The organism is Deltaproteobacteria bacterium (assembly GCA_016210045.1).
GTDB lineage: Bacteria > UBA10199 > UBA10199.
Map to the genome: position 1 here is coordinate 173,014 of JACQUX010000009.1, position 92,010 is coordinate 265,023.

A 92,010-nucleotide genomic window follows, 5' to 3' on the forward strand; every position below is an offset into this window, starting at 1 on the left:
ACCGATGCTGTTGGATATCGAGTGCGACAAAGCGCTGTCGTTCGCCATCGTAGAGCGCCACGCTGGCCCCGCCCGGCGACTCCATCCGCATCTGGTCGCCTTGTACGTAGAGCGTGCTCATTCCGGCAGCACCACGTTCTCCGCTCGAATGTTCACTCACCATCACGACACCGGCCCACGCACGCGTCGTGCCGCAGAGTACGCATCCGACCGCCACACCCATGATGACTGCGTGCCATCGCTTCATTCTTTTTCTCCAATATGTTCCGTCGGCTCGTCCCATTGCTCCGTCGGTTCCGACAAACTCGCTTCCGCCGTGCCCGACACGGAAGCCAACACGACGGTGATATTGTCATCGCCGCCGGCCTGATTCGCGAGATCGATCAGACAGCGACACGCTTCCGACAACGGATTGTCCGCCAACACTTGCCGCAACTGCGCATCTGGCACCATGTTGGTCAAGCCATCGGTGCAGAGCAGGAAACAATCGCCGCTCCGGACTGGTCGACAATCGACATCGACATCGACGACCGGCTGGAAACCGACCGAACGCGTGATGATATTTTTCAGCCGATGCGACCGCGCATCTTGTTCCGACAGCAGTCCGGCGCGGATTTGCTCGCCCACCAGCGAATGGTCCACCGTGAGTTGCAACAACTCTTCACCCCGCCGCAAATAGCCGCGCGAATCGCCGACGTTCGCGACATAGGCAATGCCGCCGCGAATCCAGAGCACGACGACCGTCGTTCCCATCCCCCGCAAGTGCGGATCGTGTTGCGCGCGTTCGTAAATGTCGCGACTGGCACATTGAATGGCATATTGCAGAATGGAGGCCGGATCGTGGCCTTGGAGACGAATTTCGCCCGATTCGATGGTGGTGTCCGGATCTTCAACGAGTTGGCGAATCACTCGCGCCATCACGGCGACGGCCATTTTGCTCGCCATGCCGCCGCCCAAATGGCCGCCCATGCCGTCGGCCACGATATACAATTGGAGGTCATCTCCCAGATGGAAATCGTCTTCGTTGCGTTCCCGTCGCCGCCCGACATCGGTCGCGCCCCAGCCCGTCGCTTGAATGGTTGTCACTCGCTGCCTCGCTCGTCGTGGTCCGTTACTCCGGCAACGGTTCTATACCGAAAGGCGTATGCATTTGAAGTGAATTCCCCTTGCGTCCAAGCTGACGCCCCGACTAGCTGTCGTCAGTATGGAACCGCTGGCGGAACGGCTCCGCCCCCGACGCTTCGATGAATTCGTCGGCCAAGAACATCTGGTCGGTCCGGAAGGTCCGATTCGGCGTGCGCTGGAGGCCAAACAGCTCCCCTCGATGATCCTATGGGGACCGCCCGGCAGCGGCAAGACCACGTTGGCCAGCTTGCTCGGTCGCATCGCGCAAGCGGAATTTCATCACCTTTCGGCGGTATTGAGCGGCGTGGACGATTTGCGCAAGCTGCTGCATCGGATCGAGGCGGAGCGAAACGGCCTCTTTCCACAACGCCATATCCTGTTTGTCGACGAAATCCATCGCTGGAATAAGGCCCAACAGGACGCGTTGCTCCCCTACGTGGAGCGCGGCACGGTCACGCTCATCGGCGCGACGACCGAAAACCCGTCGTTTGAAATCATTAGTCCGCTCCTCTCCCGCTGCACCGTCTATTGTCTTTACCCGCTGCGAGCCGAAGACTTGCGCGCGATTACCGAACGGACGTTGACGACGCTACACCGCACGGCCGAAGCGGATGCGATCACGCTCGCGATCGCCGCCGCGGAGGGCGACGCCCGACGTCTCATTAATTTGCTCGAACTGTCGGCCACATTGCACGGCGACAGCGAGACGGCGCGCGCCACGTCGCTAACGCCGGAGACGTTGCTGCGGGCGGCCCAGCAACAACCACTCCGTTACGATAAATCGGGTGAAGAGCACTACAATCTGATTTCGGCGTTCATTAAAAGCATGCGCGGCTCCGACCCGAACGCGGCGGTCTACTACTTGGCCCGGATGTATGAAGCGGGCGAAGACCCGCGCTTCTTGGCCCGCCGCATGGTGATCTTCGCCAGCGAAGATATCAGCGATGCGGACGCGCACGCGTTGCCGATGGCGGTCGCGGCGTTTCAGGCATACGAGATCGTCGGCCAAGCCGAGGGATGGATCCCGCTCGCGCACGCGGCGATTTATTTGGCCACCGCACCGAAGTCGAATGCCACATATTCGGCCTACAAGGCCGCGAAGGCCGATGTTACGACCCACGGCGCGTTGGCGGTCCCGTTACATTTGCGCAACGCACCGACCAAGTTGATGAAAGAATTAGGCTACGGCAAGGATTACAAATATCCGCACAGCGAACCCGCCACCGATCAAACGTACCTCCCCGAAGCGCTGCGCCGACAACAGTATTACCGCTTAAAATAGTGATGAGACCGTCACTGCGCAGTGGGATCAATCACTCGCAATCCACACCCCTTGGCGGCGTTCAACAAGCGCAAGTCGGCCGCGACAAAGCGCAAGTGGTCGACAACCTCTGCGGCCCGGAGTGCGGAACAGAGTTGCACGACATCCCCACCTCGCAAGGCCGTGCTGGAAGTCATTTTCGGCACCAACTTCCGGACCGTCGCCGTTAATTCAATGATCGTGCACTGCGTCCAATCGGCTTCAAAGGCGGCGCACACACCGATCATTTGCTCCCGCGTCGCGTCGCCCAGCCGTACGAGTCGCCCGAAACAAGCGTAGAGTTCGCAATACGTCAGTCCGGCAGTCACAATTTGTGCATTCTTGCGGAAGATGGTTTCGACAACCGAACTCCCCGCCTCGCGCACGTAGCGTTTCACCAACGCACTGGAATCGAAGTAGAAGGCGGAACTCACAACCGTGCATCCCGATCCTCACGGATCAACCGTGAGGCCAGGTCCCCGTTCAGCGCGAGCGGCTTTGCCTTGGCAAATTGAGGTTCCAAGCAATAGTGCCCGACTTCTCCCGCCTCATGCAATCCCGCCATCCGCTCCGCCGGCGATTCCTCGCCCATGGCCTGCAATGGCACGAGGCGCGCCACCGGAACGCCATGGTCCGTCACGACAATGCGCGCGCCGTTGCGCACGACCCGCAGGTAATGGCTTAACTTGTTTTTTAATGTGGCCACATTGACTTTTTCCATAATATGGACATTATAGCTATAAATCACGACGCGTCAAGGTGCGCGATCCCATACCGCTCTATGTGGTTTTAAGGCCCATGCGGCGCAGTTCGGCGAGGTCTTTGGTCCATCCCGGTTTCACTTTAACGAAGAGCTCCAGATACACTTGACCGCCGACCAGCTGTTCGATCGGCGGTCGTGCGGCGGTGCCGATCGCGCGGATCATTTGGCCGTGTTGGCCGACCACGATCCGCTTGTGGGATTCCCGATCGACGATTAAGAGCGCGTGGATCCGCGTCAGACGGCCCTCTTCTTTGAACGATTCGATCTCCACGGCCAGACCATACGGAATTTCCTCGTGCAACAATTCGAACGCGGCCTTGCGCACCAATTCCGCAGCCAGAAACCGCACCGGCCGCTCCGTATAGAGGGCCGCGTCGTACAGCGCCGGGCCTTCCGGGACACGCGCTTCCAGCGCGGCGCGCAGCGCGTCGAGACCGTCGCCCGAAGTCGCCGAGACCAGATGGATCGGCAGCCCTTGCAGATCCGACGGCGTAGTCACGGCACCGCTCGTCAGCAGATCGCTTTTATTCCGCACGATGATCGGATCGGCCGAGCGCACTGCGGCCAACAACGCCCGTTCTTCCGCTCCCCACTCCCGCGCGTCGCTCACGAGACAGATGCAATCGGCGTCGGCCCCGGCGACACGTGCGGTCTCGACCATGGCTTGATTCAACGGTTTATTCGTTTCGTGAATGCCGGGCGTGTCGACCAGGATCAATTGCGCTCGTTCATTCGTGGCGATCCCGATGATGCGATGCCGCGTGGTCTGCGGTTTGGCGGTGACGATCGCGACGTCTTCGCCGACCAAGCGATTGCAGAGCGACGACTTGCCGACGTTCGGCCGTCCGAGCAGCGCGACGAATCCGCAACGGAAGTTCATACCGCACCCAACTTTTCGAGCGCGGCCTTGGCGGCGGCTTGTTCGGCCGCCTTCTTGCTGCTCCCTTCGCCCGCGCCGTACAGCTCTTCGCTGACGAAGAGATGGACTTCGAATGTCTTGCTGTGATCCGGCCCGGACTCTCGCATTAAACGATAGCGCGGGATCACGCGATACCGACTCTGGACGACTTCTTGGAGACGGGTCTTGAAATCGCGAATCATCTCGCCTTCCCGCGCCAATTGGAGAATGGCCCGATATTGTTTCTTGATCACGGCGAACGCGTGGCCGAAACCGCGGTCGGAATAAATGCCGCCCAACACGGCTTCGTAACAATCCGCCAGCAACGAGGTCTTATCCCGGCCGCCGGTCAGTTCCTCGCCTTTTCCGAGATAGAGGAATTCGCCCAACTGCACCGTGCGGGCCAGTTCCGCCAATTGTTGTTCGTTCACGATCGCAGCGCGCAGTTTCGAGAGTTCCCCTTCCGGTTGTTCCGGAAAGAGTTCCATCAGTAAGTGGCTGACGGCCAGCGAGAGGACGGCGTCGCCCAAGTATTCATAGCGCTCGTTGTGATCTGTCGCCGGGAGTCGCTGCTCGTTGGCGTACGAGCGATGCGTCAGCGCGCGCTTTAAATGATGCCGCCGCCGAAACGTATAGCTGAAGCGCTTTTCCAGCACTTTCAAACGCTGTTTTTCTTCACGACTGATATCCATGAACTCGCGACCTCACTCCAGTGCCCTGCGCATACCACAACGATACGGCAACCACCAGACCACTTACGCACTCTTTTCGATCCAGCCTCCACCCAACACCACATCGCCGTCATACAACACGACGGCTTGGCCGGGTGTGATCGCGGATTGCGGCGTGTCGAACTCCACGTGCAGCGTCTCGACCCCATCGACCGTCACGCGGCACGACGCTGGGGTGTGTTGGGCGCGGATCTTCGCGGTAGCACGCAGCGTCTCGCCCGCGGCCGGTTGCGGACAAATCCAGTTCACACCATTGGCCGACAGCCGCGTTCCTAACACCTCCGCGGCCGTTCCGAGCGTCACCGTCGCCAGCAATGGATCGATCGCCGTGACATAGCGGCGCTCCGAACCGCTGACGCCGAGTCCCCGCCGTTGGCCGATGGTGTACGCATGCGTCCCGCGATGTTGTCCCAACACGGCACCCTCGGTATCGAGGAATGCGCCGGGTCGGCCCGTGGCGTGCGGATAGTAATCTTCCAGAAATCCGGCGTAATCGTTGTCGGGGACAAAACAGATTTCGAAACTCTCCGGTTTTTCGGCCGTCACCAGTCCAAGGCGCTGCGCGTGCGCGCGCACTTCCGTCTTGGTCAACGCGCCGAGCGGAAACAGGCTGTGTTGCAGCTGCGCCCGTGTCATCACGAACAGATAATAGGTTTGGTCTTTCTTCGCGTCGCGTCCGCGGCACAGCGAGAGCGGCGCGCCCGCGACATCGCGCGCGATCTGCGCATAGTGGCCGGTGGCCAAATAGACGGCACCGTGCTCGCGCTGCACGACATCCCAAAGACGATCGAACTTGAAATGTTGATTACAGCCGATGCACGGGATCGGCGTGCGCGCCTGCGCATATTCGGCCGCGAAATGATCAATGACGCGTTCGCGGAATTCGCTGCGAAAATCCACAACGCAATGCGGAATCCCGAGCCGTTCGCAGACCGCGCGGGCATCCGCCACGTCGGCGGTCGAGCAACACGTCTGCTTCACCGCGCGCGCAGAACGATGACAACTCCACAGCGTCATCGTAACGCCGAGCACGTCGCAACCGGCCTCTTGCAACAACGCCGCCGCGACGGAACTGTCCACGCCGCCGCTCATCGCGACGGCCACACGAGTCCCGGATGGCAACCAAGCATGCATAGATTGGTGATCGAGGCCGAGCGGACTCATCAGACCTAGGCTGCGAGTTTCGACGGCGTCGCGGTCTTCTGGACGCGGCGATAGAATTTTTGCAACGCGCCGCTGCCGTAGCGGACTTCCCGCGCGCCGCGCGTGACCGTGGCGATGGAAACGTTGATCAAGTCGCGCACTTCGCGCTGCGTCCGCCCGGCGATCAGGTGCTTCACGATCTGCCAGCGTTCGGCAATGTCGCGGCGCTCCGCGGGCGACAACAGCGCGGTCATGAGCTCCCGCGCTTCTTCGCCGTCGCGCACCGAGGCAAAAAGTTTCGCCAATTCGAGTTCCCACCGATGATTGGTATGTGTCATGTCGCGGCCTACTAGTGCATGAGTACGTGGGCGTCAAGGATCGTGGGGAAAATTACAATTGGCACCTGTGCCAATGTTACGCAACTTTTTTCAATACGGACCGATAACAAATCGACGACCGGAGAAAGATCAATATGAAACACCCAGGCCTGCTTCCCGCCACAGCAAGGTTCCACTCGCTCGCACGGCAATCCCACGTCTGGTCACGCCCGTATATCCGCGGCGACCCATCAATGAAGGCTGCACGCCTCGACAGTTATCACTCCCCCAACGCACGGGACTGGAAAGCACCAACCGGTGGACTGGGGGCGACGGCGGGGGGTCGCACTGCACGAGCCTCGCCCCAACCAACGTGTGGGAGATTCGCTGCATCGTTTTGCCCCATGTTGCCAGAGCCCCCACACCGCGATGCACTCTCTGCCGCGACAACTCTTCAGGGATGGATCGCGCCGCTCTGCAACTACATCATCACCATGATGGAGAACGACTGGAGAGAGTATCGCCCTCGATGGTCTGCGACCGCTCGAGCTGAAGTGACGACCGCACTTCACGCCCAAATAACACAAGCACTGGCAGCCGCACCCTTACCACTCGGACGTCTTCTCAGTTGGCTTCAGGCGACTGACTTGCTGCAGTCGCAGCGGCTCCCCCTCGAGGCATTCTACGATCCCATCGTGGACCCCCCTCTCGCCATGGCATTGCGGCTCTTTGCCAGTCTACTGGAGCGTGCATCCCTGTGGTCGCACGATGGCTTGACTCGCGCTCCAAACTTCCGCATCTATCGCTACCGGCGCGTAGGCTTGGTCAACGGGCAGTACCATCCCAATCTAGTCTTGATGCAAGGACCTGGGCAGTACGAAGCCTGTTGCGGGATCGAATATCACTTGTACGCGCAAGGCCCCACGCATCGGGAGCGCCGTTTGATCGCCACCGTGGGGGTGGTTCGGGAAGCGCGCGGACTGGCGATCGTCAAGCTCCAGGGGGGGAAGGGGACTGGTCGTGGTCGATTCACGTACTCCGATGGAAAAAACGGACGTCCCTACCCGGACGCCACAGCCTGGCTGGGTATGGATCCCCGCTTGTGGCTTGCACGGCAGATCGTGCGCCAGGAGCGCCACCACAATCCGTCGGTACCTGTGCGGTGGCGCCGGGGTATTGCCCAGCCATTCTTGTTTCACTTTCACGATCCCCATGCGGCCGCATTGCCACCCGCCGCTGACCCACTGGAGATCGTCTTGCCGATCCGTCACCCGGACGACCCGCAGCGGCAGTCCATCTGGGAAGCCATGCAGACGGTAGACGATCTCCGGCTTGGCCCTGCGCTCCTACGCCGTCGCGAGGACCAAATTACGGCACAAATCAGGACTGTGCGCCTCTCCCCCGCAGAACGAATCACTCTGCAAGCGGAACTCCGCCAGGTAGAGCGGACCTTGCACACCATCGAGTTCTACGACCAAGCCGCCGAACTCCTTGGTTTCGAACCGGAGCCCGAAACCGCTTACAGTGCCCTGCCTACAACCCCTTCCGGCTATGAATCCCTCCATATCGCACGATCGACTGATCTCGCAGCGCCACATGAGCCAACGGATTGGCTCCCGCCAACGGCGACCGATGCGGCCGCCGCGCTGACACGGCACCTCGTCACTGCCGTGACCCAACGCACCTCGTTAGGCCAGGCAATTCTGGCGGCTTACGGCAACCAGTGGTTCGCCTTCTGTCGCGCTGTCACACCGGCACTCACGGCCCGTGTCGGCACTGCACTGTTGTGGCCTTGGCTGGGCGATGATCTGCTCCAAGCCGTCTGTCGTTACTATGGCACTCGCACCCGTATCGCCATTCATACGATTGCCGAGCTGGCCACCACGATGGTGCAGGGGAAATCGCTTTTGGAGACCCTGGGGCGAGACCTGCTCGTGGCGCTGGTCGCACGCCAGTGGACCGCAATGCCTCGCGGACTAAAGCGGGAACCGCTCGACCCTCTGATCCAACGTACTGAGTGGATTCAACAGCTGGCCGCACCGGTCGGAAATGAGGGCTCCTTGGTCGAATGGCTTGCCCCCGAGTCGATCGAGTCACTCCTGCTCTCCGGAGATTTCCCGATCATCGCGATTCTCCACGACCTCGCCCCATTTAGGGTCGGTGGCCAATCATTCCTGGACTGGGCCTCTGCTGAAGATGGCGAGCACAGTTTGTTTCAGTTCATACACAATCCATCCTGGCGGGAGAAACTGCGTGACGTCCTACTGCCCGGGCTTCGCGAAGGGCTCATTACTGACGAGTTGCTCGCTACCATCACTCCTGCACAGCTGTGCGAAGGCCTCAGCTACACGACGACGCCATCGCAGCTTGTGCACAAGATAGAGCGCGACAAGCCCCTGTTCCTAAAACGGTCAGGCCAGATCGCTGGCTAGAATTCCTACAATCGCTTCAATGCTTGTACGAGATGGTTCGCGACTTGCTGGGCGTCGCCGTAGAGCATGCGGGTGTTGTCGGCGGTGAAGAGTTCGTTGTCGATCCCGGCAAAGCCGCGTCCTTTGCCGCGCTTCACCACGACAACGGTCTTGGAACGGTCGACGTCGAGGATCGGCATGCCGAAGATCGGGCTTTGTTTGTTATGGCGCGCGGCCGGATTGACGACGTCGTTGGCGCCGAGGACTAAGCTCACATCCGCCGTGGGGAATTCCGGATTGATCTCTTCGAGGTCGAAGAGTTGTTCGTAGGGGACACCGGCTTCGGCCAGCAGCACGTTCATGTGCCCCGGCATCCGCCCCGCGACGGGATGAATCGCATATTTCACGATGACGCCGCGGGCCAGTAACTGGTCGGCCAATTCGCGAATTTTGTGCTGCGCTTGCGCAATCGCCATTCCGTAGCCGGTCACGATCAGGACCTTGCTGGCATACGCGAGCAGGATCGCAGCGTCGTCCAAGTCGATGGTTTTCGGTTCCGCCGTCGTGCCGGCCGCGCCGACCGCCGCTTCCTGCCCGAAGGCGCCGAACAACACGTTACTAATGGAACGATTCATTGCCCGCGCCATCAGCACGGTGAGCAGCGTTCCGGCGGCCCCGACCACGGTTCCGGCGACGATCATCGCCGCGTTTTGCATCGCGAACCCTTCGAAGCCGACGGCCATCCCGGTAAGGGCATTGTAGAGCGAGATCAGGACCGGCATGTCGCCGCCGCCGATCGGGAGCGTCATCAGGATACCGAACAACAACGCGAGCGTGAAGAACAGCAGGCTCCAGAGCGGCGCCGGCGCCAGGCCGATAATCATCGCCACGCCGGCCACGCAGGCCGCGAGGAAAACAAGTCCGTTGAACAACTGTTGTTGCGGAAACGTGATCGGACGCTCGCGCATTAATTGTTGCAGCTTCGCGAACGCGATCAGACTGCCGCTGAATGCGATGGCGCCGATCAGACCGCCGACGACCGCTAACGCGGTGAGGCCCGTGCCGCCCAGTGCGCCGCGCCCCAACTCGACGGCAGCAATGGCCGCCGCCGCACCACCGCCCATGCCGTTGTAGAGCGCGATCATTTGCGGCATGTCGGTCATCGGGACCCGTTTCCCCGCGACCCAGGCCAGCACTGCCCCGAGCAGCGCCGCGGTCAGGATAAGGAAGAGGTTATGCAACCCGGGTGCGAAGACGGTGACGAGTACGGCCAGCAGCATGGCACGCCCGGCCCAAACGATTCCTTGGCGCGCGGTTTTTGGCGAGGCCATCTGCTTGAGCCCCAAGATAAAGAGAAACGCCGTGAGAAAATAGGCGGCTTCAACGAGATGCTGCATGGCCCGCCCCCTTCTGTTTGTGGTCTTCGAACATCTTGAGCATCCGCTCGGTCACGACGTACCCACCGGCCGCGTTCATTGCTGCCAGTAGCACTCCGATAAACCCGATCACTTTCCCGAGCGGCGTATCGGCGTGGCCCAATGCGACGATCGCGCCGACTAACACGACGCCGTGGATGAAGTTCGAGCCCGACATCAGCGGGGTGTGCAGAATGACCGGCACACGGCTGATCACTTCGTAGCCGGTAAAAGCGGCCAACAGAAAGACATACAATGCGACCCAGATGCCTGCACTCATGCCGCACCTCCCGTTGTTAATAGTTGCGCTGTCGCGCCGTGTTTGACTGCGCCGTCGTGCGTCAGTGCGGCGCCTTGGATGATTTCGTCGTCCCACGGCGGAGTGACGGTCTCTCCGTCCCGTTTGAAGAGCGCGACGAAGTGTTCCAGATTGCGCGCGTACATCGTGCTGGCGTGTTCCGCTAAGTCGCTCAGGATATGGAGCGGCCCGGCAATCCGCACGCCGTGCCGTTCGACCACTTGGTCCGGCACCGTGCACGCGCAGTTGCCGCCGCCTTCCGCCGCGAGGTCCACGATCACCGCCCCCGGCTTCATATGTGCCACCATCTCTTCGGTGACTAATCGTGGCGAGGGGCGGCCCGGGACTTGAGCGCACGCGATGACCACGTCGGCGTTGGCCACATGTTTCGCGACCACGGCCTCGGCCTGTTTCCGTTCGTCTTCATCTAGCTCCCGCGCGTAGCCGCCGATCGCTTCCGCGTCGAGCGGCAGATCGACAAAGCGCGCGCCGAGCGACTCGACTTGCTCTTTCGTGGCACGTCGCACATCGTACGCGCTGACCACGGCGCCGAGCCGACGCGCCGTGGCAATCGCCTGCAACCCCGCGACACCGGCGCCCAAAATCAGCGCTTGCGCGGGACGAATCGTGCCGGCGGCTGTGGTCAGCATTGGGAAAAACCGTTGAGAGAGGCTGGCGGCTAACAACACCGCGCGATAGCCACCGACTGTGGCTTGCGACGACAACACGTCCATCGATTGCGCCCGCGTGACGCGCGGGACCAAATCCATCGCGAAGCTGGTCACGCGTCGTTCACACGCCACCCGCACCGCATCGAGGTGTCGATGCGCGAACCATTGCCCCACGACCAGTGCACCGCTACGGACTTGTTGCAGCAGTTCCGACGTCGGCGGACCCACGGTCACGACAAGCGCCGCATCGCGCAGCACAGCGCCCGCATCGGGCAGCACCGTCGCACCGGCCGCCGCATAGGCCGCGTCGCTGAAATAGGCGCCCGCCCCGGCGCCCGCCTCCACAGCGACCGCCCACCCCGCTTTGAGTAATCGCTTCACGCTATCCGGAACGATCGCCACGCGCCGTTCTCCCGGCTCCCGCTCCCGCAGCACTGCCACTTGTATGGTCATACGTCGCACTCCGTCGTTGTGATCACGCCTCAACCCGTCAGAACGTGCCCCCTTGGCATATTCATAGAAACACTGCACATGATGCCAGACAGTTCGCTCGCGCCGGCAAAGCCGGATGCTCGCTAAAGTCAGGGGGAAGATACCGCTCTCCCCCCTGACTACCCCCCATCTGCAAAAAAACCTCAGCCCCCCTACCAACAATCCCCCCACAACTCAAACCCTTCTTACGCCAACTTCCCCCTAATACATCCGAGTGGGGACAGGTACCTTCGGATGTATATTTGGCGGACATTTGAAGGTACCTGTCCCCATTCAAATGAACTTGCGCACTTGCCGCCACTCCGCACTTCTGCCATAAGACGCCGCCACGATGCTGCTGCTTGCCCTACTCCAAGCCACCGTCCTCGGCATTGTCGAGGGGATCACGGAATTTCTTCCGATCTCTTCCACCGGTCACTTGATCGTGGCGGGACGGTTGGTCGGTTTTGAAGATCCGAACTTCGAGATCTTCATCCAGTTCGGCGCCATCTGCGCCGTCCTCGTGATGTATCGCCGCGACCTGTGGCAACGGCTCTGCACCGGGCTGCGCGGCGGACCGAATGGCCTCGTACTCTGGAACGTGGTCCTCGCGTTCCTCCCCGCCGCAGTGTTGGGACTGCTGTTTCATCATCACATTAAACACTACCTCTTCAATCCGTTCACCGTCGCGCTCGCGCTGATCGTCGGTGGGCTCGCAATCATCGCGCTGGAACGGCGCGGCCTGGCGGCCCAAACCCATGACCTCGACACCATGACCGCCCGCCAAGCCCTCGCCGTCGGGATCGGCCAAGTCCTGGCGATGTGGCCCGGCTTCTCCCGCGCCGCGGCCTCGATCCTCGGCGGCATGGTTGCCGGCTGCGACCGCCGCACCGCGACGCTCTTTTCGTTTTATCTCGCGATCCCCACCATGCTCGGCGCCACGGTCGTCGCGCTCGCTTCCGCCGGAGGCGGACCCGCCTCTGGCGGGGGGGCCACCGACCAACTCGCGCTCGCCGCGCAACTCCCCACATACACCGTCGGCTTCGTCGTCTCGTTCGGCATCGCATGGCTCGCGATTCGCGGACTGCTCCGCTACATCGCCCATCACGACTTCACCGCGTTCGGCAAATATCGCATTGGACTTGGAGCCGCGCTCCTCCTCATGCTATGGGCGGGGTGGTTATGATCCGTTGTACGATGTATGTCGACGGCGTGATGCGGGAAGATATCCCGCTGGCCGAGATCAGCGAGATTATCCCCGATCCAAAGAATCAGGTCTGGCTCGACCTGGAAGGCGAATCGGTCGACCAGATCGCGCTGCTGCGTGAGGAATTCGGCTTTCACGAGCTCTCGCTCGAAGACTGTTTCAAGGCCGGCCAACGCGCCAAGATCGACGAATATCCTGGTTACTATTTTCTGGTCTTCTATTCGCCGGCGCTGCGCAGCGACGACGGCGACATCGACGCCCACGAACTGCACTGCTTCGTCGGCAGCAATTACGTCGTCACGACGCACCGCCATCCGATGCCGGCGCTGCGCCTAGCCCACCAACGTTGGTCGCAAAATCCGGCAATGCTCAATCAAGGCGTCGGGTTCCTGGTCTACACGATCATGGACGCGATCATCGACGAGTACTTTCCGCTGCTGGACCACTTGAACGATTCCATCGAAGCGCTCGAAGATCGCGTCCTCGACGGCGATCCGGAAGCCACGTTGAAGGAAATTTTTCGCCTCAAAAAAAATCTCCTGTTCGCGCGTCGCATCCTCGCGCCGAAGCGCGATATTTTTAATATCCTGGCGCGCCGCGATCAACCGCTCTTTTCGCCGCAGACCCAATTTTACCTCCGCGACGTCTACGACCACTTGATCCGCCTGTTGGAACAAGTCGACACGCAACGCGACATGGTCGCAAGTCTGCGCGAGGCCTCGATCTCGATGATCTCCAATCGGCTCAATTCGGTGATGAAGACACTCACGGTCATCGCTACGGTCCTGATGACCCTGAGCCTGATTGCCGGGATCTACGGAATGAACTTCGACTTCATGCCGGAACTCCACTGGCACTGGGGTTATCCGGCCGTGCTCGGAATGATGGCCGTCAGCGGCATCGCGATGGTCTCGTATTTTCGTCGGCGCAAGTGGTTTTGAAAAGACGTGGCTGGTGAACGGACCACAAGGCACCAATCACCGATTCGCCATCTGCAACTGTGCCGGATCCGCGTGATCTTCCCACTCGATCACGACCCCGTTCCGACGGCCCCATTCCGCAACCGTCGACTGCTGATCCATCCAGCTATCATCGAGCGCCACGCCTGCGGCGCGCCGCTGCGCATTCAACGCCCAAGTAATGACCATGCGCTCCGCACGGCCCGGACGCGCGGGAAAATAACGCACGCGGGAGCGGCCGGTCGCGTGAATCACGTCGTGCAGATAACTGTCGGTCAACGGATCGTAAAATGGCGTTTTGCCCAATGCACGATGAAAATTCGATCGTTCGTACGTTCTGGCATTCGCGCGAATGACCTCCAAGTCGCCGCCACTCATTACGCGCGGGATCTCGTGCGACGGAAAAATATTGAACGTTCGTTCTTCCGGCAACACCGCGGCCGGCTGCAAGATCGTCATCTTCGCCTCACCGCCCTGCCACAAGTCCGCCCACTGACGGGGACGCTGCGGCCGTTCCGGATGGGTGTGTCCCAGCCAAAAAAATTCGCCCCCTTCGCCGGAGACCGAAGCCGGATCGCCGGCGGAGAGGCGGAACTGCAGCCGTGGCAGCGCGCCAGTCGTATCCACCCACAGCGTTAATCCCACTTCGCGATAACAGCCGCCTTCCCCGATCGCCTCGATCGCCCGCGCGGCATTAGTATACGCAGTCACCGCATCGGCCGCCTCGACATCTAGATGAAAGAACGGACCGAAGAAGGCCTTCAGTACTGCTCGTTTTTCAACCGGACGCGCCGTTGCCCAAAATTTATGGAATTGCGGATCGTCGTGCGTCAACACGGACCTACGCAGCGACTGCACCGCGTCGTCGTACATGCGGCGCATTTCCTCGTCGGAAAAATCGATGGTGAGGCGTGGATCGGCCTGGAGCGGCGCCACGAAGGTCGGGAAATACTGCGCCAAGATTCCCAACGTGACCCGCACCTGCTCCGGCCGCAAACCGGGGAGTGGGTCACGACCGCGCTGTTGGCGGATGATCATCACGGCCAGCCGAAAATGCGCCTCATCGGTCGAAGCACTGGCATGGAGCGATTCGCCGGTGTACGGATTGCGCCGACTGTGTTGCCAATATTGCGCGGCGCAATGCCGCTCCGCAAACGCAATTACGGCGCGCATCACTTTTTCAACGGCCTCCCGTAGCCGACCCTCGCGAGTAATCTCGCGCAAATAGACCGGATGCCCCGCAAAGAATTGGGAGACGAGTTCCTCTACGCCTTCCTCCGGCTGCCAACCGGGTTGCGGCCCGGCCAACGCGGCCGCTTGCTGAATGGCTTGCCGCATTTGAGCTTTGATCACATCCCACCCTCGTTCCAACACCGCAGCCGGCAACAGAGCGGCCGGAAGTTCTACACCAGGCTCGAACGTACTGATGGCCGAGGAGCTCGGTTGGCGAGCCTCCAACAAGGCCTTCGCCTTCGCGCGTAACCAAAGTGGGAGATCGAAATAAGAGCCCTGCGACGCACCAACCGAGGGAAACAACCGCCGCAACACGCGCAGCACGTCGCTGCGCTCCACCGCATGCCCATTGCCCGGCACTTGCCGGTGCGGCCAATCTTGGAGCGCCGCAATCACCCCCGCCCCGTCACGCGCGGCCTCTACTTCGGCACGCAACACGGCGAAGGCATCCGGTGCCTGCTGAAATCGCTCGCCGGCCCGCCGCAGTTGGGCCTCACGCAGCCGCAGCGCCGCCGCGTGTAAACCCATCCCTTTCGGCAAATGCGTCGCCGCCGCCTCGCCACCGCTCAGATAGGCCCGCAGATCCGCCAGCACCATCGCACGCGAACGCTTGACGGAATACGTGGCATGTTGAATCGGCCATTGCGCCAGCGGCAGCGCTGCCACCAGATGGACGACATGTTCGGCCACATCGGTTGGCGGGGACTCCACATATTGTCGCAACGTCTCGGCCGCAGATTCCAACTGGGCAGCCAGTTCAAAAACTGCTGCCCCGTCGACGCCAAATTCGGCCAAGCGATCCCGAACCGCACGAAATTCGCTCAATGCCTCGCGCCAATCGATCGGCGGTCGGAGCAATGCCCGCAGATCGCACTCCCGAGTCAGTTGTCGATCGATCGGGCCGAAGACGAGCCAACGGAGACGTTCGGTAAAATCGTGCAGCCGCTGCGCGCAGACGTAGCGCAACAGCGGCGAAACGCTGACAAAGAGCGGCGCACTCGCCCCGTCAGCTGAGCGCTGGAGATACGCGAGCAGCTTGGAATAATTGGCGAGATTGTCGTCCCGCAATACATGCAAGAGATCCGGCAATGTCGCGGCTCGCGCCACCAGATGGTTGCGCGGCCGATCCCCGAATCGCTCGACATACGCGGCCTCGCGCCCCACTAGTTCGCCAGTGGCGGGGGCAATGCCCGCATCGATCAAATGGAGCGCCAACGCGTCGTGCTGGTCCGGCGAAATGCCTGCGTCTCGCAGCGCGGCCACGTGAGCGACGATCCGCGCCTCGCGCCCCATATCCGAGGGCGGAGCATCCAGCTCCGCCTGCAGGCGAAACAGGGCCAGATCAATCGAGTTCGGTTCCCCGCCCCCACCCTGCACCGCCCCTAAGACCGGCTCCACGGATGGACGCGAGAACAATCCATGCCGGATATCACGATGCGCCGCCGAGACGCAGACCCGCGTGGGCTCCGCCGCGAGCCCACTGGGCACGCCATGATGGGGCTTTGCTGGCGATACGCGCCCGCTCGCCATCGGCTCCGGACGAGGAGTCGCCGGTCGAGCACGCCGCCGCACGCCGCTGGGAGAAGTCATGGAACACCTTGGAACCGCACCACCCCTGATATAGTATCGGCTCGCCATCAAAAAAGTTGCCCGAGTAGGTTTGACTTCCTTATTTCCCCCTCGCCCCGACGGGGAGAGGGTCCCGCCGTAGGCGGGGGGTGAGGGCCACACCCCCGGCCGAGACAACAATATTGACTCCGATCATATGCACGGCCGCATCAAGCTGTTACAGCGCCCGCCATGTCAACCCCTACCGCGTCGCCACCGCATGCGGTCGTCAATGGCGCCTTGGTCCGCTGGTACATCTATCTCGCACTGCTCGGCATCATCGTCCCGCTCGGCTTCGCGTTGATCCTGGCCGCCAAATTTCTCTGGCCCGATTGGCTCGGCAATATCGCGTGGCTGCAATTCGGCCGCATTCGCGTCTTTCATACCAACGGCGTCATCTTCGGCTGGCTCGGGCTCTCGTTCTTCGCCATGCTGAATTACATCGTGCCGAAACTCGCCAATCGACCGCTGCTCTCGGAACGACTGGCGTGGTGGACGTTGGGCGCCTATGCGATCGCGTTAGTCGTCGGCCTCGGCGCCATCCTCGGCGGCCAAATGCAGGCGATCGAGTACGCCGAATTCCCGTGGTACGGAGACGTCCTCTTTGCGCTCGCGTTCGTGATGGCGGCAGTCAATTATATCGGCACCATCTTCCGCTCCACGGAACGGCAACTCTACGTCAGCGCCTGGTACTTCCTGCTTTCACTCTCCTTTACCGTGCTCAACTACGTGATGGCGAACGTGATCGTTGCCTATGTGGCCCCGGGAGCCGCCGGCGCCGCGATCACCGGACTCTGGATTCACAACGCGGTCGGGCTATTCGTCACCCCGATGGGCGTCGGCATCGTCTACTTCATCCTGCCGGTCATGCTGAAAAAACCCATCTACAATCACCGCCTCTCGCTGCTCGGCTTCTGGACCCTCGCGTTTTTCTATCCGCTCGGCGGCTCGCACCATTACTTTTTCAGTCCGATCCCGCGCTGGGTCCAAGTCCTCGCGGTCCCGTTGACCGCCACATTGTTCGTGGTCGTCGTGACCGTCGTCTACAATTGGTTCATGACGTTACGCGGGTCGTGGGGCCACGTTGCGCAATCGCCCGCACTCGCGTTCCTCGTCACCGGAATCTTCGCATATATGACCACCTGCACGCAGGGCCCATTTCACACCTTTCTCACCGTCCAAAAAGTGATCCACTTCACCGATTGGGTCGTCGCCCATGCGCATCTCGCACTGTTCGGCGCGTTCACGTATTGGAACATCGGCGCGATCCTCTACGTCTGGCCGAAAGTCACCGGCCGCGAGTTGGCGTCGGTGCGGCTGCAATGGTGGTCGTATTGGCTGCTCACGCTCGGTTTTTATGTCTGCTATTTTATCCCGCTCACCGCCGCCGGCTTGTTGCAAGGCTACTATTGGCTCAGCGGCGCGCCGTTCGCGGATTCGGTGATCCACTCCGTCCCGTTCTGGGGCTTCCGCGCCCTCAGCGGCGTGTTCATCTACGTCGGGATGCTGCTCTTTAGTTGGGTGCTGTGGCAGACGCGGCGGCAACCGCTCCTGCAGGAGACACGCGCATGAAGTGGCTGGAGCGTTTTCAGACGATCTTGCTCGTCGCCGGCGTCGGCTTCTTCGTCGTGGCATTTCTCGGTATGGGCGTCGCGCCGTGGACGACGTTGAAAGACCTGACGCCGCCCGCGGGCGTCGCCGAACGCACGCCGCAAGAAGAACACGGTCGCGAAATCTTCATGCACGAGGGCTGTTGGCACTGCCATACCCAATTCGTGCGGCCGATTGCCGGAGAACCGCTTCGCTACGGCCCAGTCTCCTTCGCGGCGGAATATCTCCGCGAAGTGCCGCAATTGTTCGGCACACGGCGCGTCGGCCCGGACCTGGCCCGCGAGGCCGGCCAACGCCCCGACGATTGGCACTTGGCCCATTTCTACAATCCGCGCCACACCACGCCCTGGTCAATCATGCCCGGATATCCCTGGCTCTTTGAAACGCGTGACGGCCGCGTCACACCCACCGACGACGCCAACGACTTAGTCGCGTACATGCAATCGATCGGGCGTGCGACCCAGCCCACGATCGCAGCGCGGGACGAGGCATATCGCGCCCAATTTGTCGTCGGCACCGGACCGGAGCGCACGCCGGAGACCACGGAACACGGACACACGCTGTTCGCACGCGAATGCCAAGGCTGCCACGGTCCCGCCTCCGCCGAAGGCGGACCCGCCTTCGGCGGGGGCGGCGGTGCGAGTGCCGCGCTCTTGCAACCACCCGCTGCGGATCTGACCGCAGTGCAACCGACCGCCGCGTACGTCTACCAAGTCTTGCATCTCGGCATCCCCGGCTCCTCGATGCCGTCGTTTCGCGACTATCGCAGCGACGATCTCTGGGCGATCGCGCACTATGTCCAGACGCTGGGCAAACCAGACAACGTTGCCATCCCGGAACTGAGCGAGGACGTCATCGCTCAGGCGAAGGCCCAATTCGAGATGCTCTGCGCAGTCTGTCATGGAACCGCCGGCCACGGGGACGGCCCGGCCGGCCTGGCATTGCGGCCCGCGCCGCCCGATCTGCATGGCTTGCGACCATCCGAACCACGGATCCGCGAGGTGATAGAAAGCGGCGTCCCCGGCACCGCGATGGCCCCGTTTCCGCAAATCACACCCAGTGAACGCCGGAGGATCGCGACCTACCTGCAGCGGCTGTGGCAAACCACTGCCACGGGATCCACTCCATGAAGCACCACAGCCGCAGCATACTGACGTTCAGCGCGCTCGCCATCACGCGCAGCGCGTGGGCCTGCCCGTTTTGTAACGTCGATGGGATGCTCTCTCGCGATTTCATCTTGGTCGTGATGGGAAGCGCCCTCACCGCCGCACTGATGTTCCTCGGCTGGTCGATCGCTCGCGGCCATTGGCACGACGCCGAGGCGATCAAATATCGCATCTTAGAACTCGACACGCTCACGACCGTACGAACGTAGGAGCGACCATGACGCTCGAAGCGGCCAGTCAATATTGGGTGGCATTCTGGATGGGGCTGGCGGCCATCGGCGGCTTCGGCTCGCTCTGCCTGTTTTCCTGGCTCCGCGGCCGCAACGGTCAGACACGACCACCGGAGCAGCGCTTGTTGGAGATCGAAGCTCAGACCGGAGTGCGCCTATGACCAACACACCCCATCACGACGCCCCACTCCCTTGGTGGATCAAACTCCTCTGGCTCAGCACGCTCATCGGCATCATCACGTACGTCGTCACAAATTGGTAGACGCTCACCAACGCGCGCATCACGCAACTTCTTGGCGCATTCGCCGATAACTCCGGCACGATGACGACGATTCAAGATTGGATATGCACACTGTTCCACGCAGCCGACGTTCCAACGATCTGTGCCACAGACCGCTGGGCGACCAAAGACGCCGACGTCATCGCGGATTATCTGATTGCCAGCAGCATCCACCCGTCTTTTAACGACCGTGCCTGCGCTGACTTGCCGATCGTCCCGCTGGCCGAGCCGCTGACCAACGATCAACGCGTGCGGCGCTTCGCCGAAATTCCCGCGGACTATCTGTCATCGGATCAACGGACCGCCTGTCCCTACCTCGGCGATGCGCCCTTCAATGCCGCGGAGACCGATCAACGCCACTTTTGGAACCTCCTCGTTGCCATCATTCCGGAGGCCATCGCACGCCGGACGACCGTGGAACCCGTGCCAAGTGAACACCATCGGATCCTCGATATCGCGTGCGGGAGTCTGGCCGCAGCCTCCGCATTGCAAAGCTACTTCGGCGGCGCCGCGTATGGAGACCCCGCACCCGAAGCACATTATATTGGGATCGATATCAGCGAAAATGCCATTGCGGCCGCGCGCGGCGCCAATCGAGGACTGCCGAATGTGGATTTTGAAGTCGCCGACGCCACGGATATTGCGGCACAGCCATGGGCAAAAAATTCCTTTGATACAGTGGTCATCCGGCATCCCGAAGTCTTCCGCCGTTATGAAAAGGGGCTCGCCGCAACGTGGTACCCTATTTTTAAAACTGCAGCCGCGCAGCTCCAGACGGGCGGCCTGCTTTTAGTCACGACGCATCGGTGTTTCGAATTCCAAGGCGCCGACGCGGCCCTGACCCAATTGGGTCTGACACGGCTCTACGCCGCCCAACATCCGTGTGCGCCGGACATCCATGCCCCCGACTACTGATTCCGCTCAACAACATTCCGACCATGGACGATTTCACATTTTGCAACCGTATAAGCGGCTGCGCTCAACCGATAGAGATTCGCGTGTTGGGTTTTCGCATCGTCGGAAAGCAGTTGGTCGGCGACGCGGCAGTCATCTGGTCGCCGGATCGCGTGGAACGAACCATCTTCCCATTGCGCTAAACCGCGCCTCTCACTTTTTCGAACCGTTTCCGATGGAACGTAATCGCGAAACGATGCGTCTCATCGCGGAGGCGTTGCAGCAACAACAGCACAGGATCGCCGGCGCGGAGCGGAAGCGGATTTTTGCGGCCCGGGAGGTAGATCTTGTCGCATGGTTCGCCCTCGCGGGGTTTCGCGATCGCTGCGAGTGACAACGTAGCGGCGCCGAGTTCCTGTAAGACCCGCACCGCCACTTGGAGCTGACCCTTGCCGCCATCCACCAACAAGAGATCGGGCCACGGCGGATTCGCGTCTCCGGTCAACCGGCGCGCTAACACCTCGTGCATCATCGCATAGTCATTTGGCTCATGTGGCCCTTGGATTTTATAGTGCCGATAGCGTTGCTTGGCGGGTGTGCCGTCGACAAAGCAGACCAGCGCCGCTACGGCCTCATCGCCTTGCCAATTGGAGATATCGACGCATTCGATCACGCTCGGCACTCCACTTAAGTGGAGCGCCTTGCCGACCAGCGTCGTCAAGTGGTCCCCTGCGACGACTTGTTCGCGCCGCCGTTCGCAGAGCACCGCCGCATTCGTCGCGGCCAAATGCACGAGCTTGACCGATTCACCACGTCGCGGCACGCAGAGGCGCACCGCGTGTCCGCGCCGCTCGGTCAGCAGCTGTCCAATCTCGGCCGCTGACGCGGGCAAAAACGGCAAGTAGATCCCGGCAGGCGGCACGCGCGGCGGTTGGTAATATTGCAGCAGATAACTCGCCAGCAACGACGCAGGTGCATCGCCGCCCAGGACCACTGCCGCGCCGCCTCGTTCCCCCACGTGGCCGTTGCGCCGCTCCAACACCGCAACGGCCCCATGCCCGGCGGCCTCGGCCCAACCGAAAAAATCGGCATCCGCGGCCCCGTGCCGAATCACCTTCTGAGACTCGATCGTCGTCCGGACATCGCGCAGCAAGTCGCGCAGCCGCGCGGCCTCTTCAAAATGCTCCCCCGACGCCTGCGCCCGCATCTCCCGTTCCACATGCGCCGTCAATTCATTCCGCTGCCCCTTCAACAACAGCAGCGCTCGCGCCACTTGCGCCCGATAGACCTCCGCTGCCACGAAACCGACACACGGCGCGGTACAACGGCCGATCTGATATTGCAGACACGGCCGCGCCCGATTGGCGAACTCATGATCCCGACAAGTCCGCAGCCGGAAAAAACGCGTCACCAATGCGATCGTCTCTTTGCACGCCAGCCCGCTCGGGAACGGCCCGAAATACGCCGCGCCGTCCTTCACCACCTTGCGCGTGCGAAAGATTCCGGGGAACGGATGTCGGAGATTCACCGCGACGCTGACGTACGACTTGTCGTCCCGGAAGATGATATTGTAACGGGGCCGATGCTTCCGGATCAGCGTATGCTCCAGCAGCAACGCCTCTTTCTCCGTATCGGTGACCGTGGTCTCGATCGCGGCGACGCGGCGGAGCAACAGCGGAATATGGGGTCGATCCTGCGCTGCGGCCCGAAAGTAACTCGTCACGCGGGCCCGCAAGTTATTCGCTTTACCAACATACAGCACCACGCCCCGCGTGTCTTTCATCAGATAGACACCCGGGGCGCGGGGAAGAGACGACACTCCGCAGCGAGCTACGGAGTCCCCACTCCCCTCTCCCCTTGGGGAGGCTAAGGGCGCAGCGACCACAGTCGCTGCATGGCCCGCAGCAGCGGTACCAGCAATGCGACGAGCAGGAGCATTGCTCACCCCAACAGCTGGGTGAGGGGGAGGCATCAGTTTAAATATTAAACGTAAACATCGTCCGGAAGCGGTTCGTGGCCAGACCGCCGGTCCCAATCGTTGCGTCGTAGTCCAACACGCGCGAGAAGTCGGCCTGGAGCTTCACGTTATTGCCATGCAGGTGCCAGTTCAAACCGCCCACAAATTCATAGGCATTATTGTCCGGCCCTTCGCGAAAGATCTGCGCGCCACGCGCGACGATCTCCAACTTCTTCGGGATCACAAAGTACCCGGCCTGGGCATAGTACCCGAAGTCATCCAACGTAAAACTCCCCTGGATCACGCGAATTTTTCGGAGATACGCCTCGCCGGTGATCGTCAGTCCACGCCATTGGAAATACAGGTCCCCGCTCCCGGTGTAGGACCAGTCGAGCGTCCGCGCCAGTGAGTCGGTCGCGTCTTGCGGATCGAACAATGAACCTGCGCCAACCGAAAGGACTGGTTCTTCGGTGTAGCCGTAATCGGATTCGCCATTACCACCTGAATCGCCGAGGATATCGAACCACACCCGACCACCATAGGAGAAGGAACGGGTCACATTATAATAATTGCTGTCCTCACCGTTCCCTACTCCGACAATGTAGTGGAACTTGCCGATATCGCCCAACAACCGGAGACCTAACGTCGTATCCGCATCGAAGGCCTGCCGTGCGATTGTTCCGAGCTGTCCACCGTCCACCTGCGTGGCAGTAATGGGTAGTTCAACAAATGCCTGTTTCCCCGAGCTTCGCTCCCCTATCCGGGAAAGCGGTAACGTCACGGTACCGACTTGAATTTTGAATTGCGGGATCACCGTGGCCGTCATGTCAGCGAGCCACGTAGGTGGATTAGGATTCGGAACCGTTCCACCGCCACCACCAGTAACAGCCGTCGTACTCGCAGCCACGGTGCCGTAATTAATGAGGTTCATGAACTCAAAATTCTTGAACAATTTTCCTAAAATCGTCACACGCGCCCGCCGCATCCGGAAGGTATTTGCATCTGCCGCACCGGCAGCGCGCACGTCCGTGTAGATATGCTGAAACTGCAACCGCGACGCGATTTGTAAACTGAAGTCATCGTCCGCCGAACGGAGAAAGAATCCACTCCCGTCATACCCGGAGATCGGCTTCGCCTCGGCCGCCGAACCGATCGGCGTCTCATAGCTTGAAGCCACTTGGGTCAACCCCACTGCCGGCATCATGGCGCTTGCGAGCGCAATGAGCATTCCCTTCACGACATGTCGCATACTAAACCCCTTTCCTCCCCCGCACAGTTGCCCGATGCCTGCCTGACAGCACTCTATATATAAGGAGGGCCGTTATACGATCCGATTTTGAATGGCAAAGGTTTTTTGAGCGGTTAGCGCAAAAACCTCACGCAACAAGTTTTATGCGACACCACAACACCGCCCAACCGCCACATTCATCCGAGTGGGGACAGGTACCTTCAAATGCAGCATTGGCGGGGATCCGAAGGTACCTGTCCCCACTCGGATGCATTTAAGAGTGGAGCTGGCGGTCTTCGAGGGCACGCACGCGGTCGCGCAATGTGGCGGCGCGTTCGAAGTCGAGGGACTCGGCGGCTTTGCGCATCTGTTTGCGCAATTTTTCCACTTCGCGCGGGATGCGGGCCAACGGGATATCGTCGATTCCGTGCACGGCCGGGGCTTCCGCATCCGGCACGGCGGCATAGTCGGCTTCGTAGATTGAACTCAGCACGTCGGTGATCTCTCGCCGCACCGTCTCCGGAGTAATCCCGTGGGCCTGGTTGTAGGCCAACTGTTTGATCCGACGCCGCTCCGTCTCGTCGATCGCACGGCGCATCGAATCGGTCATCCGGTCGGCATACAGAATGGCCGTGCCGTTCACGTTGCGCGCCGCGCGACCGAAGGTCTGGATCAGCGAGCGGGTCGAACGGAGGAAGCCCTCTTTGTCGGCGTCGAGAATCGCGACCAACGAGACCTCGGGGAGGTCGAGCCCTTCGCGCAGCAAGTTGATCCCGATCAACACATCGAACGTGCCGCGCCGCAAGTCGCGCAAGATCGCGCTCCGCTCCAGCGTTTCGACATCGGCGTGCAGGTAGCGGACGCGGACTCCCTGTTCTTGATAAAACGTCGACAAATTCTCCGCCATCCGCTTGGTCAGCGTCGTCACTAAGACCCGTTCGCCGCGCTGCACGCGCATGCGGATCTCCGCCAGCAAGTCTTGGACTTGGGTTCCCACCGGCCGCACCGACAGCGTCGGGTCGAGGAGTCCGGTCGGACGCACCACTTGTTCCACGACTTCCCCGCCCGCCTGTCGCAATTCATATTCGGCCGGCGTGGCGGAGATGTAGAGACATTGGCCGACCTTCCCGGTAAATTCTTCGAAGCGCAGCGGTCGATTATCGAATGCCGAAGGGAGGCGAAAGCCGTATTCGACCAACACGTTCTTGCGCGCCCGATCTCCGTTGTACATCGCGCCGATCTGCGGCACGGTCAGATGCGATTCATCGAGTACGCAGAGGAAATCGCGCGGGAAATAATCGAGCAGCGTCATCGGCGCCTCTCCGGATCCGCGCCCGTCCAAGTAGCGCGAATAATTTTCGATCCCTTTGCAAAATCCGGTCGCCTCCAACATCTCTAAGTCGAACTCCGTCCGCTGTTGCAGCCGTTGTGCTTCGAGCAGCTTCCCGTGATGTTTCAGCATCGGTAACCGTTCCGCCAACTCCTCCCGAATACCGCACATGGCGTGTTTCAGTCGTTGCTCCGGCGCCACGTAGTGGCTGTTCGGATAAATGGCGATCTTCGACAACTCCGCAATCCGTTCACCCGTCAGCGGATCAAACTCCGTGATCCGCTCCACTGTATCGCCCAACAATTCGATCCGTACGGCCTGGGTCTCGCGATACGCCGGCAAGATCTCGATCACGGCCCCGCGCGCGCGAAAGGTTCCACGGTGGAAATCGACGTCGTTGCGCTGATATTGGATCTCCACCAAACGTCGCAGCAACTCGCCCCGATCCACCATTGCACCTTGTTCCACGTCCACCCGCATCCGGCCGTAGGCCTCCGGCGAACCCAATCCGTAGATGCACGAGACCGACGCGATGATGATCACGTCGTTGCGCGTACACAGTGCGTAGGTCGCGGCGTGGCGCAACCGATCGATCGTCTCGTTGATCGAGGCATCTTTCTCGATAAACAGGTCTTGCGCGGGGAGATACGCCTCCGGCTGGTAATAGTCGTAGTAACTGACGAAGTACTCGACGGCGTTCTGCGGAAAGAGTTGGCGAAATTCATTGAAAAGCTGCGCCGCAAGCGTCTTGTTCGGCGCGACAATGAGCGTCGGCCGCTGCACTTCGGCAATTACGCACGCGACCGTGAACGTCTTCCCGCTCCCGGTCACGCCGAGCAACACTTGGTGCGCCAACCCCTGTCGCACGCCAGCGCTCAACCGCCGAATCGCCTCCGGTTGGTCGCCTTGGGGGGCGTATGGGGTGGTGAGGGTGAACATATTTCACCGTGCTTACGCACTTACGCACTTATAGAAGCGCTGTTTTACCGGTCCAAAACTCCGCCGATGGATCGCCGTCGGGCCGTGTTGGCTCAGCTCGGCGATATGCTGTGGCGTCGGATAGCCCTTGTGGACCCCGAACGAAAAATCAGGATACTCGGCTTCCAGCTCGGTCATTAAATGATCACGATACACCTTCGCTACAATCGAGGCCGCGGCGATGCTCAGACTCCGCGCGTCGCCCCCGATGATGCGCTGTTGCGGCAGCGCCACGGCCACGGCGTCGCGGCCGTCGATCAAGAGTTGTTGCGGACGCAGCGACAGCGCCGCAATGGCATCGGCCATCGCCTGCAACGAGGCCTGACGGATATTGATCGCATCGATGATGGGTGGTGCCACCGCCGCGATGCCGATGGCCAACGCCAGTTGGCGAATTGCCGTATCGGCAATGCGACGCGCGGCGGCGGACAGCGCTTTCGAGTCCCGCACGCCCGAAATGGTGCATTCGATCGGAAGGATCACGGCCGCCGCGACGACTGGGCCGGCCAGACAGCCGCGCCCGACCTCATCCACGCCGGCAATGTAGTGAAGACCTCGCTGCCAGTAGGCGCGCTCGTACGCGAGGAGATCGGTCATTACTCGCCATTCGAAACGGCTGGGGGGATGACTTCAGGAACGCTCGCGGCAGCGACCGTCGCCGTCGCGCCTTTATCTTCCGCAATCCGCGCCGCGCGGCCGGATAGCTCGCGCAAATAATACAGCTTCGCTCGACGGACCTTGCCGCGTTGCCGGACTTCGATCTTTTCAATCAACGACGAATGGAGGGGAAAGACGCGTTCCACGCCAACGCCGTACGAGACCTTGCGTACCGTGAAGGTCTCGCTGATGGCGCTGCCACGCCGAGAAATCACGACGCCTTCGTAGATCTGCGTCCGCTCTTTGTCCCCCTCTTTGACTAAGGTGTAGACCCGGACGGTATCGCCCGCGCGAAACGGGGGGATGTCGGTCCGAAGCTGACGTGCCGAGATTTGATCGAGAATATCCATAAATCACCTCATCGTTTCTTGGTTAGCGGCGGCCCTTCTGACACTAAATCGGGTCGGCGGTCAAGAGTGCGTTTTTGCGCCATCTGCGCTCGCCAGGCGGCAATCGCCTCATGATTCCCTTTTTGCAGCACTTCCGGAACGGAACGCCCGCGAAACACCGCGGGGCGGGTATAGTGGGGATACTCCAAACCTGCGCCCGCAAACGACTCTTCGAGCAACGACGCAGGATTGCCGAGCACCCCGGGCAACAAGCGAACCACCGCTTCGATTACGACTAAGGCCGGGATTTCCCCGCCCATCAGAACATAGTCGCCGATTGACAGTTCGTCATCGACCCATCCCTCCCGGACCCGTTCGTCGATTCCCTCGTAGCGCGGGCAGATCAGGACCACATGTCGGCTCTGTTCCGCCAACTCCCGTGCCACCTGCTGAGTCAAGCAACGTCCTTGGGCACAAAGCAAGATGCGGCGAAACCCAGTCCCTGCCGGCGCAATCGACTCGATCGCGGCCACTACTGGCTCCGGCCGCATCACCATCCCGGCGCCACCGCCGTAGGGCGCGTCGTCGACCGAGCGATGTTTGTCGGTGGAAAAGGTTCGAATATCGTGGGCTTGAATGGCCACATGTCCTGCAGCCACGGCCTTACCTAAGATCCCCACTCCCAGGGGCCCCGTGAAGAGCTCCGGGAAGATGGTCAAGATATCGATACGCATTACTACTCAATGATTTCGAGGACCGAGCGTTTGCGGATCTTAGTGGATGCCGCGCTCAGGATGGTCCGCAGCGACCGCGCCGTCCGACCTTCCTTCCCGATCACTTTCCCCAGATCCTCTTTTGCGACCTTCAGTTCGACCACCGTGGTCTGCTCGCCTTCGACCAGCGTCACTTCGACTTCTTCCGGCTTATCGACCAGCGCTTTGGCCATTACGTCTACGAGTATCTTGAGCACGTCGCTCATCGCACACCTCCTGCGGTAGTCGTCCACACGGGATATACTCTACTGCCTAGTGTACTCCGAACGACTACTTGTAGGGTATTTTATTGTAATCCCTTGGGGAGGAGCTGGCTGACGGTCTCTGAAGGCCGGGCCCCGTGGGATAGCCAATACTGGAGCCGCTCGACATCCCAAGTACATGTATCAGCAGATTTTTTTGGGTCTGAGGTCCCGATGACTTCAATAAATCGACCGTCCCGGGGTGACCGAGAGTCGGTCACGACGATCCGATAAAATGGGCGTTTTTTCGTCCCGTGCCGGGACATGCGAATAGTCACTGCCATACAGACACTCTCCTTGTTACTGGCGCCAGCGGGCCTCTAACCATGAGTCCGCAATAATTGCAACATCTCTGGGGGGACCCCTCGTTTGCGGCCCCCCTTCTTCATCATCTTCTGGAGAATTTCAAACTCTTTTATCAAGCGGTTGACCTCCGTTACCGAGGTCCCACTCCCTTGGGCGATCCGTTTTCGGCGCGACCCGTTCAGGAGCCGAACGTCTCCCCGCTCCGACAAGGTCATGGAATTGATGATCGCTTCCTTATTGCGCACGTCGGAACGGACCTTGTCGAAGTCGAGCTGGCCGGTCATTCGTGCCATCCCGGGAACCAGTTGCATCAATTCCCCCCACTGCTCGACCTTACACATTTCCCGGAGTTGCGCGCGATAGTCTTCCAACGTGAAGGCCCCGTTGGCCAGTTTGCGGACTCGTTCCAACGTGGTTGCTTGGTCGGTGATTGTGGCCACGCGTTCGGCCAAGGTGGCCAAATCGCCCATCCCGACAATCCGCGAGGCCATGCGGTCGGGATAAAACGGTTCCAACGCGTCGATTTTCTCCCCAGTCCCAACGAAATAGATCGGGACTTGGCAAACGGCTGCACACGAAAGGACCACGCCGCCACGGGCATCGCCGTCCGCCTTGCTGACAATCACGCCGGTCAGCGGAGTCACGGCATGAAAACCTTGCGCCGCGACCAACCCTTGTTGCCCCGCCATCGCATCGACCACTAACAACGTTTGGGTCGGCGTAACGCGTTGGTAAATGGCGCGCAACTCATCCATTAACGGGGCGTCAATATGCAGTCGCCCAGCGGTGTCGATGATCACGGTATCGTGCAGCGCAGTCCGGGCCTGTTCAAGCGCGGCCTCGACAACATCGAGTGGGGCGCGCAACGTCGTGGAGTCGAAGGTCGGAAGATCCCATTCCCGCGCAACTGTCAGCAGTTGTGCCACTGCGGCGGGCCGTTGCAGATCGGCCGGCACCAGCAATGGCCGCCGCCCCTGCTGCTTCGCCGCAAGGGCCAACTTGGCCGCGGTCGTGGTCTTGCCGCTCCCTTGGAGTCCTACACACAAAATGACGGCCGGCAACGTGCTGCCGTAACTGAACGGCTTGGTTTCTCCCCCGAGGATTTCGACGACCGTCTCGTAAAGGACGCGGAGATATTGATCCGCCGGCGTCAGGCTCTTGATCACCTCTTGCCCGACTGCACTGGACTGGACTTTGATTAGCACCTGATCCACGACTGTGTGGTGGACATCAGCCTCGAGCAGTGCCTGCCGCACCTCTTCGGCCGCGTCGTGCAAGTCTCGCTCGGTCAACGTGCCATGTCCCCGCAAGCGGCGGAATAATCCATGCACCCGATCAGTCAGCTTCTCGAACATAACTTACTCCAGTGGTTTATCGACTTCCTTCGCGATTTGGTCGAGGATCCCATTAATAAAGGCCCCACTTTCCTCGGAGCCATACTTCTTGCCGATCTCGATCGCTTCGTTCAACGTCACGCGGATCGGGATGTCGGAACAGTGCAACAGTTCATAGACCGCGACCCGCAACACATTGCGATCCACTGCGGCCATCCGCGATAAGCGCCAATGCGTGGAATGCGCGCTGATCCGCTGATCGATGTCGACCTGTTCCCGCGCCGTTCCACGGGCCAGTTCTTCGGCAAACCCCCGCACATCCGGCGGCGCCGGATGTTGTCGCCAATAGAGACGAATCGCCTCCTCCGGCTCGCAATGGGAGAGGTCGATTTGATACCAAATTTGCACCGCGGTCTCCCGCGCTTGGCGTCGATGGCCCATATGTCTACCGTACGCACCTACGCACATCGTTCATAATCCCACACATCTCCAGCAACGTCGCGGCCCCTTCGGCGCCGCTATTGCCAAGCGGTCCGCCGGCGCGGGCCTCGGCCTGCGCGAGCGTCTCGACCGTGAGCACGCCGAAGACGACCGGAACGCCAGTATCCACGGCCACGCGCTGCAATCCATCCGCAACGGTCCGACAGATATGATCGAAATGCGGTGTCTCTCCGCGCGCCACACAGCCGAGAGTGAGGACCCCGTGACACGTCCCGGACCGGGCCAACGCGGCCGCGACGACCGGGATTTCAAAGGCCCCCGGCACCCGGAACACGCGGACTCGTTCCTGCGCCACCCCTGCATGCGCGAACTGTTGCACCGCGCCGTCCAGCAACCGCTCGGTGATCGCCGTGTGGAAACGGCTGACCACGACCGCCACCTGCAAATCGGCTGGCGGATGGGAAGTCGATGTGGCGATGGAAGCAGGCGTGCGCATTAGACCATCTGCAGGAGGTGCCCCAACTTGTCGCGTTTGGTTTGCAAATAGCGCTGATTTTCTTCGTTCGGCGCAAATTCGATCGCAACGCGCTCGTCGATCTGCAGGCCATAGCCCTCCAGCCCGACGATCTTGCGCGGATTGTTTGTCAGCAGTCGCATCCGCCGCACCCCGAGATCGCGCAAGATCTGCGCGCCGATCCCGTATTCACGGAGGTCCGGTTTGAACCCGAGCCGTTCATTCGCTTCTACGGTATCGAGGCCTTGGTCTTGTAACGTGTACGCCTTGAGCTTGTTCACTAAGCCGATCCCGCGCCCTTCCTGACGGATATAGAGCAATACGCCCGCACCCGCGCGAACAATCTGGGCCAGCGCGCCGTGCAACTGCGGCCCGCAATCGCAGCGGCGCGAGCCGAAGACATCGCCGGTCAGGCACTCGGAATGGACGCGCACGAGCGGCGCCGCGTCTCCGTCCACCGTCCCCAACACCAACGCCAAATGGGTGCGTTGATCGACTTGGCTTTCGTACGCATAAACGCGAAACTCCGCGCCTTCATCCAACGGCAGTCTGGTTTCCACAACACGTTGCACTAATTGTTCACGTTGCATCCGGTATTCGATGAGGTCGGCAATCGATAAGACGAGCAGGTCATGAGTCAGCGCAAATTGATCGAGATCGGGACGCCGCGCCATGCTCCCGTCGTCGTTCATGACTTCACAGATGACTGCGGCGGGCACACACCCGGAGAGGCGCGCCAAATCGACGCCGGCCTCGGTATGCCCGGCCCGCACCAACACGCCACCGTCGCGGGCTTGCAGTGGAAAGATATGTCCGGGCCGCACTAAGTCGCCGGGTGAACACTGGGGGTCGACCGCCAGCCGGATGGTGCGCGCCCGATCCGCGGCGGAGATGCCGGTAGAAATCCCGTCGCGTGCATCGATCGAGACCGTAAAGCCGGTCCCGTGGCGCGCCTGATTTTCCTTGACCATCTGCGGCAAATCGAGCTGTCGGGCTCGTTCTTCAGTGAGACTTAAACAAATTAACCCACGACCGTGCTTTGCCATGAAGTTGATCTGTTCCGGCGTGGCGTGCTCAGCGGCCATCACTAAGTCGCCTTCGTTCTCGCGCGACTCGTCGTCGACCAAGATCAACAGGCGGCCGGCGCGCAACTGGTGAATGGCGGTCTCGACGCGCTGACCGGCCAGGGAACGCGCCCCGGCCAATGGAACCACAGTACTCATCGGTTAGATTCCCAATTTCTTGCGAATGCCCTGGAGGGGCCGGTTCCGCATTGCCCCGGATTTCGCGGTGCGGATCGGCACGGCCGACCCCGATCCGGGGGTTGCGGCTTGATATGCCGGTGTCGCGTGGAAGGCAAGCTTTTCAATATACTTGCCCACCATGTCGACTTCGAGATTCACGGCATCCCCGACGCGGAGACGCTGGAAGGTGGTGACCTGTTCGGTATGCGGAATGATGCAGCAATGGATCCGATCGCCGGCACAGCGGGCGATGGTCAGGCTCACGCCGTCGATCGCGATCGATCCTTTTTCAATGACATAGCGGGTCAGCGGGATCGGGACCTCCAGCACGAACTCGCGGGAATTGCCATGGTCGATCATTTCGACCACGCGCCCGACCCCATCGACGTGGCCCTGCACTAAATGGCCCCCGACTCGCCCCCCATACCGGAGCGACCGCTCCAAGTTCACGGTGTCGCCAGGTTGCAACCGATTGAGCGTCGTCACACGCAGCGTCTCAGCGCTGAGATCGGCCCAAACCGTATTGCCTAAACGCGAAGTGACCGTCAGACAGCAACCGTTCACTGCGAGACTTTCGCCGATCGCGATATCAGCAAGATCGAATTGCGCCTGGATTTCCAGATGGACCGACTCGTTGCGCTCGGTGCGCCCGCGCAGTACGCCGGTCCCTTCAATGATGCCGCAAAACATAGCGTTCTCTCAGTGATCGGTTACGCATGCTGCCGAAACTTCCCTTCAATGATGACATTGTCCCCGAGGCGCAAAATCTTTTCTACTTGTAAATTCGGCGCCGCAGCAATTTTCCACCCCAATGCGTCGGTCCATCCGAGACCGCTCCCACCTAGCAACTTCGGGGCCACACAGGCAATACAATAATCGACCGCGCGTGCCCGGATAAAGGCGCCAATCGTGGCCGCGCCACCTTCCATGAGAATTGCACTGACGCCTAAACGGCCCAGAATGTGCAGCAGCGTACGCACCGACGCGGCAACGACCAGCCGGTGCCCGCGGCGCGCCAAGCGTCGCTCGACGGTCGCGTTCGGACGGCTAACGATACAATACGTGCCGCTGCGTGCCGCGCTGAGGAGACGCGCTCGCCATGGAATCGCACCAGCGCCGACCCAAATCATCGGGGTCGGTTGCGAACCGCGATAACGCGGCAGCCGGACTGTCAGACACGGATCATCCAGCAACGCGGTCCGCCGACCGACGACGATCCCATCGACCCGCGCGCGCCATTCGTGGCTGTAGGCCCGCACTGCCGCGTTGGTGATCCACTGCGAATGGCCGTCGGCGTCGGCAATTTTGCCATCCAACGTCATCGCGACTTTGAGGATGACGTACGGGCGACGCGTCCGCACCCAATGGAGATAGATCGGATTCAGCGCTGCGGCCGCTGCCGCCTGGACCGGTCCGACCACTTGCACACCGGCGGCCCGCAACCGCCGCAATCCCAGCCCCGCTACTTTGGGGTTCGGGTCTCGCATCCCGTAGACCACCCGCCGCACCCCGGCCGCCAAGATCGCCTCGACACACGGAGGCGTCCGGCCCACGTGCGCGCATGGCTCCAATGTCACGTACAGATCCGCGCCGCGCGCTCGCGGGCCCGCTTCCCGCAACGCCACCACTTCGGCGTGCGGCCCGCCGGCCCGGGCATGAAAACCTTTGCCGACGACACGACCACCACACACCACCACCGCGCCCACTTGCGGATTGGGGTGCTGGCGACCGTCGGCCAGACGCGCCAGCGCCAACGCTCGCTCCATATATTGTACGTCCCGACTTGACATTTGCTCCGCCGCCCCGAATATATCCGGATATTTTTTCCTCACGCAAGAGGTTCACATATGCCGATGTACGAATATGGCTGTAAACAATGCGGCAAACAGACGGAAGTGCTGCAAAAGATGTCCGATGCGCCGCTCACGACCTGCCCCGATTGCGGAGGCACGTTAGAACGACTGATCAGTCAAACCAGCTTCGTCTTGAAGGGGGGCGGTTGGTACAAAGACGGCTACGGCTCGACGCCCGCAGCCGGGTCAAGTGCGAGCAGTTCCAGTAGCACCAGCGCAAAACCCACCACGAGCGCATCTAGCGAATCCCCCACCACCCACTCCCGCTCCGGCGGCTGTTGCGACGGCGGTGCCTGCAAATCGAAGCCGCCGAAGACGTCGTAGGATAGCTACAACTTCACCGCGCTGATCTTCCCAAGCATATGGATGCAGCTGATGATGCCTTGTTCGAATTGGGCGATCTCGAGGTGTTCGTTGGGGGAATGGAAGTTGTCGTCGGGATAGCCCATGCCGAACAGGAGAATCGCCGCCTTGGCGTAGCGTTTCAAGTTGATCGCGATCGGGATCGAGGCCGGCTGGCGGGCCACGATCGCGGCTTTGCCGGTGGCCTCGCGCAATGCGGCCACACCGGCCTGGACGAACGGGTCGTTGATGGGGGTCATCACCGGATTGGCATTGTTGTGGACCAAGAATTTGTGGAGCGTGATTCCCGGCGAGAGACGGTGACGCAGTTCGGTTTCAAACAGTCGCCCGACGACCTCGCAGTCCTGATTCGCCACTAAGCGGAAACTGACTTTGGCAAAGGCCTCGTTCGGGATGACCGTCTTGGAACCGGCGCCTTGATAGCCTCCGCCGATCCCGTTGATGTCCATCGTGGGACGTCCCCAACTCCGCTCCAACAGCGTGTATTCCGGTTCGCCAACGCCGAGCTGCGCCACGCCGTACTCCCGTTGGATGGCGTCCGGCTGCCACGGCACGCGCGCGATTTCCGCCCGCTCCGCCGCAGTCAAGTCAATGACGGGGTCGTAAAATCCGGGGATCTGGATCTTGCCCTGCGGTGGACACATGGCGCCTAAGACGTTCGCGAGCGCGTTGATCGGGTTCGGCATCAAATTACCGAACGTCCCGGAGTGGACGTCGCGGTTGGCGCCTCGTACGACGACTTCGAAATATGCCAGTCCCTTCATCGCGTGATAGATGGCGGGAGTGTGTTGATCGAACCACGGGGAATCGGCGATCAGGATGGCATCCGACGCCACCTCGCGCTGATATTTTTCCACCGCCTCGATCCCGGCGGAACCTGATTCTTCATCGCCTTCGATGAAAAACTTCACGTTCAGCGGCAACGCACCCGCGCCGCGCAACCACGACTCGACGGCTGTCAAAAACGCGACCAACTGACCTTTGTTGTCCGTAGCACCGCGCGCAAAGACATGGCCGTCGCGAATGGTCGGCTCGAACGGTGGGGAGATCCATTGCGGGAGCGGATCGGGGGGCTGGACATCGTAGTGCCCATAAATCAGGACCGTCGGTTTGCCGGGGGCATGGAGCCAATCGCCGTAGACGATCGGATGGTGCGCCGTTTCGAGGAAGCGGACGTTTTCGATCCCGATGGCACGGAGGCGCGCCGCGGTCCAGTCGGCCGCTTGCCGGCATGGGGCATGGTACGCCGGATCGGCCGAGACACTGGGGAGGCGCAAAAATTCAAACCACGCCGCTTGTGCGGCAGCGAATTGTCCTTGGGCATAGGTCAGTGCGTTGCGCATAGAACACTCCTTTTTGGTGACTGGTGACTCGTGGCTGGTGACTGGGGAGCGGACCACGAGTATCCATTGACCAGCCACGAGTCACCAGCCACCCCTTGTCCTCCGCTCCGCCTCGGTGATCACTTCTAACAGTCGTTCCGGAGAGACGACTTCACCGACTAACCGCAAATCGTCGAATAGCGTCCCATCCGGTGCCGCGAAGATGAGCGTGGGCCAACCGACGACGTGATAGCGCTCAATCAAGCCTTCAACAGTCCGATTCGTAAACGTGGTGTCGATTCGCAACGGGACAATCCGCGTAGCCAGCGCTGCAACGACTCGCGGATCTTGAAAGGTCGTTTGCTCCATGATGACGCACGGGACACAGGTCTTGGAGGTAAATTCAATCAGCAGCGGCCGCCCTGCCGCGCGCGCCGTCGTGAGCGCGACGGTCTCATCGGTGTGCCAGCGCGAGTCCGGCGCCAGCAACGCCCAGGTGTAATACCCGGCCGGCAGCAGCAGTAAGATTCCGAGCGCCGCTTTCACTACGCGCAACGCCCCACCCTTCGGCAATTTGCGCGCGATCGCCCCGTAAAATGTGCCGACGATCATGAAGACCGTTCCGAGACCGAGGCCGTACGTGAAGAGCAGTAGAAATCCTTGCACCGCATCGCGCTGCACGCCTACGTGCGTCACCAGCGCCGCGACCACCGGGCCCGCGCATGGCGTGGCCAACAGGCCGGTGGAAATGCCGGCCAGAAAGGCTCCGCGCGGCCCGACGCCGCCCAACCGCTGCAACCGCGTTTGCAACACGGACGGCAGTTGGAGCGAGAAAACGCCGAACATCGACGCGGACATCGCGAGGAAAAAGAGCACGACGAGGACTAAAAACCACCGTTGTTGAAAGAGGAAGCCGATCGGCTGCCCGGCCAACGCGCCGACCACGCCGATCGTCGCGTACGTGAGCGAAAGGCCGAGCGCCAACGACGCGGCCAGCAACAAATTGCGACGACGCCGTTCCGGATCGATCCCGATAATCAACAGCACCACGGGGAGGATCGGCAGCACGCATGGCGTGAAACTGGTGAGCACACCGCCGAGGAACACGAGCAGATACGTCCAGAGTGCGCCATGGGCGAAGAGGTCTTGCGGTGCGGATTGAGCAGCAACGTGGGTGGGACTCGACGTATGATCGGTGCTCGGAGCCGCGCCAACCGGACCGACTTGCACTGCCCATTCCACGAGCCGCTCTTCACGCCGGAAACAGAGTTTCTCGGAACAGCCTTGGAAGGCCACAGTCGCCGCCAATGTCCGTGGTCCGGGGGCTAGGCCGGCCGGAGCCTCCAATTCGGCGACGATCTCGACATCGTGGTCATAAATTTCCACCGTCTTGCCCAAAAACGGATCTTCCTTCAGTTGCGCGTCGGGATAGCGGATCGCGACGACTTTCAGGCCTTCCAGCGCATCGAAGTTGAGTTCCGTTTCCGCACGATAGAGATAGTGCTTGGTCGGCACTTGAAGCACCACCCGCACCGTGGTTTTTTCCGCCGGCTGCAGCGCGAGCTCCGTAGGTTCGACGATCATCCCAAACGGCGTTGCCGGCAGTTGGGCCTGCACGCCCCCGATCCAGCAAAGGCAAAACACACTCCACAACACTCCCCAACCATAGCGGCACTTTTTCATCGCGCGCTGCATAGCACAATGTCAGCTCGATGCAATCGTGCGACAAAACCGTGCACGTGATTGACACCGTTCCCACACTCTCGTAGATTCCGCCGCCATGATGGACGACGCGGCCGCTCCCACACCGACCAGAACGACGCTCCCGAACTTGCTCACCTATTTTCGCCTCGCGGCGGTGCCGTTTCTCATCTTGGCGTTCGTACAACAGTGGTACTTAGTCGCGCTGATCCTCTTCTGTCTCGCCGGCGGCACCGACTTAATCGACGGCTATATCGCACGGCGCTTCAATCAGCGCTCCAGGCTCGGCGCCATCCTCGACCCGATCGCCGACAAACTCTTAATGGCCGTCTCGTTCATCGGTCTCGCCACCGTTCCCGGAGGCAAGATCATCCCCATTTGGTTTGTCGTGCTGGTCCTGGGGAAAGATCTCTTCATCATCGCCGGCATCGGCTATTTTTTGTGGCGCAAAGTCCCGATCGAATACGGGGCCGTGTTCTGGAGTAAAGTGACGACGCTGTTGTTGTTGGTCATCGGCGGGCTGGCACTCATCGACCTGACGTTTCCCGGCGTGGCGATCATTGGATATCCGGTCTGGGACTTCGTCTTTTGGGGAAGTTTCATTGGCGGCGCGTTGTTGATCATCACCATCCTCGAATACCTGCAACGCGGTCTCGAAATCCTGCAACGACCAAGGTAGTCCTATGATTGCTGTCGATGATTGGGGCACGATTCCCTACCGCCTGGCATGGGAACGCCAAGAGGCACTGCGACAACAACGGCTCGCCGACACGATCGACGACACCTTGATCCTCTGCGAACATCCGCGCGTCTTTACGACCGGCCGCCAAGACTGCAGCGCCGATTGGCGCGCCGATGCAGCAACGATCGCACAAGCGGGGATAGAAGTAGTGCCGAGCAATCGTGGCGGACGCGTCACGTATCATGGGCCCGGCCAATTGGTCGGGTACTGCATTTTCAACCTGCATGCCCGCAAGATCGGCGTGCGTGAGTTCGTTACACAAGTGGAAGAACTCCTCATCCGCACGCTGGCCCATTTCCAGATCCTCGCCGGCCGTGACGCCGCGTATCCCGGCGTCTGGGTCGGGCAGCAAAAAGTCGCCGCGCTGGGGCTGCACATCAGTCATGGCGTCACACTCCACGGCTTCGCGCTGAACTACGCCCCGCAATTGTCGGATTATCAATATATCGTGCCGTGCGGCATCCAACAGCGCGGCGTCACGTCGATCGCGGCGCTTCGCGGCGGCAACGCGCCAACGCGCGCCGACGTGGTCGCGACGCTGTGTCGGATGTTGACGGACGTATTTCCGGAACGAAGTAGCAGTTATTCGGCGGCTTCGAACATCGGGCCGACGTTCACTCCCGTCGCAGGCGGCTGTTCCTCGGGGCGAAGTTCGTCGTAAGGCGGGAGGGTCTCAGCCTCTGCGGCCAAGTCGGGCAATGCGGCCAACTGTTTATTCAAATCGGCCTCGGTGACATGTCCTTGGCGTAAATTGCGATCGACCAACCGTTTGTCGAACACTAATTGAGATTCCAGCTGACTGAGTGCCATCGGTAAGACTCCTTATCTTTCCGTCATCCTGAGCGGAGCGAAGGATCCAGTGAACACCATTGGATTCTTCCCGCCGGAGGCGGGCGCGGCGCCTACGGCTCAGAATGACTGCCACACACCATTACTTCCCACGTGACGTGCTTTTTTCAATCTCCATGATGATTTTGCCGTCCTTGAAGATGCGGACGTCGCCGGAGGATTCGCTGATAACAAAGGCCACGGCCTGCGTCAAGGCCGTGATTCCTGCTGCTGCGAGGTGTCGACTCCCTAAACCGCGCGGCAGTTGGGCAATATCGGCCGCGGTGTTCAAGTACCGTCCGGCCGTGAGCACCGTCCCCTCGCTGCCGATCACGAAGGCCCCATCCAGGCCGGAAAACTCCCGAATCGTCTCCTTCAGTCCGGGACTCAGGATATTGCGTTCTTCTTCATCGTAGCCCTTGAACGGATTGATGATCATCTGTTTGGAGAGTTGCCACACTCGCTCCGCGTCCCCGACGACGAAGGTCGTCCCGACCGGCTTCCCTTCGCGCCCCTTTTCCGCTAATTCCATGCTCAGCATCAACACGGCTTGAAAGACCTCTGGCTGAATCGATTCACTGATTTTCCCTTGGCCACGGAACGTCAGGAGTTCGTTCTCCCGCGTCGGGTCGATGAACTGGATCGCATCGAGCGGTTCTTGATCCGACTGCCCGACAATACAGACGATCGGTCCCTCCGCCGTGATCTGCCCGCGCGACAGCGCCATTAACAGCGCCAATTTCATCTTTGCGAGTCGCGTCAGCGCCAACTTCGGCAACGTGACCATCGCCTTCGCGCGCCCGGCCAACGAAGCCTCTTCGGCCTCGGTGAATTCAAATTTTTTCCGTTTGCTGATCAAAATCAGCGAGAACCCGCGCGGGATCGGCTTCGGATAGACGAGATCGTCCAACGAATCGATGAAGAGCAAGGTCGACTTCGCACCACGGCGCACGGCCATCGTGAACGCCGCTTGCAAGATGACGACATTGTCGGGCTGCATGCCGACCGCTCATAGCGAAGCGCAATGGAAATGTCTACGGACCGTTCGGCACCGCACTATTTTTGCAGCAAGCCGTCGATCATCTTTCGCCAACCGGCCTCGCCTAAGTACAGATTCGATAGGCCAGTGCGCATCCCGACGGCCAACGCCTCGCGACTGGGCTGCCGGATCGACGTGTCCGCTTGTCCCACCCACTGCTCCGCGCCCTTGATGATCGCTCCAAAAACCTGATCCTCACGACGCATCACGATCCAGAGATCAATCGTCCGCATGATTTCGGCCAATGGTTTCGCCTCGGCCGGGAGTTCGGCGAACGGATACGTGTTGCCCGCGTACGTGAACAGATTGAGTTTGGCACTGAATCCGACTTCACCAAGTCGGTCATAGACATCACTCTTGCCGAGCGCCGCGTAATGCGCCCGTGCAATGCGGTCGACAAGGCGTTCCAAGATTTTTCCGTGCAAGTCCTTGATCGCCGTTCCCAATACCGTGGAGGGTCCTGTGGTGGCAAGGGCTTCTGACTTCAGGTCCGCAATCGTGTCCGTCATCGATTCGACAATGAGCGCACGGAGATACAGTGTCGCGTGTGGCGGCAAAGTCATCTCCAAAGCCTTCAACAACGGATGATCCGTTGCGAGATAACGATCGAGCAACTGCTCACAGCTGCTGAGTACGCGTGTTTCCAATCCACGCCGTTGTGCGTCCACCGCCGGCTTTGGGGCCGCGACCGGGACCGGCGTCCGTTCCGGAGTTGCCGGCCTCGCGCGCTTTTCCGCTTCCACGCGCGCGCGGATCTGCTGATCGACCTGCGCCTTTTCCAACGCACGCGCGGCATCCCGCACACCGGCCAATTTTTCTTGCGCCGCAGCGATAGCCTCAGAAAATGAGAAGGCCGCAGCTTCACCGCGCAACTGCGCCGAATGATACAAATGATACGCCAGTCGTAACGCCGTCGGTTCGAGCGAACGCCGCGCCTCAGTTGGCACCCCAGCCGTCAATTGCTCCACTCCCTGTTCAAATGCCCGCGCTGCAACGTAACCGTGCGTGCGGACCAGATCCGCGTCACGCTCCAGATAGCCTTGCCCAAAATCCCGACATGCCATCGTTGTCTCGGGGCTGCCCGCATACCGCTCCCGACAATAGTCGGCAATCTCGCGCGCTGCGATCGTTTGGTGCATCACGCGTTTCTGATCTTTCAACACCGCGTCCAAGCACTGCACGGCCTGCTCCCGTCCTCGCGGGCCTGTTGTCGGCGTACACTTTTCGACCAGTGTCTGCGCATTGCGGACCAGCGCGGGATTGACTTGCAGGACACCGACTTCGGCAGAGCATTCCGCGCCCAGCAACGCATCCGGCTCGGCGCTCCCCTTCTCGATTTCCTGCCGACAACCCGGCGAGAGGAGCACGCGGTACTGCTCGTACAGCGGCAAGACATCGATCCGGAGCACGCGACCATTCCGATCATCACCCATAGCACTGCCTCCTTTATACGTGAGGTATCGACAGCGAATGGGAAAAGGTTGCTAACAAAATTAAAATTTACGCCGTTGGGACCGCATGTTAGAAATGTACGGCTATGTTGCTCATCCCTACCCTCTTTCTGCGTCACCAGCATGTCGTGAATCCGGCGCCTGACGCAAAGTCACCGCTGCCGACCGACCCGCTGGCCCTTGGCCGGCAATGGAAAGCAGCTGGTATCGAAATGCTCCATATCGTCGATCTCGACGCCGGTGTCGTCGGCAGTCCGCTGCCCAACCTCCCGCTGATCACGCGACTCGTCACCGAATGCGGCTTCCATTGCCAAGTGATGGGCGGCATTCGCACCGCGGAAACGGCTAAGCGCTACTTTGACCACGGCGTCGCCCGAATCTTTCTGGAATCGATCGCGTACCAACAGCCCACATTTGCCGAGGATCTGGCTCGGCGCTTTCCCGGACGCATCGGCGTGGAGATTGCGGTGCGGCACGGCAAAGTCGCCATCAAAGGGTGGAGCGTCGCACCGCACAAATCCGCCACGGACTACTTGCAGCAATTCCGCGCCAGCGGCATCGCTGCGGTCCTCTATGCCGATGTCAACGAACACGGCATGCTCGCGGCGGAAAACTTTCAGTCGATCCGTGCGTTCGCGCAACAAGCGCAAATGCCGGTGCTGCATCACACCGACCTCGAGACGACCGAACAGCTGGAGCAACTGATCCATTTGGAAAAATTCGGCGTGATGGGCACAATCCTCGGCAAATCCGTCTACGAAGGCAGATTCGATCTGGAAGCGATCGTCACGCTGACGAAAGAGCAGGAACAGATCGCTGCGGCCGACGAAGACACTGTGATGCCTTCATGACCGCGCGCGGGAGGCGAGCATGAGTGCCAGCCAATGTATTTTTTGTCGCATCAGCGCGGGTGAAATTCCGTGCCGCCAAGTGTATGCGACATCCACTGTGCTCGCCTTTCACGATATCCAACCGCAAGCCCCGACCCACATCCTGCTCATTCCGCGGCTGCACATCGCGACGCTCAATGATTTCCCAATCGAGCAGCGTGGCTTGGCCGCCGACCTCATCGCGGCCACACAGCAGATCGTGCGCGACCTTGGATTGGCCACACGCGGCTATCGCGTAATCATCAACACCAATGCCGATGCCGGCCAGGAAGTCTTCCATCTGCACTGGCATATTTGCGGAGGTCAGCCGTTGGGGAAGATGCTCACAATTAATAGGGCGCAATAGGGAGCACATATGGCACAGGCGTCACCAACTATGGACCTTGCGACATCGCGGACATTGGTTTCGACCAACCCCGCCACGCTGGAACGGCTTGGTGAAGTCCCGATCACGGCGTCCGCAGACGTCCACGCGGCCGTCGCACGCGCGCGCGCGGCGCAACCCACGTGGGCCGCGCTTTCGTTCGCCGCACGGCGAGACTGCTTGCTACGTGCGCGCGAGTATTTGCTTCAACATCTCGACGCGTTCGCCCTGACGATCACACAAGAAAACGGCAAACCGTTGGTCGAGGCCCTAACGGCGGAACTCTACCCCCTCGCCGATCTGCTCTATTATTTTGCGCACCACACGGCCACGTTGCTGCGTGGAGAATCACTCCCGACCGGCCTGATGCGGCTGTTGGGACGCACGTCGCGGCTCACCTATCGCCCCGTCGGCGTGGTCGGCATCATCGCCCCGTGGAATTATCCATTTTCCATCCCCGCCGGCAGCGTGGCAATGGCCCTGATGGCCGGCAACAGCGTCGTGCTGAAACCCTCCTCCGCGACGCCGCTGGTCGGGATGCGGGTCGCCGAGCTGTTCGAGGCCGCGCAATTACCGAGCGATGTCTTCATCCACATCCCCGGCGACGCCACGACGGGACAGACATTGTGCGAAACGCGACTCCACAAACTCATTTTCACTGGCAGCGTGGGTGTCGGGAAAAAAGTCATGGCCGCATGCGCGCAAAACCTCATTCCGTGCGTGTTGGAACTCGGCGGCAAAGACCCGATGATCGTCCGCGCCGATGCCGACCTCGATTTCGCCAGCAGCGGCGCGGTCTGGGGGGCCTTCACCAACGCCGGACAATGCTGCGCCTCCGTCGAGCGCGTCTATGTGCATCAGGCGGTCGCGGAACGCTTTATCGAACTGGTGGTTCGCAAAACGCAGCAACTCCGCCAAGGCATCGGCACCAACGCCGCGGTCGAAATCGGCCCGCTCACCACGGCTGCACAATTGGCCATTGTGGAACGCCAAGTCGAAGAGGCGCGCGCGCGGGGAGCACAGATCCTGACGGGCGGTGAACGGAACGCCGCATTCCCCGGCTATTTCTATCGCCCCACCGTGCTCACTAATGTGGATCACAGTTTTGCCGTGATGCGCGAAGAAACATTCGGCCCGTTGCTTCCGATCATGACCTTCAGTGATGACCGCGAAGCCGTACAGCTCGCCAACGACACCACGTTCGGCCTCACGGCGTCGGTCTGGAGCCGCGATCGCACTGCGGCCGAACGGATGGCCAAGAGAATCCATGCCGGCACGGTGACGATCAACGACTGCCTCTACACACACGCGATCTGTCAAACCCCATGGGGCGGCAGCGGCGAGAGCGGATTTGGGCGAACGCACGGCAAAGTCGGTCTGATGGAATTGGTCGAACCCCACCACATCCACGTCAACACGTCCGCGCCGCGCAAAGACCTCTGGTGGTATCCGTATGGACAGCGTGTCTACGACCTGTTTCGGGTGATGGCGCGCACCGCGACCGGCGGATGGTGGCAGCGCCTGCGAAGTCTCCCGACGCTGCTGCAAAGTCTCAAATTGCCGAAATCATAATCCGTGAAACAGCAGCCACGTCAGCACGCCGATGACCACAACCGTGGTCACCAAGGACACGACGGTAAACCATCGTCTGGCACCGAGACGTTCTTCACGATCCCACTTCCACCACGGGACGAAACGACTCGGCAACTCATCGCCCACTGCTTCCTCGTCGCTGAGCAGCCCGCGCCAGCGACCAGCCGCGCCACCGACACGCGCACGCTCCGACTCGCGCGCTTCTGCAGCACGCGCTTCGGCCGTCGGCACTCCTTGTCCCAGCGGCAGGCCTAAACGCTGCGCCACTGCTTCCTCCGTCTTGAGCGAGGTAAAAATCCCCGCGCTGTCGCGGGTCGCAAAAATTTCTGCCTCCGCTCGCGCATGACCGATCGCAAAATATTCCAACAACTCCTGCTGCACACCGGCCGCAATCACTTGCCGCGGCAGCGAGGCACCCGGCTGCAATCCGCGCACAAACCCCATCACGTGGGCAAGTTCCACATCGAAACGCGCAAATTTCTCGATCTGTCCGGTCTGGAGCGCCAAATCCCCAATCATCACCCCTTTCCCTTCGGAACCACTTTTTCCGACTAAACCGCGAAACACCATCGCGTCGCTTGCCACCGACTCCATTGAAACTTGCTTCTTTTCCGTCCGCGGCAGGAATTGTCGGAAGAAGGTCTTCCATTGCGCCGCCGTCTTTTGCAAAAATGTCGGGGGCTGATCTGGCGCCTCTTTGACGAGCTTCGCGCCCTGTTCGAATCGCTCCACAATCTTCGCTTCAAACTTGGACAACTCACGCCCCCCACTCGGCGACTCTGCGCCCCCCGGCTGCGGGAGCTCCGATACCGTTCCCACATCCCGCGTTTTCAGCTCACCGCCCGAGCTCGCCGGCCCAGTCGCCGAATGCGCGCTTCCGCCCGCTTCCGGCGCGGCTTGCTGGGCCGACTCCGCACGCCCCGAACGTCCCTCGCCGCGCGTCGGCGCACGCGCTGCATCAGCGGGAGCTTCCGCCTGCCCGCGGTCACTGCCGCGACGCGCCCGCTCTCCGCGCCGATCCTGGACTGTCCGCCCACTCCCAGGGAGACGAAACGTGTGTTGGGTGGCTTGTTCCAGCTTGCTCGCGATGGCCCGAATGAATCGCTCCAGCAGACCGCTGTGGCGAAATTGATCACGACGCGCCGGCTCACGCCCAGTGGGCATCTCCCGTTGCACCGGCGCCCGCGTCCGCTCTTCCACACGCGGCCCTGCGTCCGCCGGCTCCCGTCCTTCCCGTCGCTCAATCGGCCCGATCCGGTCGTCTCGTCCCATGCCAGACCATCATAGCGATTCACCCGTCGATTCGGAAGCAGGAATATGCTAGGCTCTCTCCATCCAGGGGGGGATACATGGCCATGACACTCAAAGAACTGCTCGAGAAGGCCCTCGCGGTCAACGCGTCCGACCTCCACGTCGGCGCCGGCTCCCCACCCCAAATCCGCGTCGACGGCAACCTCAAGACCCTCGAAGGATATCCGGCCCTCACTGCCGAAGACACGCTGCGCCTCTGCTGTGAACCGATCAGTGCGGAACAACGGGAAAAAATTAAGACCGCGCGCGAACTCGATTTTTCGTTCGGGATCGGGGAACGCTGCCGGATCCGCGCCAACATTTTTTGGCAACAGGCCAGCATGGCCGGGGCCTTCCGCCAAATCCCCTTCCGCATCCCCACGATCGAAGAGTTAGGGCTCCCGGACATCCTGATCCACTTGACCGAACGTACGCGCGGACTCGTGCTCGTCACCGGACCGACCGGCAGCGGAAAATCCACAACGTTGGCCGCGTTACTCGATCGGATCAACGAACAACGACACGACCATATCATCACGATCGAAGATCCGATCGAATATCTCTACGTGCAAAAAAATTGCGTGATCGCGCAACGGGAAGTCGGCAGCGACACCGACAGCTTCTCGCTCGCGCTCAAATACGCATTGCGCCAGGATCCGGACGTCATTCTGGTCGGAGAAATGCGCGATCTGGAAACGATCCAGAACGCCGTCACCGCAGCCGAGACGGGGCACTTAGTCTTCGCAACCCTGCACACCAATACGGCCGTCCAATCGATCGACCGCATCATCGACGTCTTTCCGCCGCATCAACAACCCCAAGTCCGCACCCAGCTTTCGTTCATCCTCGAGGCCGTCGTCACGCAGCAACTGATGCCGCGCAACGGCGGCGGACGCGTGCTGGCGCAAGAGATCATGGTGCCGAATGCTGCTATTCGGAATTTGATTCGGGAAAATAAGACGCACCAGATCTACGCCTCGATGCAAGTCGGCCAAGACAAATCAGGGATGCTCACGATGAACCAAGCGTTGGCGAATCTCGTCAGCCACCAAGTGATCCCGTTCGAAGAAGGCGTCCGCCGGAGCACCGATCGCGACGAGTTCATGCACTTGATGGAAAAATTCCGCACGATGGGACCCGCCGCACTCGGACGCGCTGTGCAGCCAGGCGGTGCAGCGGCAGCAGATGACCGGATGAAGACCCTCGGCCGCCAGCCTGCCCAAAAGGGGTAAACTCCGTTATCGCGTCCGCATCAGTACGGCCCGCAACGAGTCCTCACTATTGCCCTGAATCGTCACGCTGGACGGCGGTGTAGCAAGATCATAGTACGCGCCGGCTGAAGCAGAAATGCTCACATTGCCGATCGACCCGACCTCCAACGCACCCACCCCAGACAACAACGTACCGCGCCCATCTTCGGTTTCACAGATGAGACAGACCCCTTGGTAATGATTCGTCGTGCTGTTGAAATTCCGCCCTTCGTAGACATAGCGGCTATCGGTGGTCACGTCCGCGTCTGTCACCGCAATGGCCACGCCCCAGCGGAAAATAAATTCGTCCCATTCATCGAAACTCCCACTCGACCCTGCAAAAGCCGATTCCACATTCATCACCCCACTCTGTGGCGTCTGTAATAACGTGCGCAAGAAACCGTTCCCATCCGCTGCCTGCTCGTACAAGAAGCGGAGGAAGAGATATCCGGCCCCCCGCTCCGCCAAATCAGGAGAACTTGTCGGAATCAACCCCGCCGAATACGTCTCCGCCAAGAAGAGTTCTATGCGCGACGGATTCTCTTGTCCGTAGCCGACGACATCTTCAATCAAATGCGACATCGCCTCGTTCAACCACGTTGTCTCGGCCGTGCCGTCATTTTCTAACACGTGATAATAGTAACTGAGCAGATGCTGCACCTCGTGCGGAATCACGGCGGAGAGGAGATTAGATAATGCAAAATCGGTCGGAATCGGCGTTCCGTAAGTCCCGGCTTCATCCGGTACCAGTGCAAACACGATCTCTTGTTCATTGCTGGCCGGATTGCTCCCCGTTTGCGGCAGTAGATCGCCGGCAAAGAAAAATCCGGTCACGATCCCACCCCCACTCCCACCAAGTTGATTGACGGCCTTCGTGAGCAGAACCGTAATGACGCCATCCCCATTCATATCCGGCGGATCACCGAGGATCGAGAATTCGGTGGTCAGCGAACTCTCGTATTGGGAGCAGAGTGCGAGCAATTGCTCACTCGTCAGAGCGGACGGCACCTCGTCATCCAGATAGACTGCCACATGTTGGTTGACGCATTTCACCGTGGCATTCACCGTGCGATAGGCCGAAGTCGAGTAGAGCGAGGCGAGCACGCGAAAGCTTTCCGACTGTCCGACTTGGACGGTTTTTACGATCGACTTGGCGAGCGACACAGCGCCGCGCTCCGCCGTCTCACTCGGCAACTCTCGTTCCGCGTCGCGCAGAAAGGCGTCGAATCGTTCTTGGATATCGACCGCGCCATCGATGCCGGCCGACTTTGCGGTCGACGGCGGAGTCAACCCCGCGTCGGCGACACTGGCCGTCAGACTGCCTCCGTTCGTCAACGTCGATTGAATCAGTAACAGATACTCCGCCCCGGAGGCCCCACTCGACAGATCGAGCGTGGTCGCTGCGGCGGAGAGCTCAACCGCATAGAGATCGCCGGGATTCATCGCGGAGATACTGCTGGCAATGCTCGTTGCCCCGGCGGCTTCGTTCCCCTCCGTCACGGCGCTACGGCTGGTTGAACTGGTCGTCCCCGACGGACTCCCACAACCCGCGACCAAGAACAATGCGACATACAAGGGTATCCCCCACCGTACCCCTGTACGTCGACATCGGACCTCGCTATGTAGGTTGCTGACCTCCACCCTAAGTCGGATAATCAGCAAAGGCCGTGCCGACCATCACTTCTGCGACGCACAGCTGAAAATAGTGTTATATATTATTTATTTGTACGATTATTCCGCTGGGCAACACTAATGCGCGTCGGAGAACAATTCAGGTTATCCGACACCCGATTAGCGTGTCGGCAAGCATATATGCTGTTTTATTACTGATAGTTACGCAGGAATTTCGAAATGAGCCATTCAAGTATTATTCGACCCAGATTAAATCCAGATGCATTGAGCCACCCAACTTTAAAACCATTCGATGGGGACAGGTACCGTCAAATGCCCATATTATGGGCATTTGACGGTACCTGTCCCCATCGGAGAGAGATAGGTTACGGCGCCTGGCTATTTAGTTCGGATCAGGACCGCCCCGAATTCTCCGCTGCCACCTGCCCAGAGCGTCACGCGCTGCTGTGCGCCGGTCACGACGTAGTACTGCACGGCCGCGGGCGCGAGCTGGGCCGTGGAATGGCCGGTATAGAGCAGCGGTTGCACGCCGGCGAGCTCCGTCCCACGAAAATCTTCCGCCGCACAAATCGTGCAAACGCCGCTGAACAGGCCCTGCTCCGCATCCCACGCCCGTTCCGCATATTGATACCGCGCATCCTTCGTCAAGCCGGTGTCATTCAGCGCCAACGTCGCACTCCAGCGCATCATGAACTCCGCAAATTGGTCAAACCCATCATTCGTAGACCCAACGGCCGCCTCGAGGTTCGCCACCCCCGATTCACTGCCATGCAGCAATTCCCAGACAAACTCCTGTCGATTGCCGACTTGCTCGTAGAGATAGCGGAGAAAGAGAAAAATACCGCCACGGGCGACCAAACCCGGCGAGGTCGGCGTCACAATCGGATTGCCGGCAGTCCGCTCCAAATAAAGGGCATAGCGCGACGGATTTTCCATCCCCATCCCCAATAGGTCTTCTGCCAAATGCGAGAGCCCTTCGTTCAGCCACGATTCTTCCGGCGCCCCTTCACCCGCTAAGACGTGTTGGTTGTAATTGATCGCGTGTTGCAGTTCATGCACGAGGACCGCCGGAATCAGGTTCTGCAGCGCCAAATCACGGCCGATTGGGACGCCATAGTCACCATCCGGGTCCGGCACGAGGAGATAAATGATCTCCTGTTCGTTACTGACGGGATTCCGCTCTGCCCGCGCCAACAAATCATTCGCGAAGAAAAAACCGGTGATAATGCCGCCGCCCGAGGCCCCGAGCCGATTCACTTGCGGGGTCAGAAAGACCGAGACCTTGCCGTCGTCGTTGATGTCCGACGGCGCACCGAACAGCCCGACTTCTTTCTCGAGCTGCCGGTCGAAGCGCCGACAGAGGGTTTCGATATCGGCATCGGTTAACGCAGCACTGCGACGGCTCACTGCGGTATCGACAAAAAAGACGACGTTGTCGCCGACACAACGGACCTCCCCGGTCGGCTCTGCATATTGCGAGACGGAATTCAGATTGCTGATCACGCGGAATGCGCGTTCATCGCCAACGACATAGTCGCTGCGAGTACCGGCCGCCTTGCTGAGCAGGGCTGGGCTATCATCCAACGGCTCGCGTTCCATCGCCGTCTCCCAGAGACGCAGCTGGGCATCGAACACTCCTTGGAGATCCCAGTCTTCAACTTCCGCAGCCACATCGGGGATGCTCGCGTTGAGATCGGCCGCGGTCCCCTTTGCTGCCACCGGAATGGCCGACTCATTCCCGACCAATTGCACTTGGGCCGCGGCGCCTCGCACCCCGAGATTCATCACGGCCAGCGCATATTCGGCATCATCGCTAGCACCGCTCAAATCGATCGCGGCAGAGGCCCCGCCTTTGAAGGTCAGTTGGTACAGATCCCCTGGCTGCATCGCGGCGGGGTTCGCCACCGTATTGGTCACCGTCGCCGGTTCGCCATTCCCGACCGAAATTCCAGCCCGGGCTCCACTCTCCGAGGTGCCACCACATCCCGTCAGCAGAAAAAACAACCCCATTACACTACTTACTGACAATACAATGGGTTTTTTTCCGTGTGGCATTTACCCCCCTTTTGGAGAGGAGTAAAAGCAATGCCTGTGCCACAGAGGGTTTTTTATGACCCTATTTTATTTGACCTTATTTATTGAGATACTAGAGGGACAATTAGGCATTTATTGCGGTAGAGAAAATAGAGAACACGACCCCATTAATTATTAAAATGCATCATAATGATAAAATTAAGTTAACTTATTAATTTTAAAAAGACATTATTCTGACGATGACGCGGTGCGCAGTCAATTTGGCGGAACATCGGATAATAATCAGCGAGGACCCGTTTCGCGGGCGTAGACTTCGATGATGCGGTTCAGTCCGGCACTCTCGAAAATGGCGGAACGGAATTCGCTGAGGTCGAGGCGGTCGGGAAAAATGAGATCAATCGCTTGTGTGGTCCCGATCTCGACCAGCAGCGGGTATTCGATCAATTGACGTAAGCGCGCCGGCAACTTGGCCCAGACATCGGGATCGCTCTCGCGCAGATTCATCACAGCCCGACGCCGATTGCCGCGGCGATCGACCACCGACCAGCGATCTTGTCGCGGATCGAGCGGGATGATGCTGAGCGAATTGTTGCGGATGGCGACTTGCAAAAATCGATAGCCGGGGATGATCCGATCCGTGGATGGGTCGTAACTGACGTCGAACGCCAACCCAAGCGCCGGAATTTGCGTGCCGGCCGCCACGACAATCGTCCCCTCCTTGGCCGTCGGCGCCTGCGCTTGCTGCGCCGCACATCCGGCAAAGAACACGCACATCATCACTGCGCACCACCGATATTGGTCAAGCCTCAACGTCACCATGCCAACACTCCACATTTGCACTCACTCCCCAACTTACGCACTCAAGCACTTACGCACTTAAGCACTAAACTCCGCTCCCCGCAATCACTCCGCCGACGCCTCGCGCCCAACGAGATGACACGCTGCCCACTGGGCCGACCGTTTCGCCTCGAGCAACGGCACTTGTTCCGCACAGCGCGGCAGTTCACGCAGCGGGCAGCGCGGATGAAACGGACAACCGGTTGGGATACGAAGTGGAGACGGCACGTCGCCACTCAACGGTTGCACCGCCGCCCGCTGCGTCGGATCGGGGCGCGGGACTGCGGCCATCAGGGACCGCGTGTACGGATGTGCCGCAGCGGACAGGGTCGCGGCCGGCAGGAGTTCGACGATCTTCCCTAAATACATCACGGCGACGCGATGGCACAGATGCGAGACGACGCGTAAGTCATGCGAGATCAGCAAGATCGTCAGTCCCAGACGGGATTGTAAATCGTGCAACAAATTGACGATCTCGCCTTGCACCGAGACGTCGAGGGCCGAGACCGGTTCATCGGCGACCAACAATTTCGGTTGCAGCGCTAACGCCCGTGCGATCCCGATCCGCTGCCGCTGACCGCCACTGAACTCGTGCGGATAGCGTCCGACGGTTTCGCTCGACAAGCCGACTAGCTCTAATAGTTCCGCAACGCGTTCCCGTCGTTTCCGAGGCGTTCCGAGCCGATGGATTTGCAACGGTTCGGCGAGCAGATCTCCCACCACCATCCGCGGATTCAGGCTGGAAAACGGGTCTTGAAAGATCATTTGGAATTCGCGACGCAGCGCCTGAAGTTCCTTGGTACGGACCTCCGCCAAATTGCGGCCGGCGAAGTGGATTCGACCACGATCCGGCGTCAAGAGACGGACGACGAGTTTCGCCAGCGTCGATTTGCCGCAGCCGCTCTCGCCGACAATGCCGAGCGTCTCACCGGCTGCGACGTGGAGCGAAATTCCATCGACCGCGCGCACCCATTCGTGCGCGCGACCGAAGACTCCGTGGCGCACCGGAAAATATTTGGCAACGTCATGAATCTCGAGCAAGTCCATAGTCACTTTCACTGTTTTTCGCCCACGACTGGATTGAAACAACGAACGGCATGGCGATCACCACACATTTCCAATGGAGGCGCCACTTCCCGACATTGCGATTGCACTCGTGGGCAACGGTCTTGAAAGGCACAGCCGATCGGTAATTGCGCTAAATCGGGAACACGTCCGGGAATCGTCGTCAAACGTTCGACGTTGTGCCCTTCACTTAACTGCGGCACGGCATGTAATAGGCCGACCGTGTACGGATGCCGGGGACGCGCGAACAGCTCGCGCACGCCTGCGGACTCGACGATCTTACCGGCGTACATCACGGCCACACGATCCGAGACTTGCGCAACAATGCCGAGATCGTGCGTAATCAGCACCAATCCCATCCCAAACCGCTGCTGCAATGACTGTAACAGACTTAAGATTTGCGCCTGCACCGTCACATCGAGCGCTGTGGTTGGCTCGTCGGCAATCAGCAGCTTCGGACGTCCGGCCAGCGCCATCGCGATCATCACGCGTTGACGCATCCCACCGCTCAATTCGTGAGGGTACGCAGCGGCGCGCAATCGCGGTTCCGGGATGCCAACCAGTTGCAGCAACTCCATCACGCGAGCCTGCACTGCATCGCCGGAGGTCCGCTCATGTGTTTGGATTGCCTCTGCGATTTGGGAGCCGGCACGCATCACGGGATTCAACGCCGTCATCGGTTCTTGGAAAATCATCGCGAGATCGCGACCCCGCACCGCGCGCAGCTCCGTGCCGGAGAGCTTGAGTAAATCGGTGCGGGCGCCCGCGACGGTCAGCCAGACGGAACCGCCGATAATCTTGGCTGGTGGTTCCGGAATCAATCGCAACAGCGAAAGCGCCGTCATGCTCTTGCCGCATCCCGACTCCCCAACCAATGCGAGCGTCTCACCCGCATCGACCGTGAACGAGACGTCATCGACGGCCTTCACCACGCGGCCTTGCATCGAGAGATACGTACGGAGTTGTTCGACTTCCAACAGTGCCATCGCTATCCCCTCAACCGTGGATCAGTCGCGTCTCGTAGACCTTCGCCGATCAGATTGAACGCGGTGATCGTCAGGAAGATTGCAAAACCGGGCGAGAGCGTCAGCCACCATCCGATATCGAGAAAGTCGCGCGACTGGGAAATGATACCGCCCCAACTCGGTTCATACGGCGGCACACCGAATCCTAAGAAACTCAGACTCGATTCCACGAGCACCGCGGACGCAACATCAAAGGAGAGACTCACCAGGACTGGGGCCAACGCGTTCGGCAACAGATGACGAAACATCACTCGGGCGTGGCTCGCTCCCAACACCGTGACGGCGGCCACGAAGTCCTGGCCCTTGAGCTTTAAAAACTCGCCGCGCACCAGTCGCGCAATCCCGGTCCAGCCGGTCAGACCGATCACGATCATGATGTTGTAAATGCTCGGTTGCACAAAGGCGAGGACCGCGAGGATTAAAAAGAATGTAGGGAAACAATACATCACTTCGATGAGTCGGGAGAGCAGGATGTCGACGATGCCACCGTAATAGCCGGCCCATGCGCCGAGCACGATGCCGATGAATCCGGCGATCGCAACGGCAATGAAGCCGATCGAGAGCGAAGAGCGGGTCCCGTGGACCATGCGCGCGGCGACATCGCGCCCTTGGTCGTCGGTGCCGAGCCAATGGGTCAAACTCGGCGCTTCAAGAATGGCGTCCAAGTCGTAACCGGTCGGCGAATAGGGAATCGCCGGCATTACAACGGTCGTACCGATCGGCGGATAGGCCCGCCAGGCCAGGAAATTCGCATGTTCGGGAAGATTCGGCACGGATTGAATGATCGGGCAATACCAATGACCTTGCCACTTCAGCAGCAGCGGCTTGTGATTCGCGATGAACGGCGCGAGCGTCGCGATCAACGTGAGCCACACGACGACGCCGAAGCCGAACCGCGCCAGTCGATGGCGGCGGAATTGCGCCCAGACTACGCGCCAATACGATTCGCGTGCGCGGTCATTCATAGCTCACCCGGGGATCGACGACGGCGTAGAGCAAGTCGGAGAGCAACAGGCCGATCAGTGTCAGCAACGAATCGATCGTGGCGAGCGCCATCACCAGCGGATAGTCGCGCGCCATCACGGCCTCGAAACTCAATCGGCCCATTCCGGGCACGCTGAAAATCTGTTCGATGATGATGCTCCCACCCAACATCCCGGGGAGCAACGTGCCGAAGAGGGTCACAAACGGGATTAACGCGTTACGAAATCCGTGACGCACAATGACGCGCCATTCCGAAAGTCCCTTCGCGCGCGCCGTGCGCATGTAGTCTTGCTTCACGACATCGAGCATCACGGAGCGGCTAAATCGGGAGAGGAACGCAAAGCCGCCGTACGTCATGCAGATAATCGGGAGAACCAAGTGCCACAGGACATTCCCGGCCCGTTGCCACCAGGAGAGCTGTTCCGCACCTTCTGAAATAAAGCCGACGATCGGAAACCAGTTGAGATAATCGCCGCCGGCGAAAAAGATGAGCAACAACGAGGCGACCCAAAAGGCGGGCAGCGAATACAGAATATAAAAAAGGACTGCCGTGCCTTGATCCCACAGGCCGCCGGCGCGCAACGCGTTCCAGACACCGGTCGGAATGGCAATGCAATAGATGATGCAAATCGCAATCAGGTTCAGCAGCAACGTGATCGGCAAGGCCTCGGCGATTTTGCGCAGAATGGGACGTTCGTCTTGAAACGAATTGCCGAAATCGAGCGTGACGATGCGCCGCAGCCAGCGTCCGTATTGCACATACAACGGTTGATCGAGCCCGTAGAGCTTGCGCGTCTGTTCGATGACTTCCGTCGCCACGACGCCGGGCTTCATCCCCCCACCCTCTTGCTGCATCTTTAACTTCACTGGGTCGCCGGGGGTCAGATGGATGATGACGAACGTAATGACCGTAATCCCGAAAAACGTCGGGATCATTAATAAGAGCCGACGGATGAGATACGCGGTCATTGGTACAACACCTCACTCGGGCCGACGCCCCATTCGCGCATATCGACACCGCCGGGATAGACCTGTACTTGGGTAAAGCGTTGGTGCCGGACGAGACGACTCGTGAAGACAAAGAGGAACGTGCACGGTTGCTCTTCGTGAATGATGCGGTCCATCCGATGATACAACGCGTTGCGCTTTGCTGGATCGAACTCGACGCGGGCCGCTTCGATCAGTTGGTCGACTTCCGGATTCGCAAAACCGATATAGTTCGAACCCTCCGCTTGCTGCGAGGAGTGCCAAATCTGATGCGGGTCTGACTCGTAGTCGCCAGTCCAACCTCCAAATACGGCGTCGAATTGATGATCATGCGTAGTTTGCAAAAAGACCGTCCATTCCATCTGCCGCACTTCGACAATGATGCCGACTTTCCGCAAGTCCTCACGAATAATACTGCTCAAGCTGTCGACCGTGCGGCTCGGCCCGGGATAGAGAAACGTAAAGCGGAACGGCTCGCCGTTCTTGTCGCGAATGCCGTCGCCGTCGTGATCGGTCCAACCCGCTTCCTCCAGCAATTGCAGCGCGCGCTCCGGATCGTACGGCCACGGGGCAAGCGACGGGTCGTGCTGCGGGCCATGATCATAGAACGTGCCGGCCGCGACGTGGCCGGAACCAAAAAAGAGTTTGCGGATCAGTTCCTCGCGTGGAATCAGCATCGTCAGGGCCTGGCGGATGCGACGATCGGCAAACAGCGGGCGACGCAAGTTCCAACCGATATAGCTGTATCCTGCGGAATACGGTTCGTACTCCGTCTTGGTAAAACGTCGTCGGAATGCCGCAGAGTTGGTCTGTTTGGCCCACTGAATGGCACGCACGCCGGAGACATCGATCTCCCCTTTTTTCAACGCCTGAAATGCCACCCATTGATCGTTGATGATCTTGTAGACCACGCCCTGCAACGCCATCGGTGTTCCCCAATAGTCGGGGAAGCGTTCCACGCGGATTTGGCGCGCCGTCTTCCATTCCACAAAGCGCATCGGACCGGTGCCGATCGGCGCGCGGTTGGCGGCGTGTTTCCGAAACTCCTCGCCGTTATCGAAGACGTGCCGCGGGACAATCGGCATGAAGGCGATCGTTTCCAATGCGAAGACGTACGGGCGCTCCAGATTGAAACGAATCGTGAAATCGTCGAGCAACTCCGCGCCGGTGATCCCCGACTTCTGAAAGTAGGAACTTAAGTGTGCCGCGCCGACTTTCGGATCGTTGATTCGCTCGAAAGAATAGAGGACATCGCGCGCAGTAAATGGCTGGTGATCATGCCATTGCACGCCATGGCGCAAATAAAACGTGTAGTGTAGGTGATCGGGCGATTCCTCCCAACGTTCGGCCAGCAGTGGTTCTAGATTGAAGTTCGCGTTGGTGCGCCGCAGCAGCGTTTCCGTCACGAATTCATTGGCGACATTTTGCGTGGCGTCGGTCGCGACGATCGGATTGAGACTTTGGGGATCGCTGGGCAAGTAGTAGACAACGACGCTGGGGTCGCGCTCCACGCGATAGTGACATCCGCCGAGACTTGGCAGCAACCACAGCGCGAGGGTGAACCAGACGCAGCGCCCGAGGCATTTCATGGCCACTCGTGTACCTCCACGCTGCCATCCAGTTCCAAGGTAAAGGGGTCCCCTTTGAGCCGCGCGTGTGGCGTGACTTCGGTCAGATTCAACACGGCGCGCCGACTGTTACGGGGATCTTGGATCGTTACGTGATGCGGCAGCGCAACCCCTTTGACGGTTCGATATTCGCTGTACTCGACTTCCAACTCGACACGGCTGCCGCGGCCCAACCGCTGGCAGCGCCGCAACATCCCCGAGTCGGGATCGAACTCGAGACGCATCCGCTGATCCGGCGAGCGCAGCACGTGCGCCGATTCGGCCGGCCACTTGACCCATGTGGTGTCTTCGCCCAGCGGGAGCCCGCGCAGCAGATTAGCCAAATCGGTCGGCGCGAGCGGAATACGCAACAAACGTTCTACATGCGCCGCGTCGGCGGGCATCCGGTAAGCCTGTCCCGCCATGGGGGCATACCACCAGACCGTTTTGCCATTGAGGATCAAGGTTCCAATCGAGCCAGCCAGCGGATCGAAGAGATCGAGTCGGACGCGGTGCATTCCGGCCACGACGGCCGCGAAATTCCAATCCCCGTATGGCACCGACCAGCCATTTTTGAACGTCCCCAAGATGCCGGTCTCTTGCAATTGACTGTCGCGCGCTTCCAAGCGGCTCGCAGCGCCCTGTAATCCAGGAGCGCCTTTGCCGCCACGCACCGGCCGATGCGCAGTCGTCCCTTGCGGCGCACAACCGAGCAACGCACTGAGACAGAGTAGACAGAGACTCCTACTGCACCACGTTCGCCAATTCACGGGTCACCCTCTCAATGGCCGCGACTTCACTCGGGTCGGGTGTCGGTTGTTTGGTCAACAAGGTCTGCGCCTCGTGCAATCGCACTCGCGCCTCCGGGATGCGCCGCAATTTTACCAAGATCTCGGCCGCGTGCCGCAGGATGGTCGGTTCTCCGGGCGCAAAGCGGTTGGCTTGTTCGATCATCACCAACGCGCGCTCGAAGTCACCTTTACGAAAATAGACCCAGGCCAGGCTGTCGAGGATATGACCGTCGTTCGGCTTCAACATCACGGCGCGCTGCAGCAGTTCCTCCGCCTCGTCGAGGTGTTTGCCCCATTCCGCGTACGTGTAGCCGATATAATTCAACGCGCCGACGTTCTTCGGTTGCTGTGCTAAGACTTTTTTCATCATCGCGACGGCGTCGTCGCGTTGGCCCAGCCGTTCGTAGGAAATGGCCAATGCATAGAGCAAGGACTGTCGCTGCGGAAAGTGCCGCACGGCTTGGCGTAACACCCGCGCCGTGCCGGCCTCATTTTTCTGTTCTTGCAACACGAACGCGAGGTATTCATAAAACTCGACAACCTTCGGACGCCGGCGCACGGCTTGTTGCAAGACCTTCGTCGCGGCGGCAAAATCCTTGGCATCCGCGTAGTGGATCGCGATCCGCAACTGCGCGTCTTTATAAAATTGCGACTTCTCCGGCACGGAGTCGTAGACCGCTTCCGCTTTGGGGAAATTGCCCGCCTCTTCGTAAATGACGGCCAAGTAATAACGCAGTTTGTCCGCCGTCGGGTTTTGTTCCAACACGCGTTCGATCCGCTGCACGGCGTGCGCGTAATCCTTCATTTCATAATAAACCACGGCGATCCGTAACTGCACGGCAAGGTCGCCGGCAGCGTGTCGTTCCAATGCCAGCAACGTGTCCAACGCCCGCTGATATTGTTTGAGGTCGAGCAGCAATTGTCCGAGCGCCATCCGGACTTGGAGATTCTCCGGCTGCAACGCGACGGCTTTCAGATACATTTGCACCGCGCGTTGCGGTTGCTTCAGATGCGTGCCGTACAGCGTTCCCAGTCCGTAGAATGCCTCGAACGCGTCGGGATCGCGCCGCGCCAACGACAACAAGGCCTGCTCGGTGCGGGTATATTGCTTGGCTTGGAGATAGAGCCGCGCCAATGCCAGCGCGATTTCCTTCGGAGGATTGGGCTGGCGCTGCACGCCTTCCAATTCACGAATCGCGACATCGAGCTGGTTATCGAAGGCCAACAGTTGGGCGTGGATCAGATGGGCCTGCGCATGCGTGGGATCGAGCACGAGTACCCGTTCGATGTCCTGCCGTGCCCGCGGCCAATCTTGGAGGCGGATATATTGTGTCGCGCGCTGGAAATAAAGTGATGACCGATCCGGAAACGCCGCGATGGTCTTGTCGAGCGCATCGATGATTTTATGCGGATCTTGTTGCTGCAAGGCCAACTGCTGGCCGCGGAGAAAGACTTGAATCGCCTCTGCGGCGCGCTGATCCGCCGGGGTCTCGCGAATTACACGACGAGCGTCGGGGAGCCCGGGGGATTCGCCGCGAGCCTGAGCGAGACCGCTGCCTCGGCCAATGAGGCCAAGCAGTCCATATATAATGATGATCGCGCCGACACGGTGACCGTTCCCCACGGCGCGGCACTGTAAAAGGAGGGGCACGGAATTGCAAAGAAAAAGAGGGAGGCAGCAAATCTAGTGATCTTCCGAGGACCTGCACGCGCACGAAGCCCCACAATCGATATAGTGTACACAAAAGAGAACGAATCTTTAATTTCCCACCACAGAAACCATTGTCATACCGCATAAGTAAGTCGCATAATAGCGCCATGGTCGTACACAACAACCACAACAAAGGAGAAAATATGAAGCAACGGAACGCATGCAGTACAGGCCTGGGACGGTTACTCCGTCTGGGGTTGGGACTCGTCGTGCTCCCCACCGTCGTGGCGTGCGGGACGGTCTCCGGGACTGTCTCGACGGGGAGTTCGTCCGGAGAAACGGAGTCCGGGGAAACGACAACCGAGAGTACGGCCAGCGACTACAGTAGCATGTTCCCCAGCTCGCTCGCGGTCGCCTCCCCGTTGTCGGTCTCTAGCAGTGCCTCGGCCTCGGTCAGCAAATCGATCGGGACGGGGATCTCGAGCGAATATGCGGCAATCACGGCCGAGATTGAAGCAATCTTGAGCGGCACGACGCCCGCGAGTTGCTCCTTCGATCCCGCGCCGTTCTTAGTGAAGGAATCGAATGCCGATTGTTATGGCCCGACGGTCGATTACGTCGACCATCCGGACACCGGCGGCACGGAAGATGGCGAGCTGCCGGTCGGCGACGTCGGGATCTGGGCCTCGCTCGATCCAGACACGGGCCATGCCTGCGCCTCGGCCCAACTCGATGCCCGGATTGAAGGGATGCAAAGCAAGTCACTCGCCTCATTGGAATCGATGGCCAGCTTGATCTGCGTGGCGGCCGTAAACGGGATTGCGCCGCCGAGCAACAGCACGGTGGATCTGTTGGCCGAAATGAACGCGCTCGGGATCGCTGATACGACGTTCTACATCGCCGAGGTCTCGCATAGCGACGCCTCCGGCAGCGATCAATATTCTTATGTAGTCGACTTGATCTATGCACCGGGCGGCACGTCACACCCGATCGTGGTTCGGATGACCCATGTGCCGACCAGTGACCCGGAGATTTTCCAAGGACGGATCTCGTACCTGGTGAATGACTCGTCGGTCGCCGGCAATTGCTCCAGCTCTGACATCACGCACAACGGATCGCTGTTGTACAATGCAGCGGCTGCGGACGACATGGATCTTGAAATGCGCACGGCCGAATTTTGCGGCTCGGCCGTGGACGGCACGGTGGACGGATTGGTGAATCCGGCCGATAAAGTGTCGAGCACCAACTTGGATGGTTGGGGCAACAGCTTCAACGTCTTCACCGCGAACTTCGATCCGACCACGTTGACCGGTGACTACGCCTTCAGCTGGCAGGCCGGCCCGCAAGACAACTTCACGCGCGTGTTCAACATCCACGCGGACGGCGCCAGCAGCTCCATCCCTTCCGGCAGCGCGTTCTTCGGATACGGCGCCGATGTAGACGGCACGGATGGTTCGATCAACGGCTTCATCTGTAACTGGGCCGGCCCCGGCAGCAGCCATACGTTGCAAGACCTCGCACAGCTCCAGACGATCGAATGGGACAGCGCGAGCAACCTCTTCGTCGTGACCGATGAACAGATCGGCTATGCGCTGACCAACAGCTGCGAATATGACGGGACCGGGACCTTCGAAGTCGACTCCGATATGGATGGCGCCGTCGATACCGATCCGGCCGTCGCGATCAGCAATGACCTGCAAGCCTTGACCGATGCCGATGTGGATGGCGCCTTCGACGAAGTCGAAGCGGTCTTCACCCTCCCCACTGCCCCACCAAATTTATAATCCCCCTGTCCCACCAACATCAAACCCCGCCTCGGGCCACCGAGGCGGGGTTCCTGCTTTTGCGTACCCACCCTGATGCACATTCGGTTGACGGCTGCACCAGCCCGTGCCACTATCTGCATATGCGGACAACGATCACTATTGAGGACGAACTCTTGCGCGACGTACTGAAGGTCAGCGGAAAGAAAGGGTACAGCCAGGCGATCGTGACTACGTTGCGGGATTACTTGGCACTGCAAAAACGACTCAGCTTCCTCGACAAACTCTTCACAACGCGGCTGCCCCATAGCGTATCGACTCTGAAGCGGCGGCGCAAATCCGGCACATGGTCCTCGTAGACACCAGCGTATGGATTACGTTGTATCGAAAGAAAGACCATGCGCTTGGCCAGTTGTTGTGGTCCCTCGTGGCGCGCAATGCAGCGGCAATTTGTGGGCAAATTTGGGTGGAGTTTATCGGCGGGTTTCGCACGGCTCAATTACGCGCGGAATATGCGGCCACGTTTGCGAGTTTCGAGTGGCTTCCTACAGACGAGTCCACATACCGACTGGCGGCAGACCTGTTAGCGACCTGCCCCCAACTGGGGAGTGGTGATGTGATCATCGCGGCAACAGCGATAACCCACGATGTCCCACTCCTCACCGGAGACACCGACTTTCAACAACTTGTTGCTCACGGTTTGCAGCTGGTGAACACGAAGTAAGCGACCAATCGCTCACAGCCATTCGTATTCGTGGAGGTCTTGCGGTTCGAAGAAGAAGCCGACTTCGAAGCGGGCGGTTTCTGGGCTGTCGGAGCCGTGGACCGCGTTGCATTGGATGTCGGTGCCGAAGTCGCGGCGGATGGAGCCGGCCACGGCTTGGTCCGGATTCGTGGCACCCATCACACCGCGCCACTTGTTGATCGCGGCCTCGCCGAGCAAACAAGTGACCACGACCGGGCCGCTGGTCATGAAGTTCACGAGTTCCGTGAAGAAGGTCTTGTCTTTATGGACAGCGTAAAACCCTTCGGCCTGCTCGCGGGTCAGACGCAAGAGTTTCACTCCGATCGGCTGGAGGCTATTTTCTTCCATCCGTTGGATGATCGCGCCGACTACGCCCTTCGCCATGGCGTCGGGCTTAATGATCGCGAGTGTCTTTTCTAGTGCCATAGTATGACTCCTTGTTGTGATCTATTTATAACACCTGCGCCATCAGCTTGCCGATATCGGCCGGACTTTCCGTGACGTGGACCCCTGCGGCCCGCAAACAATCCATTTTTTCCTTCGCCGTTCCCTTGCCGCCTCCGCCAGAGGCGGATCCGCCCCCGGTGGAGGCAATGATCGCACCGGCATGCCCCATGCGCCGTCCCGGCGGGGCCGTCACGCCCGCAATATAGGCCACGACCGGTTTGCGGACATTCGCCTGAATAAAAGCCGCCGCCTCTTCTTCGGCACTCCCGCCGATTTCGCCGATCATCACGATCCCTTGGGTGGCGGGGTCGGTAGCAAACGCCGAAAGACAGTCGATGAAATTGGTCCCTGGAAGTGGATCGCCCCCAATGCCAACACAGGTGGTTTGGCCTAAGCCCAACCGCGTGAGTTGGTCGATCGCTTCGTAGGTCAGGGTGCCGCTGCGCGACACCACACCGACTTTTCCGGGCCGGCAGATCGAGCCAGGGATGATGCCGATCTTGCTCTCGCCCGCAGTAATGAGCCCTGGACAGTTGGGGCCGATCAGCCGGGTGCGGCTCCCTTCCAGCGCGCGACGCACTTTTAACATGTCGATGACGGGAATGCCTTCCGTGATGCAGACGATCAGTTCGAGTCCGGCCGCGACCCCTTCGAGGACGGCGTCGGCCGCAAACAGCGCTGGGACGAAGATCATCGAGGCAGTCGCGCCCGTTTTGGCCACGGCATCGGAGACGGTGTCGAAGATGGGGACGCCTTCAAACGATTCGCCCCCCTTGCCCGGCGTAACCCCTGCGACAAATTGCGCGCCATACTCGCGGCAGGCGCGGGTATGGAACTGGCCGTGTTGCCCAGTGATCCCTTGCGTCAGGATCTTTGTTCCTTTGTGCAGCCAAATGCCCATAGTTATTTTGTCACTCCCACGACGCGTTCGGCGGCTTCGTCGAAGCGTTCAACGGCATGGAGACTTAATCCCGCGCTCTGCAGCAGTTCGCGGCCGCGCGCCATGTTGGTCCCTTGGAGTCGCACGACCACGGGGACTCGGAGTTGGACTTCTCGCGCGGCGGCGATGATCCCTTCCGCGATGACGTCGCATTTCATGATGCCGCCGAAAATATTCACTAAGATCGCCTTCACTTTCGGGTCGCGCAGGATCAGGCGAAATGCGGCCGCGACACTTTCTTTCGGGGCCGAGCCGCCGACATCGAGGAAGTTGGCCGGTTCGCCGCCGTACAACTTAATGATGTCCATTGTAGCCATTGCGAGACCAGCGCCGTTGACCATACAGCCGATATTGCCATTCAGACTGATGTAACTGAGCCCAAACTTTTTGGCCTCGATCTCGGCGGGATCTTCTTCGTCGAGATCGCGCCACGCGGCGAGTTCGGGGTGGCGATCGAGGGCGTTGTCGTCGAGGTTGACCTTGGCGTCGAGCGGTAACAACGCCCCTTGTTTTGTCACAATGAGGGGATTGATTTCCACCAACGTGCAGTCCGCTTCGCAGTACGCGCGGTAGAGCGCGGCGGTCAGCGCGCCGAAGGCCTTCACTTGCGGCCCACGCAGACCCAGCCGAAACGCCAGTTGCCGACCTTGGTAGCCTTGGTAGCCCACGGCCGGATCGACCGCGACTTTCAGAATTTTTTCGGGATGGCGGGCGGCGACTTCTTCGATTTCTACGCCGCCTTCGGCGGAGGCCATAATGACCACGCGGCCGATGGCGCGGTCGAGCACGAGTCCGAGATAGAGTTCACGTTCGATCTCACACGCCTGTTCGACCAAGACGCGCTTGACGATCCGACCTTCGGCCCCGGTCTGTGGGGTCACGAGGCACATGCCTAAAATGGCTTCCGCTGCGGATTGCGCCTCGGCGGCCGTCGGCGCGAGCTTGATCCCGCCGCCTTTGCCGCGCCCTCCAGCGTGGATTTGGGCCTTCACGACCACGGTGCCGCCGAGTTCGGTCGCGATCTGGCGGGCCTCGGCCGCAGTGGCGGCGACGCGTCCCGCCGGCACAACGACGCCGAACTGTTGGAGCAACGTCTTAGCTTGATACTCGTGGATCTTCACAAGGTCGGGAGGTCTAACCGACGGGATATTGATTCGCAAGGGAATTGTAGGGCATTTCGGCGTAGCAGCCGCTTACGCAGCGCTGTCGGATGGGTCCACAAATTGGCGCAGTGCGGTAAGGACGGAGACGGCATCGCGGCCTTCCGCCTCGCGCGCGGCCTCGAAGTCGGCGAGCAGTCGGTTGGCCACGAGCCAGTTCCTGGCATGCTCCGCATCCGTTCCACGGAGCGAGTTCCACTGTGCTAGCAGGCGATTCGCTTCCGCGAGCGTCTCACTGTCGACGGTATCGGGCGAATCGATCAATTGTTGATACAGTCGGATCAACGCGCCGACCACAGCGAGCGGTTCGCCGCGCCGCGCCTCGACCCAGTTCGACCAGTGCTTTGGATCGAATCGAAAGGCCACGCAGACGACATTCACGACCCAGACGGGGATCTCGAAGCGATCGAACGCCAGCATTGCCGCATAGTCGACGGCGTGTGGCCACATGCCCGTCGCTCGTTGGAGCGCGACATTCACTGCAATGTTCCCCTCCGCATCGCGGAGCGGGTCCGGCAGTGTCGCCAAACTCCGCGCGAGTTCGTCGCGGGCCGCCTCCATCCAGATCGGCGTTGCCTGACCGAAACTCGCCTCCACGCACGTCGCCAGCAACACATTGACCGCATGTAAGGTGGCAAATCGACGCACCAACTCGATCGCACTGCGACGAAGTCGCTCTGCCGGATCTTGGATGTCGGCAAGGGCGGTCTCCAGATCACAGACGGCGGACAAGTGCTGAATAATCCATTGCGCGGCACACGACTGGTGCGATGCGCCCATATGTTCGACCGCGCCGTGGGCACGTTGGACCCAAGTCGGCACGTGGGCGTCCTGGGCGACTGGAGTTGTTACGGAAACGGCGACAAGATCCGGATCCGGGATCATGCTGAGGAGCGTTCCGGCCCCTGTGGCAAGTTGCACATCGGTCGCTGTCGCGAAGGCCGCTAACACCGCACGGCACTGCCTGGCACGTGCGGGGTCTTGAACCAGTCCAGCCAGCTCCGCAGCCAGCGTACCGGCGCCATCCGGCGGGCTTTCGGCCATGGTCGCTGCGGCTTGTTCATGGAGAAAATCACTGACCAGACGATACGCGGATAATACCGGATCGGCATCGAGGCGTTCGACCCACATCGACCATTGCCCCATATCTCCAACGATCGCTAAACCGAGGAATACGCTGAAACTCAGCGGCACGGACTCGGCATGCAGCGGTGCCACGGCCCCGGCAAACCACTGTGCGACGGTCGCCAATGACGGAGCATGCTCGAACAAGTCGAGCGCCGTTTGTAACACCGCCAGTTGCTCAATCTCCTGAGACGACAGCTCTCCTTGCGACGCACTCAGTCTCTGCTGCTGCTCCCGGAGATGCGCGCCGACGGCGCTGAATAAGGCCGCTCCATCCGTTCGTTCCGCCAGCGTCGCTCCGTTCCATGGAGCTCCCCATGTGGCACACAGCAGATGCAATGCCTGTAACCGCAACAACCAGGCGACACCGCAAGCCCGCACGCATTCCATCGGCGGACGCGTGTCCAGATCCGCCGGCAACGCGACGACGTCGCGCAACTGCGCTGCGATCCAGGGTCGCAATTCGTCTGCTTCCGCCTCCGCAATGGGGGTCACTTCTCGCAGCGCCGCCTCCCACTGAGGAAAGCTCGACGCCGTCGATCCTGCAAGCCGCGGTTCCTCGGCGCGGCCGGTCGCCGCGAGGATATCAGCCAGCGGCAACATGACGGTGCCGGGGACGAGTCCGGCGCGCTCCACGACTTCATTGGCACGCAACGTCGTGAAGGTTCGCGCCACCAACTGTCGCCACGCCATCAACGGTCGATGTGCAATCTGACGCACGATCCCGTCGAGGCCGACTGCGGAGCCCGTTGCGGCGTTGAGGGTGTCATCGTAGTACTGTCCTGCCCCGTTCACCACCCGCTCATGTCCGGTCGGCCACTCCCGCAGCTGCGCGCTTGTGGCCGGGAACAAGTGGCTCGCGAAGACACAGAACAAATCATAGATCCAACGCTGTTTCGCCGGAGGCCAGGTGCTCACGAGCGACTCGTGCGTATCGAGCAAACCGTGGACGACGGACAACTGGGCGTCGGTCAGACCGCGCGCCGTCGCCAGTGCGGAGTCTTTGGGGGTCGCGCGTGCCGGTGCTACGGCCGCCGGCGCCGGTCGGGCCGTGGCATCCACGGCTGACTCGATGATCTGCCCGTCATCGGCGACCTGAATCGTCGGCGTTGCACAGGCCAACGGCAACGCGCGGCCGGCGAATCGGGTCCAGAGGGCTGATGCCGGGATCGCAATCTGGCGTGCGGCAATCGCGGCTCCCCATCCCGACGGCAAGCGGCCTGGATTCCTGACTGCTGATGCACGATCCAGAGTCGGCAGCGACAGCGGATGCGCACGCCGCAGCACAGACGGAAACGGAGCAGTTCCCAACCGCACTCCATGCGACAGCAACGACTGGCAGGACGGGAGAGCAGCTGGGGGCTTGATGATGCGGCCAAATGCCATGGCGCCACCACACACCGCCAGGGCACTGGATGTCAATATTTTTATCCGACGACCACAGGAGAGGTCTTCGGCACTCTAACTGGCAAGCTCCACCAGGCGGTCGAGGAAGGCCTTCGCGTGGGAGATGTCCACTTCCCATTGCGTCGCGGTAGTGCGCCACACGGGATGGGTGGTCGCCAGCATCCGCATCGAGCCTTTGGTCACCTGGATGTGGTCCATGAAATCGTCGATAAACCGGATCTGGCCGTCGCGTTTTTCCAAATGCATCCATCCGTAGCGGCCCAATGTCTCCAGCTGATCGGTGCGTACGGCCCCCGGAGGGCCGACCATCGCCAGCGCCATGTCGAAGACTTCGACCCCGGTGGGACGCGCGACCAGGTGTTCGTCTTTGGGCCGGATCGTCCATTCGCCGCCACCGGCCCCTTGCACGGTAATGCCGCAGTCGCGCGAGCAGACGAAGCTGCGCGTCAGTCCGGCGGATTGTTCGCGCGTTTCGTGAACGAAACGCACTTCGATCGGGTGTCCTTGATATGCGCCGGACAAGATCACGCCACCGCCTTGAATGACGCCTCGATCATTCGATTTCGGCACTTCGGTGTAGCGCAAGCCGACTGCGTCAGCAAAGGCCTTGAGGGAAGATTGGTACGATTGTGCCATGCCGGAGCTTCCGACACGGCTGCGACGTCCAACCAGCATGTACCAAAGGATCGCACCGCCAAGGAAAACGGTCATCAGGATGTACGGGAGATACTGCATCCACACCAGTTGGTTGGTGAAATTTGGGATCGGCGGCATACGCGCTCCTTCAAGTGAACATTGCGATGCCTTGCATCATCGCTTGCGGCGATCCGAACTGGCGCCCGCCGACGAGTTGGACCACACGCCCGGTGCGTTGGTCGGTAAAATAGATTTCGCGCTGCGGCCAGAGGGAACGCCCCGTCGTGATTCGTTGCGTGCATCCGCTAACGGCCGACCATGGGAAATGTTCGACGCATCCCTTGAAGCGCTTCACGATCCCGTGCGGGGTCAGCAGCAAGACATTCGAACCGGCGCTCCACAGTTCACGCAGCCGACGGAGAATCACGATGGCGCACGCCAACGCCCACAGCAGCAGAAACGCGAACACGAGGTTGGTCTCGGTGTCCGCCAATGCCTGTTGAAACGCCTCACGCAGCGGATGGGCCATAAAATGGCGGCCAAAGAGATAAAGCCAGCCGGCAAGGGCTAGTCCGCCCATCACGAGCGGGTAGAGGAGACGGGCCACCGCGACGAACGGCCGGTAACGGAACACGACCCATCCCGTTTCTGGTGTCCCTTGGTCCCATTGGGCCAAGATGCGTTCCGTTTCCATGTGGGCGATACAGGATTCGAACCTGTGACTCCCTCCGTGTAAAGGAGGTACTCTACCGCTGAGTTAATCGCCCGGGGATGTAACCCTCCGTGTAAAGGAGTGACCAATGGTGCGCAACGCTCCCTCCTCGGTCGCGTTGCGGTCATTCACTACCGCGCGCCATGCCTCCGCTCTCGCTCCGGCGCGCTTACTCTACCGCTGAGTTAATCGCCCCCCAACAACCGCCCTGCTTTGCGGGTGGCAGTCTCCACCGCGTCGATCAGCGCAATGGCCAAGCCGCGTTCTTCTAATTTGGTGAGTCCGTCAATCGTGCAACCGCCGGGAGTGGTGACGGCATCTTTCAACGCGGCCGGGTGTTGCTTGGTCGTCAGCACTAATTCCGCAGCGCCCTTCAACACCTGCGCGGCCAGCTTCAGCGCCGTTTCGCGTGGCAGGCCCATCTTGACGCCGCCGGCCGACAACGCCTCGATGATCTTGAACGCAAACGCCGGTCCGCACCCGCCCAGGCCCGTGGCCACATTCATGTGGCGCTCGTCGAGCACCTCCACTTCGCCAACGGTGGCGAAGATCCGCTGCGCGGTAGCCAAGTCGTCCGGCTTCGCGTGCCGCCCCGCCGCCAAACACGTCATCGAGGCGCGCACCATCACTGGCGTATTCGGCATCGCGCGCACGACGCGGAGTGGATGTTTGCAAAACTTTTCGATTTGCTGCGTGCTGCAGCCGCTCACGACGGAGATCACGAGCTGGCGTGGCGTGAGCCGCGGAGCGATCTCTTTCAACAGCGCCGCCACTTCGTCAGGATGAACACAGAGCACGATTAAATCGGCACCGCGCACTGCCGCGCGATTGTCGGTACTGCCACGGACTTTCCGAGCCTGCCACGCCGCGAGCGAAGCGTCGTGCCGCGCGGTGACGGCAATCTGCGACGCCGTCACGGTTTTCGAAACCAGCAATCCATCAATGATCGCGGAGCCGATCTTGCCGGCCCCACCAAGAAACGCGAGTCGTTGATCTTTCATCGTGCCGCGGCCCTAGCACAGAAGCCGCGCGCTGACTAGTTGGGACGTGCATCACAGTTGCAGTCCGAGGGCGAGGGCCGCTTCCACTTTCAGTTCGTCAGTTGGCTGGGATGCGGGTTCTTCAAGGACCGCACGCAGGGACGGGATGATGGCCGGGTCGCGGATCTGTTGGTAGGCTTGTAAAGCTTGAGCACGGAGCCGATCGTGTTCCCGCTGTGCCTCAGCCTCTGTTTTCGTCCTATCGGCTCCGACCGGCACCACCGAATACCCTCGCGGATGCGCCTCCGCGATCCAGGGCTCCAACTTGGTCCGTGCCACCGCCGGATCGCCATAGGTCCCAATCAGGGCGGCCGCGTGGATACGCGCCCACTTGTTCGTTGTCTGCGCTTGGACTGCCCTCAACACGGATTCCGCAGTGGCGACATCGCCGCAGGCCCATAAAGCACCTGCCAATTCTGAGCGGACTCCGCTTTCCATCGCTTCAGTTGCAAGAACGGCCCGGAGCGCGGGAACGGCCTCAGGGTCCGCTACTTTCGTAATCGCGCGCAATGCCGCAAGGCGGTGCCTGATGAATACCGAACTCGACAGGAAGGGCGTCAAGAGGGGGAGGGCGAGGGCCGGGGTGGCATGAGCCAAGAGATCGAGCAGGTATTCTGTGATCGGATTGCAGGGTTGCTGAAGCTGAGCGGTCCAGGACCGCCGGATTGCAGTGGCATCGCCGAGTGCCAAGGCCAGACTGGCGCGGGCCGCATCGAACCGCCCCGTCTCGCCTCCAAAGGGATCTTTTGGAGTGGGGCGCGCGAGCGCCGCAGCCAGTTCGCCATGCAACGCGGTGAGATCAAAGCCGGCGGGGAGCAATTCATTCAAGAGATAGTCCCCCACATTCTGCGGCCAGCCTATGTGGAGATACTCGCTATCCAACACGTCCCGCGACAACAAGATCCCGCGCACTCCGGCCACGGCCGCATCGGTCTCGCCCAAGCGCTGCAACGCCGCCGCACAGGCGGCCCGCACGGTGGCTGGGGGGTTCCGCTGACGTACGAAGAAGGAGGGCGCGACGGCGGGCGGATGATCGGACATCCACTGCAGCAGCTGCAGCACTGCGGCCTTTGCACCGGTCTTGCCCAAGGCTACGGCGAGCCGCCTACCACACCCACCACGAGCATCCGGGGCGCTCTCCGCAAAAGCCTGTTGCAGGGCTTCCGCAAAATGCGGCCACCCCAATTGCCCCATGGCGTCGATCGACGTGTAACTCATCTTGCCCACGAGCATTCTTTGCAGCGTCATGACAACCAACGCCTCGAGCGTCGGATCACGAGGGGTCAGCAATTGCGGTGCGACCTGGCAGTCCAGTAATTCAAAGTGGGCCCCAATCGCTAATGCAGACACATGGTCCGGTTCCGTCACGGTCAGGAGCCCACTTGCAATTAACTGGTTCCCCTCAGCAACCCACAGTTGAGCTCCGGCAGGCGTCTCGGTAAGACGGAGCAGAGGTTTGTCGGGAGAGAAGAGGAGGCGTGAAGTCCCTCCCGCCTCGCCAGCCGTGGCGACGGTCAGAAACTCGCGAAACGCCCCGCCTAATTCCCGGCGCACCAAGACGGTATCCGCGGAACGCGCCGGGAGACGGAGGGCCGTGACCCCCCGCGCCGAGTCATGCCACACCGTGGCCTCACGGAACAGCTCCAGGGCTACGCGCTGGCGGTTCATGGTTCGCATCGGGGACTCCTCATCAGTACATAAACGTTTCCTATCTTTATCGACGCCCTCGCCAAGAAAGTTGCGTGGATAATCAGGCGTGAAAAAAATCTCGCCAACCCCCTGTGAATCACCATATAAGGCGACGCATGCCCGTGCGACTCCTCCTACTGCTCGGCGTGCTGCTCTGCGGCGGGCTCCGGCCCGCGCTGGCCAATGATTCCTTCGCGGCCATTGGGGCCGGGGGATTGGTGTTGCAAAAGAGCGACGGCGTGGTGATGGAGTCGGAGGATCTGTATCTGTCGCTGCGACAGGTAAAGATTCGCTATGTATTTTTCAACAGCACCGCGCAGGATTTGACGACTATCGTCGCCTTTCCAGTGCCCGACATCGAGATTTACGGCCCGGATGACGTCAACACGCGCTTCCTGACTGAATCGGATCCAATGCAGTTTCGCATCGCGGTCGACGGCAACGCAGTGAAGGCCCAAATGGAGCGGAAGGCGACGTCGAAGGGTGTCGCACTGAAATACTATTGGACGCAGACGTTCCCGAAAAGAAAACGTTTGGTCGTGGAACACTACTACGCACCGGCGATCGGGGGATTTTTCTACGGCGAGGGCACTGCGGCCGATGCCAATAAGACGTATTGCATCGATCCGCCACTCCAGTCGTCGCTGCGACAGCTGGCCACGAAACACAATGGCTTGGTTCCCACATGGGAGCTGGTCTACATCCTTTCCACCGGAAGCCACTGGAAAGGGCCGATCCGCGACTTTCGTTTGGTGATCGATAAAGAAAAACCGGAGCGGTTGCTCTCACTGTGCATTGATGGGATCCGCAAGATCAGTCCGACACAATTCGAAGTCCGCAAGACCAACTTTACGCCACAGACCGATCTGCACATTGCGTTCTTCGGCGATGCGGGCGCGGCCGCGGAGTAAACAAATCCCTTTTTCCGCTTGAATTTATCCCCAGCAACGCTAGGAACCCACCCCACTCCCCCAGATCGGCGGGGTGGTAGTTCAGTTGGTTAGAACGCCGCCCTGTCACGGCGGAGGGGCAAGGGCGCGGCGACGAATTTGTCGCCGCATAGCCGGCGGCAGTGATGACCACGACGCGACGAACAGGAGCGTCGTGCACCGCAGCGGGGGTTCGAGCAGTGGAATTTTTTGTGCGTTAGCGATTAAGGTCGATTGGTCAGCGGGGTGGTAGTTCAGTTGGTTAGAACGCCGCCCTGTCACGGCGGAGGTCGCGGGTTCGAGTCCCGTCCACCCCGCTGACCAATCTACACCGAACTTGCTGCCTCGATCATCGTCCACCGCACAATGCCCTTGACACTGCCTGCATCACCGCACTAGTACAATTGGTATGTCACCAAAACTCCTCACCGCGCCGACCCACCATCATACGCTTCACTGGTGGTTGGCCCCCGCCAACCGACACGCATAATCATCCGTCAGTTTCGTTTCGCAAAAACCCACACCAATCCCCGACTGCGGGGAAAAGGAGAGACGTTATGACACCACCCACGGTGAAGTTCGGCACGACCACGCAAGACATCTGCACCAAACGCGCAGGTTACAGGAAATTCGACCCGTCGAGTTATGGTGAATGCGTGCGGACGGAGCGAATCACCGTCCCGACCGCGACGATTTGTGTCCCCACGCAGGATGCGGGCGAATCCTGTGTCGCGCTGCCGCCGGAGACGGCGAAAACCCTCTTTGATCAATATCAGCGGCTGTTAAATGGAGCCGAAAAGGAACCGGTACGTGGATATCAGGGACGTTCTTACTATGGTGGCCCCAAATCAACTTTCCCTTGTTTCTAGCGCCGATCGTCGGTTGATACGCCCGTGTGGGAAGCTGTTGCCCACACGGGCGAACCGACATCATTACGCTTCTGGGCTTCAGGCACGAGCACGTTTCATTTGACATGACATGATAATGTACAATATGATGACATATCGGAGGCGTGCGCCATGCAAAATGTCACATTTAGCGAGTTGCGGAATAACGCGAAAAAATATTTCGATGCCGTGGAATCCGGCGAAACGCTGGAGGTGTATCGGAATGGCAAACCGATCGCGATGATCTCGCCAGCACGTGAACACTCGCTCAGTCGCTGGCGATCCGCCCGTCCGCTGAAGATTGCCGGCATCTCGCTCAGTCGACTGATCATGCAAGAACGCGAGGAATAATCGTGCGCCTGTTTCTCGATTCATCCGCACTGGCCAAACGGTATCTCGACGAGGCAGGCTCGGAGCTCGTCGCCGAGCAGTGCACACGGGCAACGGAGATCCTCTTGTCGGTCATCGCCATTCCCGAGGTCCTCTCCGCGTTGAATCGCCTGCGCCGCGAGGGCCACATGCAGAGCCCGCAGTATCGACGTCTAAAATCCACACTCATGCTGGACGTCGAGCAAGCTGCGATCGTTGAGTTGTCGCCGGCCGTCGTTCAAAAGACCGTGCATTGCATCGAACACTGTGCAGTCAAGACACTGGACGCGATCCAAATCGCCTCCGCCCTCATTGCGGAGTGCGACCGTTTTCTCTCCGCCGATCACCGCCAACTCGCGGCGGCCAAACGGATGGGGCTGCGCATCGCCGCGATGTAATCCCCTAATACTCCGATTCCATTTCGCTCTTTGACGCGGTTTTTTTGCGGGTGGCGTTTTTGGTGCCGGTTTTGGCCGGGGGGATCGTGGATTGCGGGATCGGGTCGATCGTGATGACGCCGGACTCGGCGGTCTTCGCGGTCGCGGTTGCGGTCGCTTTGGCGGCGCTGCGCGTGGCCGTCGCCTTCGCATTCTTCGTGGTCGCGGAGGCGTTCGAGGTCAGCGTCTTCTCGACGATCGTCGCCGCTTTCGGCGGCGTGCTCGACACACTCGCCGGCGCGGCCTTGATGCTCCCTTTATACGAGGACGAGAGCCACGTCGGTTTTTCGACCGGGGTGTCGAGTGCGGCATCGAATGCCGTGCTCGATGTGGTGACGCCTTTACTCGTGGTCGGGGCCGAACGGACGGGGGGACCAACGGCCGGTCCGACCGGTGACAGCGGCGGCACACTGATGATCGGTGCCGGACCGGTCGGGGCGCCGCGCGTGGCACCGGCGGCTGGCGCGCCACGGGACATTTCATACGACTCCGGCCCTGGCAACACGGACTTCACCGACGACGGACGCACTGGGGTCTGGGCTGGGGGTTCTGTCCAGCCCTCGCTGAATTCGAGCAAGTCTTCGCGGTGCGTGCGGATCATGTCGCGGATCGTCTCTTGCTGCTTCTTCCCATAATTTTGCTGCACGAAACTGTTCCGCTGCTCGATCTTCCGCTGCAGGATATCTTGGAAGTCGCGCGAATCACGGACGATGTATGGGGTCAGAAAGATCAGGAGATTGCGTTTGCCCACTTGTTTATTGGTGCGCGAGAAAAAGAACCCGAGCAGCGGGATATCGCCCAACACCGGGATCTTCCGCTTCCCGGCGGTCATTTCATCTTGCATCAGTCCGCCGATCACGATCGTCTGGCCGTCTTGACACAACACGTTGGTCTGAACCTTGCGCTTACTCTTGGACGGGGCATTCAATCCTTGCACGCGCGCACCGAAGGTCGAAAGTTCCTGCTCGATCTTCAACGCAATGGAATCGCCGTAGCCCACCGACGGCTTAATCTTCATCGTGAGTCCCGCTTCTTCGTACTGGACGGGATTGATCGTCGTGACGCCGCCTTGCCCGATTGACTGCGCGCCGGGGATCGGCTCTTTTTCTTGGACTTCGATCGTCGCCTCTTCGTTTTCCAATGTGAGCAGATTCGGCGTCGAGATGATATTCGCATTGCCGTACGTGGAGAGCGCGGTGATGAACGCTGAAAAAGCGGGGATCGAGATCGATTGGCTCTGCCCCTGGGCGCCGACGGTTTGGAGATTGACGGTGCGTTGGCTGATCAAGCCGCCGAGCAGCGCCGGCGCCGATTCGGGCCCGCTCAGCAGACCGCTCTGGATCCCGGACAATGCTCCAAACGACTGGCCGAAGCCCAACGCCGCGCCCGCGCCGATGCCGCCATGCCCGGAGAATCCGTAATCCTTGCTGGTGTCGATGGAGAGTTCCATCACAACCGCTTCGAGATAGACTTGGCGGCGGCGGACGTCGAGTTTGCTGATGACCTTCTCGACCAACGTCTTGAAGTCTTTAAATGTCGAAGTGATGATCAACGCATTCACCGTTTTGTCGGCAGTGACTTTAATGCCGCCCTCCAGCTCCGCGACAACCGCGCCACTGTCGGCGGCCTGGCCCTTTCCGCCTTTCCCCGGCTCCGGTTTCTTGGCCGTACCGGAAACCAACGTGGTGAGCGTCGTGGCCAGTTCATCGGCCTTGGCGTATTTGAGATAGTAGACGTGGATGTGGCCCTCTTGGCCACTGGCCATCTTTTGATCGAGACGCTGGATGATGGAGCGGACTTGGTCCATCGCCCGCTTGCTGGCGAGCACGATGATGGAATTGGTTCGATCGTCGGGAATCAGTTTCGACACTTCTTCAATGTCGACCGGCTCGCCGGCTTTCGGCTTCGTCTTCCCGGCTTGGGTCTTTTGTTCGAACAATTGGTTCACGATCCCGGCGATCTCCTTTGCCGACGCGTGCTTCACTGGCATAATTTCCATCGTCTGCTGCGGACCCTCTTGATCGAGTTCCTTCACGATCTTCATCAACCGATCGATGTTGGTCCCGGAGTCGGTGATGATCAGCGTGTTGGTTTGGGTGTACGCGCTGATCGAACCGCCTTTGGAGATCATGTCTTTGATGGCGTCGTACATATCCTTGGCGCTGATATTCCGCATCGTCACCAAGCGGGTAATGAAAAGGTCGGACACCGGCGTCGTATCGACGTGGGTCGGGATCGGGTATTTTTTCGCATCGGTCAGGCCGACGACCTTGAAGACTCCGCCGGGCCCTTCCACGATGGTGTATCCGGCCACGTTCAATGCGGAGAGAAAGGCTTGATAGACCTCGCCGCGCGTCATTGGGCGTTCGGAGAGGATCGTGATCTCTTTCGACTGGACGCTGGAATCGAGAATGAAATTGCGTTTCGTCCACGCACTGATCTGCCGGATGATATCTTCGATTTTGGCCTTCGGCGCGTTGAGGCAAAAATGTTGGTCGTCGAGATGGTCGCAGTCGAGATTGGTCCCGGTCGCGGCGCCGTCCCCCGTTGGACCTCCTGCACTCGGTGCCGGTGCGGGCGCCGTGCCCGGCGAGGTCAGCACCTCCGGCACTTCGGTCTCGACCGACGTCGGATCCGATTCCCCCGCCGGCACTTGCGCCATGCCCGGCGGCGTCATCAGGCAGAGACATACGAGTGCCACGAATCGCTTACCGCACTTCATATTCATACGTTTCCACTTTACTGCTCCGTTGCAAGTCGAGCGTGAACTGTGTCTGTTCCTTTAGCTGACCGAACAATTGAAATCCACTCTTCACATCAAGATCTTGCCCGTTGATGCGGCTCAAGACATCGCCGCGCCGCAGCCCCAATTTGGCAAACAGCGAGCCAGGCTTAATGGAGAGGATCTTGACGCCTTCGGCCTTCCCCTCTTTGTTGAAGTTCGGGACGACACGAATTTCCGTATAGAGTTGATCGAGATGGCCCAACGCGGCGTCCAGTTCGGTGCGATTGATGACAAATTTATTGGGACCCGCCTCGGTGACTTGTTCGCCGGTCGGGGCGCCGGTCGGTTCCGGCGTGGGCTTGCCACCGACGAGATCCCCCCCTTTGCTGGGAGGGCCGAACATGGAAGAGCTCATGTCGTTCTGCAATTCGGCGTATTCCAACCGTCCGTTGTTGTGAAATTCGATCCGCCGTGATTTGACGAGCACTAAGCGGGTCCCGGGAAACGATTTGCTCGCGCGGCCGACGCTCCAGACTTCGTTCTCTTTGCCACCCGAAATAATCGTACTGGAGCGGGAGTCTTTTCCCTCGCCTACGGCCAACGTCCCGACGACTTTCATATTCAGCGCAGTTTTCACCGCTTCCCCCGACGGCACCACCGGTTCCACCGCTTGCGCCTGGCACTCCGGCCGGGCATCTCCGGGAACGCACGGCTCGGCGGTGACGACTTTTTGGATCGTGGCATCGAAAATGTTGCGATCCACGATCGCCTGATAGTGTTCCCGCTCTTCGATCTTGATATCGAACGGGGCACCGCCCGCGCCCTTGCTCACGACGCCGATGGAGCGTGGGACTTCGAGCAAGGTCGCAATGTACACATTCGCAATCTTCGCCAAAAAATAGGCCGCGAGGATAACGACGGCACAATTGAGCAGCCAACCATATTGTTTCAGGACCCCATCCACCCGCACTCTCCGAAAAGTGGCCGGATTCTAACAGACTTAGCGGAACACGCAAACATCTTTACGCGACGACGCACGGAAGCGTACAATTTGCCGTGATGCGATGGAGTCTCTATCTCGGCGCCGGCCTCGGCTGGATCTACGGAGGGAGCCAAGTAACCACGAACCGCCCCCTGGCCCTCCTGTACTTCTGTTGCGGCCTCCTGAGCTGGACCTTCATGGAATATGCGGTGCATCGTTGGTTCCTGCATCGGCACAACATGATCGCGTCGGGCAGCGACCCCCTCCGTTGCTGGCACCGCGCTCACCACGCCACACCGGAGGCGCCACACCGACTACCCCTCCCACTCCCATTCAGCCTGACCGGCTATGCGATGTGCCTGATCGTCGCGTGGAGCTGGTCGCAGACATGGCCGCTGGCCGGATTGGCCGCCACCGGATGGAGCCTCGGCTACCTCGCGTATGAATGGCTGCATCGGATGTATCATTTAGGCACACCACAGCACCGCATCTCACGAGCGCTGCGTCGCCACCACCTGATTCATCATTACGCCGAACCGGAACGGGCGTTCGGGATCACGACCCCGTTCTGGGACCTCTTCTTCTGGACCTGGCCCCGCCACCGTGCCCCATTGACCCTCGCCACCGAACAGAAAAAATGGTTAAGACGGTAACCAGGCAAGTCAAAATGCAAAATGCAAATATCAAAATGCAAAATGAATCGGACCACGTACGTCTGCGATTTTGCATTTTGCATTTTGCACTTTGCATTTTGACTTGCTCCCTTTGCCTTATGCATTTCCCGGCCCTGGCCGCCCCGCCGCCGCCAATTCGGCCGAACTTCTCGATGGAATACGTCGTCACCGTCCCGACCGATCCGTATAGCCCGATCGGCGTCGAGACGCGCTTGCAAGGGGGCAATGAAATCCAACACGTGGTGTGGAATTTCGGGGATCAAGTCCCCGAAGCCCTGACGGCATCGGGCGAAATCGTCCCGCAAGGGCCGGGCGCATGGCGTTGGACTCCGGCGCGGATCGACGGCACCGTCCGGTATCAAATCGCCCCGAACCACCGACGTAACGTGAAAGGGTTCGATAGCTATCGCGCGGCGACCTGGTTGCTGACCCGCACCAGCCAACTCTTCCCGCGCAAACGCTATCTCAGCGCCCACCCGATTCGCGGCATGAGCCGAGTCACCTTTCAACTCCCGCCCGATTGGCAAGTGGTCAGCGCGATGCCCGCACTCGCCGCGCGCCGGTTCGACGCCTTGCCGCGCGGGTCCAGCATCGCCGCGCCGTACGGCTGGTTATTGATGGGACAGCTCGACGTGGTGCAACTCACGATCGCCGACGTCGCCGTCACGCTCGCGACCCCGAAGGAACCGACGTTTGACCTTACACCATTGCGCGAAACATTGGTCCGCGCGCTGCCGCGCTATCAACGACTCTTCGGCCGCTTGCCGCCGACGCTGCTGGTGATCGCCGGCCCGGAACCGATGTGGCACGGCGGACTCTCCGGCGAGGATTCGTTGTACGTCAGCCAACACTTGCCGCTCGTCTCCGCCGATTACACACCGACATTGCTCCACGAACTCTTCCACGTGTTGCAAGGGTTCCGCAAATCCAGTGTCCGGGCGGATTGGGTCGTGGAGGGCTTGGCCGAATACTATTCGCTCCATTTCGCCCGCGCGCTCCATATGATCACGCGCGCGGAATTTGCGAAGGGCGTGGCCAAATTCGACCGCCAAGCCACGTGGCGCGCGAACTTTTCCACCTCGACCGATCAGAGAGTGTTGTACAACGCCGCGCCGCTGCTGTTGTTCTATTTCGACCAACTGATTCGCGAACACTCCGCAGATCAAAAATCGCTGCGCGATGTGGTGCATGCCGTGGCCACGGCGGACGAAATTTCCACCGTCGGATTCAAACAGGCGTTAGCGAAAGTGCTCCCGGCCCTCGATTGGGACCGCCTCTTCCAACGGCATGTCTTCGGCGGCGAACGGCCGGAGTATGAGAAGTATTTGGAGCGGCTGAAACAACCGCAAGCGCGATGAACGCACACCGCCCCAAGGGGCGGGGAATCCACCTCCCTCTCCCTTTGTGAGGGGGAGGCCACCGAGACTATCACTATCTTGAATCCTCCCCCTCACCCTGGCCCTCTCCCCAAAGGGAGAGGGAATAAAAAAACGCGACACGTTGCGCGGAATTCCACTTGGAGAGATTAATCACCATGCGCACGTTCCCATAACATTTGATACGTCGCCAGTCCGCATGCGACGCGTTCTGCCACGGAGAGCGATGCGGTGGGCACTCCGTCAAGCGCCTCCAATAACGGACGCAGGCCAATATTGTTCGCGAGTTGGATTTGCAATCCGGGCCGGCCGTTGAGTTCCAGCACCATTGGGCCGTGATCGCGATCGAACACGATATCGACGCCGAGATAGCCGAGCGGTACCGCATCGTAACAACGCGCGCTGATTTCCAGCAGTCGTGGCCAATGCGGCAATGCGTGTCCGGCGAGCGGCGCTTCGGTGTCGGGGTGGCGCCGGACTGCGAGGCCGCGATAGAGACCGTGCCGCGTGATGCCGGTCGTCAGATCGATCCCGACGCCGACGCCGCCGACGTGGAGATTAGCGCGTCCGGCGGAGCGCCGCGTCGGCAGGCGCAGCATCGCCAACAGCGGGATGCCGCGGATGACGAGAAAGCGGAGATCCGGCAATCCGGTGACCGCCAACGAGTCCAGCACCGGATCGAGATGCAAACGTTGTTCGACGATTGCGGTGTCGGAGCGTTCATCCAGCGAATAGACACCGTCAAGGATCGCGTCGACGTGGCGCACTAAATCGCGGATCCGCCAGCGCCGTCCGTGACTCAGTTGCAAGCCGTCCGCCGTGCGTTCGCAAATCACGATCCCGCCGCCGCCATAGCCGCGCGCCGGCTTCACGACAAATTCCGCGTGGGCCGCGACGACCGACTCGAGGCGACGCAACTCATACCGATGGTGGATGATGTCATAGGTCGCCGGCGTCGGGAGCGCGTGGGCGTTCAAGCGCGTCTTCGTCATTTCTTTTTCATCGACGAGCGGGAGTAATTCGATCGGATTGAGCGGAAAGAGATAGCGACCGTTGCGTCGATTCAGGCCTAACACGGTCTGCCGCACGTAGCGGAATTGCGCCCACCGACTGTGTTCGCGGTGGATCGTGGTCATGCGGCCCTGCCTACGCGATAATAGCGCCACAGTTCGACGACGCGTAGTCCCTTCCACAGCCCGATCACGCCGGAGGCCGCGATCGTGGCGACTAACAGTTCCGGATAGACGATCACCAGCGATTGCAATTCCAACCATTCGGTCAGCAGATAGCCGAGGATGCAGATCGCCAACGTGGAACCGGAGAGCGTCACCGCCTCGCGCCATCCGACTTCCATATGGGTGCGCGTGAAGTGCTCGATCATTCCGGCCATGATCACCATCGGAAAGACGCTGATGTCGACCAGCGGTCCCAACCCCCACCAAATGCCGACCATCGCCACCGCGAGCATCACCAGCGCGACCAGACCGATCAACAGCGCCATCCGCGCCACCAGGAACAGATGGACGCGCGTGAGCAGCAGTCGGAGCAGAATGCCAAGGCCGAGGATGGCCAGGAAGAGGAACGTTCCCCACACCAGGCCGGTGCGCAGGAACGCGACACACATAATAACCGGCGCAAAGGTGCCGAAGGTCTCGAAACCGAGGATGCCGCGATAACAGACGACGAGCAACGCGATCAACGGCAACACGAGCACGGTCGCCATCCCGTGCGGCGTAATGCCGGCGCGCGCGGCGCGCACCCAAGTGTCGCGCAAGAAGCGGCGCCACGCGGAAAATGCGACCGGCGTCGCAGCGGTGAAGGTGTGCAACGGCCAGCGGCCCTTCGCAGCGACTTCATCGATAGGAAACCCATTGAGGAAGTGATCGGCCACGAAGTCCCAGAACAAGTGCGTCTCTGCGGCGGTCGGCACGATATACAACGCCTTCGGATGGAATAATTCCACCAGAGCACTGCCGAAAAATTCGGCGACCGATGGGTACATCGCTCCATTCAAATAAATCGTCTTCTGCCGAAACACGCCGCGTCGCCCGGCTTGGCTCATGATCGCGGAGAGACAGGCGTCGTCGCGCGTCTGGATCACCAGCACATCCGCCTCGCGGACTAAGCGATCGTGGCTTTTAATGACGTCTTCAATGAATTCGCCGCGGAACAGCCGCGACTCGTACGGCGCGATCAGAAACGAGACCTTCACTTGTTCGCTGCCGGCGAGGGCCGTCAGTTTTTCCGTGAGGGATGGCGGGATTTCGCGATCGGCGATCCAGACGATCGACGCGACCGGCGCAGTCATCTCTTTTTCGTTCGACGCCAGCCGCGTAATGGAGCGATCGTCCGGCTCCGCCAGCGATTCACGGAAGGCTTGTGTCGCTTCTTCCGCCGACGTCTGCGTCACCAGAAATTCATAATCGAAATCGATCGCGGCGGTGTGCCGCATCAGGACTAGATCGCCGCGGAACAACGCCAAGAAACGATTCGGGAGCCGACCGAAATAGCCGCGCGTCGGATCGAGCGGGATCCATTCCACGACGCCGCGTGCCTGCGCATCTGCGGCGGGGCGCACCGGCACTTCGACCCAATAGGTGTAGCGCTTGCGCCGCTTCAAATCCTTCAGCACCAGTCCGCCGACCATCCGCGCCGGAATCCCGCGGGCGCGCAGCAACGTCGTCAACAAGCGCGCCTTGCCGGCCGCGTCGCCGCGGCGATCGGCCAAGACGCGCGCGGCGTCGAGCGGGACGGCCGTGTACGAGACGCGTTCGATCGCGTTCGCCACGAAGTCGAACAAGGCGCGCGTCCCTTCTAATGTGGCGCCGTGGCGGCCGGCCACGGTCTGGGCCGTTGCGCGCAGCTGCGGATCGTTCACTTGCAAGCGCGGTTCGACAGCCAACCACTCGGTCAATTCCGTCGCGATCGCGGCGTCGAGCGGCACCGGCTCGCGCGCCCCGTCGATCCGCGCGGTGACATCGAGAAAGATCTGATCTTTGTCGCGACTCGGCAACGCCCGAGACCATTGGCCGAGCAGATTCGCTCCGTCGAGCAGTTCGCGATACTGGAGCGGTTCGGCAAAAAAGGAGCGGCGCAAGATCGTTTGGCGTTCATCCGACAGCGGGAGAAAGACCCGGACGCGTTTCGTCCGATCCGCCTCGCCGAGCGTGACATGCAACCGCAGATCCCAATACAACGGACCGGACACGGCGACCACGGCCTGTTCATCGGTCTCGTCGGGCGTTCCTTGATCCGGCACCGCCTCGACCGTGACGCCGACTTCCGTGACCGCGACATCCTTCGCACGGCCCGCGCCGCCGCAGATCCCGAGCAGGCCCGCCAAGACGCCAATCCGAATGCCCCACGATCCCCATGACATGGCCGCGCATCATGCTGGATCGCCACGCCGACTGCAAATTGTAATTACTGATTCAAGGCGCGGTCCGGCCGAATGGTATACACACGGCACAACGGCTCGTTAAACACACGATACACGCCGGGCTCGCGATCGAACTGTCGCAAAAACGGTTGATGCTCGTCGGTATCGGTAAAGACATAGTGCGCTCGGAATGCCTGCACGATGCGCGGGGCATACGGGCCGGCCGCCTCGCCGCGCGTGATGGCGACATACTCCTGATAGAGGGCGGCGTCGTAGCGCTGCATGAAATAGGGATCGAGCCCGACGACGTAGCGGAGCTGCGGGGCGCGAAAATAGAGGACCGGAAAGTCATCCCAATCCGTCGGAAAAATCAACGCACCTGCGGGGAGATGACGATCCAACCACTCACCGGCGCGCAAGTAACACTGATATTTCTCATCGGGCTGGTTGGTCGCGCAAAACCGCGTGGCCACCATCCCAGCGCCGCTCACCGCCACAACGGCGATGAGTCCAGAGAGGCGACGTCGACCCACCACCGAACAGCGCTCCCAGACGAGACGATGGTACGCCGCCAACCCCAACAGCAGGATGGGCACCGCAAAATCGACCATGCGACGATAGCGGGCGAACAGACCAACAAACGCAATGCCGAGCAGCAACAGAAACACGCGCTCTGTCCCGGACTGCTCGGCATTCCGCTTGCGGACCAGTGTGGAGGCCACCAACAGCACGAGACCCGTCACGACCAGCGGGCAACTCCCGACGATCATGTCCCACGCATTGGCCGGATGCCATTCGGCCGAGATCGGGATACTCCCCAATGGGGCCAGGCTGCGCCGCAGATTAAAAAAGTACGACGCAAAGTTCTCGGGGAAATAGGGATTCAGGATGCTGCCGCAGAGGAAGCCGGCCACGATCGACCGAAGGCCGATCCAGTCCCAGCGGTCCTGGGTACAGCGGACACTGAACCACCAGAGGCCCGTAACCAGTCCCACTAATAAGAATGAATCGTAGAGCCAAACGTTAACCCAGACCGCGACGAACAAGAGCCAATACCGTTGCCGCAGCAGCGCAACAACCACAATCAAAAGGATCGCCGTGGCCAGTGACAGACCGCGCGCCATCTGCATCCGAAAGAGGAAGTCCGATGCCCCGGCGCAAAATAGCAGCACCCAACACCACCGCATGCGTGCCTGCAGCTGCGTCAACGCCCAACAAAAAACCAACGCAGCAAGGGCGGCAAAGCAGGCGGCTTCCAACTTTGCGCCCACGCGGATATCGGGCAGCAGCGCAAAGGGGATCGAGGCCACGTGAAAAAGCCAGTGATGGTCGCGATACGCCTCGCCCCAGATCGTATACGCGAGCTCTGGCAGCTGACGGGGAATGCCGCGCTCGAGCAGCGACCGGCTGAGTTGGATATGAAAATGTCCGTCGTTCCCGATCAGCCGCGCGGTGGCAAATTGTGTCAGGAGGTAAAACGCACTGACAGCCGCGATCGCGACCACCCAGCACAGCACCCGTTGACGGCGCACCATGAGCGGGATCAGAGCGTGTCGCGCAGTTGCGCACAGTCGCCGGCGTTGTTCACCGCGGTCTGCAGCGCAGTGAGGCGATCCGGCGTCATCGTGGCGAAGGCCTCGTCGGCGGCACAGAGCGCGACAAAGGCGTCACGATTATTGAAGGCCTTCAGATGCCACGCCGTCAGCGGCGCACTGGCGCGGTCACACAATACGACCAATTTGTCGGCATAGGTCCGACAAATGCCGTCGACGGCCGGTTCGACGGCCACGCGTTTTGCGCTATTCGCGCCGCTGATGCTGAGGTTCGCATTACTGTTGGCGTTGGAATTACCGTTCTCGTTCGAGTTGCTGTTACTGTTGGAATTATCGTTCATGTTGGAATTGGAGTTACTATTGCTGTTCGAATTGCTGTTACTATTGCTGTTGGAATTCGAGTTGCTGTTCGTATTCGTGTTGCTGTTGGTGTTGGAGTTATTGTTACTGCTGGTGTTGGTAAGGCTCGTTCCGCAGGCGGCAGCGACCAACCCCATCACGACGACTGCACAGCAAGCCACTCGTAAGTTCCGCATATTCCTCCCAATCACTTCGGTAAACGAGCCACTGACACATGAATGACATTGCACCAAACGCGGCTGAGCTGTTACTTGCAGCATGATGGAGAGTCAATCACAAACCGCGTCCACAGCGCCGCGACATCGGCGCCGCGGGATCATCTCATTGCTCTTGATCGGCAGTTATATCGTCCTGATGCTCGCCTTTCATAAGAAGCTGCGACCGGATCAGATCTTCCTGATATTAGCCTTCGTCGCGCTGCTGTTGTGGGGAAAGACCGGCGGGCGGCGCTTTATCATCGATTGGGCCCCATTTACTTTTTTCCTGATCGCCTACGATGGCATGCGCGGATTGGCTGATTATCTGGCGCCGCACATCCAAATACGCCTGCCATTTCTCATGGAGCAATGGTGTTTCGGATGGCTGACCGGCGGCCAACCGATTCCCTTTCTCTTGCAGTGGTGGCGTCAGTCGCTTGGGTCTTCATGGATATCGCAGCTCTGCAGTGTGGTCAGCGGATTGATGTACTCGATCCACTTTGTGGCGCCCTTCCTTTTTGCGTGGATCGTGTGGTACGTGGACCGCGATCGTGCGGGATTTTATCGATTCGCGTACTCACTCACGCTCCTGAACGTGCTGGCACTCATCACCTTCTACCTCTTCCCGGCGGCGCCGCCGTGGTATGTCTGGAAATATCATTTTGCCACTCCCAATCTCGCGGCCTTCAATCACGGAGATCCGGGGGGCTTGATCCATCTCGACGCCCTACTCCGGGTGCCGATCTTTTCCTCTATTTATAATGATCTGAATCCCAATGCCTTTGCGGCCGTGCCTTCATTGCACGGATCCTATCCGCTGATGATCGTCGCGCACGCCTGGTCTCGCTGGAAACATGCAACTGCGCATCTCGCAATGATCATCTATGTGGCGACCACGTGGTTTGCGGCCTGCTATTTGAATCATCACTACGTGATCGATCTGGTCATCGGCGCAACGTACGTCTTCATGGCCATCACGCTGTATCGGCGCGTTCTCGGCCCCCATTGTGTGGAACGCTGGATTCGTGAGCCTGCGACGATCCCGACACCCAGTCCCGCGTCATCCTGCTGAGATCACCCACCTCCGCCACCCGCCACCCGCTTATCCCCTTGCCCACTATTTCACGTTGGACTAGGGGTGGTCGCGTTTTTCCAATCCCACGCATTTCATTTGCAGGAGGCCCCGATGGTGAAAAATTATATCAATGCGGAATGGGTCGCGAGTACGGCGACTGCCAGCACCGACGTGATCAATCCGGCGACCGGCGAACTGCTGGATCGTTGCCCGGTCGGTGGCGCGGCCGACGTCGAGACTGCCGTGCAAGCGGCTGCGGCGGCCTTTCCGGCGTGGCGGCGGGTCCCGGTGATCGAACGCGTGCAACCGCTCTTCAAATTGAAGGCGTTGATGCAGACGCACCTCGAAGAACTCGCGCGACAAGTCACGATCGAGCACGGCAAGACATTGGCCGAGGCGCTCGGCAGCGTGAAGCGCGGCATCCAAATGCTCGAGACCGCGTGCGGTATGCCGAGTCTGATGATGGGCGAATTTTCCGAAGACATCGCGGTCGGGATCGATTCGCAGGCCGTCCGCACCCCGATGGGCGTCTTTGCCGCGATCGCGCCGTTTAATTTCCCCGCGATGGTCCCGTTCTGGTTCTGGCCGTTCGCCGTCGCGGCCGGCAATACGTTCGTGCTGAAGCCGAGCGAGCGCGTGCCGCTCAGCCAACAACGCATCTTTGCGTTGATCGAGCAATGCGGATTTCCTAAAGGCGTCATCAATATGGTGAACGGCGGGAAGGACGTCGTGAATGCGTTGCTGGCGCATCCGCAGATCATTGGCGTCAGCTTTGTCGGCTCGACGCCGGTCGCGAAACACGTCTACACCACCGGGACGGCCCATTTGAAGCGCGTGCAAGCGCTCGGCGGCGCGAAAAATTTCATGGTCGCGCTGCCGGACGCGCCACTCGACGCCTCCGCGCGGACGGCGTTCGAATCGATCACTGGTTGTGCGGGTGAGCGCTGTCTGGCCGGTTCGGTCATCCTCTGCGTCGGCGCTGACACGTACGCCGCGTTTCAAAAACGACTCATCCCGATCGCAACCGACACCAACATCGGCAACGGCCTCGATCCGAATGTCCAGATGGGACCGCTCATCTCGCAGGCCGCGAAGGATCGCGTGAAGGGACTGATTCAATCCGCCGTGGATGACGGCGCGGAACTCTTAGTGGATGGGCGGAAGAATGTGGACCAGGTGCCGGGCTATTTCCTGCGACCGACGCTGATCGGCAAGGTCACGCCGAATATGCGCGTCGCACAAGAAGAGATCTTCGGGCCCGTCGTGCTGCTCGCGCAAGTGGCCACGATGCAAGAAGCGATTCAGTGGATCAACCGCTCGCCGTACGCCAACACGACCACGCTCTTCACGGCCAGCGGCGCGGCCGCGCGCGCGTTCTGTTACGAAGTTGCGCCGTCGATGATCGGGATCAATATCGGCGTCCCGGCCCCGATGGCCTTTTTCTCATTCGGCGGCAGCAAAGAATCGTTCTTCGGCGACGTGAAGGCCCACGGCAACGCCTGCATCAATTTCTTCACCGACACCAAAGTCACGATCACGCGGTGGGAGAAGGATGGGAGTATTTGGTGATATCGTATCCATCTCTAGGGCGTGTTTGCAAAATGTTACAGAGCGATACCGGGCTGCCGCATGAGCATTGCTCACGACGGGGGCCGGGAGGCTGGGCCCGGTGCACCCGGGGTACGCTATCGCGGCGCCATCGAGGCGCCGCGCGCTCGCCCTCGCCGTTTTCGTCGTTAGATTGCGCAAGGAGAAAACGGCTCCGAGAGCCCCCGGGTGCACCGGGCCCAGCCTCCCGGCACGTAACCATCACACGCTGTATTGTACAGGTATCCGCAATTCTGCCCCGTGCAACCGTTAGCGTTGTCGCGATTGAAGTCCCACACTATAGGGGGCGGGTTTGCAAAATTTCTGAACGCCTGCGGGTGACCGGGGGGAGGGGGTGCGGGCCGTGGGGGCAAACGGGCGTGCGCACCGTGGTGTGGCTGGCCAACTGGGATGATCCGGTGACGACGGCGAGCGCGCGCCAGCACCAGCTCTCACGTTGCAGGGCAAGCCGGCCCCCACGGCCCGCACCCCATCCCCCCGAGCAGGACCCGCAAACCTTAATCGATTTTGCAAGCACGCTCTCAGGAGATCCTTATGAATACACTACTCATTAAGAACGGCACGGTCGTGACGGTCGGCGCCACGCAAGTGGCCGATGTCTTCATTGCCGGCGAGACCGTCCAGGCCGTCGGACGCGATCTTTCGTACACCGCCGACCGCACCATCGACGCGACCGGCTGTTATGTCGTCCCGGGCGGCATCGACCCGCATGTCCATATGCAGATCCCGTTCATGGGCACGCACTCCAGCGACAATTTCGAGACCGGCACGTTGGCGGCGTTGCATGGCGGCACCACGACGATCATCGATTTCGCCATCCAGACCCAAGGCGACACGCTCACCAACACCTGGAACCAATGGTACGAATGGGCCAACGGACACGCGGTCGGCGATTACTCGTTCCATCTGGCCGTCACCGACTTCAACGACAAGACCTGCGCGGAATTACCGGACCTGATCGAAAAACGCGGCGTCACGTCGTTTAAGACCTTCATGGCGTACAAAGGCGCGCTGATGATCGACGACCGCCAAATGGTCGCGCTGATGCACGAGCTAAAGCGCTTAGGCGGATTGCTGACCGTCCACGCGGAACATGGCGATATGATCGACAGCTTGATCGCACAGCATCGTGCGGCGGGACATACCGCACCGCGCTACCATGCCGCATCGCACCCCGAATTGGCGGAGACCGAGGCGTCGGGACGGATCCTCGATTTGGGCCTGGCATGCGATCAAGCGGTCTACATCGTCCATATGACTTGCGAAGGCGCGCTGAATCGCCTCCGCAACGCACTGTATCGCAATCAAGTGGGACTGGCGGAAACGTGTATTCAATATCTGCTGCTGGATGACTCGCTGTACGAACGCGAGGGCTTCGACGGCGCCAAATGGGTGATGAGTCCACCGCTGCGCCAACCGAAAGACCAAGCCGCACTGTGGGCCGGCATTAATCAAGGTTTGATCCGCGTCGTCGCAACAGATCATTGCCCGTTCACGCTGGCGCAAAAACGGATGGGCGAGAGCGATTTCTCGAAGATTCCGAATGGCCATCCGGCCGTGGAACACCGGATGGAACTCCTCTTCTCCGAAGGCGTCCAGCAGAACCGGATCTCGCTTAGCAAATTCGTGGAAGTCACTTCCACTAACGCCGCCAAGATCTTCGGCCTGTATCCGCGGAAAGGCACGATCGCCGTCGGCTCGGACGCCGACATCACGATCATCGATCCGACCCAGCAGCACACGCTCTCCGCGGCGACGCATCATATGAACGTCGACTATTCCGCGTATGAAGGCTGGAAAGTGAACGGCAAGTGCCGCACCACGATCCTGCGCGGCCAGGTGGCCGTGGAGGACGGGCAGGCCCACGTCGGCAAAGGCCACGGTCAATATTTGAAACGCGCACGTTTCACGAGCCCGAATCAACTCTAACCGTAAAGGAGCCCGTTATGCCACGCATCGTCAAAGCCGGAGTCATCCAACTCGCCAATCAACTCGACACCAACGCCAGTTGTGAAGCGCATCGCAACGCGATGATCGAGGCCCATCTGCCGTTCATTCAACAAGCGGCCGCCCAAGGCGTGCAGATGCTCTGCTTCCAAGAGGTCTTTACCGGACCGTACTTTTGTCCGTCTCAAGACACCAAGTGGTACGGACTCGCCGAAGCGATCCCCGACGGACCGACCACGCGCCAAATGTGCGCGATCGCGAAACAGCACCGCATGGTCATCGTGGTCCCGATCTACGAACAGGAACTGACTGGCGTTTACTACAACACCGCCGCGGTGATCGACGCCGATGGCACGTATTTGGGCAAATATCGCAAACATCACATCCCGCAAGTCGCGGGCTTTTGGGAAAAGTTCTTCTTCAAACCGGGCAATCTCGGCTTTCCAGTCTTCACCACCGCGTACGGCAAAGTCGGCGTCTATATCTGCTACGACCGCCACTTCCCAGAAGGCGCGCGCTGCCTCGGATTGAACGGCGCCGAAGTGGTGTTCAATCCGTCCGCCACGGTCGCGGGACTGTCGCAACATTTATGGCAGCTCGAACAACCGGCGCACGCGGTGGCCAACGGTTATTTCATCGCGGCCATTAATCGCGTCGGCACCGAGGCGCCATGGAACATCGGCGAGTTCTACGGCTCGTCGTACTTTGCCAGCCCGCGCGGCAAGATCTTGGCGCAGGCCTCGCGCGAACGGAACGAACTGTTGGTCTGCGACCTCGACTTGGACGAGATCACCGAGGTCCGCAATCAGTGGCAATTCTATCGCGACCGCCGCCCCGAGGCGTATCAACCGCTCGCGACACTGTAACGGAAACCGGACATCGAACAACGGAGCCCCCCATGAACGCCTCGCCTTCAAATGATGAGTTGATCGCATTCCGCGCCCGGCATTTCATCCCGACCGCGTATTTGTATCACAAAGAACCGATCCAGCTGACGAAAGCGAAAGGCGTCTACGTCTGGGATCAAACCGGCAAGCAGTACCTCGACGCGATCGGCGGCATCGTCTCGATCTCGGCCGGACACAATCATCCGCGTATCCAACAGGCGATGCGGGAAATGCTCGACGCCGACGAGTTACAGCATACGAGTCTCCTGTATTTGACGAAATACCCGGTCGAGTTGGCGAAGGCGTTATTGGCCGAAGCGCCCGCAGGATTCGAAAAAGTCGCGCTCACCAACTCCGGTTCCGAAGCCAACGAATTCGCGTTCATGGCTGCGCGACACGCCACCGGCGAGACGATCGTGATGAACTTGCGGCACGGATATCATGGCGGCACGTCGGGCGTGTTGGCCCACTGCGGCCACGCGAATTGGCGCTTCCGCAGCCAACCGAACACGAACGCCACGTCGGCGCTCGAACCGAACTGTTACCGTTGTCCGTTCGGCAAGAAGCCCGATAGCTGCGCGTTGGAGTGCGCGCAAAATGTCGAGACCACGATCCAGACCACGACGCATGGCAAAATAGCCGCGTTCATCGCCGAACCCGTCATGGGTGTCGGCGGCTTCGTCACCCCGCCGAAGGCGTATTTCGACGCCGTCACGCGGATCGTCCACAACTACGGCGGCGTCTACATCAGCGATGAAGTCCAGACCGGCGTCGGCCGCTGCGGCGGGAATTTCTTCCTGACTAAAGAACTCGGTATCGACGCCGACGTGATCACGCTGGCCAAAGGCTTGGGCAACGGCGCGGCGATCGGCGCAGTCGTCACGAAACCTGCGGTCGTGCAAGCGATGGCGGGGAAATTGTACTTCAACACCTTCGGCGGCGATCCGTACCAAACGCGCCAAGCCAAAGTGAATATGGACATCATTCAAGAAGAGGGCCTGATCGCCAACGCCCGCGTAATGGGCACACGGCTGATGCAAGGCCTGCGCGACCTCATGGCCGACGCGCCGCTGATCGGCGACGTGCGCGGACGCGGCTTGTTGATCGGCGTGGAATTAGTGAAGGATCGCACCACCAAAGAATACGCCACGGAAGCGACTGCGCAAGTCATGGACTTGTGCAAAGAGCGCGGCCTGCTGCTCGGCAAAGGCGGCCTGTTCGGCAACGTGTTGCGGATCGCCCCGCCGCTATCAATCACGGCCACGCACGTCGATTTCATACTCAAGACCATCGCAGAAGCGCTGCACACCACGGCGCACGCGGCTTAGGAGCTGTTTACCAATGTTGCATAGCCATACTGCGCGGTCGCATCATCATTGCTTACGACGGGGGCCGGGAGGCCGGACCCGGCACACCCGGGGTACGCTATCGCGGCGCCATCGAGGCGCCGCGCGCTCGCCCTCGCCGTTTTCGTCATTAGATAACGCAAGGAGAAAACGGCTCCGAGAGCCCCTGGGAGCCCCTGGCCCCTCCGCCCGGCAAGAGCATGGACAGTCCCGGCAGTCGGTCATCAGATTTGCAAACACGCTCGATCACAC

Annotated in this window: 88 protein-coding genes and 3 tRNA genes (1 of these 91 only partly in view); 34 read left to right on the forward strand and 57 right to left on the reverse strand. The window is 60.4% G+C overall.

What is annotated here, in order from left to right:
* Together HY696_02710 and HY696_02715 are read right to left on the reverse strand one after the other, a co-directional pair.
* Positions 1–247, reverse strand: the 5' end (the start) of a protein-coding gene (locus HY696_02710) for a DUF4412 domain-containing protein (protein MBI4237316.1). Its footprint begins 575 nt before the window's first position; 247 of the gene's 822 nt are visible here — the first part of the coding sequence; it begins with the start codon at positions 245–247; its stop codon lies beyond the left edge, outside the window.
* Positions 244–1,086 (reverse strand): Stp1/IreP family PP2C-type Ser/Thr phosphatase, encoded by an 843-nt coding sequence (locus HY696_02715; protein ID MBI4237317.1) that lies wholly within the window; start codon positions 1,084–1,086, stop codon positions 244–246. Before HY696_02715 ends, HY696_02710 begins: the two co-directional genes overlap by 4 nt.
* A gap of 118 nt (positions 1,087–1,204) precedes the next feature.
* On the opposite strand from HY696_02715, the gene HY696_02720 reads away from it, so the two are divergent.
* Positions 1,205–2,407, forward strand: a complete 1,203-nt coding sequence (locus HY696_02720) for a replication-associated recombination protein A (GenBank protein ID MBI4237318.1) — start codon at positions 1,205–1,207, stop codon at positions 2,405–2,407.
* 11 nt (positions 2,408–2,418) lie between these two features.
* On the opposite strand, the gene HY696_02725 is transcribed toward HY696_02720, so the two are convergent.
* The 6 genes from HY696_02725 to HY696_02750 all read right to left on the reverse strand — a co-directional run bounded on the left by HY696_02725 (position 2,419) and on the right by HY696_02750 (position 6,298).
* Positions 2,419–2,859, reverse strand: coding sequence for a type II toxin-antitoxin system VapC family toxin (locus HY696_02725; protein MBI4237319.1), 441 nt, complete (start codon positions 2,857–2,859; stop codon positions 2,419–2,421).
* Entirely contained in the window at positions 2,856–3,146 is a 291-nt protein-coding gene (locus HY696_02730) for a type II toxin-antitoxin system prevent-host-death family antitoxin (GenBank protein MBI4237320.1), read from the reverse strand. Before HY696_02730 ends, HY696_02725 begins: the two co-directional genes overlap by 4 nt.
* Positions 3,147–3,204: 58 nt before the next feature.
* Positions 3,205–4,068: a GTPase Era gene (era, locus tag HY696_02735; GenBank protein MBI4237321.1), complete on the reverse strand. Its 864-nt coding sequence runs from the start codon at positions 4,066–4,068 to the stop codon at positions 3,205–3,207.
* Positions 4,065–4,778: a ribonuclease III gene (gene rnc, locus HY696_02740; GenBank protein ID MBI4237322.1), complete on the reverse strand. Its 714-nt coding sequence runs from the start codon at positions 4,776–4,778 to the stop codon at positions 4,065–4,067. The genes era and rnc overlap by 4 nt, the downstream gene beginning before the upstream one ends.
* Positions 4,779–4,841: 63 nt before the next feature.
* Positions 4,842–5,951, reverse strand: coding sequence for a tRNA 2-thiouridine(34) synthase MnmA (gene mnmA / locus HY696_02745; GenBank protein MBI4237323.1), 1,110 nt, complete (start codon positions 5,949–5,951; stop codon positions 4,842–4,844).
* Positions 5,952–5,986: 35 nt separating this feature from the next.
* On the reverse strand, positions 5,987–6,298 hold the full coding sequence (locus HY696_02750) for a hypothetical protein (protein MBI4237324.1): 312 nt from the start codon (positions 6,296–6,298) through the stop codon (positions 5,987–5,989).
* 692 nt (positions 6,299–6,990) lie between these two features.
* Between HY696_02750 and HY696_02755 the strand changes: the two genes are divergently transcribed.
* Positions 6,991–8,709: a hypothetical protein gene (locus HY696_02755; GenBank protein MBI4237325.1), complete on the forward strand. Its 1,719-nt coding sequence runs from the start codon at positions 6,991–6,993 to the stop codon at positions 8,707–8,709.
* A gap of 5 nt (positions 8,710–8,714) precedes the next feature.
* Here HY696_02755 and HY696_02760 read toward each other — a convergent pair whose 3' ends face one another.
* The 3 genes from HY696_02760 to HY696_02770 are packed head-to-tail and all read right to left on the reverse strand — an operon-like array spanning position 8,715 to position 11,525.
* Complete coding sequence (locus HY696_02760; protein ID MBI4237326.1) at positions 8,715–10,085, reverse strand: NAD(P)(+) transhydrogenase (Re/Si-specific) subunit beta; 1,371 nt, start codon at positions 10,083–10,085, stop codon at positions 8,715–8,717.
* The gene (locus HY696_02765) at positions 10,069–10,383 is read right to left on the reverse strand and encodes an NAD(P) transhydrogenase subunit alpha (protein MBI4237327.1); all 315 of its coding nucleotides are present in this window, start codon (positions 10,381–10,383) and stop codon (positions 10,069–10,071) included. The genes HY696_02760 and HY696_02765 overlap by 17 nt, the downstream gene beginning before the upstream one ends.
* On the reverse strand, positions 10,380–11,525 hold the full coding sequence (locus HY696_02770) for an NAD(P) transhydrogenase subunit alpha (protein ID MBI4237328.1): 1,146 nt from the start codon (positions 11,523–11,525) through the stop codon (positions 10,380–10,382). The genes HY696_02765 and HY696_02770 overlap by 4 nt, the downstream gene beginning before the upstream one ends.
* Before the next feature lie 370 nt (positions 11,526–11,895).
* Here HY696_02770 and HY696_02775 point away from each other — a divergent pair, with 370 nt between their 5' ends.
* Both HY696_02775 and corA read left to right on the forward strand, forming a co-directional pair.
* Positions 11,896–12,729, forward strand: a complete 834-nt coding sequence (locus HY696_02775; GenBank protein ID MBI4237329.1) for an undecaprenyl-diphosphate phosphatase — start codon at positions 11,896–11,898, stop codon at positions 12,727–12,729.
* On the forward strand, positions 12,711–13,691 hold the full coding sequence (gene corA / locus HY696_02780; GenBank protein ID MBI4237330.1) for a magnesium/cobalt transporter CorA: 981 nt from the start codon (positions 12,711–12,713) through the stop codon (positions 13,689–13,691). Before HY696_02775 ends, corA begins: the two co-directional genes overlap by 19 nt.
* A 36-nt stretch (positions 13,692–13,727) precedes the next feature.
* Here corA and HY696_02785 read toward each other — a convergent pair whose 3' ends face one another.
* Positions 13,728–16,532: a hypothetical protein gene (locus HY696_02785; protein ID MBI4237331.1), complete on the reverse strand. Its 2,805-nt coding sequence runs from the start codon at positions 16,530–16,532 to the stop codon at positions 13,728–13,730.
* Positions 16,533–16,742: 210 nt separating this feature from the next.
* Here HY696_02785 and HY696_02790 point away from each other — a divergent pair, with 210 nt between their 5' ends.
* From HY696_02790 to HY696_02810, 5 genes are all read left to right on the forward strand, one after another.
* A complete protein-coding gene (locus HY696_02790) occupies positions 16,743–18,122 on the forward strand; it encodes a cbb3-type cytochrome c oxidase subunit I (protein ID MBI4237332.1) in 1,380 nt (459 codons plus the stop codon).
* Complete coding sequence (locus HY696_02795; GenBank protein ID MBI4237333.1) at positions 18,119–19,291, forward strand: cytochrome c; 1,173 nt, start codon at positions 18,119–18,121, stop codon at positions 19,289–19,291. The genes HY696_02790 and HY696_02795 overlap by 4 nt, the downstream gene beginning before the upstream one ends.
* On the forward strand, positions 19,288–19,536 hold the full coding sequence (locus HY696_02800) for a hypothetical protein (protein ID MBI4237334.1): 249 nt from the start codon (positions 19,288–19,290) through the stop codon (positions 19,534–19,536). The genes HY696_02795 and HY696_02800 overlap by 4 nt, the downstream gene beginning before the upstream one ends.
* Before the next feature lie 8 nt (positions 19,537–19,544).
* Positions 19,545–19,718, forward strand: a complete 174-nt coding sequence (locus tag HY696_02805; protein MBI4237335.1) for a hypothetical protein — start codon at positions 19,545–19,547, stop codon at positions 19,716–19,718.
* A 161-nt stretch (positions 19,719–19,879) separates the two neighbouring features.
* On the forward strand, positions 19,880–20,752 hold the full coding sequence (locus HY696_02810) for a methyltransferase domain-containing protein (protein MBI4237336.1): 873 nt from the start codon (positions 19,880–19,882) through the stop codon (positions 20,750–20,752).
* 178 nt (positions 20,753–20,930) lie between these two features.
* On the opposite strand, the gene uvrC is transcribed toward HY696_02810, so the two are convergent.
* The 14 genes from uvrC to ribD all read right to left on the reverse strand — a co-directional run bounded on the left by uvrC (position 20,931) and on the right by ribD (position 33,830).
* Positions 20,931–22,514, reverse strand: a complete 1,584-nt coding sequence (gene uvrC / locus HY696_02815; protein ID MBI4237337.1) for an excinuclease ABC subunit UvrC — start codon at positions 22,512–22,514, stop codon at positions 20,931–20,933.
* A gap of 193 nt (positions 22,515–22,707) precedes the next feature.
* On the reverse strand, positions 22,708–23,937 hold the full coding sequence (locus tag HY696_02820; GenBank protein MBI4237338.1) for a hypothetical protein: 1,230 nt from the start codon (positions 23,935–23,937) through the stop codon (positions 22,708–22,710).
* Between the two features lie 253 nt (positions 23,938–24,190).
* Positions 24,191–26,185, reverse strand: coding sequence for an excinuclease ABC subunit UvrB (gene uvrB / locus HY696_02825; GenBank protein ID MBI4237339.1), 1,995 nt, complete (start codon positions 26,183–26,185; stop codon positions 24,191–24,193).
* 12 nt (positions 26,186–26,197) lie between these two features.
* Positions 26,198–26,821: a ribonuclease HII gene (locus HY696_02830; GenBank protein MBI4237340.1), complete on the reverse strand. Its 624-nt coding sequence runs from the start codon at positions 26,819–26,821 to the stop codon at positions 26,198–26,200.
* Complete coding sequence (rplS, locus tag HY696_02835) at positions 26,821–27,231, reverse strand: 50S ribosomal protein L19 (GenBank protein ID MBI4237341.1); 411 nt, start codon at positions 27,229–27,231, stop codon at positions 26,821–26,823. The genes HY696_02830 and rplS overlap by 1 nt, the downstream gene beginning before the upstream one ends.
* Positions 27,232–27,239: 8 nt before the next feature.
* The gene (gene trmD / locus HY696_02840) at positions 27,240–27,944 is read right to left on the reverse strand and encodes a tRNA (guanosine(37)-N1)-methyltransferase TrmD (protein ID MBI4237342.1); all 705 of its coding nucleotides are present in this window, start codon (positions 27,942–27,944) and stop codon (positions 27,240–27,242) included.
* Between the two features lie 2 nt (positions 27,945–27,946).
* A complete protein-coding gene (locus tag HY696_02845) occupies positions 27,947–28,180 on the reverse strand; it encodes a KH domain-containing protein (protein MBI4237343.1) in 234 nt (77 codons plus the stop codon).
* Positions 28,181–28,269: 89 nt separating this feature from the next.
* Positions 28,270–28,509 (reverse strand): 30S ribosomal protein S16, encoded by a 240-nt coding sequence (gene rpsP / locus HY696_02850; GenBank protein MBI4237344.1) that lies wholly within the window; start codon positions 28,507–28,509, stop codon positions 28,270–28,272.
* A gap of 36 nt (positions 28,510–28,545) precedes the next feature.
* The gene (ffh, locus tag HY696_02855) at positions 28,546–29,886 is read right to left on the reverse strand and encodes a signal recognition particle protein (GenBank protein ID MBI4237345.1); all 1,341 of its coding nucleotides are present in this window, start codon (positions 29,884–29,886) and stop codon (positions 28,546–28,548) included.
* 3 nt (positions 29,887–29,889) lie between these two features.
* The gene (gene nusB, locus HY696_02860; GenBank protein MBI4237346.1) at positions 29,890–30,306 is read right to left on the reverse strand and encodes a transcription antitermination factor NusB; all 417 of its coding nucleotides are present in this window, start codon (positions 30,304–30,306) and stop codon (positions 29,890–29,892) included.
* Positions 30,307–30,310: 4 nt separating this feature from the next.
* The gene (locus HY696_02865) at positions 30,311–30,802 is read right to left on the reverse strand and encodes a 6,7-dimethyl-8-ribityllumazine synthase (GenBank protein MBI4237347.1); all 492 of its coding nucleotides are present in this window, start codon (positions 30,800–30,802) and stop codon (positions 30,311–30,313) included.
* Positions 30,802–32,043, reverse strand: coding sequence for a bifunctional 3,4-dihydroxy-2-butanone-4-phosphate synthase/GTP cyclohydrolase II (locus HY696_02870; GenBank protein MBI4237348.1), 1,242 nt, complete (start codon positions 32,041–32,043; stop codon positions 30,802–30,804). The genes HY696_02865 and HY696_02870 overlap by 1 nt, the downstream gene beginning before the upstream one ends.
* 3 nt (positions 32,044–32,046) lie before the next feature.
* Positions 32,047–32,754, reverse strand: a complete 708-nt coding sequence (locus tag HY696_02875; GenBank protein MBI4237349.1) for a riboflavin synthase — start codon at positions 32,752–32,754, stop codon at positions 32,047–32,049.
* A 20-nt stretch (positions 32,755–32,774) separates the two neighbouring features.
* The gene (gene ribD / locus HY696_02880; GenBank protein MBI4237350.1) at positions 32,775–33,830 is read right to left on the reverse strand and encodes a bifunctional diaminohydroxyphosphoribosylaminopyrimidine deaminase/5-amino-6-(5-phosphoribosylamino)uracil reductase RibD; all 1,056 of its coding nucleotides are present in this window, start codon (positions 33,828–33,830) and stop codon (positions 32,775–32,777) included.
* A gap of 81 nt (positions 33,831–33,911) precedes the next feature.
* Between ribD and HY696_02885 the strand changes: the two genes are divergently transcribed.
* Entirely contained in the window at positions 33,912–34,241 is a 330-nt protein-coding gene (locus HY696_02885; GenBank protein MBI4237351.1) for a zinc ribbon domain-containing protein, read from the forward strand.
* A gap of 5 nt (positions 34,242–34,246) precedes the next feature.
* Here HY696_02885 and HY696_02890 read toward each other — a convergent pair whose 3' ends face one another.
* Positions 34,247–35,623 (reverse strand): dipeptidase, encoded by a 1,377-nt coding sequence (locus HY696_02890; GenBank protein MBI4237352.1) that lies wholly within the window; start codon positions 35,621–35,623, stop codon positions 34,247–34,249.
* An 81-nt stretch (positions 35,624–35,704) separates the two neighbouring features.
* Entirely contained in the window at positions 35,705–37,285 is a 1,581-nt protein-coding gene (locus HY696_02895) for a thioredoxin family protein (GenBank protein ID MBI4237353.1), read from the reverse strand.
* 97 nt (positions 37,286–37,382) lie between these two features.
* Between HY696_02895 and HY696_02900 the strand changes: the two genes are divergently transcribed.
* Together HY696_02900 and lipB are read left to right on the forward strand one after the other, a co-directional pair.
* Positions 37,383–37,982: a CDP-alcohol phosphatidyltransferase family protein gene (locus HY696_02900; protein ID MBI4237354.1), complete on the forward strand. Its 600-nt coding sequence runs from the start codon at positions 37,383–37,385 to the stop codon at positions 37,980–37,982.
* Between the two features lie 4 nt (positions 37,983–37,986).
* Complete coding sequence (lipB, locus tag HY696_02905) at positions 37,987–38,706, forward strand: lipoyl(octanoyl) transferase LipB (protein MBI4237355.1); 720 nt, start codon at positions 37,987–37,989, stop codon at positions 38,704–38,706.
* Here lipB and HY696_02910 read toward each other — a convergent pair.
* From HY696_02910 to HY696_02920, 3 genes are all read right to left on the reverse strand, one after another.
* Entirely contained in the window at positions 38,628–38,855 is a 228-nt protein-coding gene (locus HY696_02910) for a hypothetical protein (protein MBI4237356.1), read from the reverse strand. The two genes, lipB and HY696_02910, sit on opposite strands and share 79 nt — an antisense overlap.
* Positions 38,856–38,976: 121 nt before the next feature.
* The gene (locus HY696_02915) at positions 38,977–39,873 is read right to left on the reverse strand and encodes a DNA integrity scanning protein DisA nucleotide-binding domain protein (protein ID MBI4237357.1); all 897 of its coding nucleotides are present in this window, start codon (positions 39,871–39,873) and stop codon (positions 38,977–38,979) included.
* A 56-nt stretch (positions 39,874–39,929) separates the two neighbouring features.
* Positions 39,930–41,345 carry a hypothetical protein gene (locus tag HY696_02920; protein ID MBI4237358.1) on the reverse strand — a complete coding sequence of 472 codons (1,416 nt, stop codon included), beginning with the start codon at positions 41,343–41,345 and terminating at the stop codon, positions 39,930–39,932.
* A 104-nt stretch (positions 41,346–41,449) separates the two neighbouring features.
* Between HY696_02920 and HY696_02925 the strand changes: the two genes are divergently transcribed.
* The 3 genes from HY696_02925 to HY696_02935 are packed head-to-tail and all read left to right on the forward strand — an operon-like array spanning position 41,450 to position 44,189.
* On the forward strand, positions 41,450–42,214 hold the full coding sequence (locus HY696_02925) for a hypothetical protein (protein MBI4237359.1): 765 nt from the start codon (positions 41,450–41,452) through the stop codon (positions 42,212–42,214).
* Positions 42,215–42,233: 19 nt separating this feature from the next.
* Positions 42,234–42,599, forward strand: a complete 366-nt coding sequence (locus tag HY696_02930; protein MBI4237360.1) for a histidine triad nucleotide-binding protein — start codon at positions 42,234–42,236, stop codon at positions 42,597–42,599.
* 9 nt (positions 42,600–42,608) lie between these two features.
* Positions 42,609–44,189: an aldehyde dehydrogenase family protein gene (locus tag HY696_02935; protein ID MBI4237361.1), complete on the forward strand. Its 1,581-nt coding sequence runs from the start codon at positions 42,609–42,611 to the stop codon at positions 44,187–44,189.
* Here the strand turns inward: HY696_02935 and HY696_02940 are convergent.
* The gene (locus HY696_02940; protein MBI4237362.1) at positions 44,184–45,482 is read right to left on the reverse strand and encodes a hypothetical protein; all 1,299 of its coding nucleotides are present in this window, start codon (positions 45,480–45,482) and stop codon (positions 44,184–44,186) included. The two genes, HY696_02935 and HY696_02940, sit on opposite strands and share 6 nt — an antisense overlap.
* 83 nt (positions 45,483–45,565) lie before the next feature.
* On the opposite strand from HY696_02940, the gene HY696_02945 reads away from it, so the two are divergent.
* Complete coding sequence (locus HY696_02945; GenBank protein ID MBI4237363.1) at positions 45,566–46,732, forward strand: type IV pilus twitching motility protein PilT; 1,167 nt, start codon at positions 45,566–45,568, stop codon at positions 46,730–46,732.
* Between the two features lie 6 nt (positions 46,733–46,738).
* Here HY696_02945 and HY696_02950 read toward each other — a convergent pair whose 3' ends face one another.
* The 10 genes from HY696_02950 to HY696_02995 all read right to left on the reverse strand — a co-directional run bounded on the left by HY696_02950 (position 46,739) and on the right by HY696_02995 (position 59,138).
* The gene (locus HY696_02950) at positions 46,739–48,325 is read right to left on the reverse strand and encodes a hypothetical protein (protein ID MBI4237364.1); all 1,587 of its coding nucleotides are present in this window, start codon (positions 48,323–48,325) and stop codon (positions 46,739–46,741) included.
* 435 nt (positions 48,326–48,760) lie between these two features.
* Complete coding sequence (locus HY696_02955; protein MBI4237365.1) at positions 48,761–50,392, reverse strand: hypothetical protein; 1,632 nt, start codon at positions 50,390–50,392, stop codon at positions 48,761–48,763.
* A 306-nt stretch (positions 50,393–50,698) separates the two neighbouring features.
* Entirely contained in the window at positions 50,699–51,235 is a 537-nt protein-coding gene (locus HY696_02960; GenBank protein MBI4237366.1) for a hypothetical protein, read from the reverse strand.
* Between the two features lie 84 nt (positions 51,236–51,319).
* The gene (locus HY696_02965; GenBank protein MBI4237367.1) at positions 51,320–52,300 is read right to left on the reverse strand and encodes an ABC transporter ATP-binding protein; all 981 of its coding nucleotides are present in this window, start codon (positions 52,298–52,300) and stop codon (positions 51,320–51,322) included.
* An 8-nt stretch (positions 52,301–52,308) separates the two neighbouring features.
* Positions 52,309–53,304: an ABC transporter ATP-binding protein gene (locus tag HY696_02970; GenBank protein ID MBI4237368.1), complete on the reverse strand. Its 996-nt coding sequence runs from the start codon at positions 53,302–53,304 to the stop codon at positions 52,309–52,311.
* A 2-nt stretch (positions 53,305–53,306) separates the two neighbouring features.
* Positions 53,307–54,308, reverse strand: a complete 1,002-nt coding sequence (locus HY696_02975) for an ABC transporter permease (GenBank protein ID MBI4237369.1) — start codon at positions 54,306–54,308, stop codon at positions 53,307–53,309.
* Positions 54,301–55,296 carry an ABC transporter permease gene (locus HY696_02980; protein ID MBI4237370.1) on the reverse strand — a complete coding sequence of 332 codons (996 nt, stop codon included), beginning with the start codon at positions 55,294–55,296 and terminating at the stop codon, positions 54,301–54,303. Before HY696_02980 ends, HY696_02975 begins: the two co-directional genes overlap by 8 nt.
* Positions 55,293–56,903 carry a hypothetical protein gene (locus HY696_02985; GenBank protein MBI4237371.1) on the reverse strand — a complete coding sequence of 537 codons (1,611 nt, stop codon included), beginning with the start codon at positions 56,901–56,903 and terminating at the stop codon, positions 55,293–55,295. Before HY696_02985 ends, HY696_02980 begins: the two co-directional genes overlap by 4 nt.
* Positions 56,900–57,691 (reverse strand): DUF4292 domain-containing protein, encoded by a 792-nt coding sequence (locus HY696_02990; protein ID MBI4237372.1) that lies wholly within the window; start codon positions 57,689–57,691, stop codon positions 56,900–56,902. Before HY696_02990 ends, HY696_02985 begins: the two co-directional genes overlap by 4 nt.
* Positions 57,666–59,138, reverse strand: coding sequence for a tetratricopeptide repeat protein (locus tag HY696_02995; GenBank protein ID MBI4237373.1), 1,473 nt, complete (start codon positions 59,136–59,138; stop codon positions 57,666–57,668). Before HY696_02995 ends, HY696_02990 begins: the two co-directional genes overlap by 26 nt.
* Here HY696_02995 and HY696_03000 point away from each other — a divergent pair.
* The 4 genes from HY696_03000 to HY696_03015 all read left to right on the forward strand — a co-directional run bounded on the left by HY696_03000 (position 59,118) and on the right by HY696_03015 (position 61,850).
* The gene (locus HY696_03000; GenBank protein ID MBI4237374.1) at positions 59,118–59,351 is read left to right on the forward strand and encodes a hypothetical protein; all 234 of its coding nucleotides are present in this window, start codon (positions 59,118–59,120) and stop codon (positions 59,349–59,351) included. The genes HY696_02995 and HY696_03000 overlap by 21 nt on opposite strands.
* A 215-nt stretch (positions 59,352–59,566) precedes the next feature.
* Complete coding sequence (locus HY696_03005) at positions 59,567–61,147, forward strand: hypothetical protein (protein MBI4237375.1); 1,581 nt, start codon at positions 59,567–59,569, stop codon at positions 61,145–61,147.
* 122 nt (positions 61,148–61,269) lie between these two features.
* Positions 61,270–61,485 (forward strand): type II toxin-antitoxin system VapB family antitoxin, encoded by a 216-nt coding sequence (locus HY696_03010; protein ID MBI4237376.1) that lies wholly within the window; start codon positions 61,270–61,272, stop codon positions 61,483–61,485.
* Positions 61,473–61,850 carry a PIN domain-containing protein gene (locus tag HY696_03015; protein MBI4237377.1) on the forward strand — a complete coding sequence of 126 codons (378 nt, stop codon included), beginning with the start codon at positions 61,473–61,475 and terminating at the stop codon, positions 61,848–61,850. The genes HY696_03010 and HY696_03015 overlap by 13 nt, the downstream gene beginning before the upstream one ends.
* 12 nt (positions 61,851–61,862) lie before the next feature.
* On the opposite strand, the gene ndk is transcribed toward HY696_03015, so the two are convergent.
* The 9 genes from ndk to HY696_03060 form a co-directional block, all read right to left on the reverse strand.
* A complete protein-coding gene (gene ndk / locus HY696_03020; GenBank protein MBI4237378.1) occupies positions 61,863–62,297 on the reverse strand; it encodes a nucleoside-diphosphate kinase in 435 nt (144 codons plus the stop codon).
* Positions 62,298–62,322: 25 nt separating this feature from the next.
* Entirely contained in the window at positions 62,323–63,219 is an 897-nt protein-coding gene (sucD, locus tag HY696_03025) for a succinate--CoA ligase subunit alpha (GenBank protein ID MBI4237379.1), read from the reverse strand.
* 2 nt (positions 63,220–63,221) lie between these two features.
* Positions 63,222–64,379, reverse strand: a complete 1,158-nt coding sequence (gene sucC, locus HY696_03030; GenBank protein MBI4237380.1) for an ADP-forming succinate--CoA ligase subunit beta — start codon at positions 64,377–64,379, stop codon at positions 63,222–63,224.
* A 72-nt stretch (positions 64,380–64,451) separates the two neighbouring features.
* Positions 64,452–66,929 (reverse strand): hypothetical protein, encoded by a 2,478-nt coding sequence (locus HY696_03035; protein ID MBI4237381.1) that lies wholly within the window; start codon positions 66,927–66,929, stop codon positions 64,452–64,454.
* A 75-nt stretch (positions 66,930–67,004) separates the two neighbouring features.
* Complete coding sequence (locus HY696_03040) at positions 67,005–67,724, reverse strand: hypothetical protein (GenBank protein ID MBI4237382.1); 720 nt, start codon at positions 67,722–67,724, stop codon at positions 67,005–67,007.
* A gap of 10 nt (positions 67,725–67,734) precedes the next feature.
* Positions 67,735–68,280, reverse strand: coding sequence for a hypothetical protein (locus HY696_03045; protein MBI4237383.1), 546 nt, complete (start codon positions 68,278–68,280; stop codon positions 67,735–67,737).
* A 1-nt stretch (position 68,281) separates the two neighbouring features.
* Positions 68,282–68,353: transfer RNA gene (locus tag HY696_03050), tRNA-Val, on the reverse strand.
* Positions 68,354–68,483: 130 nt separating this feature from the next.
* Positions 68,484–69,299, reverse strand: coding sequence for a pyrroline-5-carboxylate reductase (proC, locus tag HY696_03055; GenBank protein MBI4237384.1), 816 nt, complete (start codon positions 69,297–69,299; stop codon positions 68,484–68,486).
* A 51-nt stretch (positions 69,300–69,350) separates the two neighbouring features.
* Complete coding sequence (locus HY696_03060; GenBank protein ID MBI4237385.1) at positions 69,351–71,015, reverse strand: HEAT repeat domain-containing protein; 1,665 nt, start codon at positions 71,013–71,015, stop codon at positions 69,351–69,353.
* Between the two features lie 128 nt (positions 71,016–71,143).
* On the opposite strand from HY696_03060, the gene HY696_03065 reads away from it, so the two are divergent.
* From HY696_03065 to HY696_03090, 6 genes are all read left to right on the forward strand, one after another.
* The gene (locus HY696_03065) at positions 71,144–71,938 is read left to right on the forward strand and encodes a DUF4424 family protein (protein MBI4237386.1); all 795 of its coding nucleotides are present in this window, start codon (positions 71,144–71,146) and stop codon (positions 71,936–71,938) included.
* Between the two features lie 70 nt (positions 71,939–72,008).
* A tRNA-Asp gene (locus HY696_03070) sits at positions 72,009–72,087 on the forward strand.
* Between the two features lie 112 nt (positions 72,088–72,199).
* Positions 72,200–72,273: transfer RNA gene (locus HY696_03075), tRNA-Asp, on the forward strand.
* A 240-nt stretch (positions 72,274–72,513) separates the two neighbouring features.
* On the forward strand, positions 72,514–72,825 hold the full coding sequence (locus HY696_03080; protein MBI4237387.1) for a hypothetical protein: 312 nt from the start codon (positions 72,514–72,516) through the stop codon (positions 72,823–72,825).
* 150 nt (positions 72,826–72,975) lie between these two features.
* A complete protein-coding gene (locus HY696_03085; protein MBI4237388.1) occupies positions 72,976–73,194 on the forward strand; it encodes a type II toxin-antitoxin system prevent-host-death family antitoxin in 219 nt (72 codons plus the stop codon).
* Positions 73,195–73,196: 2 nt separating this feature from the next.
* Positions 73,197–73,610 carry a type II toxin-antitoxin system VapC family toxin gene (locus tag HY696_03090; protein MBI4237389.1) on the forward strand — a complete coding sequence of 138 codons (414 nt, stop codon included), beginning with the start codon at positions 73,197–73,199 and terminating at the stop codon, positions 73,608–73,610.
* Between the two features lie 4 nt (positions 73,611–73,614).
* Here the strand turns inward: HY696_03090 and gspD are convergent, their stop codons facing one another.
* Both gspD and HY696_03100 read right to left on the reverse strand, forming a co-directional pair.
* Positions 73,615–76,371: a type II secretion system secretin GspD gene (gene gspD, locus HY696_03095; GenBank protein MBI4237390.1), complete on the reverse strand. Its 2,757-nt coding sequence runs from the start codon at positions 76,369–76,371 to the stop codon at positions 73,615–73,617.
* Complete coding sequence (locus HY696_03100; protein MBI4237391.1) at positions 76,358–77,338, reverse strand: hypothetical protein; 981 nt, start codon at positions 77,336–77,338, stop codon at positions 76,358–76,360. Before HY696_03100 ends, gspD begins: the two co-directional genes overlap by 14 nt.
* A 92-nt stretch (positions 77,339–77,430) precedes the next feature.
* Here HY696_03100 and HY696_03105 point away from each other — a divergent pair, with 92 nt between their 5' ends.
* Complete coding sequence (locus tag HY696_03105; protein ID MBI4237392.1) at positions 77,431–78,009, forward strand: sterol desaturase family protein; 579 nt, start codon at positions 77,431–77,433, stop codon at positions 78,007–78,009.
* A 119-nt stretch (positions 78,010–78,128) separates the two neighbouring features.
* Positions 78,129–79,388, forward strand: coding sequence for a hypothetical protein (locus HY696_03110; protein MBI4237393.1), 1,260 nt, complete (start codon positions 78,129–78,131; stop codon positions 79,386–79,388).
* 167 nt (positions 79,389–79,555) lie between these two features.
* On the opposite strand, the gene HY696_03115 is transcribed toward HY696_03110, so the two are convergent.
* The 4 genes from HY696_03115 to HY696_03130 are packed head-to-tail and all read right to left on the reverse strand — an operon-like array spanning position 79,556 to position 84,574.
* Positions 79,556–80,542 (reverse strand): alpha-L-glutamate ligase-like protein, encoded by a 987-nt coding sequence (locus tag HY696_03115; protein ID MBI4237394.1) that lies wholly within the window; start codon positions 80,540–80,542, stop codon positions 79,556–79,558.
* Entirely contained in the window at positions 80,539–82,785 is a 2,247-nt protein-coding gene (locus HY696_03120) for a hypothetical protein (protein ID MBI4237395.1), read from the reverse strand. Before HY696_03120 ends, HY696_03115 begins: the two co-directional genes overlap by 4 nt.
* 44 nt (positions 82,786–82,829) lie before the next feature.
* Positions 82,830–84,320: a hypothetical protein gene (locus HY696_03125; GenBank protein ID MBI4237396.1), complete on the reverse strand. Its 1,491-nt coding sequence runs from the start codon at positions 84,318–84,320 to the stop codon at positions 82,830–82,832.
* A gap of 8 nt (positions 84,321–84,328) precedes the next feature.
* Complete coding sequence (locus tag HY696_03130; GenBank protein MBI4237397.1) at positions 84,329–84,574, reverse strand: hypothetical protein; 246 nt, start codon at positions 84,572–84,574, stop codon at positions 84,329–84,331.
* A 25-nt stretch (positions 84,575–84,599) separates the two neighbouring features.
* Here HY696_03130 and HY696_03135 point away from each other — a divergent pair, with 25 nt between their 5' ends.
* The 6 genes from HY696_03135 to HY696_03160 all read left to right on the forward strand — a co-directional run bounded on the left by HY696_03135 (position 84,600) and on the right by HY696_03160 (position 91,740).
* Positions 84,600–84,920, forward strand: coding sequence for a hypothetical protein (locus HY696_03135; protein MBI4237398.1), 321 nt, complete (start codon positions 84,600–84,602; stop codon positions 84,918–84,920).
* A gap of 36 nt (positions 84,921–84,956) precedes the next feature.
* On the forward strand, positions 84,957–85,967 hold the full coding sequence (locus HY696_03140) for a phosphatase PAP2 family protein (GenBank protein ID MBI4237399.1): 1,011 nt from the start codon (positions 84,957–84,959) through the stop codon (positions 85,965–85,967).
* A gap of 114 nt (positions 85,968–86,081) precedes the next feature.
* A complete protein-coding gene (locus HY696_03145; GenBank protein MBI4237400.1) occupies positions 86,082–87,539 on the forward strand; it encodes a CoA-acylating methylmalonate-semialdehyde dehydrogenase in 1,458 nt (485 codons plus the stop codon).
* A 573-nt stretch (positions 87,540–88,112) separates the two neighbouring features.
* On the forward strand, positions 88,113–89,507 hold the full coding sequence (hydA, locus tag HY696_03150; protein ID MBI4237401.1) for a dihydropyrimidinase: 1,395 nt from the start codon (positions 88,113–88,115) through the stop codon (positions 89,505–89,507).
* 17 nt (positions 89,508–89,524) lie between these two features.
* Complete coding sequence (locus HY696_03155; GenBank protein MBI4237402.1) at positions 89,525–90,391, forward strand: acyltransferase; 867 nt, start codon at positions 89,525–89,527, stop codon at positions 90,389–90,391.
* A 32-nt stretch (positions 90,392–90,423) separates the two neighbouring features.
* Positions 90,424–91,740: an aspartate aminotransferase family protein gene (locus HY696_03160; protein ID MBI4237403.1), complete on the forward strand. Its 1,317-nt coding sequence runs from the start codon at positions 90,424–90,426 to the stop codon at positions 91,738–91,740.
* Positions 91,741–92,010: the final 270 nt, after the last annotated feature.

Coding starts and splice junctions, on each gene's coding strand:
- HY696_02720 (MBI4237318.1), top strand. CDS start 1,205: ATGGAACCGCTGGCGGAACGGCTCCGCCCCCGACGCTTCGATGAATTC.
- HY696_02730 (MBI4237320.1), bottom strand. CDS start 3,146: ATGGAAAAAGTCAATGTGGCCACATTAAAAAACAAGTTAAGCCATTAC.
- era (MBI4237321.1), bottom strand. CDS start 4,068: ATGAACTTCCGTTGCGGATTCGTCGCGCTGCTCGGACGGCCGAACGTC.
- rnc (MBI4237322.1), bottom strand. CDS start 4,778: ATGGATATCAGTCGTGAAGAAAAACAGCGTTTGAAAGTGCTGGAAAAG.
- mnmA (MBI4237323.1), bottom strand. CDS start 5,951: ATGCATGCTTGGTTGCCATCCGGGACTCGTGTGGCCGTCGCGATGAGC.
- HY696_02750 (MBI4237324.1), bottom strand. CDS start 6,298: ATGACACATACCAATCATCGGTGGGAACTCGAATTGGCGAAACTTTTT.
- HY696_02755 (MBI4237325.1), top strand. CDS start 6,991: ATGGCATTGCGGCTCTTTGCCAGTCTACTGGAGCGTGCATCCCTGTGG.
- HY696_02760 (MBI4237326.1), bottom strand. CDS start 10,085: ATGCAGCATCTCGTTGAAGCCGCCTATTTTCTCACGGCGTTTCTCTTT.
- HY696_02765 (MBI4237327.1), bottom strand. CDS start 10,383: ATGAGTGCAGGCATCTGGGTCGCATTGTATGTCTTTCTGTTGGCCGCT.
- HY696_02770 (MBI4237328.1), bottom strand. CDS start 11,525: ATGACCATACAAGTGGCAGTGCTGCGGGAGCGGGAGCCGGGAGAACGG.
- HY696_02775 (MBI4237329.1), top strand. CDS start 11,896: ATGCTGCTGCTTGCCCTACTCCAAGCCACCGTCCTCGGCATTGTCGAG.
- corA (MBI4237330.1), top strand. CDS start 12,711: ATGGGCGGGGTGGTTATGATCCGTTGTACGATGTATGTCGACGGCGTG.
- HY696_02785 (MBI4237331.1), bottom strand. CDS start 16,532: ATGACTTCTCCCAGCGGCGTGCGGCGGCGTGCTCGACCGGCGACTCCT.
- HY696_02790 (MBI4237332.1), top strand. CDS start 16,743: ATGTCAACCCCTACCGCGTCGCCACCGCATGCGGTCGTCAATGGCGCC.
- HY696_02795 (MBI4237333.1), top strand. CDS start 18,119: ATGAAGTGGCTGGAGCGTTTTCAGACGATCTTGCTCGTCGCCGGCGTC.
- HY696_02800 (MBI4237334.1), top strand. CDS start 19,288: ATGAAGCACCACAGCCGCAGCATACTGACGTTCAGCGCGCTCGCCATC.
- HY696_02805 (MBI4237335.1), top strand. CDS start 19,545: ATGACGCTCGAAGCGGCCAGTCAATATTGGGTGGCATTCTGGATGGGG.
- HY696_02810 (MBI4237336.1), top strand. CDS start 19,880: ATGACGACGATTCAAGATTGGATATGCACACTGTTCCACGCAGCCGAC.
- uvrC (MBI4237337.1), bottom strand. CDS start 22,514: ATGAAAGACACGCGGGGCGTGGTGCTGTATGTTGGTAAAGCGAATAAC.
- HY696_02820 (MBI4237338.1), bottom strand. CDS start 23,937: ATGCGACATGTCGTGAAGGGAATGCTCATTGCGCTCGCAAGCGCCATG.
- uvrB (MBI4237339.1), bottom strand. CDS start 26,185: ATGTTCACCCTCACCACCCCATACGCCCCCCAAGGCGACCAACCGGAG.
- HY696_02830 (MBI4237340.1), bottom strand. CDS start 26,821: ATGACCGATCTCCTCGCGTACGAGCGCGCCTACTGGCAGCGAGGTCTT.
- rplS (MBI4237341.1), bottom strand. CDS start 27,231: ATGGATATTCTCGATCAAATCTCGGCACGTCAGCTTCGGACCGACATC.
- trmD (MBI4237342.1), bottom strand. CDS start 27,944: ATGCGTATCGATATCTTGACCATCTTCCCGGAGCTCTTCACGGGGCCC.
- rpsP (MBI4237344.1), bottom strand. CDS start 28,509: ATGGCAGTGACTATTCGCATGTCCCGGCACGGGACGAAAAAACGCCCA.
- ffh (MBI4237345.1), bottom strand. CDS start 29,886: ATGTTCGAGAAGCTGACTGATCGGGTGCATGGATTATTCCGCCGCTTG.
- nusB (MBI4237346.1), bottom strand. CDS start 30,306: ATGGGCCATCGACGCCAAGCGCGGGAGACCGCGGTGCAAATTTGGTAT.
- HY696_02865 (MBI4237347.1), bottom strand. CDS start 30,802: ATGCGCACGCCTGCTTCCATCGCCACATCGACTTCCCATCCGCCAGCC.
- HY696_02870 (MBI4237348.1), bottom strand. CDS start 32,043: ATGAGTACTGTGGTTCCATTGGCCGGGGCGCGTTCCCTGGCCGGTCAG.
- HY696_02875 (MBI4237349.1), bottom strand. CDS start 32,754: ATGTTTTGCGGCATCATTGAAGGGACCGGCGTACTGCGCGGGCGCACC.
- ribD (MBI4237350.1), bottom strand. CDS start 33,830: ATGGAGCGAGCGTTGGCGCTGGCGCGTCTGGCCGACGGTCGCCAGCAC.
- HY696_02885 (MBI4237351.1), top strand. CDS start 33,912: ATGCCGATGTACGAATATGGCTGTAAACAATGCGGCAAACAGACGGAA.
- HY696_02890 (MBI4237352.1), bottom strand. CDS start 35,623: ATGCGCAACGCACTGACCTATGCCCAAGGACAATTCGCTGCCGCACAA.
- HY696_02895 (MBI4237353.1), bottom strand. CDS start 37,285: ATGAAAAAGTGCCGCTATGGTTGGGGAGTGTTGTGGAGTGTGTTTTGC.
- HY696_02900 (MBI4237354.1), top strand. CDS start 37,383: ATGATGGACGACGCGGCCGCTCCCACACCGACCAGAACGACGCTCCCG.
- lipB (MBI4237355.1), top strand. CDS start 37,987: ATGATTGCTGTCGATGATTGGGGCACGATTCCCTACCGCCTGGCATGG.
- HY696_02910 (MBI4237356.1), bottom strand. CDS start 38,855: ATGGCACTCAGTCAGCTGGAATCTCAATTAGTGTTCGACAAACGGTTG.
- HY696_02915 (MBI4237357.1), bottom strand. CDS start 39,873: ATGCAGCCCGACAATGTCGTCATCTTGCAAGCGGCGTTCACGATGGCC.
- HY696_02920 (MBI4237358.1), bottom strand. CDS start 41,345: ATGGGTGATGATCGGAATGGTCGCGTGCTCCGGATCGATGTCTTGCCG.
- HY696_02925 (MBI4237359.1), top strand. CDS start 41,450: ATGTTGCTCATCCCTACCCTCTTTCTGCGTCACCAGCATGTCGTGAAT.
- HY696_02930 (MBI4237360.1), top strand. CDS start 42,234: ATGAGTGCCAGCCAATGTATTTTTTGTCGCATCAGCGCGGGTGAAATT.
- HY696_02935 (MBI4237361.1), top strand. CDS start 42,609: ATGGCACAGGCGTCACCAACTATGGACCTTGCGACATCGCGGACATTG.
- HY696_02940 (MBI4237362.1), bottom strand. CDS start 45,482: ATGGGACGAGACGACCGGATCGGGCCGATTGAGCGACGGGAAGGACGG.
- HY696_02945 (MBI4237363.1), top strand. CDS start 45,566: ATGACACTCAAAGAACTGCTCGAGAAGGCCCTCGCGGTCAACGCGTCC.
- HY696_02955 (MBI4237365.1), bottom strand. CDS start 50,392: ATGGGGTTGTTTTTTCTGCTGACGGGATGTGGTGGCACCTCGGAGAGT.
- HY696_02960 (MBI4237366.1), bottom strand. CDS start 51,235: ATGGTGACGTTGAGGCTTGACCAATATCGGTGGTGCGCAGTGATGATG.
- HY696_02965 (MBI4237367.1), bottom strand. CDS start 52,300: ATGGACTTGCTCGAGATTCATGACGTTGCCAAATATTTTCCGGTGCGC.
- HY696_02970 (MBI4237368.1), bottom strand. CDS start 53,304: ATGGCACTGTTGGAAGTCGAACAACTCCGTACGTATCTCTCGATGCAA.
- HY696_02975 (MBI4237369.1), bottom strand. CDS start 54,308: ATGAATGACCGCGCACGCGAATCGTATTGGCGCGTAGTCTGGGCGCAA.
- HY696_02980 (MBI4237370.1), bottom strand. CDS start 55,296: ATGACCGCGTATCTCATCCGTCGGCTCTTATTAATGATCCCGACGTTT.
- HY696_02985 (MBI4237371.1), bottom strand. CDS start 56,903: ATGAAATGCCTCGGGCGCTGCGTCTGGTTCACCCTCGCGCTGTGGTTG.
- HY696_03000 (MBI4237374.1), top strand. CDS start 59,118: ATGCGGATCTTGTTGCTGCAAGGCCAACTGCTGGCCGCGGAGAAAGAC.
- HY696_03005 (MBI4237375.1), top strand. CDS start 59,567: ATGAAGCAACGGAACGCATGCAGTACAGGCCTGGGACGGTTACTCCGT.
- HY696_03010 (MBI4237376.1), top strand. CDS start 61,270: ATGCGGACAACGATCACTATTGAGGACGAACTCTTGCGCGACGTACTG.
- HY696_03015 (MBI4237377.1), top strand. CDS start 61,473: ATGGTCCTCGTAGACACCAGCGTATGGATTACGTTGTATCGAAAGAAA.
- ndk (MBI4237378.1), bottom strand. CDS start 62,297: ATGGCACTAGAAAAGACACTCGCGATCATTAAGCCCGACGCCATGGCG.
- sucD (MBI4237379.1), bottom strand. CDS start 63,219: ATGGGCATTTGGCTGCACAAAGGAACAAAGATCCTGACGCAAGGGATC.
- HY696_03035 (MBI4237381.1), bottom strand. CDS start 66,929: ATGGCATTTGGCCGCATCATCAAGCCCCCAGCTGCTCTCCCGTCCTGC.
- HY696_03040 (MBI4237382.1), bottom strand. CDS start 67,724: ATGCCGCCGATCCCAAATTTCACCAACCAACTGGTGTGGATGCAGTAT.
- HY696_03045 (MBI4237383.1), bottom strand. CDS start 68,280: ATGGAAACGGAACGCATCTTGGCCCAATGGGACCAAGGGACACCAGAA.
- proC (MBI4237384.1), bottom strand. CDS start 69,299: ATGAAAGATCAACGACTCGCGTTTCTTGGTGGGGCCGGCAAGATCGGC.
- HY696_03060 (MBI4237385.1), bottom strand. CDS start 71,015: ATGCGAACCATGAACCGCCAGCGCGTAGCCCTGGAGCTGTTCCGTGAG.
- HY696_03065 (MBI4237386.1), top strand. CDS start 71,144: ATGCCCGTGCGACTCCTCCTACTGCTCGGCGTGCTGCTCTGCGGCGGG.
- HY696_03080 (MBI4237387.1), top strand. CDS start 72,514: ATGACACCACCCACGGTGAAGTTCGGCACGACCACGCAAGACATCTGC.
- HY696_03085 (MBI4237388.1), top strand. CDS start 72,976: ATGCAAAATGTCACATTTAGCGAGTTGCGGAATAACGCGAAAAAATAT.
- gspD (MBI4237390.1), bottom strand. CDS start 76,371: ATGAAGTGCGGTAAGCGATTCGTGGCACTCGTATGTCTCTGCCTGATG.
- HY696_03110 (MBI4237393.1), top strand. CDS start 78,129: ATGCATTTCCCGGCCCTGGCCGCCCCGCCGCCGCCAATTCGGCCGAAC.
- HY696_03115 (MBI4237394.1), bottom strand. CDS start 80,542: ATGACCACGATCCACCGCGAACACAGTCGGTGGGCGCAATTCCGCTAC.
- HY696_03120 (MBI4237395.1), bottom strand. CDS start 82,785: ATGTCATGGGGATCGTGGGGCATTCGGATTGGCGTCTTGGCGGGCCTG.
- HY696_03125 (MBI4237396.1), bottom strand. CDS start 84,320: ATGGTGCGCCGTCAACGGGTGCTGTGCTGGGTGGTCGCGATCGCGGCT.
- HY696_03135 (MBI4237398.1), top strand. CDS start 84,600: ATGCTGAGGTTCGCATTACTGTTGGCGTTGGAATTACCGTTCTCGTTC.
- HY696_03140 (MBI4237399.1), top strand. CDS start 84,957: ATGATGGAGAGTCAATCACAAACCGCGTCCACAGCGCCGCGACATCGG.
- HY696_03145 (MBI4237400.1), top strand. CDS start 86,082: ATGGTGAAAAATTATATCAATGCGGAATGGGTCGCGAGTACGGCGACT.
- hydA (MBI4237401.1), top strand. CDS start 88,113: ATGAATACACTACTCATTAAGAACGGCACGGTCGTGACGGTCGGCGCC.
- HY696_03155 (MBI4237402.1), top strand. CDS start 89,525: ATGCCACGCATCGTCAAAGCCGGAGTCATCCAACTCGCCAATCAACTC.
- HY696_03160 (MBI4237403.1), top strand. CDS start 90,424: ATGAACGCCTCGCCTTCAAATGATGAGTTGATCGCATTCCGCGCCCGG.